The sequence below is a fragment of the Xanthomonas sp. GW genome, assembly GCF_014236815.1.
GTDB lineage: Bacteria > Pseudomonadota > Gammaproteobacteria > Xanthomonadales > Xanthomonadaceae > Xanthomonas_A.
Map to the genome: position 1 here is coordinate 3580299 of NZ_CP051189.1, position 114621 is coordinate 3694919.

A 114621-nucleotide genomic window follows, 5' to 3' on the forward strand; every position below is an offset into this window, starting at 1 on the left:
GCGGCCTGACGCGCGACCTTGGCCTGCGCAGCGGCGGCCAGATCTTCCTTGATGCGGGCGGCCTTGCCTTCCAGGCCACGCAGGTAGTACAGCTTGCCGGCGCGGACCTTGCCGCGGCGCTTCACTTCGACCGAGTCGATGATGGCACTGTGGCTCTGGAACACACGCTCCACGCCGAAGCCGTGGGAGATCTTGCGCACGGTGAACGAGGAGTTCAGGCCGGCGTTCTTGGTGCCGATCACCACGCCTTCGTAGGCCTGGACGCGCTCGCGGTTGCCTTCCTTCACCTTGACGTTGACGACGATGGTGTCGCCCTGGTTGAACTCCGGCAGCTTGCGCTGGATCTGGGCGGCTTCGAAGTCGGCCAGGATGGTCTTGTTGAGCTTGCTCATGGTGGGCACCGCTTGTGTCTGGTGAGGTGGTCCGGCAGTCGCCGCACGGCGATTGCGCGATATACGGATGGGCCAAGCGCAGATGGCTAGGCCGGAAAGCCGGGCATTTTAACCCAGTCGCGCCGCCATGGCTAGGGCTTGGATGGATTTTCCTGCACGGGGGCCGGATCGGCCTGCAGGCCCTGGCGGAATTCTTCCAGCAGGCGGCGGTCGGCCGCGCTCAGCGCCGCTTCGTCCAGCAGGTCCGGGCGCCGCAGCCAGGTCCGGCCCAGCGCCTGCATGCGCCGCCAGCGCGCGATCGCGGCATGGTTGCCGGAGCGCAGGATGGCCGGCACCTCGCCCAGCGCGTGTTCGCGCGGATGGGTGTAGTGCGGGCAGTCGAGCAGGCCGTCTGGGCCTTCGAAACTGTCCTGCGCGGCGGACTCGGCATCGTTCAGCGCGCCCTCCTGCAGCCGGGTGACCGCATCGACCAGCACCGCCGCGGCCAGTTCGCCGCCGGACAGCACGTAGTCGCCGATCGAGATCTCCTCGTCCACCGCGGCGGCAACGAAGCGCTCGTCCACCCCCTCGTAGCGTCCGCACAGCAGCACCAGCCGCGGCAGCGCCGCCAGTTGGCGGGCCTTGGCCTGGGTCAGCGGCGCGCCCTGCGGGCTCAGGTAGATCACCGGGGCCGGTTGCGGGTCGGCCTCGCGCACCGCCTGCAGGCAGGCCTGCAGCGGCTCGATCATCATCACCATGCCCGGGCCGCCGCCGAACGGACGGTCGTCCACCTTGCGGTAGCCGCCCGTGGCGTAGTCGCGCGGATTCCAGCCATGCAGCGCCAGCAGCGCGCGCTCCTGCGCACGCCCGACCACGCCGAACGCGGCGCACTGGGCGACGAACTCGGGGAACAGGCTGATGACGTCGATGCGCATTGGGGCGGGGATTGGGGAGTCGGGATTGGGGATTGGTCAGAGCAACTGCGCCACAGCAGGCGCATGCGCGCCTGCCTCGCTCAGAACTCGGGGTCCCAGTCGACCACGATCAGGTTGGCGTCGAAATCCACCGACTTGACGTAGTCCGGCTGCACGAACGGCAGCAGCCGCTCGCGGTCGCCGCGCACCACCAGCACGTCGTTGGCGCCGTTGGAGAACAGGTGCGAGACCTGGCCCAGGGCCACGCCGTCGACGGTGCGCACGTCCAGGCCTTCCAGGTCCACCCAGTAGTATTCGTCGGGCTTGGGCGGCGGCAGGGTATCGCGCGCCACGTAGATCTCGGTGCCGCGCAGCGCCTCGACCGCATCGCGATCGGTGACGTCGGGCAAGGTGACCACCAGATGCTTGCTGGATTCGCGGCCGCGCACGCCGCTGAGGCTGCTTTCGCTGCCATCGGGCTTGCGCACGATCCAGGGCTGGTAGCGAAAAATGGCGAGGCGCGGCTCGGTCCACGACTCGAGCTTGGCCTCGCCACGTACGCCGAAGGCGCCCAGGATCCTGCCCAGCAGGATACGGCGCTGGCTGTCTTTCATAGGTGCAAAAACCGAAGGGCCGCGCCAGGCGCGGCCCGCAGGATCAGGCCGCGGCGGCCTGGATCTTAGCTTCGCGGTACAGGTTGCGCACCTTGTCGGTCAGCTGCGCGCCGTTGGACACCCAATGGTCCACGCGCGGCAGGTCGAGCACGATACGCGGCTCGGCGCCCTGCGCGACCGGGTTGTAGTAGCCCAGGCGCTCGATGTTGCGGCCGTCGCGCGCGCTGCGCACGTCGGTGACGATGATGTGGTAGAAGGGGCGCTTCTTGGCGCCGCCACGGGTAAGGCGAATCTTGACCATGGTGAGTTTTCCGGTGTTGCCCAGTCGCCAGGATGGCGCGGTGAGCCGGAGATTATAGCGGGCGGGCGGAACGCTGCCAAGTCGCCCCCAGATCGGTCAGATCGCTTGCCAGGCTTGCGTCTCGACGGCCGTGTTCAGTATTCGCAACAGCTCTGTGGCCGGCCCCAGCGCCTGCCCGTCCACCGCGGCGATGGCCTGCTGGCCGCGCGCGTTGCAGGCGAAGGCGGCGGCACACCCGGCCAGTTCGCGCAGATGCAGCGGGCGCACCTGCTGGGCGATGCCGAGCGCGGCCAGTCCGGCCTGCAGCAGCCGCTCCTGGGTGCCGCGCAGGGCCGGCGCCTGCGGCCATACCACGCCCTGCCCGTCCCAGGCGCCCAGGTTCCAGATCGAGCCCTCGGCGATCAGGCCCTGCGCATCGACGAACAGCGCATCGTCGAAGCCGGCCTGCAAGGCTAGCCGGCGCTGGTGGAACAAGGCGAAGGTGCCGGCGTGCTTGATCTGCGGCAGCTCGCGCGCGAACATCGCGCTGCGCAGCCGCAACGGCGTGGCGCCCGCCTGCGCGGGCGCGGCCAGCGACACCAGCAGTTGCGGCGTGCAGGCCGCATCGGCGCGGCGGAAATCGAAGTCGCGGGCGAACACGCTGGCGCGCAGCGACGCATCGTCGCTGCCGAATGCCTGCAGCGCCGCGCGCAGCTCGGCGCGGATCCGGTCGGCCGGCAGTTCGCTGCCGAACAGCGTGCGTGTGCCCTCATCGAGCCGCTGCAGGTGCAGGTCGAAACCGCGCACCGCGCCGTCGCGTACCTGCATCGTGCTGAAGTGGCCGTAGTTGACCAGCGCCGGCGCGGCCAAGACGTCCGCGCTCGCCGGCCGCCCTTCGCAGAACAGCCTCGCGCTCACAGCAGCGCCTGCGCCTGGTCCCACCAGCTGTCGAGCAGCGTCGCCGCCGGCTGCGCCGGCGCCATCCACGCCGACTGCCCGGCCCAGGCCTGCATCGCCGCCAGGCGGCCTTCGCGCACCGCGGCCTGGCGCATCGGCGCGGTCAGCCCGCGCTGCACCGGGTAGGGTCGCGGCGGCGGCGCTGTCGACTCGGCGGCAGCGCGTACGTAGTCGGTGGCCAGCGCGCGGCCGAGGCGGCCGGAAAACGCACGGGTCGGCACGGTCTGTTCCGGCTCGGCGCGCGCCAGCGCCTCGGCCCAGGCCGGCGCCAGCGCCGCCTCGGGGGTGCGCAGGAAGGCGGTGCCGATCTGTACCGCGCTGGCCCCCAGGGTCAGTGCTGCAGCGATGCCGCGGCCATCGGCGATGCCGCCGGCGGCGATCACCGGCACGTCCAAGTGATCGGTCAGCCGCGGCAGCAACGCGAACAACCCGGTCAGCTGCTGCTCGGCGCGCGACGCATCGAACGCGCCGCGGTGGCCGCCGGCCTCCGCGCCCTGCGCGACCACCGCGTCGGCACCGGCCGCCTGCGCCGCCAGCGCCTCGTCCAGCGTGGTGGCGCAGGCGAACCAGGCGATGCCGGCCCGCTTCAGCTGCGCGACGAAGGCGGGTGGGAACAGGCCCATGATCGAGGACGCCACCGCCGGACGCGCGTCCAGCAGCGCGGCGCATTGCGCGTCGAAATCGGCTGGACCGGCATCGCCGGCGGCCGCCTCGACCGGCGGCCCCCACTGCGCAAGGAATGCGCGCGTGGCCGCCTCGGCCGCGGCATCGCGCAGCGGCGGCGGATCGGGCACCCACAGGTTGACCTGCGCCGGTCCATTGGTGTCGCGCCGAAACGCGTCCATCCAGGTGCCGATGTCCGCGACCGAGGACAACACCGCGCCCATCGCGCCCATGCCGCCGGCCTGCGCGACCGCCACCGACAGCGGCACCGGGCAGGCGCCGGCCATCGGCGCCAGCAGGATCGGTGTGCGCAGGCCGAAGCGGGTGCAGAACGCGGTCACGCGGTGTTGCAGCGAATCGTTCATGGCGGGTCGATACTGCGCGTGGCGGATGGCGCCGCGGATGATATCGCCAGTTTCGGCGCAGCGGCTGCGGCGTGCAGCAGGCACTGGATGCGAGGATGAGGCTGCATTGGATTGGATGGCGAGGTGGCTTCGCCCCTACCCTCACCCCAACCCCTCTCCCGGGGGGAGAGGGGCTTAGGGTAGCGGATCAGCGGAACGGCAGGCCGCCGCGGCCGCCCATGCCGCCCATGCCGCCCATCATGCCCTTCATGCCGCGCATCAGGCCCTTCATGCCGCCGCCGGCCATCTTCGACATCATCTTTTCCATCTGCTGGTACTGCTTCATCAGCTTGTTGACGTCGGCCGGCTGGGTGCCGGAGCCGCGCGCGATGCGGGCGCGGCGCGAGCCATTGAGCAGGGTCGGATTGCGCCGTTCCTTCTTGGTCATCGAACCGATGATCGCGATCATCCGCGGCACGTCCTTGTTGCCGGCGACCTGCTGCTTGAGGTGCTCGGGGATCTGGCCCATGCCCGGCAGCTTGTCCATCAGCCCGGAAATGCCGCCCATGTTCTGCATCTGCTCGAGCTGGTCGCGCATGTCGTTGAGGTCGAACTTCTTGCCCTTGGCGACCTTCTCGGCCAGCTTCTGCGCCTTGTCCTTGTCGACCTGGTGCTCGACCTGCTCGACCAGCGACAGCACGTCGCCCATGTCCAGGATGCGGCTGGCCAGGCGGTCGGGATGGAACACGTCCAGGCCGTCGGGCTTCTCGCCCACGCCGATGAACTTGATCGGCTTGCCGGTGATGTAGCGCACGCTCAGCGCGGCGCCGCCGCGGGCGTCGCCGTCGGTCTTGGTCAGCACCACGCCGGTCAGCGGCAGCGCTTCGCTGAACGCCTTGGCGGTGTTGGCCGCGTCCTGGCCGGTCATCGCATCGACCACGAACAGGGTTTCGGCCGGGTTGATCGCGGCGTGCAGCGCCTTGATCTCGGTCATCATCGCTTCATCGATGGCGAGGCGGCCGGCAGTGTCGACCAACAGCACGTCGACGAAGGACTTGCGCGCGTCGGCGATCGCGGCGCGGACGATGTCCACCGGTTGCTGCGAGGCCTCGGACGGGAAGAACAGCACCCCGACCTGCTCGGCCAGGGTCTTCAGCTGCTCGATCGCGGCCGGGCGGTAGACGTCGGCCGAGACCACCATCACCTTCTTCTTGCGCTTTTCCTTCAGGTGCTTGGCCAGCTTGCCGACCGTGGTGGTCTTGCCCGCGCCCTGCAGGCCGGCCATCAGCACGATCGCCGGCGCCGGCACGTTGAGGTTGAGGTCGCTGGCGGCCGAACCCATCACCGTGGTCAGCTCGTCGCGCACGACCTTGATCAGCGCCTGGCCCGGGGTCAGGCTCTTGAGCACTTCCTGGCCGACTGCGCGCACCTTGATGCGCTCGATCAGGGCCTGCACCACCGGCAGCGCGACGTCGGCCTCGAGCAGCGCGATACGCACTTCGCGGGTGGCTTCGCGGATGTTCTCCTCGGTCAGGCGGCCGCGGCCGCGCAGGCGCTGCATGGTGCCGGAGAGGCGTTGGGTGAGGGATTCGAACATGCGGGCGGGTCGCAGACGGGAAACGGTCGTCGATTATAGCCGCGCCGGCCGGCGATCCCGGAGCCGGCCCCGGCGCGGGTCCGAAGCCGCGTAGGCAGACCGGCGCCCGCCCTGGCGTCGCTGCCTACCGGCTTGCTCTTGGTGCCGCCGATGCCGCAGCCGCATGGCGTGCTGTCGTGGGCGCGGCGCGAACGGGGGCGTCCGACCGACCGGGGCGCCGCCACGAGCGCAGGCCCGATATGCGAAACTGGCGCGATGTTCTTCATCCTCGTCGCGACCCTGCTGTACCTGACCGCCACCGGCCTGCTGGTCGGCTCGGTGGTGCGCGACCGGGTCGAGCGCAGCCGCGCCTGGCTGTGGGCGGCGCTGCCGGCGGTGGCGCTGCATGCGGGCTACCACGTGCAGGTGGCGCTGCACACCGCCGGCGGGCCGGACATGCACTTCTTCGCCGCGCTGTCGCTGGTCAGCCTGGGCATGGCGCTGATGACCGCGCTGGTCGGCGCCAGCGGGCGCATGGCGGCGCTGGGCGTGGTGGTGTTCCCGCTGTCGGCGGCGCTGCTGCTGGCCTACCACTCGCACGGCCACGAGCCGGCGCCGGTCCTGGACTGGCGGCTGCAGCTGCACGCATGGATGGCGCTGCTGGCCTATGCCACGCTGGGCATCGCCGCGCTACTGGCGGTGATGCTGTGGCTGCAGGAGCGCGCGCTGCGGCGTCGCGACTTCCATCCGTGGCTGCGCGCGCTGCCGCCGCTCACCGCGCTGGAGACGCTGCTGTTTCGCACCATCGTGGTCGGCTTCATCCTGCTGACCCTGACCCTGCTGACCGGGGTGCTGTTCGTGCAGGATTTCCTGGCGCAGCGGCTGGTGCAGAAGACCGTGCTCAGCGTGCTGTCGTGGATCGTGTTCGGCGCGCTGCTGTTCGGCCGCTGGCGCTACGGCTGGCGCGGGATCAAGGCGGTGCACTGGACCCTGGCGGCGATGCTGTTGCTGCTGCTGGCGTTCTTCGGCAGCAAGTTCGTCATCGAACTGGTGCTTGGGCATCCGCAGTAGCGGCTGCGCGTCGGCATTGGGATGTCAGTGCATCCCGTGTAGGAGCGGCTTCAGCCGCGACCCCGGCGCCGAGGAAATGTCGGCTGCGGAAACGGTCTGTCGCGGCTGAAGCCGCTCCTACAGGAAGCGCGATCGCTGCTGGCAGCGATCCACATCGCATCTCAATCGGCCAATGCCGCCTCCACCGCGGCCCAATCGGCATTCGCGCCGACCTCGGCGAAGCGGTATTCGATGCGGTGCCGGTAGACCTGGCCGGGACGCAGGATGGTGTCGGGAAAGCCCGGCTGGTTCGGCGCATCCGGATAGCCCTGCGGCTCCAGGCACACGCCGCGGCCCAGGCCCGGATGCTGGCGGTCCAGCCAGTGCCCTTCGTACAGTTGCAACGCCGGCATCGCGCTGGCGATGCGCATGGCCACGCCGCTGTGCGGCGAATACAGGATGGCGCTGCAGTCGCGCGGATCGGCCAGCACCAGGCAATGGTCGTAGCCGCCGCTCAGGCGCAGCTGCGGATCGGCCGCGCCGTTCTTGTCGCCAATCGCGCGCGGGCTGCGGAAGTCGAACGGCGTGCCGGCCAAGGCGGCGACCTCGCCGGTCGGCAGCAACGCCGCGTCGGCCACCGGCAGGTAGCGGTCGGCCGGCACCCGCAGCCACTGCGCGGCGGCCGCCACGCCGGCATCGCCGGCCAGGTTGAAGTACGGATGATGGGTGAGATTGAGCGGGGTCGGCGCATCGGTCTGCGCAGCGAACTGCAGTTCCAGCGTGCGCCCGTGCACGCTGAACTCGGCGCTGACCTGCACGTTGCCCGGATAGCCTTCCTCGCCGGCCGGCGAGTCGTAGCGCAGCTGCAGGCCGCGTTCGGACTGCGCCTGCACCGACCACACCCGGCGCCCGAATCCGCTCGCGCCACCATGCAGATGATTGGCGCCTTCGTTGGCGGTGACCGCGTAGCGCTGCCCGTCCACGCTGAACGCCGAGCCGGCGATGCGGTTGCCGAAGCGGCCGACCAGCACGCCGAGATACGCCGGGTCGTGCAGGTACGCGTCCAGCGTCGGCAGCCCGAGGACCAGTTCGGTGCGGCCGCGCGCGGTGTCCAGGCTGAGGCTGCGCAGCAGGCCGCCGTAGGTCAGCACTTCCGCGCGCAAGCCGGCGCCGCTGTCCAGGAGCACACGTTGGATGGCGGTACCGTCGGGAAGCTGGCCGAAGATCGATGACATGCGGGGTCCTTGTTGGGCGCGTGCGGAGTCCACGCGTGCCGCGCAGCATAACCAGCACGGCCGGCCGCAGGCCATCGCTACGCACGTTGGTGCATCGATGCACCACGCCGCGCGCTTGCAACCGCGATCTCGCGGCACTGCAAGGCGCGTGCGATGCCGCAGTCCACGCATGCGATCTGCGGCATCGCATCATTGCAATCCCCATATCGCTACGCCGATTTAAATCATTGGTCCGCTATAGGTCGCTCGCCTATCCTCGATGCGCGCATCGGGGAGCGCATCGGCAATGCACGACGCCGGACAGCCGCACCAGCAATGCGAATCGGCTATAGCAGCGAGGATTTAAGTGATTGGTCGCAACCTGCCGGCCTGCCTATGCTCGAACAGCGGCCCGGGACCCGCTGCCGTGCCGCCGCACCGTCACCGGTCACAAGGATTGCGATCTGCACCGATACCTCCGCCATCGTGCCGCGCCCTGCCAGCAGCCACCGTCGTTGTTCGCTACGCGTACGCCAGGCCCCGTTGTCCCACTGCATGCGCCGCACGCGGCGAGTGCCGCCCTTCACCGACAAGGCGTCCTTGCGGGGAACCGCCGCCCCAACCACCCAGGAGACCCACGATGCTCTCGACCCGCTCACTGAAGAACGCCGCGCTGCGCTGGCGGCGACGCCTGCCGCTGGCCGCCGCCGCGGCCGCGCTGACATTCGGCGCCGGCCTGGCGCAGGCCGCCGACGTCGCGGTGCGCGGCACGCTGCATGCCGACCAGCCGGGCGCGCTGGTCTCGCGCAACCTGTTCGGCCAGTTCGCCGAACACCTGGGCAACGGCATCTACGGCGGCGTGTGGGTCGGGCCGGATTCGAAGATCCCCAACACCCGCGGCTACCGCAACGACGTGGTCGCGGCGCTGAAGGCGCTGGACGTGCCCAACATCCGCTGGCCCGGCGGCTGCTTCGCCGACGAATACCACTGGCGCGACGGCATCGGCCCGCGCGCCAAGCGCCCGACCAGCATCAACACGCACTGGGGCGGCGTCGAGGAACCCAACAGCTTCGGCACCCATGAGTTCATGGACTTCACCGAGCTGCTCGGCACCCAGGCCTATGTGGCCGGCAACGTCGGCGACGCCGCGCCGGACGAGATGGCGCAATGGGTCGAGTACATGACCGCGCCGACCAAGTCCACGCTGGCCAACCAGCGCCGCAGCAACGGCCGCGAGGCGCCGTGGAAGGTGCCGTACTTCGGTGTCGGCAACGAGCTGTGGGGCTGCGGCGGCAACATGCGCGTGGAATACGCCGCCGACGTGTATCGCCGCTACCAGACCTTCGTCAAGGCGCCGGCCGACCAGAAGATCATGAAGATCGCGCCCGGCCCCAACGAGGGCGATTATCACTGGACCGAGGTGATGATGCGCGAGGCCACCAAACACATGGACGGCATGAGCCTGCACTACTACACCGTCCCCGGCGGCTGGCCACCGCGCGCCTCGTCCACCGATTTCGACGAGAACGCGTGGATCGAGACGCTGTCGCGCACGCTGGTGATGGACGAGCTGATCAGCAAGCACAGCGCGATCATGGACAAGTACGACCCGGGCAAGAAGGTCGCGCTGGTGGTGGACGAGTGGGGCACCTGGTATGGCGGCCTGCCCAACGTCAATCCGGGCTTCCTGCACCAGCAGAACACGCTGCGCGACGCGCTGGTGGCCTCGCTCAACCTGGACATCTTCGTCCAGCACGCCGACCGCGTGCGCATGGCCAACATCGCGCAGATGATCAACGTGCTGCAGGCGATGATCCTGACCGACGGCGACAAGATGCTGCTGACCCCGACCTACCACGTGTTCGCGATGTACAAGCCGTACCAGGACGCGACCGCGCTGCCGCTGCAGATCAAGGCGCCCGACTACAAGCACGGCGAATACACGGTGCCGTCGGTGCACGGCTCGGCGGTCAAGGCGAAGGATGGCCACGTCTACGTGGCGCTGACCAACCTGGACCCGAACCGCGCTGCGGAGGTGGTGGTGAGCGTGGACGGCGTACAGGCCAGCGGCGTCAGCGGACAGATCCTCACCGCGCCGAAGATCACCTCGCTCAACACCTTCGAACAGCCGCAGGCGGTGAAGCCCGCCGCATTCGGCGGCGCCAGCCTGCAGGGCGGCACGCTGAAGGTGGCGCTGCCGGCGAAGGCGATCGTGATGCTGAAGCTGCAATAGTCGCGGACGCCTTCGCGCCTACCCTCCCGCTGCAGGGCGCGAGCAGGTCGTCCGAACCACGCCGGCGCAGGTCGGCGTGGTTTTTTTATTCCTGCGGCTCTGACAACCGCGCGAACAGCGAGTCGCCGTCCGGCGAGATCAGGTCGCTGACCGCCCAGCAGCCGTTGCCGCGGCGCTGCAGTTCGATCTTCACGCTGCCGGACTGCTTGCGCGCCGCATCGATGGCCAGCCGATAGTCCACCCGCACTTCCAACACCGTCGCCAAGGAGCCGCCGGACACCAGGGTGAAACGCGGCGTGCCCTCGATGTCGCCGTCCTGCGCATCGGTCCACGGGTCGTAGTCCAGGCGACAGATGCCTTCGCGCTCGGCACAGGCGAGCTCGCTCTTGATCGCATGCGCGAAGGACGGCGTCAGCAGCCCGTCCAGGTTCTGCGGCCGCCGATAGAAATCGCGCGCCTGGTACAGCCGCTGCGCCACCTGCAGCGGCGTCGCGCACGGCGGCGCCTGCGCCGCGGCGAGCGCAGGCAGGAAGGCAAGGATGGCAACGAATCGACGCATGCGCGGCTCCGGTATCGGGGGCGCCTATGAAGCCCGGATCGCGGCGTGCGCGCAAGCGCCGGGCAAAAAAAGAGGAGCCGGCGAACCGGCTCCTCGACTTCGTACAGTACCTCTCGCAGGCGGGCGATCTATGCCGCCCTGACCGCCTCGTAGCCGTCGAAGGTCATGCTCGCCGACGCGCGCCCCTGGGTCAGCGAGCGCAACGCGGTGGTGTAGGCCTGCAGTTGCGCCAGCGGCGCCTGCGCCACCACGTCGGCGCGGGTGCCGCGCTCGGCGATCGCCACGACGCGTCCTTCGCGCCGCTGCAGATCGCCGAGCACGTCGCCGACGCTGGCGGCCGGGGTATCGATCGCCAAGGCCATCACCGGCTCCAGCAGCAGCGTGCCGGCCTGCGCCAGCGCCGCCTTCACCGCTTCCGACGCCGCACGCTGGAACGCCATGTCCGACGAATCCACCGCATGCGCCTGGCCATCGACCAGCACCACCTCCACGCCCACCACCGGGTAGCCGCGCGGACCTTGCGCCAGTGCCGCACGCACGCCCTTCTCGGTCGCGGCGACGAACGCCTTCGGCACCACGCCGCCGCGGCTGCGGTCGGCGAAGACGACCTGCCCGTCCGTGCGCGGCACCAGGTCCAGCACCACCTGCGCGAACTGGCCATGGCCGCCGTTCTGCTTGGACAGCCGCCCGACCACGCCCAGCGCCGCGGCGCGCAGCGTTTCCTGGTAGGCCACGCGCGGCGCGCCGGTACGCACGTCCACCTGCCACTCGCTGCGCAGGCGCTCCACCATCACCTCCAGGTGCAGCTCGCCCATGCCCCAGACCAGGGTTTCGCCGGTCTCGGCATCGCTGTCGACGCGGAACGAGGGATCTTCCTGCGCCAGCCGCGCCAGTCCCTGCCCCATCCGCACCAACTCCGCGGCATTGGCCGCGCCCAGCCGCCACGCCAGCACCGGCGGCTGGGTGCGGATGCTTTCCAGCACCCAGCGCTGATCGCCGTCGCTGAGCGTCTCGCCGCTGGCCGCGTCCTTCCAGCCGAGGATCGCCACGATCTCGCCGGCACAGGCCTGCGCCACGTCGTGGGTGCGCTGCGCCTGCACCACCGCCAGCCGCCCGACCCGGCGCAAGCGCCGCGCCTGCGACGTCCACACCATGTCGCCGACGCGCAAGGTGCCCGCATACACGCGCACGAAGGCCAGCGGCCCCTGTGCGGTATGCGCGACCTTGAACACCAGCGCCGCCAACGGGCCGGACGGATCCGGCGCCAGTTGCGCAGCGAGCGCCATGCCGGTGCCGCCGACGTCGTCCGCGTCGCGCGTCGCCGGCACCGGCGGGCGGTCCAGCGGCGACGGCAGCCAGTCGACGATCGCGTCCAGCAACGGCTCGATGCCCTTGCTCTTGAACGCCGAGCCTGCCAGCACCGGCACGCCGGCGCCGGCCAGGGTGGCGCGGCGCAGCGCGGCGCGCAGCGTGTCGTCGTCGATGGCCCGCTCTTCCAGATAGGCCTGCGCCAGCGCGTCGTCGTGCTCGGCCACCGCGGCGACCAGCCGCTCGCGCGCCTCGGCGAACGCGGCGGCATCGTCCGTGTTCCATGCGCGCGCGGCCATGCGTCCGTCGCCGTCCCATGCGAGCACGCGGCGGCCGACCAGGTCGACCCAGCCGTCGAAGCCGGAATCGCCCGGCAGCGGCACGCCGACCGCCCACACCGTGGCGTCGAGCTTGCTGCGCAGCTGCGCCAGCACGCCATCGAACGAGGCGCCGGCGCGGTCCATCTTGTTGACGAACGCGACCAGCGGCACGCCGTGCCGGCGCGCCTGGCGCCACACGGTTTCCGATTGCGGCTGCACGCCGTCGACCGCGGAGAACACCGCGACCGCGCCGTCGAGCACGCGCAGCGAGCGTTCCACCTCGATCGCGAAATCGATGTGCCCGGGGGTGTCGATCAGGGTGAGCCGATGCGCCGGTTGCCCGCGCGGCGCCCACTGCGCCTGCACCGCGGCCGCGCCGATGGTGATGCCGCGGGCGCGTTCGATGTCGGAGAAGTCGGTGGTTGCGGCGCCGTCGTGGACTTCGCCGACGCGATGGATCGCGCCGGTGGCCCACAGCAGGCGTTCGGTGAGGGTGGTCTTGCCGGCGTCGATGTGGGCGATGATGCCGAGGTTGCGCCAGCGGGAAAGGGTTTGGGTGTTCATGAGATGGGTTCCGCATTGCCAACACTGGGGAAGCCGCATGCCCCGGTTGGCGACTGGGCATGCGGCTAGGTTTTCGGTTCGGCGGCGTAGTGCATGGCACGTTCTCCTTCGCGTTTTCGGAGGTGGGACAGATGGAAAAAAGGCAATAAAAAAGCACCCATCGGGTGCTTGTCTGCGGCGGATCGGCGGCGGCGGAGCGCTACGGCTCGGCTCGGTCCATCCCGTCAGGCAGGCGCACCCGGCCTGCGCTGATGCGCAGGGCGTCGGTCGGCAATATCAGCAGCGGTGCGTGCGGCATGGGAGGGCGGGCGATACGGTGTGATGAGGGCGCAAGTCTGGACCTGCGCCGCTGGCGGGTCAATGCATTCGGCGCCACGCCGCTGGAACAGTCCGGCGCGGCGCGTGCAACGACGCGACTGGGCCGCTTGCCAGCGTTGTCGCGGAAGCGGACGCGAAGGAGTTTGCGGACGCTCATTTCCCCTCTTGGCAGAAAATGAAGGAAGATCGACCTTTGAGCCACGCGTGAATCCCGAGAGAGTGGGATCCCAACCACACCGGATTCCACCATGTCGCAATATCCCCGCTTCCTCTCGCGCATCGCCCTTGTCAGCGTCGCCGGCCTCTTCGCGGCGTGTGGGTCGGTTGCCGCCGCCGGTTCTGCGGCGACAGCGCAGCCAGCGAATGCCCAGGTGACGGGCTTGCCGATCATCCACGTCCGCAAGCATCCGGATGCGCTGCCCGTGGTGGTCGTGGTCGCCCAGGACAAGACCGTGCTGTCGGACTTCGTCGTGCCATACGGCGTACTCGCGCAATCCGGCGCGGCAAAGGTGATCGCCCTGAACATGACCAACCGCCCGCTGAAGGCTGGCCCGCTCACGCTGTTGCCCGACATGACCGTCGCCGCGTTCGACAAGGCCTACCCCGATGGTGCCGACTACGTGATCGTACCGGCGACGGCGGACAAGCATGCCGAGGAAACGACCTGGTTGCGGGCGCAACGCGCGCACGGCGCCGCGTTGGTGTCGATTTGCGACGGCGTCGAGCTGCTGGCGGAGATCGGCGCGCTCGACGGTCGCCGCGCCACGGGCCACTGGGCTTCGCTGCAGGATCGTCGGAAGCATTACCGGCAGGTCACCTGGCTGACGAACCTGCGCTATGTGGCCGATGGCGATGTCGCCTCGAGCGCCGGCGTCTCTGCCGCACTGCCGATCAGCCTTGCGCTGGTCGAGACGATCGCGGGGCCGCAAGCGGCGCGCGCGACCGCCGACCGCCTGGGCGTTGCGTCATGGGAAGCCGCGCATGACAGCGACATGTTCAAGGTTCTGCCGACGGACGAAGCAACGCACCGCGCCAACATGCACGTCAAGCACGAAGATGTGGTGGCGATACAGGTGCAAGACGGTGACGATGAGGTGGCGCTGTCGCTGCACGCCGAGGCATGGTCGCGCACGATGCGCAACGAAGTACGCGCTGTCTCCGACACGGCCGGCCCGGTACGGCTGCGCGGCGGCCTGCGCGTGCAGACACAGGCGACATCGTCCTTGACTGCGGACGTGCGCATCGTAGTGGCCGAGGCCGCCCCTGCCGGCACGGCGCTTCCTGCCGCTTTCGATCTGATCGCCCAGCGCTATGGCAGCGGCACCGCGCGCCTGTCCGCACTCGGCATGGAATATCCGTGGGACGACCTGAAGGCGGCACAGTGACATGCACAGTTCACTCCCTCGGCGTTATCCAGTCCAGGGCACAGGGTGGCCACATGCCGCGACCGGACGCTAGCCCATGACGTCTTTGCCAGCTCAAGGTGTTCCAGCTTCCATAGATGGAAAACCCATCCGCAGCGATCGCGCGGGACAGCCGCCAGGACCGCTGCGGGTGGTGCTTCTGGCCTATGACGGGATGAACCTGCTTGATCTCGCTGGTCCGTTGCAGGCGCTGACCACGGCAAACCGGAGCGCGGAATCGGGGGCACCGGCACGCTATGACACGCTCGTGGCATCGGCACGGGGCGGCCCGATCGTCACCGGGTCGGGGTTGCCGGTGGTCACCGTCGCGGTTTCGGCGCTGGCGAACGTCGCGATCGACACGCTGATCGCACCGGGCGGCTGTGCGGGCGAGGAGTTCGAGGTCACGCCCGCGTTGCGCGATTTCATCGCCGCGCGCGCCGGATCGGTACGCAGGCTCTGTTCCGTCTGTACCGGCGCGTTCCTTCTGGCAGCCGCCGGCCAGCTCGATGGCCGGCGCGTGGCGACGCACTGGGCCTGGCTCGACAAATTGAAGCGCCGGCATCCGCAACTGGAGGTCGATCCGGACAGCATCTTCATCCAGGACGGCAATCTATGGACCTCGGCCGGGGTGAGCTCGGGCATCGATCTCGCACTGGCACTGATAGAGCAGGATTATGGCCCGCGCGTCGCGATCGATGCTGCCAGACACCTGGTGGTCTTCATGAAGCGCGCAGGCGGGCAATCGCAGTTCAGCGTGCCGCTGGCGGCGCAGACGCGGGATCATGCCTTCGTCGAGCTGCACGCGTGGATGGCGGCGAATCTGGGCGCGGACCTGTCGGTCCCGCAGCTCGCCGAGCGTGCAAACATGGCGCCGCGAACCTTCGCGCGCATCTATGCGGCCAAGGTGGGGCGCACCCCTGCCAAGACGGTCGAGTTGATGCGGCTAGAGGCGGCCTGCCGCGCGCTGGAGGAAACCGGGCTGCCCTTGAAGCGCATCGCCTTGCACGTGGGCTATGGCGACGAACAGCAGCTGCGCCGCGCGTTTCAGCGCCAGTTCGGCACCAATCCAGGCACGCATCGCTCGCGCTTTTCAACGCACCTCGCAGGCGCCGAAACGGAGGAAACGCGGCAGCCTTGAGGAACGATGAGCGCGAGCGCGAAAGTCTGGAACACGGATATGCCTGCGCGCGTCAGGCCGCCCAGATCTCGCCGAACACCCGATCGAAGTTCAGCCCCAGCACCTTCTCGGTCACCCGCGCGCTGTAACCGTGGCGCAGCAGGCCATCGGCGACGCGTTCGAGCTTGCGCACGCTGTTGACGTCGGGCAGGTACGGGGTGCGGTTCTCGCCGGGCGCGCCGACGCCGTCGTGGCGGCGCTGCTGCATCAGCGTGTCCATCTCGCGAATGTCCTGCTCGGTGACCGGGAAGAACATCGAATCGGTGCCGATGCCGACGTGGTCCTCGCCGCACACGTCCAGCGCATGCCGCATGTGCCGCAGATAATCGGCCAGCTGCGGCTGGCGGCTGTCCTCGGTCAGGAACGGCAGCATGTAGATGCCCATCACCCCGCCCTTGTCGGCCAACGCGCGCATGTCGCGGTCGAGCTTGTTGCGCGGATGCGCGAACACCGCGCTGCAGCCGGCATGGGTGAACACCGGCGGACGCTGCGACAGCGCGATGCCGTCGCGGGTGGTCTGCGCGTTGGCATGGCTCAGGTCCAGCGCCACGCCGAGCCGGTTCATGCGCGCGATCGCCTCGCGCCCGAGCGCGGTGACGCCGCCGGCATCGCCGTCCAGGCAGCCGGTGCCGAACGGCGAGGCACGGTTGTAGGACAGTTGCATCACGCGCACGCCGAGCTGGCGGAACAGATCGATGCGCTCGGGCTTGTCCTCCAGCATCGCCGCCGATTCGAAGGAGAAGATCAGCGCGATCCGGCCCTCGCGCTTGGCCCGCTGCAGGTCCTCGTGCCGTAGCACTTTCAGGAAGTGCTGCGGATAGGTTTCGACCAGCGCCTGCGCCGCGGCGATGTCCTTCACCGCCTCCTCGAAGTCGCCATCGGCGCCACCCAGCGTGGTCTTCAGCGCGGTCACGCCGGAATCGCGCAACTGGCGTATGCGCTCGGCGCTGTCGCCTTCGCCGGCTAGCTGGCCGATCGAGGCCAGGGTGTTGGCGTCGAGCACCAGGGCGCGGCGATACAGCGCCGCGGCGTCGCTTGCGTCCGCGCCGTTGCCGGCCGTGTCCTTCGCCTTCGGTGCCACGGCGCCATTCGCCGCCGCCGTAGCGGGCAGCAGCCCGGCAAGCAGCGCGCTGCCGGAAAGGCCCAGCCATTGCCGCCGCGTCCATGCTTCGCTCATCGCTTTCTCTCCCGCTGCAATCAAGTGGTAACGCGCCCAGCGGCCGCCAACGGCCACGCGCGCCGCCCCGCATAGCACTGCATCCGGCGCGCGGCGGTCAGTGCCGAAAGTACCGTCGGCGCTTTGCCGCACCGTCAGGCGCGCATGGCGGGCGGCCGGCTTGCGTGGATTTCTCCGCGCCGCGCTCCTATCATCCGCCGACATATCAGGGATGCGTGCCGATGACCACACCGCAGATGTCCGTCTATTTCTTTCTGCAGGCGGCGGCGATCCTGCTGATCTGCCGACTGGTCGGCCTGTTGGCCAGGCGCGTGGGCCAGCCGCAGGTGGTGGGCGAGATGATCGCCGGCGTGGCGCTGGGGCCGTCGCTGTTCGGCTGGCTGCTGCCGGACGTGCAGCAGGCGCTGTTCCCCAAGCAGACCCTGGACATGCTGTACGTGGTCGCGCAGTTCGGCGTGGGCCTGTACATGTTCCTGGTCGGCACCGACTTCCGCGGCGACCATTTCCGCGCGCGCTACCGCAGCGCGATGAGCGTGTCGCTGGCCGGCATCGCGGTGCCGTTCGTGCTCGCGTTCGCGCTGGTGCCGTGGCTGCTGCATACCCCGGGCCTGTTCTCGGCCAAGGCCAAGACCCTGGAAGCCTCGCTGTTCCTGGGCGCGGCCATCGCCATCACCGCGTTCCCGATGCTGGCGCGGATCATCCACGAGCGCGGCCTCACCGGCAGTTCGCTGGGCACGCTGGCGCTCACCGCCGGCGCGGTGGACGACGCTGCGGCTTGGTGCATCCTGGCCATCGTGCTGGCCAGCTTCGGCGGCAGCTGGAACAGCGCCTACCTGGCGATCGGCGGCGGCGTGGGCTACGCGCTGTTCATGATGCTGGTCGGCCGCCATTGGCTGCGCCGCCTGGCCGATCACGTGCGTCCCGACCAGCCGCTCAGCGCCAGCGTGCTGGCGGTGGTGCTGATGCTGTTCTGCACGAGCGCCTGGGCGATGGACGCGATCGGCATCCACGCGGTGTTCGGCGGTTTCCTGCTCGGCGCCTGCCTGCCCAAGGGCGCGCTGACCGAGAAGCTGCGCGAGCAGTTGCAGCCGTTCGTGGTGGTGTTCCTGCTGCCGATGTTCTTCACCTTCTCCGGGCTCAAGACCCAGCTCAGCGTGCTGCTGGATCCGCAGATCCTGATCGCCGCGGTGGCGATCCTGCTCGCCTCGTTCCTGGGCAAGGGCATCGCCTGCTGGGCCGCGGCGCGCGCCAGCGGCGAGAACAACCGCGACGCGATGGCGATCGGCGCGCTGATGAACGCGCGCGGGCTGATGGAGCTGATCATCATCAACATCGGCCTGCAGGCCGGGGTCATCGAGCAGGGTCTGTTCTCGATCCTGGTGCTGATGGCGATCGTCTCCACGCTGATGGCCACGCCGCTGTTCAACTGGGTGATGCGCCGCGCCGCCGCGCGCGAGGCGGCGCCGGCGGTAGCCGGCGGCAGGCCGTAACGCGCGGCCTGTCGTGCGGGTCTAGGCCTGCGCCACGCGCCACGCCGGCGGCAGGCCAGCGACGAGGTGTTCCTGCAGGGCGCGCACCTTCGGGGTGAAATCGCGGCGGTCGGCCACGCACAGGTACAGCCGCATCGGTTCGGGCGCGGCGTCGGCTGCACCGGCGGCGGCGTCTTCGAACAAGGCGCGCAACGCGCCGCGCTGCAGGTATGGCTGCGCCACGAACGCAGCCAGCCGGGTGATGCCGCCACCGGCCGCGGCCATGGCGGCGAGCGCGTCGATATCGTCGCCGACCAGCGCCGGCGCCACCTCGACATCGAAGCGCAGCCCGTCGCGGACGAAGCCCCAGCGCAGGTAGCGTCCATCCACCGCCCAGCGCAGCAACAGGCAGGCGTGATCCTTCAACTGCTCCGGCGTCGCCGGCGTGCCGGCACGCGCCAGATACTCCGGCGCCGCGCAGAACACGAACGGCACCGCAGCGATGCACCGTGCGACCAGGCCATCCTGCAATTGCGGCTCGATGCGGATGCTGACGTCCACCCCTTCCTGCGCGTGGTCCACGCGATGATCGGCGCTCAGCAGTTCGATCGACAGGCGCGGATGCCGCACCGCCAGCGCCGGCAGCAGCGGCGCCAGCACATGCCGGCCGAACGCGGCGGTGCTGGCGATGCGCAACCGCCCTTCCGGCTCGGCCTGCGGATCGGCCACCGATTGCCGCGCGCGCTCCAGATCCAGTTCCACCCGCCGCACCTGCTGCAGGTACAGCGCGCCGCGCTCGGTCAGCGCCAGGCTGCGCGTGCTGCGGTTGAGCAGGCGCACGCCCAGGTGCGCTTCCAGCCGCGCGATGTTCTGGCTCACCGCCGCCGCGCTCACGCCCAAGGTCTTGGCGCCGCCGGCGACGCTGCCGGCCTCCACGGTATGGATGAAGCTGCGGATGGACTGAAGAAGGTTCACTGGCAACAGCTATACGCGATGCATTCGTAAGTTGCAGTTTACAAAGTCGCAAGCCGCCCTCGCCTACTGACGCTGCGATCGGCTTGCTAACGTGCCGCCTCCCGCGCCGTCAGGCCGCAACGACCACCGAGGCATCGCCCATGCAGGATTTCGATATCGCCGCGCCACGCCGCCTGAAACTGGGCGTGCGCACCACGCCGTTCGTGTTCGCCTTCTACATGGCCGCGATCATGGCCATGCTGATGTGCCTGGTGATCACCGCGGCCAATGCCGGTCTCGGCGAGGACTATCTGCAGCGCGTGCTGGGCGCGTATCGGCTGGCGATGCCGACCGCGTTCTGCTGCATCCTGGTGGTACGGCCGCTGGTGATGCGGCTGGTGGCGGCGACGGTGCATGTGCCGCGTTGAGGGTTTTGGGCGCTACCGCGTGTGATGCAGCGATGGTGGCGATGGGCTCCCTGTCGCGGCTGAAGCCGCTCCTACAGGTGCATGTTGAATCGCCGGCTCACAGCGGCGTCAGCCGCCACAGCCCATAGGGATTGGCGAACAGGTCGCCGGGCTGGAACTGGGCGCTGGGTTCGGCGTCGAGCCGGTAGCGCGGCGCATCCTCGGTGACGGCGAAGGTGTGGCCCTCGCGCATCGCCGGCGCTTCGGTGAACAGGTACCAGGTGAAGGTGTGCAGCAGCGCGACCGGGTCGTCTGCCGCCTGCGCATCAACGATCGCGTCTTTCATGCCGAAATGGTGCATGCCGCAGGAATGCACCTGCTCGCCGGTGAGGTTCAACACGTATGCACGATGGGCGCTGAAAAAGCCCAGGTCCGCGCACAGCTGGCGCCACGCTCCCGGACCGTGCGCGACGCCGCTGCTCTCGACCTTCACGCCCAGACCGCCGGCGTCCAGCAGCGCCGCGGCCGCCAGCATCATCGCCTCGGCGCGCGCCCTGGAACCGCCATCGCCGATCAGGTACACGACCGAGGCATGCGCATCGATGCGCGCCATGTCGTCGGAATCGAGCCAGTGCGGCCCGGCGGCAGCGAACGCGTCCGCCATGCGTGGGTCGCGCGGCTCGTATTGCAGTTCGAAGGCGTCGCCGCTTTCCATGTGCAGCAGGACCTGCCCGGCAAACAGGTAACCGCCGCTGTCGCGGACGATGCGCGCGAGCAGATCCGAGCGGTCCTGCCACGGGCCGGGAATGCACAACACGATTTTCGGGGTTTCGATCAAGGTGGCGGCTCCTTGCCGTCAGGTAGCGGATACGCGCGAGCGGAATGGCCGCTGCAGCGAAACGGGCGCGGCAACGCTGGCCGCAGGCCACACCATACTCAGGTCAGCGGCGTCATCACGCCCTTGCGGTAGGCCGGACGCTGTTGCAGGCGGGAGTACCAGTCCTGCAGATGCGGCAGCGCCGGTCGTTCGATCGGCATCTCGAACCAGGCGTAGGCGAAGCTGCCCAGCGGGATGTCGCCCATCGCGAACTGCGCGCCCGACAGCCACGGCTGCTGCGCCAGCGCCGCATCGGCCATGCCCAGCAATTCGCCCGAACGCGCCAGCGCCGCGGCGATCCTGGCTGCGTCGCGCGCTTCGGGCGCGGTGCGCAGCGTGCCCCAGAAAAGATCGCGGAACGGGCCGGCGAAGGTCGACGTGGTCCAGTCCATCCACTTGTCGCCACGCGCGCGTTCGGCCGGATCCTGCGGATACAGCGTGTCCGGCGCATAGCGCGCGGCCAGGTAGCGCACGATGGCGTTAGATTCCCACAGCGCCAGGCCGTTGTCCTCGATCGCCGGCACCAGGCCGTTGGGATTCAATGCGCGGTAGGCCGGATCGGCGGTCTTGCCGAACGCGCCGCCGACCTCGATCGACTCATAGGCCACGCCGATTTCCTCGGCGCACCACAGCACCTTGCGCACGTTGCTCGAATTGTGTCGGCCCCAGATCTTCAGCATGGCAGCGCTCCTGTCGCGAGCGCCAATTCTATGCCGCCGCATCCGCAGCTGCGACGCCGATGCGTGCGATGCGACCGTCGTGCCGCCGCCGCAATGGCGCGGATTCAGTCTTGCCGGTTCGGTGCGGCACCCACGCAATCCCCGCCATCGGCATGCGCGGGCGCCGTTGCGGCGGTGCCCGCCCCTGCACGCGGCAGGCGCCAGCGCGCTCAGTCGAACTGCAGCACGAAGCCGCCGCGCGCCGGCAACGACACCTCGACGTTCTGCGTCGGCCCCACTTCGATGCGCCGGCTGGCCAGGCCCAGCGGGCCGTCGCCATCGACGATCAGGCGCGCGCCGCGACCGGCCACGCCCAACTCCGCCAGGTTCAGGCGCAGCGTGCGCGGTTGCGCATCGGCGTTGATGCCGGCCACGTACCAGCGCGCGCCGCCGCGCCGCGCGAACACCGCGAAGCGGCCGGGATAGCCGTCCACGTAGCGGCTGTCGTCCCACACCGAGGGCAATTCGCGCAGCAGCGCCTGCACCTCCGGCGCGGCCTTCTCAAGATTCTCCGGGGTCTCGGCGTAATGCTGGATGCCGGACACGAACAGCACCGTCTCGGCCAGTTCGAAGCCGGGCGTGGTGCGGCGCTGCACCTTGTCGTTGAGTTTGACCAGGGCCAGCGGGGTGAAGTCCATCGGGTCGAACACGTTGCGCGCGAACGGCAGCATCGCCGCATGCGCCGGCACCTGGTCGGCGTTGACCTGCTCGAAGGTGGCGAATTCCAGCCCGCGCACCGCCTCCATGGTCATCAGGTCCGGCCAGGTGCGCTGCCAGCCGCGCGGCAAGGTGGCGCCATGGAAGTTGAGCATCAGCCCGTACGGCGCGGCGTCCTGCATGATGTCCAGGTAGTAGCCGATCATCGACTGCCCGTCGCCGCCGAAGAAATCGATCTTCACCCCGGCCACGCCCATCGCCTTGAGCCGCGCGAACTCGCGGATGCGGCTGGCGTGGGTCAGCATGCGGTCGCGCGGGGTCTGCGGCGCTTCGTTCCAGCTGCCGGCCGAGTTGTACCAGAGCAGGATCGACACCTGCTTGCTGTGCGCGTAGGCGATCAGCTCGCGCAGCTTGTCTTCACCGATCTGCGTGTCCCACAGGGCATCGATCAAGGTGTAGCGCCAGCCCATGCGCGCGGCGAAGTCGATATAGCGCTTCTGCACCTCGAAGGTGGTGGCGCCATCGCCGAGCAGCGGCCAGCTCCACGACGCCTTGCCCGGCTGCGGCGGCGCGACCGGCGCGGCCGCGGGCGGATCGGCCAGGTCGGTGCCGAGCGTGGACTCGGCGATGGTCTTCAGGCTGCCGACCGCGACGATGCGCCACGGCGAGCGCCACGGCAGCGCGAAGCGCGGATTGGCGGCGCCGCCGGGCAGCACCTCGCGCGGATCGGGCATGCCGATCGCGTACTCGCCGGGCGCGTCGGCGACATCGCGCAGGCGGCTGCCGGCGTGGCCGCGGCCGAGCGACCCCTCGCTGAGCAGCACCCAGTCCGCCTCATGGCGGAACAGGGCCGGATACACCCAGCCGGCCGCGAGCGGCGACGGCGTGCCGACGCCGATGTCCTGCAGGTAGTACTCCTCGTAGGAAGGATTGGTCCTGCCGAAGCCGGTCTTGGCCGGCGACATCGGCTGCAGCCAGGCGCGCGTGGCGGCGGCGAAGCGGAACGTGGTGGCGTCCTCGCGCAGCTCGCGGATGTTCGGGTCGCGCTGCGGGAAGTCGTAGCGGAACGCGACGCCGTCGTCGGAGACCTGGAATTCGATCTGCAGGCGTTCGCCGTTGGCGCCGCGCCAGGAGAACACGCGGCGATTGGCGTGGTAGTCGTTGATGCGCCGCTTGCCGGTCAGCAGTTCGTAGCGATCGTGCACCGTCTCGACCGGCGACACCGAGAGCAGACGCAGGCCCTTGGAGAAATCGGCATCGTCGCGGACCAGGCCGAGCCGCGAGCGCAACAGCACCTCGCGCCCGTCGCGCAGCACGCGGTAGTGCGCGCTGCCGGCCGCGTCCACGCTCACTTGCGCGCGCAGCGTGGCGTCCGGGCTGAGCACGTCGCCGACCATGCGCTCGGCGGCCAGCGCCGGCAGCGCGCACAGCAGCAGCGCGCAGGCTGCCGCGATCGCGGCCGAGGCCCTGTACCAGCGGCTCAGAATTGCGGGTTCTTTTCCCATACCGGCCTCGCTCGGCAATAGACCGCGTAACGCTCGTGGGCGATGCGGTAGAACGGCACCAGGGTCAGCGGGCCTTGCAGTCCGTCGGCCTCGAACACCAGTTCCTGTCCCTCGCGCTTGCGCGCCCACAGTTTTTCCGGCGCGAAATAGACCGATGGCAATTGGCGGCCGACGATCCGGTTCAACGACGGCCGCTGGTCGGACACGTGCAGCTGCGCCGGATCGATGCCGTCGCTCCCCAGTTGCGCCGCCAGCACCAGCGGACCGTACATCATCGCCTGCAGGCTGGGTTCGTCGGGCAGCGGCGCGGCGTGCAGCGCCATCGGCAGGTCCAGTTCGATGCGGTCGCCGTCGGCGAAACGGCGCTCCAGCGCCAGATAGCTGCCAGGTGTCGCCTTGACCGCCTGCGCCTTGCCGTTGATGCGCAGGCGCACGCCCTGGGTGGCCCAGTACGGGATGCGCAGGCGCAGCGTCATCTGCTGCGGTCGCTTGCACTGGAACTCCAGCGCGGTGCCTTCCTGTTGCGGGAACCGGGTGCGCTGCACGACACGCAGGCCGCGCTCGGCCCAGTCCAGTTGCGAGGCGATGAACAGGTTGACGGTGAGGCCGGCATCGTCGCGAAAGTAGATGCTGTCGTTGCTCTTGGCGAACTCCTCCACGCCGGTGCCGGTGCAGCACCAGAACGAGGCGAACGGCGTGTTGTAGAGCTTCCAGTAGCCGGCATCCATCGGCACGAAGTACATCATCATGCCGGCTTCGTCCTGGGTGCCCAGGCGCGCGTTGAACAGCACGCGCTCGTAGTAGTCCATCAGCGCCGCGTCCGGCTGCCAGGTGTACAGGTGCCGGGTCAGCTTGAGCATGTTGTAGCTGCAGCAGCACTCGTGGCTGTGCCCGCTCAGGCGCCCGGCGAAGTGGTCGGGCTTGCCGAACATCTCGAAGTCGCTGACGCCGCCGGTGCAATAGGCATGGTGGCCGCTGACCGTGCGCCAGAAGAATTCGGCGATCTGGCGCTGGCGCGGCTCGCCGTCGATTTCGTAGGCGCGCGCGGCGGCGACGATCTTCGGGATCTGGGTGTTGGCGTGCAGGCCGGCCAGCGCGTCGCGCTGCTGCGCCAGCGGCTCCAGCAGCGCGGCCTGCGCGTAGCGCGCGGCCCAGCGCTGGTACTTGGCGTCGCCGCTGAGCAGGTACAGCTCGAGCAGCGACTCGTGCACGCCGCCGAACTCCACGCCGAGGATGCGTTGCCACTGCGCGTCGTCGAAGCCGTCCATCCACGCGCCCAGCCAGTCGGCGAAGCGTTGCGCGGTGCGCAGCGCCTGCGCGTTGCCGGCATGGCGGGCCATGTCCAGGTGCCCGGCCAGGATCTTGTGCGCGGTGTAGATCGGCACCCACACCTCCTCGCGGCGGCCGAGCCGATCGTAGAACGAGGACGGGTACGCGCCGATATAGCCGTCCGCACGCTGGCAGCGCGCCAGTTCGGCGACCAGCGCATCGGCTTTGTCCTTCAGCGCGGCATCGCCGGTGGCCGCGTACAGCAGCGCGCAGGCCGACAGGTAATGGCCGCCGGCGAAATGTCCGCGGATCTCGCAGTGCGGCGACTCCCAGCCGCCCAGCGGCTCGGCCTGCGAGTCCAGGCCCGCGGCCAGCCGGAAATTGTGCAGCAGGCGGTCGTTGGGAATCGACATCAGGTAGCGGCGATCGCGTTCGCGTGCCTGCAGGAACGGGCCGTCGAGCAATTGCACCTGGCCCAGCGCAAACGGCTGCTCGCGCAGTTGCACGGCCGGCTGCCGTTTCGCGGCCGCTGCTACCTCCGCAGGCGGCGCGGCCAGCGCCTCGCCCTGCGCCAACAGGCCCAGCGCGGCCAGCGAGGCGCCGCCGTAGTGCAGGAAGTCGCGCCGTGTGCAGGCCAGGCCCGCGTCGTCATGTTCCGTCATGCGTCCGCTCCCGAATCCGGCGTGCGCCGGGTCAACACGCGTTGCAGCAGGCAGAACACCAGCAGCAGCGCGCCGATCACGATGCGTGTCCACCACGAGCTGAGCGTGCCGTCGAACACGATCAGGGTCTGGATCACGCCCAGGATCAGCACGCCGAACAGCGTGCCGATCACGTAGCCGCTGCCGCCGGCCAGCAAGGTGCCGCCGATCACCACCGCGGCGATCGCGTCCAGTTCCAGGCCCAGCGCATGCAGGCTGTAGCCGGACAGCATGTAGAACGTGCACACCACCCCGGCCAGCGCCGAGCAGAACCCGCTGAAGGCGTAGACCTTGACCTGGGTGGCGGCCACCGGCAGGCCCATCAGCCGCGCCGAGGCCTCGCTGCCGCCCAGTGCGTACACGCAGCGGCCGAAGCGCGTGCTGTGCGCCAGCCACATGCCCAGCGCCACTGTGGCCAGCGCGACCAGCGCGCCGATCGACAGCGAGGCGCCGGCGCCGATCGGCACGCGGAACTGGGCGATGGCCACGTACAGCGCGTCGTCGATCGGGATCGAGTCGACGCTGATCAGGTAGCTGGCGCCGCGCGCCAGGAACATGCCGGCCAGGGTCACCACGAACGGCTGCAGCCGGTAGCGCTGGATCAGCATGCCCATGAACGCGCCGAACAGCGCCCCGAGCAGCAACACCAGCGGGATCGCCGCCAGCGGCGACCAACCGTGGCCCTGCACCAGAGACGCCGACAGCACCGTGGTGAAGGCGATCACCGCGCCCACCGACAGGTCGATGCCGCCGCTCAGGATCACGAACGTCATGCCGACCGCAGCGATGCACAGGAAGGCATTGTCGATCAGCAGATTGGCGAACACCTGCGGCGACAGGAAGCCGTCGTAGAGCACGCCGCCGGCGCCGGCCATGGCCACGAACAGGGCCACGGTGATCGCCAGCGGCAGGCGCGCGCCGTGCAGCAGCGTGCCGACGCGGCGCAGGCCGCGCGCATTCTGGATCGGGACGCCGGCCGCGCTCATCGCCCCGCTCCCGGCTCGGCACGCCGCACCCAGCCGCGCACGCTGGCGCGGAACTGCGGCGATTGCAGCAGCATCACCGCGAACACCAGCAGCGCCTTGATCAGCATGTTGACCTGCGCCGGCACCCCGATGGCGTAGATCGTCGCGGTCAGGGTCTGGATGATCAGCGCGCCGATCAGGCTGCCGGCCAGGCTGAAGCGGCCGCCGTCGAGCAGGGTGCCGCCGAGGGTGACCGCCAGGATCGCGTCCAGTTCCATCAGCTGGCCGGCGTTGTTGGCGTCGGCGCTCTTGACGTTGGAACTGATCAGCAGCCCGGCCAGGCCGGCGCTGAACGCGCAGAACACGTACAGCAGCACCGCGATCAGCCGCGCCTTGATCCCGGCCACGCGCGCCGCGCGCGGGTTGTGCCCGATCGCGCGCACGAACAGGCCCAGCGCGGTGCGCCCGAGCAGCAACTGCAACACCGCGAACACCGCGGCGACCACGAACAGCGCGAACGGCAAGCCGAGCAGGAAGCCGTTGCCCAGATAGAAATACGGCGGGTAGTAGATGGTCAGGATCTGGCCGTCGCCGATCAGCTGGGCCACGCCGCGCCCGGCCACCATCAGGATCAGCGTGGCGATGATCGGCTGCATGCCGACCTTGACCACCAGCAGCCCGTTCCACAATCCGCACGCGGCGGCGACCAGCAGCGGCGCCACGATCACCGCCCACAGCGGAAAACGGCTGTGCTCGCCGCCGCCGATCATCCACGCCGCCACCGTCGCGGCGATCGCCACCACCGCGCCGACCGAGATGTCCAAGCCGCGCACCGCGATCACCAGGGTCATGCCCAGCGCGACCAGCGCCAGCGGCGCGGCGCGGTTGCCGATGTCCACCAGGTTGCCGTACAGGTGCCCGTCGCGCCATTGCAGCGCCAGGAAGCCCGGATTCCACAGGCCGTTGCCGAGCAGCAGCAGCGCCAGCGTGGCCAGCGGCCAGAACAGCGGGTGGGCGACGATGCGCGCCGGCAGCCGCGGCGCGCTCGGCGATGACGTGGCCGCCGCGCTCATGCCGCCGCGCTCCCGGCGATCAGTTCGAACACCGCGCGCTCGCCGCAGCCGCCCGGCAGTTCGCCGACCAGACGGCGTTCGCGCAGCACCGCGATGCGGTCGGCGATGCGCTCGATCTCGGCGACCTCGGCGGAAATGAACAACACCGCCATGCCCTCGCGGGCCAGCGCCAGGATCCGGGTCATGATGTCCTGCTTGGCGGCGATGTCGATGCCGCGGGTGGGTTCGTCGAGGATCAGCAGCCGCGGCCGCGTCGCCAGCCAGCGCGCCAGCACCACTTTCTGCTGGTTGCCGCCGGACAGCAGGCCGACCGGGGTTTCCACGCTGGCGGTCTTGATGCCCAGCACGTCCACGTAGCCCTGCGCGATGCGCAGCTGCTCGGCCAGCGGCAGGAATCGGCGCAGGCCCATGCGCGCCTGCAGCGCCAGCACGATGTTCTCGCGCACCGACAGCTCGGCGACGATGCCGTCGGTCTTGCGCTCTTCCGGGCACAGCGCCAGGCCGTGGCGGATCGCGTCGGGCGGACCGCGCAGCGCCACCTCCTGGCCGTCGATGGACACGCGGCCGCAATCGGCGCGGTCCAGTCCGAACAGCAGCCGCGCCAGTTCGGTGCGGCCTGCGCCGAGCAGGCCGGCCAGGCCCAGCACCTGGCCGCGGCGCAGTTGCAGGTCGATCGGGTGCAGCTGGCCGCGCCGGCCCAGGCCCTGCGCCTGCAGCAGCACCGGCGCGTCCTCGGGCGGCGCGGCGTCCACCGCGGCCGCGGCGGCCGCGGCCACGTCCAGTTCGCGCCCGACCATCGCCGCGATCAGCCGCGGCGCCGGCAGGTCGGACGCCAGGTATTCGCCGACCAGGCGGCCGTTGCGCAGCACGCTGATGCGGTCGGACACCGCATACACCTGGTCGAGGAAATGGGTGACGAACAGGATCGCCATGCCCTGCTCGCGCAGGCCGCGCATCACCCGGAACAGTTCGGCGACCTCGCCTTCGTCGAGGCTGGAGGTGGGTTCGTCGAGGATCAGCACCCGCGCCGACACGCTCAACGCGCGCGCGATCGCCACCATCTGCTGCACCGCCACCGGATAGGCGGACAGCGCGCGGCGCACGTCGATGTCCACACCCAGCCGCTGCAGGCACTCACGCGCTTCGCGTTCGACCCGGCGCCAGTCGATGCGCCGCGGCCAGCCCTTCAACGGATAGCGGCCGGCGAAGATGTTCTCGGCCACCGACAGGTTCGGGCACAGGTTCACTTCCTGGTACACGGTGCTGATGCCCAGCTGCTGCGCCTGCAGCGGCGAGCTCGGCGCAATCGCGTCGCCGCCCAGCGCCATGCGCCCGGCATCGGCGGCGACCGCGCCGGTCAGCAGCTTGATCAGGGTGGATTTGCCGGCGCCGTTCTGGCCCATCAGCGCATGGATCTCGCCGCCGCGCAGGCACAGCGCCACGTCGTCCAGCGCGGCGACGCCGGCGTAGGCCTTGCTCAGTCCCTGCGCGTGCAGCACCACCGGCTTCATCGGCAGGCTCCGTCAGTACTTGCGCTTGGGCAGCTCGGCGGCGGCCTGCTCCTGGGTGTACACCGATTCCTCGACCACGATGCGCTTGGGTAGCGGCTTGCCGGCCTTGGCATCGCGGATCGCCTGCACCAGCTGCGGGCCGAGCAGCGGATTGCATTCGACGGTGACGTTGAGCTTGCCGGCCTGCATCGCCTCGAACGCGCCCTTCACCCCGTCGATCGAGATCACCAGGATGTCCTTGCCCGGCTTCAGCCCGGCTTCCTCGATCGCCTGGATCGCGCCGATCGCCATGTCGTCGTTATGCGCGTACAGCACGTCGATGTTGCGCCCTTCCGACTTCAGGAACGCCTCCATCACTTCCTTGCCCTTGGCGCGGGTGAAGTCGCCGCTCTGCGAGCGCACCACCTGGAAGCGCGGGTTGGCCGCGATGATTTCCTTGAAGCCCTTCATGCGGTCGATCGCAGGCGCCGAACCCACCGTGCCCTGCAGTTCGACGATGCGCACCTGCTTGTCGCCATCCTTCAGCGGCGACTGCTCGAGCAGCCAGCGCCCGGCCTTGCGCCCTTCCTCGACGAAGTCCGAGCCGATCAGCGTGGTGTACAGGCTGTCGTCGGACACCTTGACCGCGCGGTCGGTCAGCACCACCGGGATGTTCGCGGCCTTGGCTTCGCGCAGCACGGTTTCCCAGCCGGATTCGACCACCGGCGAGAACGCGATCACGTCCACGCGCTGGGCGATGAACGAGCGCAGCGCCTTGATCTGGTTTTCCTGTTTCTGCTGCGCGTCGGAGAACTTCAGCTTCATCCCCGCCTGCTCGATCGCCTGCTTGACCGAGGCGGTATTGGCGGTACGCCACTCGCTCTCGGCGCCGACCTGGCTGAAGCCGACCGTGATCTGGCCCGACTTGCCGGCCGCGTCCTTGCCGCCGCCGGAACACGCGCTCAACGCCGCCCCCAGCAGTACCGCCATTCCCAGCACTGCCGCACGTACACCTGACTTCTGCATAACCCCTCCTCGTTCGTTGCACGCTGGCGGTCGCGCGGCGTTCGGGCCGCGGCGGCCGCCCACCCTCCCAGGCAGGCGCGCGAATGGATCGATCAGTTCATCCCGCGAATGTATAGGCCGTCTTGACCGTCGTATAGAACTCCACCGCATAGCGGCCCTGCTCGCGCGGGCCGTAGCTGGAAGCCTTGCGCCCGCCGAACGGCACGTGCGGATCGACCCCGGCGGTGGGCAGGTTGACCATCACCATGCCGGCCTGCGCGTGCCGCTTGAAATGCGTGGCGTGCTTCAGCGAGCGCGTGGCGATGCCGGCGCACAGGCCGAATTCGGTGTCGTTGGCCAGCGCCAGCGCGTGCTCGTAGTCGTCGGCCGGCATCACCGCCGCAACCGGGCCGAACACTTCCTCGCGCGCGATGCGGTGCTGCGGCTGCGCGGCGATCAGCGCCGGACGCATGTAGTGGCCCTGGTGCTCGCACTCCAGCGCCTCGCCGCCGTACACCAGCTCGGCGCCTTCTTCCTGGGCGATGCGCACGTAGTCGCGGTCCTGCGCGAACTGGCTGGCGCTGGCGACCGGGCCGATGTCGATGCCCGGGGTCAGCGCATGGCCGATCTTCAGCGTGGCCAGGCGCTTGCTCATCCGCGCGACGAACTCGTCGTACACCGCGCGCTCGACGATCAGGCGGCTGGAGGCGGTGCAGCGCTGGCCGGTAGAGAAATACGCGCCGTTGACCGCGATCTCCACCGCCAGGTCCAGGTCCGCATCGGCCAGCACCACCAGCGGATTCTTGCCGCCCATTTCCAGCTGAATCTTCAGCCCGCGCGCGGCGGCCTGCTTGAGCAGATGATTGCCGGTGGGCACCGAGCCGGTGAAGCTCAGCGCATCGATGCCGCGGTCCTCGACCAGCGCCTGGCCGACGGTGCGGCCGCTGCCGATCACCAGGTTGAACGCGCCGCTGGGCAGGCCGGCGCGGCTGAGGATTTCGGCCAGCGCCCAGGCGCAGCCGGGCACGATCTCGGCCGGCTTGAACACCACGGTGTTGCCGTAGGCCAGCGCCGGTGCGATCTTCCACGCCGGGATCGCCAACGGGAAATTCCACGGCGCGATGATGCCGACCGTGCCGACCGGCTCGCGGGTGATCTCCACGTCCACGCCGGGGCGGGTGGAGGCGAGCTTTTCGCCGGGAATGCGCAGCGCCTCGCCGGCGAAGAACTTGAAGATCTGCCCGGCGCGCGCGGCCTCGCCGATGCTCTCCGGCAGGGTCTTGCCTTCTTCGGACGCCAGCAGCGTGCCCAGCTCCTGCTTGCGCGCCAGGATCTCGCTGCCGACGAAGTCCAGCGCGTCGGCGCGCTGCTGCGGCGTGCTCGCCGCCCACTTGGCCTGCGCCGCGTTGGCCGCGGCGATCGCGCCGCGCACCGCGTCGGCATCGACGCTGCCGACCTCGCCGACCGGCGCGGACAGGTCGGACGGATTCTCGTCCGCCGCGATGTCGCCGCCGGCCACCCACTGGCCGTCGATATAGCTCTGGAAACGCTGACTCATGTCGTCCTCCCTTGCTCGGTTACAGCGCGCGCACGCCGCCCAGTTCGAACCCGGCCGACACCCGCTGCAGCGGATTGACCAGCGCCGCGCCCAGTTCCGGCAGTTCGATCTCGAAGCGGTCGCCCGGCTCGGCCTGCACGCCGTCGGCGAAGCTCAGCGTGGCGGTGCCGAAGAAATGCAGGTGCACGTCGCCAGGCACGCGATGCGCGGCGTACTTGAAGTGGTGGTATTCGAGGTTGGCCAACGAGTGGCACATGTTGGCCTCGCCGGTGACGAAGGGCTTTTCCCAGATCACCGCATCGCCGCGGCGGATGCGGCTGCTGCCGCGCAGGTCGCGCGGCAGCTCGCCGCTGCGCAGCTCCGGGCCGACCGCGCAGGCGCGCAGCTTGGAATGGGCCAGGTACAGATAGTTCTGGCGCTCGGTGACGTGGTCGGAGAACTCGTTGCCGAGCGCGAAGCCGAGCCGGTACGGCACGCCGTCGGCACCGATCACATACAGCCCGACCAGCTCCGGCTCCTCGCCGCCGTCCAGCGCGAAATCCGGCGACGGCAACGGCGCGCCCGGCGCGACCAGGATGCTGCCGTCGCCCTTGTAGAACCATTCCGGCTGCGCGCCGGGCTGGCCGTCGCGCGGGATGCCGCCTTCCACGCCCAGCTGGAAGATCTTCATCGAATCGGTGAGCGTGCCCTGGTCAGCCTGCTGCTGCAGGTTCTGGTGCATCGCGTCGCGGGTGGCGGCGCTGCCCAGGTGGGTCAGGCCGGTGCCGGTGACGCGGCAATGCGCCGGGTCCGGATGGGACAGCGGCGACAGCACGCGGTGGTTGGCCAGCAGTTCGGCGTAGTCGAGCACGATGTCGCCGAGCTGATGCGTGGCGTAGTCGTCCAGGCCGAGGCCGGCGGCGAGCGCGGCGTTGGCCAGCGCATAAGTCGAGCCGACTTCGCGCAGCAGGCGCACCTGGGTGCCGTTCGCCTCTATGGCGCCCACGCTGGGGATGCCGGACTCGTCGAGCAGTTGGATCAATCGCATGAATCGGTCGCCTGTCGGAATACGAAAGAGCGGCGCGGCAGCACAGACCGCCGGTGCCGCGGATGCGGTTCTATTCTGGCCGGATGACCTATATGCAACAAATATCGTTTTTGGCTTAATGTATACGAACATTCATATGCATTGGGCCGCCATGCCTGCCGCCACGCCCTGGTTCGTCCGCGCCCGCCTGAAGACCCGGCAGCTGATGCTGCTGCTGGCGATCGAGGAGGAAGGCAACATCCATCGCGCCGCCGAGACCTTGAACATGTCGCAGCCGGCCGCGTCGAAGCTGCTCAAGGACCTGGAGGACATGATGGAGGTGCCGCTGTTCGAGCGGCTGCCGCGCGGCATGCGCCCGACCTGGTACGGCGAGGCGATGATCCGCCACGCGCGCATCGCCCTGTCCAGCCTGGGCGAGGCCGGCGCCGAGATCGAGGCACTGAAGGCCGGCTATTTCGGCAGCGTCAGCGTCGGCGCCATCGCCGGGCCGGCGATGACCCTACTGCCGGCCGCGCTGGCCCAGGTCACCGAACAGCATCCGCTGCTGCGCGTGGCGCTGCGCGTGGACGGCAGCGACGTGCTGCTGGAGCAGCTGGCGCAGAACAAGCTCGACATCGTGGTGGCGCGGCTGTTCGCGCGCCACGACAAGCGCAACCTGCACTACCAGGCGCTGGCCGAGGAAGAGGTGTGCGCCATCGCCCGTCCCGGCCACCCGATCCTCGCAATGCCGCAACCGGCGCTGCGCGAACTGGCCGCGACCGGCTGGATCGTGCCGCCGGACGGCAGCGTGCTGCGCCATCGCTTCGAGTTGATGTTCCAGAACGCCGGGCTGGAGCCGCCGAAGCGGGTGGTCGAGACCTCGGCGTTGGTGGTGCTGCCGCAGCTGCTGCGCCAAAGCGACTACCTGGCGGTGGTGCCGATGGACGTGGCCCGGCATTTTGCCGACCACGGCAGCGTGGCGATCGTGCCGGTGGAACTGTCGTGCCGGATGGACGCGTTCGGCATCATCACCCGCACCGACTGGCTGCTGTCGCCGGGCGCGCGGATCATGCTGCAGGCGCTGCAGGCCGCGGCCGGGCCGGTGTACGGCTACGTCGCGCCGGCAGAGGAAGCGCTGACGCCGGCGGATGCGGATGCGCCAACCGAAGGATGAGGTCGGGGCTGAAGCCCCTCCTACAGTGCACCCAGACAGCTTGCCGCAAGCCCCTGTAGGAGCGGCTTCAGCCGCGACCGAACGCAGCGGCAAGCATTCCGTCTTCGGTCACCATCGGGGCTGAAGCCCCTCCCACAGTGCACCCAGCCGGCTCGCCGCAAGTCCTGTAGGAGCGGCTTCAGCCGCGACCGAACGCAGCGGTCAACATTCCGCCTTCGGACACCGTGGGGGCCGAAGCCCCTCCTACCCGACGACAACGCATCCGCCGCTCAGGTCCAGCCCGCATCCACCACGAATTCCTGCGCGGTGATCGCGCGCGACTCGTCCGAGGCCAGGAACAGCGCCATGCGCGCGATGTCTTCCGGCATCACCTTGTCCGGCAGGCACTGGTTGCGCGCCAGTTCGCGCTCGCCGGCCTCGTCCAGCCACAGCGTGACCTGGCGCTCGGTCATCACCCAGCCCGGGGTCAGCACGTTGACCCGGATCCGCGCCGCGCCCAGTTCGCGCGCCAGGCCGCGGGTCAGCCCGTTCACCGACGACTTGGCGGTGGCGTAGACCGGATAGCCGCCGGTCTTGGTCTGCCAGCCGGTGGAACCGAGGTTGACGATCGAACCGCCGCCGAGCCGCTTCATGCCCGGCACCGCCGCCTGGATCGCGAAGAACGCGGCGCGCTGGTTGATCGCCACGCAGCGTTCCCAGTACTCCGGGGTCACCGCGTCCAGCGCGTGCCGGTCGTCACTGCCGACGTTGTTGAGCAGCACATGGAAATCGCCCAGCTCGGCGGCGGCCTCGCCCAGCGCCGCCTGCAGCGCGGCCACGTCGGTGACGTCGCAACGGCGCCACCACGGCCTGGCCAGGCCGGCCGCGGCCAGGCGCTCGGCCAACGCCGCACTGGCCTCGGCGGCCACGTCGACGAAGGCGACCTGCGCGCCCTGCCCGGCGAAGGCCTCGACCAGCGCCGCGCCGATGCCCGACCCGCCGCCGGTGATGAAGACCCGGCGCCCGTGCAGGCTGCCGTAGGTTGCGTTGCCGGTGCCGGGAGTCGCCGCGCTTGCCGTGTTGTCCATGCCGTTTCGCTCTAGGTGGATGAGATTTTGATATATGAAAACAAATATCCATAGTCAGATATTTGTTATTTTTCATGTATCAATATGCCCGCTAGCATCGCCGACGTAAAGCACCCCGGGCGACGCCGCGCAGGCACCGATCCGGGCCGATCAGGTCTCGAGGATTCCGCCAGCATGGGCTCACCCACCAAACCGGTCCGCCGCAGCCAGGCGTGGTTCGGTCGCGAAGGCAAGCAGGGTTTCTACTACCGCAGCTGGCTCAAGAGCGCCGGCCATCCGCACGACATGTTCGACGGGCGCCCGGTGATCGGCATCTGCAACACCTGGTCGGAACTGACCCCGTGCAACGGCCACCTGCGCGAGCTGGCCGAACACGTCAAACGCGGCGTCTACGAGGCCGGCGGCTTCCCGCTGGAATTCCCGGTGATGTCGCTGGGCGAGACGCAGATGCTGCCCACCGCGATGCTGTTCCGCAATCTGGCCAGCATGGACGTGGAGGAATCGATCCGCGCCAATCCGCTGGACGGCGTGGTGCTGCTGATGGGCTGCGACAAGACCACCCCGTCGCTGCTGATGGGCGCGGCCAGCGTGGACCTGCCGACGATCGGTTTATCCGGCGGCCCGTCGCTGTCCGGCAACTGGCGCGGGCAGCCGCTGGGTTCGGGCACCGGGGTGATCCAGATGTCGGAGATGGTCCGCGCCGGCACCCTGAGCCAGGACGAGTTCGTCGAGGCCGAGGCCTGCATGCAGCGCTCCAAGGGCAGCTGCATGACCATGGGCACCGCCTCGACCATGGCCAGCATGGTCGAAGCGCTGGGCATCTCGCTGCCGGAAAACGCGGCGATCCCGGCGGTGGATTCGCGCCGCGCGCGGCTGGCGCGACTCAGCGGCCGGCGCATCGTGCAGATGGTCGAGGAAGACCTGCGCATGTCGCAGGTGCTGACCCGCTCCGCGTTCGCCAACGCGATCAAGGTCAATGCGGCGATCGGCGGCTCCACCAATGCGGTGATCCACCTGCTGGCCATCGCCGGGCGCCTGGGCGTGCCGCTGAGCCTGGACGACTGGGACCAGTTGGGATCGCGGCTGCCGTGCCTGGTCAACCTGAAACCGTCCGGCCAGTACCTGATGGAAGATTTCTACTACGCCGGCGGATTGCCGGCGGTGATGCGCGAACTCGGCGCCGAGCTGGACCTGGACGCGCTCACCGTCAACGGCCGCACCCTGGGCGATAACGTGGCCGACGCGCCGTGCTGGAACCGCGAGGTGATCCATGCGCTGGACACGCCGTTCCGCGAACAGGCCGGCATCGCCGTGCTGCGCGGCAACCTGGCCCCGGACGGCGCGGTGATCAAGCCCTCGGCGGCCTCGCCGCACCTGCTGCGGCACCGCGGCCGCGCGGTGGTGTTCGAAAGCATCGAGGACATGAAGGCGCGCATCGACGACGAGGCGCTGGACATCGACGCCGACTGCATCATGGTGCTGAAGAACTGCGGCCCGCGCGGCTACCCGGGCATGGCCGAGGTCGGCAACATGCCGCTGCCGCCGAAGCTGCTGCGCGCCGGCGTCACCGACATGGTGCGCATCTCCGATGCGCGCATGAGCGGCACCGCCTACGGCACCGTGGTCCTGCACGCCTCGCCCGAGGCCGCCACCGGCGGCACCCTGGCGCTGGTGCGCGACGGCGACATCATCGAACTGGACGTGCCCGGGCGCTCGCTGCACCTGGAGGTCAGCGACGAGGAACTGCTGCGCCGGCGCAGCGAATGGACCCCGCTGCCGACCCCGCTGCGCGGCTGGAGCAAGCTGTACGTGGAGCACGTGCAGCAAGCGCACCTGGGCGCGGACCTGGATTTCCTGGTCGGCGGCAGCGGTGCCGACGTGGCGCGCGATTCGCATTAGCAGCGCGCCTTTGTAGGAGCGGCTTCAGCCGCGACAGGATCTATCGGTAACGCCTGTCGCGGCTGAAGCCGCTCCTACAACCAGGCATCCAATGCGGCCATGGCCGCATGCAATCGGCGTCCTGCACGGAAGCCCTGCACGGGAACCGGATACGCGCCGCGTCACCGAAACGTCATCGACCGCCTCTAGCCTGCGCCGCATCCAAGGGGCAAGGCAGGTCGGTGGCGGCACATCCCAAGCGCGCGTGGGCGCGCATGTTCGCGGAACACGGTCCGGTGCTGCGCGGCTTCTTCGTGCGCCGCGGCGCCAACGAGGACGCCGAGGACATGGTGCAGGAAACCTATCTGCGCCTGCTGCGCGCGCATCAGCACCAGGGCGAGGCGATCGCCAACCCCGAGGCCTACCTGTACACGGTGGCGCTGAACCTGGCGCGCGAACAGGCCGCGCGGCGCAAGCAGGCGCCGCTGCGCATCGACGAGATGGAGCAGTTTTCGCAATTGCTGGCCGCGGGGGACGACGTGGAAGACACGGCACAGCGACAGCAGCGGCAACAGCGCCTGCAGGCCTTGCTGGCCGGCTTGCCCGAACGCACCCGCGCGGTGCTGGTGATGCAGTACCGCGACGGCCTCAGCTACAAGCAGATCGCCGAACGCATGGGCGTGTCCGCGCACATGGTCAAGAAGCACGTGGTGCGCGGGCTGTCGGCCTGCCGCCGGGCGCTGGCCGACAGCGGGGAAAGCTGGTGAGCGAAGCCACCTTCCCGCCGCGCAGCGCCACCGCCGAGGCCGCGCACTGGCATGCCCTGCAACGCATGCAGGCACTGGACGCGACGCAGCAGGCGCAACTGATGGACTGGCTGACCGCATCGCCGCTGCACCTGCGCGAATACATGGCGGTGCTGCGCGTTGCCGGCGAACTGGGCGAGGCCATGCGCGGCATGGACCTGGACGTGGACGCGCTGCTCGACGCCGACCGTCGCGCCGACACCTGCGCGGCGCCGCGCAACGTGATCGCGCTGCCGCTGCCGCAACGGCCGCAACGCCCTGCCCCGCAGATTCCCCACACGAAAGACCGGCGTGCGCGCCTGCGCGGCTGGGGCATGGGCCTGGCCGCGGCGCTGTGCGGTGTGGCGGTGCTGGCCGGCTGGGCCTGGCCGCGCACCGAGACCTACAGCACCGCGCACGGCGAGCAGCGCAGCGTGCAACTGGCGGACCGCAGCACGGTGCATCTCAACGCGCAAAGCATGCTACGCGCGACGATGACGCCTTGGAGCCGGCGCCTGCAGCTGCTGCATGGCCAGGCCAGCTTCGTGGTCGCGCCGGACCGGCGCCCGCTGCAGGTGCTGGCCGGCGCACTGCGGGTCGAGGACATCGGCACCACCTTCGACATCGCCCTGTACCGGCAACAGGCGCGCATCGAGGTGGCCGAGGGCCGCGTGCACGTCTGGCGCGCCGAACGCCCGCGGCAGCCGATGCTGGCCGATCTGCGCGCCGGGCAGAGCGCGCGCATCGACGACGCCAGTGGCACCGTCGAACTGGCCAGCGAGGACGTCGCCGCGATGCATGCCTGGTGGCAGCGCCGCATCGTGTTCCGCGACGAGCCGCTGGCCAACGTGGCCGAGGATTTCAACCGGCTCAACCGCACCCGCCTGCTGATCGACGATGCCGCCGCCGGTGCGATGCGCCTGACCGGCAACCTGCGCGGCGACGACATCGCCTCGCTGCGCGCCTTCCTCGCCGACCAGCCGACGTTGCGCGTCACCGCCAGCGCCGACGCGATCCGGGTCGGCAGCCGTGCGGCGCCGCAGCCGGTCGCACGCTAATCGAGGCCTCGGTCGCCGACCGCGGCGACCAATTCCCGCGCTTTGCAAGATCGGTGCGCAACCGCGAGTGCCGCGGCACCACGCCCGCAGGCGCATCACGCATCACCGCCTGGCGCGTACCCAGTCATGCCACGAGCGTTCGCTCGCACGCGCACGCGCGCAACCAGATGAGAAAGCAGCTGCTCGCCCTCGCCTCCTCGCACGTGTCACAGAAAATTCATCGAAAACCGGTGCCCGATCGTCGCTGTCGATCCTCGTAGTCCAGGTACAACGCAGCATTTCGCCCTTCGCGGCGGCGCTGCGTCCCCACCTTCCGCTCCCACTGGACAACGACGATGCGCCGCACCCTGTTCCTTTCCATCGCCCTCGCCCTGCATGCCGGCACCGCCGGCGCCCAGACCACGCCCGTCGCGATCGATGCGATTCCCGCACAGCCGTTGGCGCGCGCGCTCAACACCCTGTCGCGGCAGAGCGGATTGCAATTCGTCTATGCCGCGGGCGTGGCCGGCAATCCGCAGACCCGCGGCACCAGCGCCGGCGCCACGCCGGAGCAGGCCTTGCAGCAACTGCTCGACGGCACCGGCCTGCGCTATCGCTATCTCAATCCGACCACGGTGACCATCGAAGCCGCAGGCGCGGCGAGCGACGCCCCGCAGGCGATCCCGGCCGCGAGCTCCGCCGCGATACCGGCCGCCGCGCACACGGCGGACGCACCGGTGAAGGAACTGGACCGCATCCAGGTCCTCGGCAGCTACGCCGGCAGCCTCAGCGCCGCGCTGCGCGAGAAGCGCTACGCCGACAGCGTGGTCGACGTGATCGCCGCCGAGGACATCGGCAAGCTGCCGGCGCAGAACGTGGCCGAGGCGCTGCAGCGCGTGCCGGGCGTGTCGATCGTGCGCGACCGCGGCGAAGGCGTGTACGTGCGTGTGCGCGGCCTGGGCCCGAACTTCCAGGTCACCACGCTCAACGGCCAGACCATGGCGGTCAACGAGAACGTGCGCACCTCCGGGCAGACCGGCCGCCAGTTCCGCTACGACACGCTGCCGGCCGAGCTGGTATCCGGCCTGGAGGTGATCAAGAGTCCCACCGCCGATCTGGACGAAGGCGCGATCGGCGGCATCGTCAACGTGCGCACGTTCCGTCCGCTGGAACTGGGCAAGACCCTGACCAACCTGTCGCTGGAATCGAGCCAGGCGCAGCGCACCCACGCCAACGATCCGCGCGTGTCCGGCCTGTTCAACTGGGTCAACGCCGATGGCAGCTTCGGCATGCTGATCTCCGGCGCCTACGCGCAGCGCAGCCTGCGCCAGGACCGGGTCAACGAAGTGAGCTGGGACTACTACCCCAATGGCGTGCCGGGCGCGCCCGGCGCCTACTACGCGCCGACCGGCTTGCGCCCGACGCTGGAACTGGAGCAACGCGAGCGCACCGGCGTGGCCGCCTCGCTGCAGTGGAAACCGAGCGCGGCGTGGGAAACCAACCTGGACCTGCTGTACGCCAAGCAGACCGTGCACTACGACGAATACAGCATGGGCGTGGGCTTCGACAGCCTGGCCAAGCTGAGCAACCTGCGCGTCGAGCACGGCGGCATCACCGGCTTCGACTACCGCAACGGCCAGGTGCAGATCTCGCGCGAGACCTCCGGCATCACCGACGACAACCGCAGCGCGCGCCTGTCCAGCACCTGGAGCGGCGATCGCTGGACGCTGGGCGCGGTGGCGTTCCACTCGCAGGCGCACAGCTACGATTCGGACCCGATCCGCCGTACCCGCCTGCGCAGCGGCACGAATCTGTCGATGCACGTGGACATGCCGCAGGCCGACGACGACAACGTGCCCAACTGGAGCTTCACCAACGGCTTCGATCCGAACAATCCGGCCACCGTGGCCGGGCGCCGCCTGGAATGGCGCGAGATCGATGCGCGCGACAAGGAGGACGCACTGCAGTTCGACGCCAAGCGCGCGCTCGACGGCGACTTCTTCCGCGACCTCAAGGTCGGCGCCAAATACCGCCAGCGCTCGCGCAGCTACGACCGCGCCGACCTGCTGCTCAACAGCATCGCCGGCGTGCGTTTCCCGGCCGGCAACTTCACCGCGCTGCCGGTGGACGACATGCTCGCCGACGCCAACGGCAACCTGCCGCGGCAATGGCTGGCGCCGGTCGAATCCACCTTCTGGGGCAACTGGCCGACCGCCGCGGATCTGACCAACACGCCCAACAGCGCCGACCTGCAGAACTCCTATGAAGTGAAGGAAAAGATCGGCTCGGCCTATGCGATGGCCGATTTCGGCAGCGAACTGGCCGGCCGCGCACTGCGTGGCAATCTCGGCGTGCGCCTGGTGCGCACCGAGCAGACCACCGACGGCCATGCCGACGTCGACGGCACTGCGCAGCCGGTGCATTTCCAGCGCAGCTACAACAACGTACTGCCCTCGTTCAACGCCGCATGGGACGTGCGCGAGGACATGGTGCTGCGCACCTCCGCGGCCAAGGTCATCACCCGCCCCGACCTCACCGACCTGTCGTCCAAGCTCACCTTCAACTCCAGCGGCGAGATCCTCACCGCCAGCGGCGGCAATCCCGGGCTCAAGCCGTTCGAAGCGTGGCAGTACGACCTGACCTTCGAGTGGTACATCGACGGCACCTCGGCGCTGACCGGCGGCGTGTTCTACAAGGACATCTCCAGCTTCATCCAGACCCAGATGTCGAACCTGGACTACCAGGGCCAGACCTATCTGCTGTCGTCCAAGACCAACGGCAGCGAGGCGAAGGTCAAGGGTGCGGAAGTGGCCTACCAGCAGGTGTTCGCCGGCCTGCCGGCGCCGCTGGATGGCTTGGGCATGCAGCTCAACTACACCTGGACCGACAGCGAGGCGACCTACCGCGATGGCACCGGCACCTTCACCGACAGCCTGGAAGGCGTGGCCAAAAACACCTACAACGCGGTGCTGTTCTACGAGAAGGGACCGCTGATGGCGCGGGTCAGCTACGGCTGGAGCGACGACATTCTCAACGCGGTCGGCACCGCCAACGTCGCCACGCTCAACAGCGACAGGTTCGGCAGCCTGGATGCGAACCTGGCCTACAAGGTCAACGACAACCTGTCGCTGTTCGTCAACGCGATCAACCTCACCGGCGAGGTGCAGCGCCAGTACGTCGGCGACCACCTGTTCGGCGGCTACACCGACTACGGCCGCACCTGGTCGGTCGGCCTGCGCGCACGTTTCTGAGCCGTGTCCGCGCGGTCGCCGCCGTGGTGCGGCGCCGCGCGCGATGGCGACAGCGCCCACTGCGGCGCTGTCCGCCGACCCTTCTTCCCGGCCGGTACCACGGCCAGCGGCATACCGCGCTCTGCTGTACCGCCTCTTTCGGAACATGCCGATGCCCTCGATTCCTCGCCTAGCCGCCGTCGCGCTGCTCGCCCTCGCCCTGCTGCCGTTCGCCGCCGTGCACGCCGCAGTCGCCGCGCCGCAGGACACCCTGGAAAAAGTGCTGATCCTCAAACGCCATGGCGTGCGCTCGGCGATGTCCAGCGCGGAACAGCTAGGCCGCTATTCGGCGCACCCATGGCCGCGCTTTGGCGTGCCGGCCGGATACCTGACCGAGAACGGCGCGCGCCTGGAGCAGTTGTTCGGCGCCTATTACCACGCGCTCTATGCGCCGCAGGGTCTGTTCGCCGGCGACGCCTGCGCCAGCGCCTACTACTGGGCCAATCGCACCCAGCGCACCATCGCCTCGGCGCAAGCGTTGGCGAGCACGCTGACGCCAGGTTGCGCGAACGAGGTGCACAGCGTCGCCGACGGCGCCTCCGATCCGCTGTTCGACGGCGCGGCGGCCTTGCGCACGCCCGCCGCCGCCGCGCTGATGCGCGCGGCCATCGCCGGCCGCATCGGCGGCGACGCCGACGCCTGGAACGCGGCGCAGCACGATGCGATCGACACGCTGCAGCAGTTGCTGTTGCAGTGCGCGCAGCGGCCGTGTCCCGCCGACGCGGGCACCGGCAAGCAACGCCTGGACGCGGTGGCCGCGCAGATGAGCGATACCGACGACGGGATTCCCGGCGTCGAAGGTCCGGCGGCGGCCGCCTCCGGCATCAGCGAAAGCCTGCTGATGGGCTGGGCCGACGGCCAGGACTTCGCCACGCTGGGCTGGCAAGGCCTGGACGAAGCCAGCCTGCTGCGCGCGTTCGCCCCGCACCAGGCCGAGTTCGCGCTGCGCCTGCGCGCGCCCACGGTGGCGCGCATGGCCAGTTCGCCGCTGGCCGCGCGCGTACTGGCCACGCTGCAGCAAGGCAGCGACAGCGCCGCGCATGCCGCACCGATCGGCGGCGATGCGCGGCTGGTGGTGCTGTCCGGACACGACGGCACGCTGACCCTGCTGGCCGGCATGCTCGATCTGCACTGGCAGTTGCCCGGCTACCAGCCCGACCAGACCGTGCCCGGCGGCGCGCTGGTGTTCGAGCGCTGGCGCCGCGCCGACGGGCAACGCGTGATCCGCCTGCGCTACACCGCGCAGAGCCTGGTGCAGCTGCGCGAACGGCGTGCGCTGACGCTGCAGGCGCCACCGCCGTCAGCGCCGGTGTTCATTCCCGGCTGCAGCAGCGCCACGCCGGGCTACGACTGCCCATTACCGACACTGGCCACGCTGATCGGCGCGGCGATCGACCCGCAATTCCTGAGCGAATGACGCCATGCCTCCGGCCGTTGGCCGACGACGTGGCTGCCGCATCGGCGCATTCCGCGCCGCTTCCCTGGCCACCGCGCCAGCCGCTGTTCCCCACCACCGCAAGAGGCGATTCATGATCCAGCATCTACGCACCCTCGTGAGCTTCGGCATCGGACTGAGCATGGCCTGTGCCGGCGTGGCGCACGCGCAATCGGATACCGGCGTGCTCGACGTCCTCAGCTACAACGTCGCCGGTCTGCCCGAGGGCATTTCCAGCAGCAACCCCTCGGCCAACACCGCGCAGCTGGCACCGAAACTGGCGCCGTACGGCCTGGTCCACGTGCAGGAGGACTTCAACTACCACGCCACCCTGTACGCCGGCGACGCGCATCCTTACCGCACCGCCACCAGCGGCGGCGCCGCCTTCGGCGACGGCCTCAACACGCTGAGCAACTATCCCTTCAGCGACTTCATCCGGGTCAAGTGGAACCAGTGCAACGGCACCGACTGCCTGACCCCGAAGGGCTTCAGCTACATGCGCGTGCGCCTGGCCGACGGCGTGCTGCTGGACGTGTACAACGCCCATCCCAATGCCGGCACCGAAGCCGGCGACCTGTCCGCGCGCCGCGCCAACATCGGCCAGCTCTCGCAGTTCATCCAGACCTGGTCGGCCGGCAACGCGGTGCTGGTGATGATGGATTCCAACACCCGCTACACCCGCGCCGACGACAACATCCGCACGCTGATCGCATCCAACGGGCTGACCGATCCGTGGGTGGAACTGGTCAAGGGCAATGCACCGGCCGCCGGCGCCGAGCCGCTGCTGTGCGGCACGCCGCCGACCAACGCCTGCGAAGTGGTCGACAAGATCCTGTACCGCGATGCGCCGCAGCTGACCCTGGTCGCCAACCGCTACCAGCTCGATCCGGGTAAGTTCTACGACAGCGCCGGCAAGCCGCTGTCCGACCACTACCCGCTGTACGCGCAGTTCGGCTGGGCGGTCGGCACCGCCGTGCGCACCAGCGACCAGTTCGGCGGCCCGCACGGCATGCCGTTCAACGATCTGGCCGACAGCGCCAGCGCGCGTCCGCTCAGCGGCGTGACCCTGCGCGGCGCCGAGCGCCTGGACAACGTCGGCGTGATCCTGGACACCGGCAAGCTGCTCGCGCACGGCGGCAGCGGCGGACAGGCGACCACTCTGTCGCTGGGCGCCAACGAGACGCTGACCTCGGCCACCGTCAGCGTCGGCAAGTACAACGACACGACCCGCGTGTTCTCGCTGAGCCTGCGCACCAGCACCGGCCGCAGCGTGCAGGTGGGCAAGCAGACCAGCGAGACCTACACGCTGACCGCGCCCAGCGGCTGGCACATCGCCGGCTTCACCGGCCGCGCCGGCGACGCGATCGACAAGCTCGGCGTGGTGTACCGGAAGAACTGACAGGGACGTCGGGACGCCACACGCCCGCACGCAAACGGCAATGGCGCTCGTTACGGCGAGCGCCGTTCGCCAGGCCGCGGGGTTTGCCGCTGCGCATCCGACAGGGCGCCAACGCCGGCACGCCGATACCGGACAGAGCGCGACAGCGCGTGCGACCGGATCATGGCGTCTCGGCGCGCAGTTTCAGCGCCGGCACCGGCATCGCCGCCAACGCCTCGATGTCGCGCGCACGCGCGGCCTTGAGCTGCGCGAACAACGCACGGATCTCGGTATCGCCGTAAGCGCGGCGGCTCAGGCCGATCATCAACACGCCGTGGCCGGCGGGGCTGGGCACGTAGCGATACGCATTCCATTCGACGATCGTGTTGCCCTCGGCATCGGTAGCCGACAGCACGAAGTCGAGCAGCGCCTGATCCTTGGATTCGCTGAGCAGCGGGGTGTAATGCACCACCGGATCGGTCGCCTTGCGCCGCTCCAGTTCGGCCACCTTGATTCCCAGCAGTTGCTCGGGCGTGGCCGACCGATCGTCCAGCAGATCCAGCATCAGCATCGACTGGTAGCGCTCGACGTTCTGCCCCTGCGGCACGTATTCGTGCTTGTAGAAATCCGGGCGCGGATGGCTGCTCCAGGCCAGATGGTAGGCGGCGCCTGCCAACTGCAACGGGCCGGGCACCGTCAGATAATCCTTCGTCTGCTGCCCTGCGGCAGCGGCCGCAGCGGTCACGCACAACAGGGCGTACAGGCCCATCCGCAGCAGCGGTCGCACGATCATGCGCATCGTTCCAGTCCTTTAGAGAGTGTTGCAATCGAAATGCCGGCGGCGCCGGGCGCCGCGGCAAGCAGGCGTGGCAGCTGCCGCAGCGGGATGCAGGGCCGGCCATGGCACGCGCGCCGCATACGCGCCAATCCGGCAGCAGCGACCGGGCCGCAGGACCCGGCCGCTGCAGGATCGGACGCGGCTCAGGCCTGCTTCGGATCCGGGCCGTAGGCGTTGGCGCCCTTGACCCCTTCCATGAACATGAAGACCAGGATCACCACGCCGCCCAGCCAGGGAATCAGGCCCAGCAGCACGTACCAGCCGGACTTGCCCTGATCGTGGAAACGGCGTACCTGCACCGCGATCGACGGCACCAGCACGGCGAGCGAATACAGGCCCAGCAACACGACCGCCACCAGCGACAGCATGCTGGTCCCATTCTGGCCGCCGACGCCGCCGCCGATTCCCATCAACACCATCAGCACGGTGATCACCACGATGTTCAACAGCGTGAACATCCAGTACTCCTTGCGCCGCGAACGCCCGGAAAAATCCGCGTAGCGCTTGAGCGGCATCAACATCCATTCCATTGTGTTTCCCTTTTTTTCAACCGCTGCCTCACTGCAGCGGGCGGCATGGTGGCATAAACGCCGCCGCAGGGAAACGCTTGCGGCTACTCGCTCGCCGCCTCCAGCGCCTGCGACAGGCGCTCCACCGCGATCACTTCCATGCCCTTGACCACGCCGGTCTTGGGCGCATTGGCCTTGGGCACGATGGCGCGCTTGAAACCGTGCGTGGCCGCTTCGCGCAGCCGGTCCTCGCCGTTGGGCACCGGGCGGATCTCGCCGGACAGGCCGACCTCGCCGAAGGCGATGGTCTTCTCCGCCAGCGGCTTGTCGCGCAGCGAGGACAGCACCGCCAACAGCACCGGCAGATCGGCCGCGGTCTCCTGCACGCGGATGCCGCCGACCACGTTGACGAACACATCCTGGTCGCCGACCAGGATGCCGCCGTGCCGATGCAGCACCGCCAACAGCATCGCCAGCCGGTTCTGCTCCAGGCCCACCGCCACCCGCCGCGGATTGGACAGCGGCGAGGCATCGACCAGCGCCTGCACTTCCACCATCAGCGGCCGCGTGCCTTCGCGCGTCACCATCACGCAGCTGCCGGGCTGGTTGGCGCTGCTGCCGGACAGGAAGATCGCCGACGGATTGGACACTTCCTTCAGTCCCTTCTCGCCCATCGCGAACACGCCCAGTTCGTTGACCGCGCCGAAGCGGTTCTTGAACGCGCGCAGCAGGCGGAAACGGCTGCCGCTCTCGCCCTCGAAATACAACACCGCATCGACCATGTGCTCGAGCACGCGCGGCCCGGCGATGCCGCCTTCCTTGGTCACGTGGCCGACCAGGAACACCGCGGTGCCGGTCTCCTTGGCGTAGCGCACCAGCCGCGCCGCGCTCTCGCGCACCTGGCTGACCGAGCCGGGCGCGGCGGTCAGCGACTCGGTCCACAGCGTCTGCACCGAGTCGGCCACGATCAGCTTGGGCTGGGCCGCGCTGGCCTGCTGCAGGATCTGTTCGATGCCGGTCTCGGCCAGCGCGTTGAGGCCGTCCAGCGGCAGGTCCAGGCGCACCGCGCGGCCGGCGACCTGGGCCAGCGATTCCTCGCCGGTCACGTACAGCACCGGCAGCGTGCTGGCCATCTTGGCCAGTGCCTGCAACAACAGGGTCGACTTGCCGATGCCCGGGTCGCCACCGATCAGCACCACCGCGCCTTCGACCAGGCCGCCGCCGAGCACCCGGTCGAATTCGCCGATGCCGGTGGACACGCGCGCCTGGTCGCGATGCTCCACGTCCTTGAGCGCGGTGATCTTCGGCGCCTCGGTCTTGCCGGCCCAGCCGCTGCGCCGCGCCGCGGCCGGCGCCTTCGCCGCCGACGCGCTTTCCAGCACGATCTCGCTCAGCGAATTCCACGCCCCGCACTCGGTGCACTGGCCCTGCCATTTGTTGTACTCGGCGCCGCAGTCGCCGCACACATAGGCCGTTTTCGCTTTTGCCATCTCGCTCTTGTCCGCTGCCAGGAGGCACCAGCATAGGCGCTGGCGGTCTCAGGTTGCGCGACTGGGCACATGGACCGCCGCCGATGCCCGCGACGGCGTCGCGCCCACCGATGGCGGCGGCGGCAACCTGATCGGCCACAAACCGTGCGTATCGGCGGCAAAACATCGGCGAACTGCAACTGTATCCACGCACACATCACGTACGTAACGAACCCAATGACGCTGCGCAGTTGGCAGCGCCGCTTGACTGGCGGGTGTCGCTGCGGCTCTGGCAGCTTGAAAGGTCGTCACCACGTCGGTGCCTCAGGCGCCAGTGTCCTCGGGCTTAAGACCCATCGAGTATTCCTCGATATCCTTGCCATCGACCCAACCGCTGGCGCAGTCGCCAGCGTAGTGACCATCCGGCTTGAGTGTGCAGGCGATGCCAGTCGTCGGGCGTTTCCATTCAATCGGCGCGTCGGCGCCCTTGCACATCGCGTTGCCCTTGCAGAGCTTCACGGTACGGGTTGGAATCGCCATGACCAGGGCACGAACCAAAACCCCGTCCTTGCGTTGCGCCGCCCGCAGGCAGAGCAGCTGGTTCACTCCGACATGTGCGACGGCCTTGCCTGCGGCTGGTTTGAAACTGTCCTTGAGCGTGACGCCGTTTTCGGCTCCAACAGCGCCGAACGACAGGTTCGAGGTGCAGTCGTCGCCGGCGTCGATCGCCGTGCCGTCAATGGTGCAGGCAGTGTTGCCGTGCGTGTCGCGAGTGCAGGCCACGGCAGAGCCAGGCGACGACGCTTGCAACATCACCTGCAAGGCGTGCGCATCGCCTGGCGCGGCTGATGCCGCCGAGGCTGTCAGCAGAACCACCAGGCTCAGCGTCCATCCACAAGAGTTGATGATCTGTCTCCTACCGAGAAGGCCCCTCACGCGCCCTTTGACGGAGCCGGCGATGGCCTTGCGGCTGGAATTAACGAGCATGGTTGTCACGGGCTTCTCCTAAGCGACCTTTTGCACAATGCATACATCCGGGCAATCGCCGGCAACTGTGTTGCCGGCATGATCTGGACCCTGGCGTTCGGCGGCCAGCCGAAATCATCGCCTGGGGCGCTCAGCGTGATTCGAGACCGCCCCTTGCCGCTGCGCGCTTTCATGTGCGTTCGCTCTCCACATCATTCAACGTCGGCGTCATTGAATGCACGCAGCGCTCAGCGCGCCTTGTACAGCTCGCTCAACCGGTCCGGCTTGCCGGCGATGCGCTCCAGGTGCGGATACTGCAGGCCGCCGTGGTAGGCGATGCGCAGCGTGTCGTAGCGGTTGCCGCGCTTGACCAGCAGTTCGATCGGCGCGGTGCCGCCCTTGGCCGCGGTGATCGCCTCCTTGATCGTGTCGGCGCTGAACTCGCGGCCGTTGACCGCGACCACGCTGTTGCCGGCGATGATGCCGGCATCGAACGCCGGGCCGTCCCACAGCACGTCCTGCACGCTGCCCTTGTCGTCCAGGCTCAGGCCCAGCGAATAGGTCAGGCCGACGCCCTTCTTGGTCGCTTCGTAGGTCTTGATCGCCTCGTTCGGCTGATCGGTGTAGACCAGCTTCCAGCCGCTGGCCTCGATGCCACCGAGCAGCGAACCGTGGCCATCGACGCGGCTGCGCAGGAACGTCGCCCAGTCGTACTTGGCCACGCCGTCGAGCGTGGCGACGATGTCCTCGAAGGTATACGGATTCACGTCCCAGGCGCCGTCGTGCATGCCGAAGAAGGCCTTGGCGAAGTCGTCGATCGAGCGCTTGTTGCCGCTCAGCTCGCGCAGCTTGGCGTCGGTCTCCAGCCACAGCATCTGCCCGCCGGAATAGTAGTCCTCGCTCATCTGGTAGCTGCGGTAGGCGCGCGGTCGGCGCAGCGACATGGTCGGATCGTTGGTGGTGTCCTGCAGCGCGCGCCAGGCCAGGCCGGGGCGGCCGCGCTGGTAGGTGGCGGCGACGTCGGCGAGCGCGTCGCGCGCCTGGCTCTGCGTCCACAGGCCGGAGCGCGCGGACAGCACTTCGCCCCAGAACTGGGTCTGGCCTTCGTATAGCCACAGCAGGCTGTCGCCCATAGGCACGTTGAAGTTCGGCGTGGCCAGGTCGGCGCCGCGGCGGTACTTGCCGTTCCAGGAATGGTTGAACTCGTGCGGGAGCAGGTCGCGCCGGTCCCAGCTCTTGTCCCACTCGGTGAAGTAGTTGAGCGGGCCGCTGTTCTCGCTGGAGCGGTGATGCTCCAGGCCGATGCCGCCGAGCTTCTCGGTCAGGGCCAGCAGGAATTCGTAGTGGTCGAAATGGCGCGCGCCGTACAGCTTGTCCATCTGCTGCACCAGCGCCGCGTGCGCCTTGATCTGCTCGGGCTTGGCCTCCAGCGACTTGGCCTCGTCGGCGAACACGTTCAGGTACACCGGCGCCTTGCCGCCGGCATCCAGCGCGATGCGCTTGTAGTACTTGCCGGCGAACATCGGCGAATCGACCAGGTCGTCGAAGTCGATCGGCTTGAACGTCACCGTGTCGCCGACGCGGGTGGCGGTCTCCAGCGCGGTGGCGTAGCTCCAGCCCGGCGGCAGGGTCACGCTGGCCTGGGCCTTGATGTTGCGCGCGTAGTAGCCGGCCGGGTACAGCGCGGTGGTGTTCCACTGCAGGTTGAGCAGCTCCGGGGTCATCATCACCCGGCCCTGGCCGTCGCCCTGCGAGGACAGGAACTGGTACTCGGCGACGATCTCGCTGGCGCCCTGCGGCACCTCGACCTTGAACGCGTACACGTCGAACTGATCGCGCTTCCACGGCAGCACCTGGCCGTTGGCCTTGATCACCAACCCGGCCAGCTTGTCGATCGGCCCGGTCGGCGAGTGGTTGCCTGGGATCCACTGCGGATACAGCAGGGTCATCGGACCCGGCGTGGCCGGCATCGTGGTGCGCACGCGGAAGATGCGGTGCGCCAGGTCGGTGGCGTCGACGTCGATCTTCAGGGTGCCGGCGAACGGCACGTCCTGCGGCGGCGCGGTCTGCGCCGAGGCCTGGAAGGCGGCGGTGGCGGCCAGCAGCAGCGGCGCCATCCAGGCGGTGGACTTGGTCATGGGGTCTCCAGTGGGGTGCGGCGAACGGACAACCCCTCGATGCTATGCCGCCCGCGCCGCGGCGTTCCATGCCATTGGTCATGGATCGGCGCCATATCGGCCGTGCGCTCGCTGGTGCGGGCCGATCGGCGACCGGCGATCGCTCAGGAACGGTTGAACTTCTCGAGCAGACCGACCAGCTGCGCCAACTCGACATCGCTCCAATGCTCCACGCGCGCCAGGAACGCCTCGGACTTGACCGTATCGGCAGCCTGCAATCGCCGGTCTCCGGCATCGGTCAGGCGGTACACCGTTCCCCGACCGTCGTCGGGATCGACCACCGCCTCCACCAGCCGGCGCGCGCTCAGCGACTTCGCCAACCGGCTGACGGCGCTCTTGTCCATGCCAAGCATCTCGGCCAGGCGCCCAGCCTTGGTAGGACCATGCCGCGCGAGCGCTGCGGCAACCTGATACGCGGCAGGCTGCAGATCGGGGTGGAAGCGCGTGGCCGCCGCGGCCATGACCGCGCGCGAAGCGGCCAGCAGTGCGCTCAGTTCGCTCCCCAGTTCTCCGACAAGTGCCACATGACGTCTGCCCATATGTTCTCCGCCTGCCTCCAAAGTGCGCATAGACAGAGGGCGGCATTCGTGATTTAGTTGACATATATCAACCAACTCGATGCGCCATGCCCGATTCTCCCACCATCCTCATCACCGGCGCGACCGACGGCATCGGCCGATTGGCGGCCGTTGGCCTGGCACGACGCGGCGCGCGCCTGGTACTCACGGCCCGTAGCCGGAGCAAGGCGGGCAGCACGCGTGCCGCCATCCTGGCCGCCGCTCCGGCCACGCCGGTCGATGTGCATTATGTGGACTTTTCCGACCTATCGGCGGTCGCCGCGACCGGCAAGGCCATCGCCATGCGTCATCCCCGCATCGACGTGCTGGTCAACAATGCAGGCCTGCATGCCTTCCAGCAGCGCATTACCAAGGACGGCTATGCGGAAATGATGGCGGTTAACTACTTCGCCCCATGGCTATTGACCCATGTCCTACAGGAAACGCTGCTGCAGTCCGCTCCGTCGCGCATCGTCACGGTCGGTTCGGAAGCCTCCCGCAACAGCGGCCGCCTCGCCATCGAAAGCGACCTGCTCGACGTGGCACCCTTCAGTGCGCGCGGCTCATCGCGTGTCTACGGCCGCAGCAAGCTGCTGGACATCATGTTTTCTATGGAATTGTCGCGCCGGCTTCGCGGCACCGGCATTTCGGTCAACTGCCTGTGCCCAGGATTCAACGTCACCGGCCTCGGCCGTGAACTGCGCTTTGCGCGCCCTCTCGCCAGGCTGTTGCAGTGGCTCGATATCGGCAACCCCCAGCGCGGAGCCGACGGTATCGTGCGGCTAGCGGTCGACCCGGTCTTCGGCAGCAAGACCGGTGCCTACGTCTCGGCACGCCATGCCCGACCCCTGACTCCCTGGGGACCGGGGAACAGCGATGACGCGAGGCGGCAGTTGTGGGATGCCACAGCCGCCCTGCTCGCCCGGTTCCTCGCTCCCGCGCATGCACGCTGAAGATGCGGCGCCACGCCCGGCCAACCGAATCCACTCACGGCAGAAAAACAAGCCTGCGGTCATCCGACTCATCGAGCCACGCGTCTTCGATCGCGGCGAGCGGAAGCGTCTTCACTGGAGTGTCGAACTCGCCTGAAGGCGTTGCGGCAAGCAATTCTCCTGCGCCTCGGATCAGATCCGCCATCGAGAGGCTACCGATGCCGCTGCCCAGCATTTCCAGCCCTGAGCTGCGAAACGCATGTGCCGACAGGGAAATGCTGTCGCCTGCCATGGAACCCAGCTGGACGTAGCGAAGCCGCGGCTCTCCCAGGCGGGAGCCGCGGCCTGCAGTGGCCGCCGCTATTACCCGAGCTGCGGGATCGCCCCACAGATAATCCAGTACGACATCGACGCCATCTGCAAATACCGCGCGCAGCGCCTCGTCGGCGCGTTCATCGAGAGGAATCTTCTCGACATCGGCAGGCAGCGCGGCCAGCTTGGCTTTGTTGCGCCCGGTTGCAACGATCTTCTTCGCACCCAGATAGGCCGCGACCTGAACGGCGAGTCCGCCCGCAGATCCGGTCGCGCCGTTGATGAGCACCGTCTCGCCGTGCTGAAACTTGGCGCGAAGTGTCAGCGCCGTCCAGGACGACAACCCAGCGGTCACCACCGCGGCGGCGCGCGCGTCGGACACGCCGTCGGGCACCGCAACAACCGAAGTCGACGCCACCAGGACCTTTTGCGCCATCGAGCCATAAGGCGGTCGCGGGAACAGGAAATACACCCTGTTCCCGGCCGCATCCATACCGACGCCATCGATGCCAGGAATGAAGCCGGCCATCTTGCTGCTCGCATAGTGGTCGCCCGCTGCCAGCCGTTTCACGATAGGACTCAGCGGCGCCGCATGCACGCGGATCACTTGCTCGCCTTCGCCAGCCCGGGGTTCCGGAAAACTGCCGAAAACGGGTACGGCTCCGAACTCCTTCACGATCGCTGCCTGCATCTTAGATCTCCCGGGGAATTTGCGCGTTGGGCTTCATGGCTTGTCTTCTGCGGCTGCTCAACCGCAGGCCGTCGCGGACGTTGAGGCCGATGAGGGTCAAATTGATCCCACCGACCAGCAGTTCCAGAACCTGCACGGCATAGAAGCGAGCATCGAATACGCCAGCGGTCGCTCGCGAGGCGAGGAAGAGCGCCGACGGAATCAGGATCACAAGGCCGTTGATGGCGATGAAAGGCATGCGCTTGCGCTTGGCCGCAAGCAAAGGCAGCTTGCCCTTTCCTCCCATGGAAAAGCCGGTAGCGCCGGTGGCTGCCATGGCCAGTACGAGCGCCAGAACTCCGTAGGCGATCCCCTGCTTCACGGCTGTCACCGCAACGGACGACAGAAAAAGCTCGGAGATCAACGTGGACGACCAGAAGGTCGCGAGGAGCACCACCGTTGCCGCGGCTGCGATCGCATGGACCTTACGCTTCAGCGTCATTGCCGTCCCCTTTCGCGGCGTACATGGCCGTCAGCTTGTTCAAGAACGTGCCGACGGCTTGAAGATCCGCATCGAAGAAGGCTGCGGACGCATCCAGAACATGCGCATTCCACCGCCGATCGATCGCCTCGTAGACCGAACGTCCCTGCTCGCTCAACACGTAGTGCGGGGACCGCTTGTGCAGGGGGTTGGGATGGGCTTCCAGCATTCCCTCCTGCACGAGGATGTTCAGCTGCTTCTGGGCTCCCTGGCGGGTGACGCCCATCCGCGTCGCGATCTGCGGGGCCGTTAACGGCCGGTCCGACAGGGCGACGGCACCGAGCATCTGCCATCGGGCTGTACTGAGGCCGTCTTCCGAAGCAAAGCCATCTCCCCAGGCGGCGAGCGCGCCGTTGGCTCGAAAGATCGCCAGGATCAGCTCTGTCAATTCCTGCGCCTTCCCGCTCCTCATATCGCCACCCTCTACCGATTGACAACAGGTTGCCAAATAGACAACTGGTTGTCAAAATATCTGCGTCGCGATCAAGCCTGGCGTCAAATCCCCCAAACCCGCGCTTGCGTCGCAACGCCGGTGCTGTGCCAGCGCAACCTGGCGTTGGCGCATCGGCTCACGCGCGTGGCGCCGGAGCGTTCCAGCTGAAACTGCGTCGGCAGGATCCGGGTCGCCACGCCCCCACCGTGGCAGCAGCAACCAGCCGATTTTCCGGGCAAGTGCGCGATCGTGGCACGCAGTAACGAACAAGGCCGCCCGAAGGCGGCCTTGTTCGCTGACGCGGCGATGGCGCGCCCTCAATGCATCATGTTGACGTTGAGGTTGTGCATGACCCACAGCGAGCCGATCACCACGATGCCGATGATCAGCAGCGAGAACAGGCCCACGTGCACGTTGGAGCGCTGCTCGGCGGAGCGGTCCATGTGCAGGAAGTAGATCAGGTGCACCAGCATCTGCACCGCGGCCAGCACCGCGATGACGATGACGGTCACGCCCTTGGGGAACGCGCCGCTCATCACCATGCCGAACGGAATCACGGTGAGCACCACCGCCATCACGAAGCCGATCAGGTAGGACTTCAGGCCGCTGCCGTGCGACTCGGCGTGTGCGTCGGAAGAAGAGTGGTTGGCCATTACAGCGCTCCCAGCAGGTAGACGATGGTGAACACGCCGATCCAGATCACGTCCAGGAAGTGCCAGAACAGGCTCAGGCACGCCAGGCGGGTGGTGTTGCGCGGGGTCAGGCCGTTCTTGGCGATCTGGATCACCAGCACCGCCATCCACAGCAGGCCCGAGGCCACGTGCAGGCCGTGGGTGCCGACCAGGGTGAAGAACGCGGACAGGAACGCGCTGCGGCCCGGGCCGGCGCCCTCTTCGATCAGGTGATGGAACTCGTAGATTTCCATGCCCAAAAAGCCCAGGCCCAGCGCCGCGGTGACCGCCAGCCAGCCGTACAGGCCGCCCAGGCTGCGCTTGTGCGCGGAGATCATCGCCAGACCGAAGCTCAGGCTGCTGAACAGCAGCAGGAAGGTTTCCACCAGCACGAACTTCAGGTCGAACAGTTCCTTGGCGGTGGGGCCGTCCACCGTCGCGCCGGCCAGCACCGCGTAGGTCGCGAACAGGCCGGCGAAGAGCAGGCAGTCGCTCATCAGGTAGACCCAGAACCCGAACACGGTGTTGCCGCCGCTGTCGTGGTGGGCGTGGTCGTCGTGGCCGTCCGCGTGGACGGCGTGATGGTTGTCGAGCGTCGTGGAGGACATGGTTCAGACCGCCTTTGCGGCATGTGCCGCCTGTTGCTGTTCCAGCAGGGCGAAACGCGCGTTCTCGATGCGTTCCACTTCCTCTGCCGGCACCCAGTAATCGACGTCGTCGTCGAACGTGCGCGCGATGAAGCTGCCGATCATGCCGACCAGGCCGATGATCGCCATCCACCAGATGTGCCAGATCAAACCGAAGCCCAGCACCACGCTGAAGGCGCCGATCCAGACCCCGGCCGCGGTGTTGCGCGGCATGTGGATCGGTTCGTACTTGTCAGGACGCGTCCAGGCCTTGCCCTTGACCTTGTCTTCCCAGAACTGGTCGCGGTCGTCGATGTGCGGCAGCACGGCGAAGTTGTAGAACGGCGGCGGCGAGGACGTGGCCCACTCCAGCGTGCGGCCGCCCCACGGGTCGCCGGTCAGGTCCAGGTTGTCCTTGCGCTTCCAGACGCTGTAGCCGATCTGCACCAGGTTCAGGAAGATGCCGATGCCGATGATCGCCGCGCCGGCCGCGGCCACCATCAGCCACGGCGCCCACTCCGGGTGGTTGTAGCTGTTCATGCGCCGGGTCATGCCCATGAAGCCGAGCACGTACAGCGGCATGAAGGCGACGAAGAAGCCGACGATCCAGCACCAGAACGAGGCCTTGCCCAGCGTCTCGTTGAGCTTGAAGCCGAACGCCTTCGGGAACCAGTAGGTCAGGCCGGCCAGGTAGCCGAACACCACGCCGCCGATGATCACGTTATGGAAGTGCGCGATCAGGAACAGGCTGTTGTGCAGCACGAAGTCCACCGCCGGGATCGCCAGCATCACCCCGGTCATGCCGCCGATGGTGAAGGTGATGATGAAGCCGATCGTCCACAGCACCGGCGCGGTCATGCGTACCCGGCCGCGGAACATGGTGAACAGCCAGTTGAAGATCTTCACCCCGGTGGGGATGGAGATGATCATCGTGGTGATGCCGAAGAACGCGTTGACGTTGGCGCCCGAGCCCATCGTGAAGAAGTGATGCAACCACACGATGAACGACAGCACGCCGATCGCCGAGGTCGCATACACCATCGAGGTGTAGCCGAACAGGCGCTTGCTGCTGAAGGTGGCGATCAGCTCGGAGAAGATGCCGAACGCCGGCAGGATCAGGATATAGACTTCCGGGTGGCCCCAGATCCAGATCAGGTTGACGTACATCATGGCGTTGCCGCCACCGTCGTTGGTGAAGAAGTGCGTGCCCAGGTAACGGTCGGCACCCAGCAGCGCCAGCGCCACGGTCAGGATCGGGAACGCGGCGATGATCAGGATGTTGGTGATCAGCGCGGTCCAGGTGAAGATCGGCATGCGCATCAGGGTCATGCCCGGCGTGCGCATGCGCATGATCGTCACGAAGAAGTTGATGCCGGTCAGCAATGTGCCCAGACCCGATATCTGCAAGGCCCAGATGTAGTAGTCGACGCCGACCCCTGGACTGTATTCCAGCCCCGACAGCGGCGGATACGCCAGCCAGCCGGTCTGGGCGAATTCGCCCACGCCCAGCGAGATGTTGACGAGCGCCGCGCCGGCCACGAACAGCCAAAAGCTCAGCGAGTTCAGGAACGGGAACGCCACGTCGCGCGCGCCGATCTGCAGCGGCACGATCAGGTTCAGCAGGCCGGTCATGAACGGCATGGCCATGAAGAAGATCATGATCACGCCGTGCGCGGTGAAGATCTGGTCGTAGTGGTGCGGCGGGAAGATGCCCTCGTTGCCGCCGTGCGCGATCGCCTGCTGGGTGCGCATCATCGCCGCGTCGGCGAAGCCGCGCAGCAGCATGACCAGCGCCACCAGGATGTACATCACGCCGATGCGCTTATGGTCGACCGAGGTGAACCACTCCTTCCAGAGATAGCCCCACAGCTTGTACTTGGTGACCGCCGCGACCACCAGCAGGCCGAGCAGGCCGGCGCCGCCGAGGGCGGCCATGATGATCGGCTCGTGGTACGGAACCGCCTCGAGCGTGAGTTTGCCTAGCATCACTTGTCTCCAGAAGTGCACATGGCGACCGGCTCAGCAGCCGATGCCGGATGGTCGTCGTGGCCTTCCATGTGGTGGCCCTTGCCCATCATGTATTTGTCGAGCAACGACTTGAACATGCCGTCCTGCACCGACGAGTAGTAGGTCACCGGGTACTGCGCCTTGTCGTTGCGGTTGGCCGCCAGGATCTGGAACTCGGCCTGGTCCAGCGCCTTCGGCGCGGCCTTGACCTTGGCCACCCAGGCGTCGAACCCGGCCCGATCGGTGGCGTGCGCGGTGAAGCCCATCTTCGAGAAGCCGTGGCCGCTGTAGTTCGCCGACAGGCCGAAGTAGTCGCCCGGCTCGTTGGCGATCAGGTGCAGCTTGGTCTCCATGCCGGCCATCGCATAGATCTGCGTGCCCAGGTGCGGGATGAAGAACGAGTTCATCACCGTATCGGAGGTGATCTTGAAGTTCAGCGGCGTATCCACCGGGAACGCGATCTCGTTGACCGTGGCGATGCCCTGCTCCGGATAGATGAACATCCACTTCCAGTCCAGCGCCACCGCCTCGATGACGATCGGCTTGACCTTGGAGTCCAGCGGCTTGTACGGATCCAGCTCGTGCGAGGAGCGCCAGGTCAGCACCGCCAGCACCAGGATGATCATGCACGGGATCGACCACACCACCACCTCGATCGCGGTGGAATGCGACCAGTTCGGCTCGTAGCGGGCCTTGGTATTGGACGCGCGGTAGCGCCAGGCGAAGGCCAGGGTCATCACGATGACCGGGACCACCACCAGCAGCATCAACACCACCGAGGTGATCAGCAACGTCTTTTCGTCGTGGCCGATCTGCCCCTTGGGGTTGAGAATGGCCGCGTCGCACCCGGCCAGCAGCAGCGCGGGCAGGAGCAACAGACCGGAGCGCAGCGAGCGCCGGAGTTGTTTCAACGGAATCATCGAACGATCCAATTGCGTAGGGGATGCGGAACGCGCAACGGCAAACGGGAGCGGCCCGGACGGGCGTTTCCGCGTTTCCTGCGGCATCCTGGCCGGCATGCGCGATCGACCACGCATTTTATGCTGCCGTGCGGCATCTCCGAAAGCCATTGACAAGGCCGAGCGTGCGCACAGGCGTGTTTTTGCGTGCGACACATTGCCGCACCTGCGTGCGACGGATCGCCGCAGCCCGCCCGCGACGCGCAGCCGGCGACTCCGATCTCGTCACATTTGAGATGACATCGGGCGCGGCCGGCGCCGCTTCGGCACGGCGTTTCTTCGTTCAACGAGGGTCGGCATCCCGACCGGCCACGGCGTGAGCGGCGCCGCGTCCCTGCCCGCTCCGGCGCTACGGCCGCGCCGCCGCCTTCTTCTGCTTGATCTGCTCGATGTAGTTGTAGATGGTGAAGCGGCTGACCCCCAACGCCGCCGCCACCTGCTCCACGCTGTTGCGGATCAGGAACAGGCCGCGATGCATCATCGCCTCCACCGCGTACATCTTCTCTTCCTTGTTCATCAGCGCCGGCGGCTTCATGAAGCGCTTGACCGCGTCGTCGATGATCTCCTGCATCATCGCCTCCAGCCCGACCTCGCCGGCGGGCGCCTCGCTGCGCGGCGGCTTGGCCTTCCGGTGCAGCATCTGCTCCAGCCAGCCATGGGCCATCTCGAACACGGTCATGTCGGCGTTGAGGCACAGCGCAGCCACCGGCTGGCCGGCGCCGTCGCGGAACAGCAGCGTGGCCGAACGCAGATGACGGCCGGCGGCATTGGTGGTCTGGTACTCGTCGACGATCGCCCAGCTGATCGTGCCGGTGCCCGCCACATCGCGGTAGAGCTCGCTGAAACCGGCATCCTCGCGCGGGCCGCTGAGGATCGGGTCGCCGAGGTTGCGCCCGGACACATGGCCGTTGGCGATCGCCAGCACCGAGGCCCCGGGCGCGGACAGGTCGTGCAGCACCACTTCGATGTTCTCGCCGATCACCCCGCCGAGCAGGGCCACCACCGGCTTGAGTAGTTCGAACAGGTCGCGTACCTGCACCCCCGCGCTCAGCCCCTGCGCAGGTGCGGGAGCAGGCGCCGCCTTGCCAGGCTTGCGCTTGGCGGCGGGTGCCCCGCCCTTCTGCGGCGCCCCACTCTTTTTCGCTGTTGCCATCGAATCGTTCCGTCCCAGAGGAGTGCCTGGCGCAGGCGCACCGGCCATCTTGCCGGCTGCGCCGGCGGGCGTCGAGACGGCAGCGCAACGGCGCAGCTCCGCACAGGAACGATGTGACGCGGTCTTGACATACAAATTATTTTTGTATATCAACAAACTGTTGAAGCAACACCGAGCTCGCGGCGCCAGGGGGTGACGCGGGCCGGCCAACCACCGTCGCGCCCTCGCATCGGGCGCCGCGCCACGCTGCACCGGGGACAACCAAGCAGACCATGTCGACGTCCATGCCGTCCGCCAGATCGTGCTGTCGCGCCACTGCCTGGCTGCGTCCGTTCGCAGTTGCGGCGGCGCTGTGGCTGGCCGGCTTGGCCAGCGCCGCGGCGGCGGTCCCGGCGCATGCCGACGTGCAGGTGCGCTCGGCCGGCAGCGTCGCCGTCGAGGGCCATGGCACGCTGCGCTACGCGGCCGAGGCCGGGTTGCTGCCGATCCACGACGATCCGACCGGGCGGCTGCTGGCGTCGGTGTTCTTCGTCGGCTACAGCGTCCCGGCCAGTGCCGGCGCGATGCGGCCGCTCACCTTCCTGTGGAACGGCGGCCCCGGCTCCAATGCCGCGCAGCTGCACATGGGCGTGGGTCCGCGGCGCCTGGATACCGCCGATCGCCTGCCGGACTGGACCCCGGCGCAGAGCGAGCGGCCGCTGGTCGAAAACGCCGACAGCTGGCTGGGCGCCAGCGATCTGGTGTTCGTCGATCCGCTGGGCACCGGCTACAGCCGCGCAGTCGACGCCAAGGACCTGCCCACGCTGTACACCTCGCATGGCGATGCGGAAGTCATCGCCGAAGCGATCCGGGTCTATCTCACCCGCCACGACGCCTGGGACCGCCCGCTGTACCTGGCCGGCGAAAGCTATGGCGTGACCCGCGCGATGCTGGTCGCCGCAGCGTTGCAGCGCCGCGGCATGCCGGTCCGCGGGGTGGTGCTGGTGTCCTACAACTTCGACCTGGGCACGCCGCCGGCGGCCTACCCGGAAGACGCGTTGAACGTACCGCAGTTCACCGCGGCGGCGCACTACCACCATCGCCTAGACGCCACGCTGCAGGCGCTGGACGAAACGGCCGCGGTCGCCCAGGCGCAGGCGTGGATGCAGCAGGACTACCTGCCGTTCCTGGCGGCCCCGGCGACGCAGACGCCGGAGTCGCGGCGCCGGATCCTGGCCGGGCTGGCGCGCTTCAGCGGCCTGCGCGCGCAGGACATCGACACGAGGCAACTGACCATCTCCACCGCCGATTTCGCCGACCGCCTGCTCGCCGACCAAGGCCTCGAGCTCGGCCGCTACGACCTGCGCATGACCGCGCCGCGGCGCGCCAAGGACGCTCCGTGGATGCCGGGCATCGACCCGAGTCTGCTGCCGATGGCCGGCCTGATGAACGGCACCTCGCGCGTGTTCAACCGCTATCTGCGCCAGCAGCTCGGCTTCGAGAGCGACCTGCTGTATCGCGGCCCGTTCGGCAATGCGTTCCACCCGCTGCCGCGCTACACCGACCCGAAGTCCGGCATGCCCGACGACTGGATGGCGCAACTGTGGGATTTCTCGCAGAAGATTCCCGAAGGCGTCGATGCGCCGCTGCGCAAGGCGATGGACCAGGACCCGCAGCTGCGCGTGCTGAGCCTGCGCGGCCGCTACGACGGCTGGCCCTGCGAAAGCTCGGTGGAGACCGCCCGCGCCGCCGGCCCGCGCTACGCCGCGCGGGTGACCAACCTGTGCCTGCAGGGCGGACACATGTGGTACTCCGAACGCGCCAGCCGTGCCCAGGGCCGCCGCGCGTTCGAGGCCTTCCTCGCCGCCTCTCCCTCTCTTCCCAGCACGGACTAGCCCATGCGCTCCGCGACCGCACGCCCCGGCCCTGTGCCGACGAAGACCCGATTGCTGCAGCCGCTGCTGGCGCTGGCCCTGGCGATGGCCTTGCCTGCCAACAACGTGCACGCCGCCGAGCTGGGCTTCGTCGATCCAACCACGCTGGGCCCGGTGTCGTTGCCCACGCCGGTCACCACCCAACACCGCGGCGTGTTTAACGGCCAGCGCATCGCCTACGCCGCGACGGTGGAAACTTATGCCACTACTGACGCCGAGGGGCGCCCGGCGGCACGCCTGGTTTCCACCGCCTACATCGCCACGTCCGCCGCCGGCGCGCGGCCACTGATCTTCGCCTTCAACGGCGGCCCGATCGCCGCCAGCACGCCGCTGCATTTCGGCCTGCTCGGTCCGCAGCGGCTGGCCGTGCCCGACGACCTGCAGGCCAACGCCGCCGGCTTCAAGCTGGTGGACAACCGCTATTCGCCGCTGGACGCGGCCGACATCGTCATCTTCGATCCGGCCAGCACCGGCTACAGCCGCGTCGCCGAGGGCGTGGCGCCGGCCAGCCAGTTCTCCACCCGCGCCGACGCGCGCCAGCTCGCGCAACTGGTGGCGGCGTGGCTGGACCGGCATGGCCGCCGCGGCTCGCCGGTGTACCTGCTGGGCGAAAGCTACGGCACGCTGCGCGCGCCGGAAGCGGCCACGCAACTGCAGACCGCCGGCATCGGCGTGGACGGCATCGTCCTGCTCGGCCAGGCCGCCAACATCCTGGAATACGCGCAGCGCCGCGACAACATCGTCAGCTACGCGGTGTCGCTGCCGACCCTGGCCGCGCTCGGCTGGTACCACGGCAAGGTCGATCGCAAAGGCCGCAGCCTCGCCCAGTTCGTCGATGAAGCCTCCGCCTACGGCCGCGAGCGCTACCTGAGCACCCTGTTCCTCGGCAACCGCGCCAGCGCGCAGCAACGCGAAGAGGTGGCGCAGGCGCTGCAGTCCTTCACCGGGCTGTCGGCGGACGCCTGGCTCAAGGCCGACCTGAAGGTCTCCAAGGTCGCCTACGCGCGCCAGCTGTTCCCGGGCCGGATCCTGGCGTCCAGCGATGGTCGCTACCTGCTCGACGCGCAAGGCAATTCCGGCAGCGTGCCCGACTACAACGCCGTCGCCGAACGCTACTACCGGCAAGTATTGAAAGTCCCCACGCAGGCGGGCCACTACTCCACCGCGCTGCCGACCTCCAGCGACTTCAATGCCTGGGACTGGGACGCCAACAAATCGCCGTTCGGCGACTACCCGTGGGTCGGACAACTGCGCCAGCTGCTGGTATCGAATCCGAAGTGCCGGCTGCTGGTCGGCAACGGCTACTACGACAGCCAGACCACGATCGGCGCGATGGATTATCTCGCCGCGCAGTCGGGGTTTCCGATGCAGCAGGTGCGCACTCGCTACTACGAGGGCGGACACATGATGTACACGGTCGAGCGCAGCGCCGCCGGCCTCGCCGACGACATCCGGCAGATGGTCCGCCGCACCTGGTGACATGACATTCCGCAGTCCCCGCAGCACCCGTGGTTCGCGCTCCACCCATCCCGCCCACCGCCCGCCAGACGAGTCCCGCCCATGTCATCCGTAGCCCGCCGCAACCGTCTCTCCCAGTTCATTTCGCGCGCCCTGTGCTGCCCGGCCAGCGCGCTCCTGCTGCTGCCGTCCATCGCGCTCGCCCAACAGGACGACGGCGCCACCGCGGCCAAGCAGTTGGACACCATCACCGTGACCGCGCAGAAGCGCAGCGAGCGGCTGCAGGACGTGCCGATGTCGATCCAGGTGCTCAACACCGAGAAAATGAGCAGCGAAGGCAGCTACAAGCTGGCCGACTATTTCGCGCAGTTGCCCGGCCTGTCCTACATCCAGTCGCCGATGAGCAGCAACATCGTGCTGCGCGGCATCGCCACCGACTCCGGCCTCGGCAGCCGCCCGACCTCGGGCATCGTCATCGACGACGTGCCGTACGGTTCGGCGCTCAGCACCGGCGCCATCCCCGACCTGGACCCGTCCGACCTGCAGCAGATCGAAGTGCTGCGCGGCCCGCAGGGCACGCTGTACGGCGCCAGCAGCATGGGCGGGCTGATCAAGTACGTGATGACCGATCCGGACACCAGCGCGACCTTCGGCCGCGTCGAGGCCGGCGGCTCCACCGCCGCGCACGGCGGTTCCGGCTACAACGCGCGCACCTCGGTGAACCTGCCGTTCTCCGACCGCTTCGCGCTGCGGGTCAGCCTGTTCCAGCGCCAGGACCCGGCCTTCGTGCACAACACCAACAGCGGCGACGAGAACGACAGCCAGGTGCGCGGCGGCCGCGTCTCGGCGCTGTGGAACGTCAGCGACACGGTGACCGTGCGTTCCTCGGCGCTGTTCCAGGACACCGAGACCGGCTCCAGCTCGGTGGTCGACACCGATCCCGACCTGCATCCGCTGTACGGCCAGTACAGTCACGACCGCATCAGCGGCGGCGACACCTTCAAGGGCCAGGTGCGCTTCTACACCACCAAGGTCAGCTGGGATCTGGGCTGGGCGATGCTGGACAGCATCAGCGGCTACGCCCAGCACCGCAGCCGGGCCTATCAGGACGTGGGCTACACCACCATCGGCCGGCTCGCGCCGGTGTTCGCCGGCATCTTCGGCCTGGACAGCGACAACCCCAGTTCGCTGATCGACAACCGCTACAACACCGACCGCACCACCCAGGAAGTGCGCCTGGTCTCGCAGGGCGAGCATGCGCTGGACTGGCAGGTCGGCGCGTTCTACAGCGACGAGGAAGCCAAGAGCACGCAGAACTTCTACATCGCCGACAAGACCAGCGGCACCATCTACCGCGACTTCCCGCTGCTGGTCTCGCTGGGCGACAGCACCTACCGCGAGAAGGCGGTGTACGCCGACGGCACCTACCATTTCACCCCGCAGTTCGATATCCAGTTCGGCGCCCGCTACGCGCGCAACAGCCTGCGCGAGAACAGCGACACCGGCGGCCTGCTGCAGGACCCGAACCAGAGCTTCGACAGCAACAAGGACAGCGCCACCACCTACCTGTTCTCGCCGCGCTACCGCTTCAACGACGAGCTGATGACCTACCTGCGCGTGGCCTCCGGCTACCGTGCCGGCGGCAGCAACGGCACCCTGGTGGCCAACGTCCCGTTCTCCTACGACTCCGACAGCCTGTGGAGCTACGAGCTGGGCCTGAAGACCCAGTTGCTGGACCATTCGCTGAGCCTGGATGCGGCGCTGTTCTACATCGACTGGAGCGACCTGCAGATCTCGCAGGTCGAGCCGACCCTGGGCAGCAGCTACACCACCAACGCCGGCAAGGCCAGCAGCCAGGGCCTGGAACTGTCGGTCAACTGGGTGCCTTCGGCCGACTGGAAGGTCACCGCCAGCTACGCCTACACCGACGCCACCCTGGCGCAGGACATCCCCGGCTACACCGAGGGTTCCTCCGCCTACGGCAAGGACGGCAATCGCCTGCCGTACTCGGCGCGCAACAGCGCCTCGGCCTCGCTCAAGCGCTATTTCCCGCTGGGCAGCAACCTGGAAGGCTTCGCCGGCGCCGACGTGGCCTACATGGGCGATCGCGACATGGAGTTCACCACCTCGGCCAGCATCCCGCGCATCCACCTGCCCAGCTACACCACCGTCGGCCTCAACGCCGGCGTGCAGGGCCAGGCCTGGAGCGCCACGCTGTACGTGCGCAACCTCACCGACGAGGTCGGCTACATCAACGCCAACCGCCGCGGCTCGCTGGCCAGCTCGCCGCTCGGCGCCACGCTGATCCAGCCGCGCACGGTCGGCCTGACCCTGGCCTGGGATTATTGATGCGCATCGCCGGCCGCTGCACGGCGGCCGGCCCTTCTTCCAGTTGCGGAATTCCCCGATGAAATGGATCCACGGCCTGGTTCTGCTGCTGTGCGTGGCGCTGCCGTTCGCCGCAGCCGCCGACGACGCGGCGCCGCTGCCGCAACCGACCCTGCTGTCCAGCCCGCAGCAGGCCCGCCTCGGCGAGCAACGGCTGCGCTATCGGGTCAGCTTCGACCAACTCGATTTCGCCGGCGCCGACGGCGCCCGCGTCGCCTCGATCAGCGCCATCGGCTATCTGGCCGAGCGTACCGATGCCGACACACGGCCGGTGCTGTTCGCCTTCAACGGCGGGCCGGGCGCATCGTCGGTGCTGCAGGTCGAAGGCCTCGGCCCGCGGCTGCGCGTGCGCGACGGCAAACGGCAGACACTGATCGCCAATCCGCACAGCATTCTCGATGCCGCCGATCTGGTGTTCATCGATCCGCCCGGCACCGGCTTCAGCCAGGCCCCTACCGATGCCGCCGCACGCGCGCGCTACTGGTCCGACCACGGCGACGCCAAGGCGGTGGAGGCGATGATCCGGCACTGGCTGAAGACGCACGGACGCGAACGCGCGCCGCTGTACATCGCCGGCGAAAGCTACGGCGGCTACCGGCTCGCCCTGCTCGCCGCGGACATCGCCGACCTGCGTCCGGCCGGCGTGCTGCTGGTGTCGCCGCTGCTCGATGCCACCAGCGGCGACGACAGCCCCGGCAACGACCTGCGCGCGGTGTTCGACCTGCCCTCGCTGATCGTCGCCGCCGCCGCCCACGGCAAGGGCGAGCTGGCCGGACAACCGGTCGAAGGCGTCTATGCGCAGGCGCGTACGTTCGCGCTCGGCGACTACGCGCAGGCCCTGCTGCAGGGCAGCGCCCTGCCGGCCGACGCACGCAGCCACATGGCCGCGCGAATGGCCGCGCTGCTGGGCCTGCCGGCGCAAGCGCTGCTGGCAGCCGACCTGCGTCCGGACGTGGAAAGCTTCCGGCTCGGCGTGCTCGCCGCCGACGGCCAGCAGATCGGCCGGCTCGACAGCCGCGTCGCCGCGCCGCTGCCGGCGCCGCAAGCGGCGGACAACGGCCGGCCCTCGGCCGCCAACGATCCGGCGCTCGGCCTGGGCCGCAGCAACCAGATCACCTCCGCGGTAATGGCCGACTACCTGCATGGCCTGTTCGGCGACGGTTTGCCGCGCGACTACGTCAGCCTGGACATCGATATCGCCATGGCCTGGCGCTTCAGCGCCGACGATGGCGCCGGCCCGCGTCCGTTCGGCAGCGCGCTGCGCTTCAATCCCACGCCGAACCTGGCCCGCCTGGCGCAGGCCAATCCCGGCTTCCATGTGCTGGCGCTCAACGGCTATTACGACCTGGCCGTGCCCGCGCTCGGCCCCTGGTACGCGCTGCACCACAGCGCCCTGGATCCGGCGCGCATCGATTTCCGCCTGCTGCCCGGCGGCCATGCGGTGTTCGCGGAAGACGCATTGCGCCCGCAATTGCATGGCCTGCTGAAGGACTTCCTGCAATGAGCCGCACGCTGCCGCTGTCCATCGCCATCGCCATCGCCTGCACGTTCGCCGGCCACGCCGCGTGCGCCGCCACCGCGCCGCAATCGCTGGTGCTGATCGCCAACGGCGAGAACGTCGGCTACCTGAAGGCCACGGCCAACGGCGACACCTACGAGGTCGACTACCACGTCGACAACAACGGCCGCGGTCCCAAGCACCACGAGACCATCGTGCTCGGCGCGCATGCGCTGCCGCTGGCGTGGTCGATCGCCGGCACCTCGCTGATGGGCGGCAAGGTCACCGAGCGTTATCAATGGCGCGACGGCATCGCCGAATGGAGCAGCCAGGCCGACAGCGGCCGCACGCCGCGGCCGCGACCGGCGCTGTACATCGCCAACGACAGCAGCCCCTGGGCGATGTGGACCTACGCCAAGGCCTTGCTGGCCGCGCCGGACCACGCCCTGGACGTGCTGCCCAGCGGCCGCATGCAACTAGAACTGGTCGGCACGCTGGCATTGCAGGGCCAGGCCGGGGCGCCGCCGCTGCAGGCGCGGCTGCTGCGGCTGTCCGGCCTGGACCTGGAACCGCACTACCTCGCCGTCGATGCCGACGACGCGTTGCTGGCCGACATCGATGACGACGCCGTGGCGATCCGCGACGGCTACCAGGCGCAGGTGGCGACCATCGCCGACGCGGTCAAGGCGCAGCAGTTCGCGCATGCGCAGGCATTGCAGCGCCAGCTCGCGCATCCGCTGACGCGCGATCTGTGGCTGCGCAACGTGCATGTGTTCGATCCGGTCAACGGACTGCGCAGCGACGCGGTGAACCTGCACGTCGCCGACGGGCACATCGTCTCGATGGACGCGCGCTGGCAGCCGGCGCCGGGCGACAGCGTCTACGACGGCAACGGCGGCACGGTGATCCCCGGCCTGCACGACATGCATTCGCACAGCACCCTGTCCTCCGGGCTGTGGTACCTCGCCGCGGGCGTCACCAACACCCGCGACATGGGCAACGACAACGCCTTCCTGCTCGACCTGACCGCGCGCATCGAACGCGGCGAGATCGCCGGCCCGCGCATCGTGCGCAATGGCTTCCTGGAAGGCCGCAGCCCGTATTCGGCGCGCAACGGCTTCGTCGTCGATACGCTGGACGACGCGCTGAAGGACGTCGCCTGGTACAAGGCCCACGGCTACTGGCAGATCAAGCTCTACAACTCGATGAACCCGGCCTGGGTGGCGCCGATCGCCGAACGCGCGCATGCGCTGGGCATGGGCGTCACCGGCCACGTCCCGGCCTTCACCAACGCCGACGCGATGATCGCCGCCGGCTACGACGAGATCACCCACATCAACCAGCTGATGCTCGGCTGGGTGCTGTCCCCCGAAGAAGACACGCGCACGCCGCTGCGGCTGACCGCGATGCGACGCGTCGCCGACTTGGACCTCGACGCGCCGAACGTGCGCCACACGCTGCAGCTGATGCGCCAGCGCGACATCGCCCTGGACACCACCGAGGTGATCGTGGAACGGCTGATGCTCAGCCGCGCCGGCAGCGTGCTGCCCGCCGATGCGCCGTACCTGTCGCACATGCCGATCGCCTACCAGCGCTACCGCCAGCGCACCTTCGTTCCCGACCTCGACGCGCAGGCCGACGCGCAGTACCGCCGCGCGCTGGACAAGACCCTGCAGCTGATCGGCCGCCTGCACCGCCAGGGCACCGTGCTGTTGCCCGGCACCGACGACAGCACCGGCTTCACCGTGCACCGCGAACTGGAACTGTACGTCGCCGCCGGGCTGACCCCGCAGCAGGCGCTGAGCGCCGGCACTTGGCAGAGCGAACTGCATTTCGGCCGCACCGACCGGCTCGGCAGCGTGCATCCGGGCAAGCAGGCCGACTTCGTGCTGCTGCCCGGCGATCCGACCGCCGACATCGCCGCGATCCGCCAGCCCGCGCTGGTGGTGAAGGACCAGACCCTGTACCTGCCCGCCGAGATCTACCGCGCCCTGGGCGTGGCCCCGTTCGCGCCGGCTCCGAAGACACTTCAATGAACCCGATCCCGCATCCCATGCAGACCCCGCACGTCCTCCCCTCCGACACCGTGAGCGCGCGCCTGCGCGCGCTCGGCATGACCTTGCCGCCGCCGCTGCGCGTACCGGACGGAGTGATCCTGCCGTTCGCGCCGGTGCACGTGATCGGCACCCGCGTGCTGATCTCCGGCCACGGCCCGCAACACGCCGACGGCAGCATGGCAGGCGGCGTCGGCCGCGTCGGCGACGAACTGGACGAAGCCCAGGGCTATGCCGCCGCGCGCGCCACCGCCCTGTCGATGCTGGCCAGCCTGGAACGCAGCCTGGGCAGCCTGGACCGCGTCAAGCGCTGGGTGCGCGTGTTCGGCATGGTCCGCTGCGCGCCCGGCTTCCAGCGCCTGCCGAACGTGATCAACGGCTGCTCGGACCTGCTGCTGGCGCTGTGGGGGCCGGAACTGGGCCAACATGCGCGCAGCGCGGTCGGCATGGCCGAGCTTCCGTTCGGCATCCCGGTCGAGATCGAAGCCGAAGCCGAACTGCATTGAACTGACCCTCGCCTGCCGGAACGCCACCATGGACACGCGCTCGCCCCGTTTCGATCCCACCCGCCGGCAACTGCTGGCGGCCGCCGGCGCGCTGCCGCTGTCCGCCGCGCTGTCCGGCCTCGCCGGCGCCAGCAATGCGACAACCGCTGCTGCGGCCGCCGCGCCCACGCCCGCACGCGGCCTGCAAGGCCTCGGCAATGCCTTCGAGATCGCCGGCTGCTATCTCAACGGCGCCTACATGCATCCGGTCAGTCGCGCCGCGGCGCAGGCGCAACGCGGCTTCCTCGATGCGCGGCTGATGAACGCCAATGCCGACAAGGTCGATATGGGCGGCGACCGCGAGCGCGCGATGGCCGCGCTGGGCCGGCTGTTGCATGCCGACCGCGACGAACTGGCGTGGATTCCCAGCACCATGGTCGGCGAGAACCTGGTGTTGAACGGTCTCGGCATCCCGCACAGCCGCCAGCGCGTGGTCACCGACGCCTACCACTTCAATGGCTCGCTGTTCATGTACATGGAACTGGCCAAGCGCGGCCTCGACGTGCAGGTGGTGCGCCCGCACGACAACCGCATCCGCCTGGAGGATCTGGACAAGGCGATCACCCCCGGCACGCGCCTGGTCGCGCTGACCCTGGTGTCCAGCGTCAACGGCTTCCAGCACGACCTCAAGGCGGTCTGCGACCTGGCCCACAGCCGCGGCGCGCTGGTCTACGCCGACCTGATCCAGGCCGCCGGCAACACCCCGATCGACCTGCACGGCAGCGGCGTGGACTTCGCCGCCAGTTCCACCTACAAGTGGCTGATGGGCGACTTCGGCCTGGGCGTGATGTATGCGCGCCGCGCCAGCCAGGACGCTTTGCGGCAGATCGTCTGGGGCTACCGCCAGGAAGGCGAGACGGTCTCGCACCTCCTGCCGTTCGACCCGCCCGGCGAGCCGCCGCTGGAAACGCAGGCAATCGGCGGCCTGGCCGGCAAGATCGAAGTCGGCACGCTCAACAATTCCGCCGCCGCCGCGCTGGCGACGTCGCTGGAACTGATCGAGCGCATCGGCGTGGACGCTATCCAACAATGGCGGCAACCGCTGCTGGCGCGCCTGCACGCCGCGATCCCGCGGCTGGGCTTCGACGCGATGACCCCGCCGGATTCCAGCTCCGCGCTGGTGTCCTTCGCCCAGCGCGACGTCGGCAAGCGGCTGGCGCCGAAGCTGAAGGCGGCCGGCGTCGAAGTCACCCTGTACCGCAATTACTTCCGCGTGTCGCCGTCGTTCTACAACGGCAGCGACGATGTCGAACGCCTGATCGAGGCCCTGTCATGAAGCGACTCCCATTGCTGCTGTGCGCGCTGCTGCCGTGGACCGCACAGGCCGCGCCGGCAGCGCTGCACCACTACGGCACCGCGCCCGGCGCGCCGTTCTCGGCCGCGGTGCGGGCCGGCGACACGCTCTACGTCTCCGGCCAGATCGGCAGCGCCGCGCAGGGCGGATTGCCCGAGGAGTTCAGCGCCCAGACCAACAACGCGCTGGACAACGTCGCCAGCGCCCTGGCCCTGGCCGGCGCCGGCATGGACGACATCGCCAAGTGCACGGTGATGCTGACCGACATGGCGCAATGGCCCGCGTTCAACGCCCTGTACGTGCGCCGCTTCAAACCCGGCCACCTGCCCGCACGCAGCGCCATCGGCGCCAACGCCCTGGCGCTGGGCGCGAAGGTGGAAATCGAATGCATCGCCTACCTGCCCCAGGCCAAACCATGACCGCACGCACCTCCCGCTGGCTCCCCCTCGCCCTGCTCCTGGCGCCGGCCTGCGCCGCGCTCGCCGCCGAACCACCGGCCGCCCCAGTCCCGCTGGACGTGGTGCTCACGCCCAAGGCCGACGCCGGCCAGATCGGCGCGCTGCAGGTGCACCTGCACCTGCCCGCGCCCAAGGTCGCCGCCGGCGCGCCGTTGCTGCGCATGCCGGTGGAACTGGTGTCCACGCCGACCGCCGCCTACAGCGCCGAGCAGATCCAGGTGCGCGACGCGCGCGGCGCCCTGCCGCTGCGCGCCATCGACGAAGCGCCGGACCCGTCCGGCAAGTACCGCAACTACCTCGCCACCCGCGCCAGCGTCGGCGACGTCGACGTCGACTACGCCACCCCGCCGCGCAAGGTCGATGCAGACACCCGCAACGGCCCGCTGTTCGACCTGCGCGCGCAGGACGGCGGCCTGATGGGCGCCGGCGTCTACTTCATGGCGCTGCCGCCGGGCGAGGCGCCGCGCCAGATCCACCTGCGTTGGGACCTGAGCGCACTGCCGGCCGGCGCGCGCGGCGTGTGGAGCGTCGGCGAAGGCGAACAGCGCACCACCGCACCGACCGACCTGCTGCGCTTCTCCTACTACGCCGTCGGCGCGATGCACCGGGTGCCGGAAAACGATGACGACGTCTTCCACTTCTACTGGATGGATGCTCCACCGTTCGACGCGCAACTGCTGGCCAGGCAGACCGGCCAGCTGTACCGCTACATGGCGCGCTTCTTCGGCGACGACGGCTCGGCCTATCGCGCCTTCGCCCGCCGCAACCCGTACCCGGCCGGCGGCGGCACCGGCCTGGCGCACTCCTTCATGTTCGGCTACGGGCCGCAGGGCCAGACCATCGCCGAGGGCCCGCAGGCGCTGCTGGCGCACGAGATGGCCCACACCTGGCCCAAGCTCGACGGCGAGGAACACGCGCTCACCGCCTGGTACACTGAAGGCACCGCCGAGTTCTACTCGCTGCTGCTGTCGCTGCGCGCCGGCGTGTACGCCAAGGACGCCTTCCTGCAGGCGATCAACCACCGCGCCGACGGCTACTACGACAACCCGTTCCGCACGCTCGACAACAGCGCCGCCGGCGAACGCTTCTGGAAGGACGCGCGCGCCCAGCGCGTGCCGTACGGCCGCGGCTTCATGTACCTGGTGAGCGTCGATGCGCAGCTGCGCCAGCACGGCCGGCAGGCGCATTCGGTCGACGACCTGGTGCTGGAAGTGCTGAAGCGCCAGCGCGCCGGCGAAACCATCGGCGTGCCCGAATGGCGCGCGATGGTGGTGCGCGAACTCGGCGCCGGTGCCGGCAGCGACTTCGACGCGATGGTCGCCGGCAAGCTGATCGTGCCGCCCGCGCCGGTGTTCGGCTGCTATCGCGTGGTGCCGGCGCCGCACCAGCCGTTCGAACTCGGTTTCGACCGCATGCGCATGGGCGTGGTCAAGAACCTGCTACCCGAGTCTGCCGCGGCCCGTGCCGGCGTGCAGGAAAACGACCGCATCGTCGAATACACCCCGCTGGAACAGGCGATGGCCGACGAGCACATGCATATGCAGCTGAAACTGGAGCGCGACGGCAAGCCGCTGCAGGTGGACTACCTGCCACGCAGCGCGCGCGTGGACGCCTGGCGCTTCGCCGTCGATCCGGCGCTGGCCGCCCGCTGCTCGCCCTGATCCCCACCTGCCGCGATCCTTGCCGATGAAGATGCCACGCCACCTCCGCCTGTTCCTGGCCCTCGCCGCGGCCGCGTCTCCAGCCATGGCCGCGACCGACGCGCCCTACGCGATCACCATCCACGCGCAAGCGGACGCCGCCGGCAGCAGGATCGAGGCGCTGCTGGTGGACGAAGCCATCCCGCTGCCGGCCACGCCGGCCGGCACCACCGTGCTGGCGATGCCGCACGTGACCAGCAACGTGCCCACCATCGCCGCCAGCGTCGGCGAGCTGGCCGCACGCGACGACCGCGGCGCCGTGCAGTTGCGCTATCGCGACCAGGGCGAAGGCCCGACCCGGCAGCGCGAGTGGTACGCCGATCGCGCTGTCGCCGGCACCCTGCGTTTCTCTTATCGCGCGGCGATGACCGAAGCGCTGGCCGCACGCGGCGCCGCGCCGCCGATCGAACTGCGCAGCGAGGAAGGCGCCTTCTCCGGCGCCGGCGCCACCTTCCTGCTGCATCCGCCCAGCGGCCGCCACGACATCGCCCTAAAATGGGACCTGTCCGCGCTGGGCGCAGGCGCGCATGCCGTGAGCAGCCTGCAGGACCGCAACGCCCATGACGTGGACATGGAAGCGCTGGACAGCAGCTACTTCATGGCCGGCAAGATCGGCCTGTACCCGCCCGCGCCCGACGCTACCGGCTTCTTCTCCGCCTGGCAGGGCCACACCCCGTTCGACGCGGAAAAACTGCTGGCCTGGACCCGGCAACTGCGCCAGCACTACCAGGCGTTCTTCGCCGTGCCGGCCACGCCCTACGGCGTGTTCCTGCGCCGCAACCGGGTCAACCCCGGCGGCGGCATGGGCATGTACAACTCCTTCGTCGTCACCTACGACGACGACCGCGGCAACGACCCGCAACAGCTCGAACTGACCCTCGCCCACGAGATGTTCCACACCTTCCAGCCGCACATGAGTTCGCAGTACGACGGCGAAAGCCTGAGCGAAGCCTGGTTCAACGAAGGCACCGCGGTGTTCTATCAGGCGCGCCTGCCGTTCCGCTACGGCATGATCGACGCCGACGCGTTCCTGAAGGACCTCAACTACACCGCCGCCCGCTATTACACCAACCTCCTCGGCAACGCGCCCAATGGCGACGTGGCCACGCGGTTCTGGCAGGACACCCGCATCCGCACCCTGCCCTACGATCGCGGCTTCCTGTATTTCGTCACCGTGGACGACGCGATGCGCAAAGCGAGCGGCGGCCGCAAATCGCTGGACGATCTGATCCTGGCGATGCTGCACCGCCGACAAGGCGACAAGCCGCTCGGCATCGCCGACTGGGAAGCGCTGCTGCGCGACAACCTCGGCGAAGACGCGGTGCGCCAGCTGCACGCCATGCTCGACGGCGCTGCACCACTACCGGCCAGCGACGCCTTCGGCCCCTGCTTCGAACGCATCTCGCAACCGATGCGCCGCTACCAACTCGGCTTCGCCCCCGCGGTGCTGACCGAATCCCCACGCATCGTCCGCGACCTGATCCCCGGCTCGGCCGCCGCCAAGGCCGGCGTGCACAACGGCGACGAAATCACCCGCCCGGTCGGCCAGGATCAACTGCAGGGCGAACAGGACGGCATCCTCACCCTACAGCTGTTGCGCGATGACAAGCCATTGACCGTCTCGTACAAGCCGCGCGGCGAAACCGTGGCGACATGGCAGTGGAAGCGCAGGCAAGGTGTATCGGACTCGACCTGTTCGCTGCCCTCCACCTCGCACGCGCAATGACCAACACGCTCCCTCCCCGGCCATACGCCTGACGCAATTCCAGCCGATGGTCCGGCGAATACTTCATCTTGCTCATGGCCAAACTTCTCAAAAATCGGAGTCTCCCAAAATCCCGGGACGGTGCATTTTTTGCGGCTCACGTCACCAATCGAGACGTTTTCTGACGTCACAGTAGGAAAATTCCTAGCCTGGAAAAGTAGGAGCAGAATCCATCTTTGGCTAGACTGCCAGTCGTATGACAAAGGGTGGGAGAACCACATGGCAATCCGAAGATCCACGGGCGGCACACTGGCGAGCTTTCTACTGGCCTCGTGCGCTGGCTTGGCTGCTTGTACGTCCAGCCCAAGCGCGCAAGCTGCAAAAGCCGACTTCAACGGCGCATGGTCGGTGAAGTGGTGTGACAAAACAAATCCACAACTTGATTGCGGTGGTTTCAACGTTACGCTCGTGCAGGACGGCGACCGCATCTGTGGCGACTTTGGTGGCGCACTCGTCAACCTACGGCAGACCGACGAGGGGAGCGTTGTCGGAACGGTAGTGGGTAATACAGCCGTCCTAGCTGTCGAGAGCATACGCAATCAAGCCATCGTCTTGGTCCGGGCAGAGCAACAGGGCAATACGCTGCACTGGAAAGTAGCGGACGACATAAAGCGTGGCGGCACTGATATCGACGTAATCGCTGCAAACGACGTACTTACGAAGGACTCCAAGAAGTCACCCCCAGCCAAGGAAGGTGAAGCCTCACGGAGTTGTGGCTCTGGCTCTCAATAGCCGCTGGAGGTTGACATGGAGTACAGGGAACTCGATCAGACCGAGTACGACCGCAAGTTACGGATGGTCATCGTTGGTGCGGAAGGTCTGCATGGCCACGCGCAAGACATAGGCGATAACAGAGCCACTATTGGTTGGGGGTACACCCTCAACCGAAGCAACAACGTCGAAATTTGGCGCGCAGCTGGAATTGACCTGACGCCGGAACAATGGCAAACGCTGGCCACTGTCGATGCGGCGCCTCGCGCTGATAAGACTCGCATCGGAGTGACGCTTACGCGACAACTCAACGGAGAAGAGTCAGACCGTCTACTACGTGCATCCATGGCGGAGTATGAAGCGCCGGCCACCAGCCTCAATATGCCGCTATCGGACGAGAGAGTGGCCATGGTATCGCTGGCCTACAATCGCGGCGCAGCGAATCTTACCGGCAACCCCCAAAGCAATGTACCGGAACACCCAGTGATGGGGGCGATCCGCGCTGGAGACCGCGCTGAGGCTTGGTTCCAGATGCGTTATAACTGCTGGGGAAGCGATCGCCTCGATCACCAGTATCCAAATCAAGACTCCAACGAAGGCGGTCTTCGCAAACGACGCTTCGCAGAAGCGGAGGTGTTTGGCCTATACGATGATCCGGGCAATGTCACGCCAGACCAGGCTCACGACGTTTACCGCGCATTTCAGCTACATCGCGATGAGGTTGATCGTGTCGAGCGCGAGTTTGGCGTCACTGTCGAAGGCGAAGAAGCTCGCCGAAACCGGATTTCGGAGGCAAATAGAGACTATCCAGCACTGGTCAACGAGTACAGTAGCGTATCGACGATTGCCGATGCGCTTGCACCAGCCCGCGCTGCGCTACTCCAAAATTTGCGACAACAACATCCCGATATGGCGGATAGGCTTACTGACGCGAATTTCAATGCAGGACGTATCTATCTCGATCCCAACCGCGATCTGCAAGATGCTGCCACGGTGGATCGCAACCACCCAGGCAACAATCGAACTCAGAATGCCGTACGCCGAGAACAGCGCAATGCCACTCTCGAAGATAGCGACCAGAATCATGCTGCTGTCCTCGACTCTCGCAGGATGCAAGGCAATACTGAAATCGCAAGTAATGATCTGCTTATCGGCGAAGGCGGTAACGACACTTTGCGCTCCCACCGTGGCGACGACATCCTGATCGGCGGACAGGGCCGCGACCGAATGGAAGGTGGCGAAGGCCGCGACACCTACGTGATCGGGGCCGGTGATACCGTGATGGACAGCGACGGCATGGGCGAAGTGCGCTGGGGCGGGCAGCAACTGACGGGCGGCAGGCACTCGGACTCCGATCCCGCCAATACCTACCGCAGCGAAGATGGGCGCTTCATCTACACCCTCGAAAGCAACAACCTCTCGGTCACCGACACGTTGGCCACCGATCAGGCGCTGCGGGAACCGGCGGTGATCGAGAATTTCCAGAGCGGCCAGCTGGGGATCACGCTGAGCGGAGCTGGCGGCGGCGACGCACGTTCTCAGGCAGCTCCGCAAAAGGATAGCGGACTCGCACCCTCCGGCCCAAGGCCCGAAGATGCCGCCATGGTGGAGCAATTGCGCTCATCAGTCGCCGGACTCGATGAAAGGGCCAACAAGCCTTGGAACGAGCTCAGTGACCGAATGGTCGCCAGCGCATACAAGATGGCGGTGGAGGCGGGATTCAAACCCGATGACAAAGTGGCGGTTGCTTTGAACTTGCCTACAGCGACGCAATCGGCAGGCGAAACCATGTTCGTCATGCGTTCCGGCCCTGGAGCATCGCCCGATCCCTACGCCAACCGAGCTCAAATGCCGACGAGCGAGGCGCTGGCCGCATCGGCACAACAACAATACCTGGCTGCCAATCAGACTCGCGATATGCAGGAGCAGTCCCGTTTGCAAGAACTCGCGCAAGCGCATGATCGCGGTCCGGATGATCCAAGCAAGAGCGGGCCGAAAATGGCGTGAACAGACTCAGGCAATGTGAAAAATGTGAGCACACTCAGCAGCAGCCAACTCGCTCCCGACTCATCAATTCTTGAAACCAAACTCGAACAATGCCAACAAAAAACCCCGACCAAGGCCAGGGTTTTTCGCTGCATCTGGTGCCGGAAATAGGAATCGAACCTACGACCTACGCATTACGAATGCGCCGCTCTACCAACTGAGCTATTCCGGCTGAACCGCCAATTCTAGGGGGGCGCCGGCCGCCGGTCAATTGACCAGGCGCAGGCGCAGTTCCTTGGGCAGGGCGAACACCATTGACTCCGGTTCGCCGGCCAGTTCGCCGACGCCGTCGGCGCCCAGCTCGCGCAGCCGCGCGATGACCCCATCCACCAGTACCTGCGGCGCGGAGGCGCCGGCGGTCAGGCCGATGCGGCGCTTGCCGGCGATCCAGGCCGGGTCGATCTCCTCGGCGCCGTCGATCAGGTAGGACTCCACCCCGTCGCGTCGTGCCAGCTCGCTGAGCCGGTTGGAATTGGAGCTGTTCGGCGAGCCGACCACCAGCACCAGGTCGCACTGCCTGGCCAGGTCGCGCACTGCGTCCTGGCGGTTCTGGGTGGCATAGCAGATGTCGTCGTTCTTCGGCCCCTGCATCGCCGGGTAGCGCTCGCGCAGCGCGTCGATGATGCCGCGGGTGTCGTCCACCGACAGCGTGGTCTGGGTGGTGTAGGCCAGGTTTTCCGGCTGCTGGATGTCCAGGGTGGCAACCTGCTCGATGTCCTCGACCAGATAGATGCGCCCGGCGCCGCGTTCGCGGTTCCACTGGCCCATCGTGCCCTCCACTTCCGGGTGGCCGGCGTGGCCGATCAGCACCACGTCGCGGCCGGCGCGGCAGTGCCGGGCCACTTCGAAATGGACCTTGGTGACCAGCGGGCAGGTCGCGTCGAACACTTTCAGCCCGCGCCGCTCGGCCTCCTGGCGCACCGCCTGGGACACGCCGTGGGCGCTGAAGATGACCGTGTTGCCGTCGGGCACCTCGTCCAGTTCCTCGACGAAGATCGCGCCGCGCTGCTTTAGGTCGTCGACCACGAAGCGGTTGTGCACCACCTCGTGGCGCACGTAGATCGGCGCGCCCAGGGTCTCGATGGCGCGTTTGACGATCTCGATCGCACGGTCGACGCCGGCGCAGAAACCACGGGGATTGGCGAGCAGGACGTCCATGGCCCAATTATCCCGCTTTTCGCTTCGACTTGCCGTCGAACACGCCGAACAGGGCGATGCCCACGGCGCCGGCGACGATCGCCGAGTCGGCGATGTTGAACGAGGGCCAGTAGTGGTCGCCCACGTACCACTGGATGAAATCGACCACGTGGCCGTGCATCAGCCGGTCGATGACGTTGCCGATCGCGCCGCCGATGACCAGGGCGTAAGGCATGGCGCTGCGCCAGTCGCCGCGCGGGGTGCGCGCCAGCCACCAGGCCAGCAGGCCGCTGATGCCCACCGCCAGCGCGGTAAAGAACCACAGCTGCCAGCCGCCGGCCTGGCTCAGGAAACTGAACGCAGCGCCGGTGTTGTAGGTGCGGTACCAGTTCCAGAAGCCGTCGATCACCGGCACCGCGGTGAACTCGGGCAGGCTGGACAGCACCCAGGCCTTGCTCCACTGGTCCAGGCCGATCACCAGCGCGGACAGCAGCAGCCAGATCAGCGCGGAGGGTTTGGGTCGTACGGTCATGCGCGGGGTCCGCCTTGGGCGAAGGGTGGGTATGAAAGACAGCGACGCGGCGTGCGCCACGGCGGCGGCGGCGAAGGCATCGCCGCCGCCGCGCAGGAACGGATCAGAACCAGGTGCGCTCCTCGCCCGGTCCGTCGATGTTGCCGACGCAGCGGCCGCACAGTTCCGGGTGCGCCGGATCCACGCCCACATCGGCGCGGTGGTGCCAGCAGCGCACGCACTTCTGCTTGGCGGTGGCCTGGGCGCTGACGAAGATCTCGTCGGTGCTGGCCTCGCGCACCACCACGTCGCCGCTGATGAACAGGAAGCGCAATTCCTCCTGCAGCGGCTGCAGCCTGGCGGCGGTGGCCGCGTCGGCGGCGACGGTGATCTCCGCCTCCAGCGCCGCGCCGATCACGCCGTTGCCGCGCATCGGCTCCAGTACCTTGGCCACCTGCTCGCGCAGCGCCAGCAGTTGATCGAAATCGGCCGCGCTCAGCGGCGCATCTTCCGGCAGCGGCGCCAGGCCTTCGTACCAGGTCGCGAACAGCACGTTGCCGACGTGCGCGCCGGGCAGGTAGCCCCACAGTTCGTCGGCGGTGAAGCTCATGATCGGCGCGATCCAGCGCACGAACGCTTCGGCGACATGGAACATCGCGCTCTGCGCCGAACGCCGGCCGTGCGAGTCCTCCGGCATGGTGTACAGCCGGTCCTTGGTCACGTCCAGGTACAACGAACCCAGGTCCACGCTGCAGAAGTTCAGCAGCGCCTGCACGATCGCGGCGAAGTCGTAGCGCGCGTAGGCGGTCTTGATCTGCTCCTGCACCTCGTAGGCGCGATGCACGATCCAGCGGTCCAGCGCCACCAGCTCCGGCAAGGTGCGCAGGTGCGCGGCCGGGTTGAAGCCGTGCAGGTTGCCGAGCAGGAAGCGCGCGGTGTTGCGCAGGCGCCGGTAGGCGTCGGAGTTGCGCTTGAGGATCTCCTGCGACAGCGACATCTCGTTGCTGTAGTCGCTGGAAGCGATCCACAGGCGCAGGATGTCCGCGCCCAGCGTCTTCATGATGTCCTGCGGCTCGATGCCGTTGCCCAGCGACTTGGACATCTTGCGGCCGTGCTCGTCCACGGTGAAGCCGTGGGTCAGGCACTGCCGGTACGGCGCCGCCTGGTCCAGCGCCACGCCGGTCAGCAGCGAGGACTGGAACCAGCCGCGATGCTGGTCCGAGCCTTCCAGGTACAGGTCGGCCGGCTTGGGAATGCCGCGCTCGGCCAGCACCGCCTCGTGGGTCACGCCCGAATCGAACCACACGTCGAGGATGTCGGTGATCTTGTCGTAGTCGGCGGCTTCGTCGCCGAGCAGTTCGGCGGCGTCGAGCGTGTACCACACGTCCACCCCGCTCTCCTCGACGCGGTCGGCGACCTGGCGCATCAGCTCGGTGCTGCGCGGATGCGGCTCGCCGGTCTCGCGGTGCACGAACAGCGCGATCGGCACGCCCCAGGTGCGCTGCCGGGAGATGGTCCAGTCCGGGCGCCCGGCGACCATGCCGGCGATGCGCGCCTGGCCCCAGGACGGATACCAGTGCACACCCTCGATCGCCTTCAGCGCATCGGCGCGCAGGTTGGCCTGCTCCATCGAGATGAACCACTGCGGGGTGGCGCGGAACGCGATCGGGGTCTTGTGCCGCCAGCAGTGCGGGTAGCTGTGGACCATGCTCGCGTGCGCCAGCAGCGCACCGCGCGCGGCGAGTACCTCGGCGATGGTGTCGTTGGCCTTCCAGATGTGCAGCCCGGCCAGCACCACGCCGTCGGCCGGCGGGGTCGAAGGCAGATACACGCCGCGGCCGTCGATCGGATTGATCTGCGCGGCGGTATAGCGCTCGATCAGGCCGTACTGCTTGGCCGCCACATAGTCTTCCTGGCCGTGCCCGGGCGCGGTGTGCACCGCACCGGTGCCGTCCTCGTCGGAGACGTGGTCGCCCAGGATCAGCGGGATGTCGCGCTCGTCATAGAACGGATGCGCCAGCAGTTGGTTCTCCAGCGCCGCACCAGCGACGCGGCCATGCACCACCACCTCGGTCACGCCGTAGCGCTGCAGCGCGCGCTCGGCCAGCGCATCGGCCAGCACCAGCCAGCGGCGGCGGCCGTCGTGCGCCGGGCCTTCGACCAGGGCGTAGCTCAGTTCCGGCCCCAGCGACACTGCCAGCGAGGCCGGCAGCGTCCACGGCGTGGTGGTCCAGATCGGCACCGCGACTTCGACATCTTCCGGCAGGTCGACGCCGAACGCGGCCGCCAGCGCCGCGCCGTCGCGCGCGGTGTAGGCCACGTCCACGGTCGGCGACTGCTTGTCGGCGTATTCGATCTCCGCCTCGGCCAGCGCCGAGCCGCAATCGAAGCACCAGTGCACCGGCTTCACGCCGCGGGTCAGGTGGCCGTTGTCGACGATCCGCGCCAGCGCGCGCATCTCGTTGGCTTCGAAATGGAAGTCGAGCGTGCGGTACGGGTTGTCCCAGTCGCCGATCACGCCCAGGCGCTTGAAATCGCGGCGCTGGATGTCGATCTGCTCGTTGGCGTATTCGCGGCATTTCTGCCGGAACTGCGCCGCATCCAGCTTGACCCCGACCTTGCCGTATTTCTTCTCGATCGCGATCTCGATCGGCAGGCCATGGCAGTCCCAGCCCGGGATGTAGGGCGCATCGAAGCCGGCCAGATACTTGGACTTGACGATGATGTCCTTGAGGATCTTGTTGACCGCGTGGCCGAGATGGATCGCGCCGTTGGCGTACGGCGGGCCGTCGTGCAGCACGAACAGCGGCCGGCCCTGGGCGTTGTCGCGCAGCTGCGCGTACAGCCCCTCGCTCTCCCAGCGGGCCAGCGTGTCCGGCTCGCGCTTGGGCAGATCGCCGCGCATCGGGAAGTCCGTCGCCGGCAGATTGAGGGTGGCTTTGTAGTCCTGGGTCACGGGGATTTACCGGTTGTCTTCATTGGAGAGTCCGCGCACGGAAGCGCGGGCTTGTGCGAGCGGCAGTGCGGGTGGCTGCCCGGACGCGAGCAGGCGCCGGGCCAGCGCGGCGTCGCGATGCATCTGTTCGGTCAGCGCCGGCAGATCGGAAAATTTTTCTTCGTCGCGCAACTTGGCGACGAATTCCACAGAAATGTGGCGCCCGTACAGGTCGCCGTGGAAATCGAACAGATGCGCTTCCAGCAGCGGCTCCACGCCCTGCACCGTCGGCCGCGTGCCGAAGCTGGACACCGACGGCCACGGCTGCTCGGTCACCCCGTGCACCCAGGTCGCGTAGATGCCCGACAGCGCCGGCGTGCGCGGGAAGCGCAGGTTGGCGGTGGGATAGCCGAGGGTGCGCCCGAGCTGCTTGCCGCGCACCACGCGGCCGTCGATCGCGTACGGGCGGCCGAGCAGGTCGGCGGCGTGGGCGAATTCGCCAGCCACCAGCAGTTCGCGGATGCGGGTGCTGGAGATGCGTTCTTCGCGCAGGTGCACCGGCTCGATCTCGCCGGCGCAAAAGCCAAGTTGCGCGCCCATCTCGCGCAGCAGCGCGATGTCGCCGCCGCGCTTGTGGCCGAAACGGAACGCCGGGCCGATCCACACCTCGCGCGCCTGCAGCCGATCGACCAGGGTGCGCTGCACGAAGTCCTGCGCGCTCATCGACGACAGGCGCCGGTCGAAGCGCAGCAGGCCCACGCTGTCCACGCCGAGCTGCTGCAGGCCTTCGACCTTGGCCCGCGCCAGGGTCAGCCGCGGCGGCGGCGCGGCCGGCGCAAAGAACTCGCGCGGCAGCGGCTCGAAGCTCAACGCCACCGCCGGCACGCCCAGCGCGCGGGCACGCGCCAGCGCATGGCGCACCAGCGCACGGTGGCCCAGATGCAGGCCATCGAAGGCGCCGATGCAGACCACGCTTCCCTGCGGGAACAAAGTCCCGCCCTCGACGTCTCTAAACAGCCTGCTCATTCCTCGGTCCGAAGCGCCGACGCTGGAGTGCGCCGGCCGATGATGCGTAACCGTCGAGTATAGCGGGGTGCGGCAAGACCCGGGACAGCAGGGCCGCCGGAGGAACCCGCGCCAAGCGATCGGCCCGGGGCGGGCAAGCTCCGCTCTTCTGTAGGAGGGGCTTCAGCCCCGACGCCTTACCGGTAGAGCATCGGGGCCTGAAGCCCTCCTACAGAAAGCGCAAGTGCCGCACTTGCGAATCCCCAATCCCGAATCCCCAATCCCGGCCCTTAGTGCTCGCGCAGATCCCGCGGCCGGAACCCCAGCGCCAGCAACGCCAGCAGATACACCAGCCCACCACCACATACCAGCGCCAGCAGGCTGCCGATGCGGTGCCACTTGTCCATCGTGGTGAACCCCGGTAGCCAGTACAGGCCCAGCCCCAGCACCGCGGCCATCGCCGCGCAGGCCACGCCCAACCGCAGCAGGTAGCCGGCCCAGCCTGGGCGCGGCCGGTACACCTCGGCGCGGCGCAGCCAGCGCCACAGCAGCGACAGGTTGATGTAGCTGGCCACCGCGCTGGCCAGGCCCAGCGCCAGGTGCAGGCCCGGCACCGCCGCCAGCGCCGCGCGCACGCCCTGCGCGCGCAGCTCGGCCGGCACCCACAGGTGGTACAGGATCGCCAGGAACAGCAGGTTCAGCACCATGTTGGCGACCAGCGCGACCACGCCGGCGCGCACCGGGGTGCGCGTGTCCTGGCGCGAGTAGAACGCCGGCAGTAGCACCTTCAGCAGCGCGAACGCGGGCAGGCCGAAGCTCAGCCCGAACACCGACATCGCCGCCATGCGCGTGTCGAACGCGGTGAACTTGCCATATTGGAACAGCGTGGCCACCAGCGGCTGGCTCAGCAGCATCAGCCCCAGCATCGCCGGCACCGCGATCAGCAGCGTGGTGCGCAGACCCCAGTCCAGGGCGTTGGAGAAGCCGGCATGGTCGGTCTTGACGTGGTGCCGCGACAGCGCCGGCAGGATCACCGTGCCCAGCGCCACGCCGAACACGCCCAGCGGCAGCTCCAGGAAGCGGTCGGCCTGCGACAGCCAGCTCTGCGAGCCGGCGAACAGGAACGAGGCGATCACCGTGTCCAGCAACAGGTTGATCTGCGCGATCGAGGAGCCAAACAGGGTCGGCACCATCAGCGTCAGCACCCGGCGCACGTCCGGGTGACTCCAGCCCCAGCGCGGCAGGGTCAGCAGGTCGATGCCGCGCAGCGCCGGCAGCTGGAACAGCAGCTGCAGCAGCCCGGCGACCAGCACCGCCCAGCCCATCGCCAGGATCGGCACCTCCAGCTTCGGCGCCAGCCACAGCGCGCCGGCGATCATGCACAGGTTGAGGATCACCGGGGTCAGCGCCGGCAGGCCGAAGCGGTTGAAGCTGTTCAAGGCGCCGCCGGCCAACGCGGTCAGCGACACGAACAGCAGGAACGGGAAGGTCAGCCGTAGCAGATCGACGATCAGCCCGAACTTGGCCGGATCGTCGCTGGAGCCGGGGTTGAACAGCAGCGCAACCTGCGGGGTGAAGATCAGCCCCAACGCGGTGACCAGCAGCAGGATCCCGCCCAGGGTGCCGGACACCCGCGACATCAGCGCGCGCAGGTCGGCGTGCGGCCGGGTTTCCTTGACCTCGGTGAACACCGGCACGAACGCCGTGGCGAACGAGCCCTCCGCAAATAGCCGGCGCAGGAAGTTCGGAATGCGGAACGCGACCCAGAAAGCGTCGGTGGTCGCGTTGGCGCCGAACGAAATGGTGATAGCCTGATCGCGTACCAGCCCCAGCACGCGCGAGACCATGGTCATGCTGCTGAACGAGAGTAGCCCGCGGAGCATGCGCGGCGTGCTCATGCAGCGACCCTCTTGACAATTGGCTTGACGCAGTTGTTTAGAACCTTCATACTCTCCCGCTTGTTTTTATCCACCACACAGCTTTCCAGGAAACCACCACCGTGGCCAATATCAAGTCCGCCAAGAAGCGCGCCAAGCAGACCGTCGTGCGCAACGCGCGCAACACGGCTCAGCGTTCGATGCTGCGCACCGCCGTCAAGAAGGTCATCAAGGCCCTGGACGCCAACGACGCCGCCGGCGCCGAAGCCGCTTTCGCCGTTGCCCAGCCGATCCTCGACCGTTTCAGCTCGCGCGGTCTGATCCACAAGAACAAGGCTGCGCGCCACAAGAGCCGCCTGACCGCCCGCATCAAGGCGATCAAGACCGCCGCCTAACCGGCTGCGGTCGTTGCCGGAAGCGCCCGCGCTTCCGGCACTACGAAAAAGCCCGGCCTCGGCCGGGTTTTTCGTGTGCGTGCGATCCGCTGGCGACAACCGCACGCCGGACCGGCCGCCGCGCTCAGAGCGCATCGGCGGCGGGAGCAGCATTGGCGGCCGCTTCCAGCGCATCCTCGCGCTGGCGGTCGAAGAACGCCATCACGTCCTTCATGATCGGCCAGGTGCCGTCGCGGCCCAGCGCCGACACCAGGTACCACGGCTGGGTCCAGCCGAGTTCGGCGACGACCTGCTCGGCCAGCGTGCGCGCCTCGTCCTCGAACAGCAGGTCGGCCTTGTTCAGCACCAGCCAGCGTGGCTTGGCCAGCAGCTCCGGATCGTGCTTTTCCAGTTCGCGCTCGATCGCCCGCACCTGCTCGGTCGGCGACACGCCATCCACGCCGCCTTCCATCGGTGCCAGATCCACCAGGTGCAGCAGCAGACGCGTGCGCTGCAGATGGCGCAGGAACTGCGCACCCAGCCCGGCGCCGTCGGCCGCGCCCTCGATCAGGCCAGGAATGTCGGCGATCACGAAGCTGCGGTAGGCCTCGACGCTGACCACGCCCAGGTTCGGATACAGCGTGGTGAACGGATAGTCGGCGACCTTCGGCGTGGCCGCCGACACGGCGCGGATGAAGGTGCTCTTGCCGGCATTGGGGAAGCCCAGCAAACCGACGTCGGCGAGCAGCTTCAGCTCCAGCTTCAGTGCACGCTCCTCGCCCTCCTCGCCCGGCGTCGCCTTGCGCGGCGCGCGCGTCACCGAGCTCTTGAAATGCATGTTGCCCAGGCCGCCCTTGCCGCCCTGCGCGACCAGCAGCTTGTCGCCGTGCGCGACCAGGTCGCCGATGGTCTCGTCGGTATCGACGTTGATCACCACGGTGCCGACCGGCACGGTGATGACCAGATCTTCGCCGGCCTTGCCGTACATCTGCCGGCCCATGCCGTTCTCGCCGCGCTGCGCACGGAACGCGCGCTGGTGGCGGAAATCGACCAGGGTATTGAGGTTCTCGTCGGCGACCAGCCACACGCTGCCGCCGTTGCCGCCATCGCCGCCGTCCGGCCCGCCCAGCGGGATGAACTTCTCGCGGCGGAAGCCGATGCAGCCGTTGCCGCCATTGCCGGCACTGACCTGGATTTCTGCTTCGTCTACCAACTTCATAATTTGGGATTCGGGATTCGGGATTGGAAAAAAACCGGCCACCGCAGTTTAGCGGCCCCGATAAACCGAGGTGACGGCGAGGACTTGAAGCGATCCGCCGTTGCGAATCCCCAATCCCCAATCCCGCCATCCCGGCCCTCTAACAAAAAACCCCGCCGAAGCGGGGCTTTCGTCAGCAAGCCCGCGCCGTGGCGCAGGCCCTGGAGGCGAAACGCTTACGCCTCGGCGGTAGCCGCTTCGGTCACCACGCTCACGGTGCGACGCTTCTTGGCGCCCTTCACCGAGAACTCGACCTTGCCGTTCACCAGCGCGAACAGGGTGTGGTCGCGGCCCAGGCCGACGCCCGAACCCGGGTGGAACTGGGTGCCGCGCTGACGCACGATGATGTTGCCCGCCTCGATCGCCTGGCCGCCGAAGATCTTCACGCCCAGGTATTTCGGGTTGGAGTCGCGGCCGTTGCGCGAGGAACCTACGCCTTTTTTATGTGCCATGACTGCTGCTCCTTACTTCTTTTCGCCACCGGCAATGCCGGTGATCTCGATTTCGGTGTAATGCTGACGATGTCCCTGACGCTTCATGTGGTGCTTGCGGCGGCGGAACTTGATGATGCGCACCTTGTCGGCACGGCCATGGGCCACGACCTTCGCAGTGACGGTGGCGCCGTTCAGCGCGTCACCGAGCTTGATGCCGTCGCTGTCGCCCAGCATCAGGATGTTGTCGAACTTGATCTCGTTGCCGGCTTCGACTTCGAGCTTTTCCACGCGGAGCGTTTCGCCCTGCGCGACGCGGTATTGCTTACCGCCAGTTACCAGTACTGCGTACATGACCAGACTTCCTCTGTAGTTATTGTGGTCGCCCCTGCCGTGCCTCTTCGGGCAGACAGGAGCGGAATTGTAATGGCTTCAGCGGGTTAGGGTCAAGTCCCCACCCCGGCGCGGGCGCGGTCCCGGCGCCCGGTCACGATTGGCTGAACCGGCCAGCCGCGGCAGCCCCCGAATCCTGGCAAATCCGGCAATTGCCCCCACCTGACAAGCTGGGTACGCTGATCGATTGCCGTCCCCTCTCCGCCCCCACGCTGGCCCTGGCTGACGCCCGGCCGGCACAACACGGACCCCTCATGGCGATGGATTTCATCCGCATCCGCGGCGCGCGGACGCACAACCTCAAGAACCTCGACCTCGACCTGCCGCGCGACAAGCTGATCGTGATCACCGGCCTGTCCGGCTCGGGCAAGTCGTCGCTGGCGTTCGACACCATCTACGCCGAAGGCCAGCGCCGCTACGTGGAGTCGCTGTCGGCGTACGCGCGGCAGTTCCTCAGCGTGATGGAAAAGCCCGACATCGACCACATCGAAGGCCTGTCGCCAGCGATCGCGATCGAGCAGAAGTCGACCTCGCACAACCCGCGCTCCACGGTCGGCACCATCACCGAGATCTACGACTACCTGCGCCTGCTGTACGCGCGCGTCGGCCAGCCGCGCTGCCCCGACCACGGCTATCCGCTGGAGGCGCAGACGGTCAGCCAGATGGTGGACCACATCCTGGGCCTGGACCCGGAGCAGCGCTACATGCTGCTGGCGCCGGTGATCCGCGACCGCAAGGGCGAGCATGCGCAGGTGTTCGAGCAACTGCGCGCGCAGGGCTTCGTGCGCGTGCGCGTGGACGGCGAGCTGTACGAGATCGACGCGGTGCCGGCGCTGGCGCTGCGCCAGAAGCACACCATCGAGGCGGTGATCGACCGCTTCCGCCCGCGCGAGGACATCAAGCAGCGCCTGGCCGAGAGCTTCGAGACCGCGCTGAAACTGGCCGACGGCATGGTCTCGGTGCAGTCGCTGGACGACACCGCGGCCGCGCCGCACCTGTTCTCCTCCAAGTACAGCTGCCCGGTCTGCGACTACTCGCTGCCGGAGCTGGAGCCGCGGCTGTTCTCGTTCAACGCGCCGATGGGCGCCTGCCCGAGCTGCGACGGCCTGGGCGTGGCCGAGTTCTTCGATCCCGAGCGGGTGGTGGTGCATCCGGAGCTGTCGCTGTCGGCCGGCGCGGTGCGCGGCTGGGACCGGCGCAACGCCTACTACTTCCAGCTGATCGCCTCGCTGGCCAAGCACTACAAGTTCGACGTGGACGCGCCGTGGCAGTCGCTGCCGGCGAGCGTGCGCCAGGCGGTGCTGTACGGCAGCGGCGACGAGACCATCACCTTCACCTACTTCACCGATGCCGGCGGCCGCAGCCAGCGCAAGCATCGCTTCGAAGGCATCATCCCCAACCTGGAACGCCGCTACCGCGAGACCGAATCGCCGGCGGTGCGCGAGGAACTGGCCAAGTACATCAGCCAGCGGCCGTGCCCGGACTGCAAGGGCGCGCGCCTGAACAAGGCCGCGCGCAACGTGTTCGTCGCCGACCGCCCGCTGCCGGACCTGGTGGTGCTGCCGATCGACGACGCGCTGAACTTCTTCCGCCAGCTCGACCTGCCCGGCTGGCGCGGCGAGATCGCCAGCAAGATCGTCAAGGAGATCGCCGAGCGGCTTGGCTTCCTGGTCGATGTCGGCCTGGATTACCTGACCCTGGAACGCAAGGCCGACACCCTGTCCGGTGGCGAGGCGCAGCGCATCCGCCTGGCCAGCCAGATCGGCGCCGGCCTGGTCGGGGTCATGTACGTGCTCGACGAACCGTCGATCGGCCTGCACCAGCGCGACAACGAGCGCCTGCTCGGCACGCTGACGCGGCTGCGCGACCTGGGCAACACGGTGATCGTGGTCGAACACGACGAGGACGCGATCCGCCTGGCCGACTACGTGCTGGACATCGGCCCCGGCGCCGGCGTGCACGGCGGCGAGATCGTCGGCCAGGGCACGGTGGCGGACCTGCTGAAGGCGCCGCGCTCGCTGACCGGCCAGTACCTGTCCGGCAAGCGCCGCATCGAGATCCCGGCCAAGCGGCACAAGGCCAATCCGAAAATGACCCTGCACCTGCGCGGGGCCACCGGCAACAACCTCAAGAACGTGGACCTGGACATCCCGGCCGGGCTGCTGACCTGCGTCACCGGCGTGTCCGGCTCGGGCAAGTCGACGCTGATCAACGACACCTTGTTCACCCTGGCCGCCAACGAGATCAACGGCGCCTCGCATACGGTGGCGCCGTACCGCGAGATCGAACACCTGGACCTGTTCGACAAGGTGGTGGACATCGACCAGTCGCCGATCGGGCGCACCCCGCGCTCCAACCCGGCCACCTACACCGGCCTGTTCACGCCGTTGCGCGAGCTGTTCGCGCAGGTGCCCGAATCGCGTGCGCGCGGCTATTCGCCGGGCCGTTTCAGCTTCAACGTGCGCGGCGGCCGCTGCGAGGCGTGCCAGGGCGACGGCCTGATCAAGGTCGAGATGCACTTCCTGCCCGACGTGTACGTGCCCTGCGACGTGTGCCACGGCAAGCGCTACAACCGCGAGACGCTGGAGATCCTGTACAAGGGCTTCAACATCAACGACGTGCTGCAGATGACCGTGGAGGACGCGCTGCGGCTGTTCGAGCCGGTGCCGACCATCGCGCGCAAGCTGGAGACGCTGGTCGATGTCGGCCTGAGCTACATCAAGCTCGGGCAGAGCGCGACCACCCTGTCCGGCGGCGAAGCGCAGCGGGTGAAGCTGTCCAAGGAACTGTCGCGCCGCGATACCGGCCGCACCCTGTACATCCTCGACGAGCCGACCACCGGCCTGCACTTCCACGACATCGAGGCGCTGCTGGGCGTGCTGCACAAGCTGCGCGACGAAGGCAACACCGTGGTCGTGATCGAACACAACCTGGACGTGATCAAGACCGCGGACTGGGTGGTGGACCTGGGTCCGGAAGGCGGCCATCGCGGCGGCACCATCCTCGCCACCGGCACCCCGGAGGACATCGCCGCGCATCCGGATTCCTACACCGGCCACTTCCTGGCCAAGCTGCTGCCCGCCGGCACCGTGGCCAAGCCGACCAAACCGGCGGCGATGGCCAACAAGCCCGACGCGCTGCCGCCGCGCAAGAGCAAAGCCGAGAAGGCCGCCGCCAAGAAGGCGGCCAAGAAGACCACGACCAAGAAGGCCGCACGATGAGCGCATCCCCCGCCGATTCCTCCCCCTCGCACAAGCCGCTGGCACGCGTACCGATCAGCGTGCGCTGGCGCGACATGGACAGCATGGGCCACGTCAACAACGCCAAGTACATCTCCTACCTGGAAGAAGCGCGCGTGCGCTGGCTGCTGCAGGTGGAAGGCTTCTCGATGCGCAACCGCATCGCCCCGGTGGTGGCCGCGACCAACGTCAACTACCGGCGCCCGATCGTGTGGCCGAACGACATCGTGGTGGAACTGTTCGTCGAGCGCATGGGCAGCAGCAGCATCACCGTCGGCCACCGCATCGTCGACCAGAAGGACGACAGCGTGCTGCACTCGGACGGCAACGTGGTGGTGGTGTGGATCGACACCGAAACCGGCAAGAGCGCGCCGCTGCCGGACGAGATTCGCGCGGCCTGCGGCTGATTGAAAAGCCGGGATTGGGGATGACCAGCCGTTTGGCTGTGGAAAGCCGGAATTCGGGATTGGCAGAGCCACACAAGATCGCTTTTGCGAATCCCAAATCCCCAATCCCGAATCCCCGCCCTTGTAGGAGCGGCTTCAGCCGCGACAGGCACCGTCCGAAAATCCTGGCACCGAACCGGTCGCGGCTGAAGCCGCTCCTACAGAAAGCCAGGATGCAGCGCACTCGGGACCATCCCCCGGGTCCCCGGTCCCCGGTCCCGAGTCCCACCAAAAGCTACGGCTTGCTCGCACTCACCTTCAACTCACCCTGCACTTCCCGCCCATCCTCCAGCACGAAAGTGATCGGCAGGCTCGCCCCCTCGCGCAGCGGCTGCGCCGGCTGCATCAGCATCAGGTGCAGGCCGCCGGGCTGCAGCACCGCATCGGCGCCGGCGGCCAGCGGCAGGCGCTCGATCTCGCGCATCTTGCTGACCCCGTCCACCTGCGTGCTCTGGTGCAGGCTCACGTCGGCGAATGCCGGGCTGCGCGCCGACACCACCGCCAGCGCCTGCTTGCACGGGTTGTGCAGCCGGCCGAAACCGGCGGCCATCGGCATCGCCGCGTTCGGCGGCAGCCGCACCCAGCCCGCCTGCCACTGCGGCAAACAGCCAGCGGCCTTGGGCGCAGCCGGCGCCGCGAAGGCGGCTCCCGGCGCCAACCCGGCCAAACACGCCAGCCCGATGGCCAGCCCCCGTACGCATGCGGATGGTTTGAGCTTCATGGCTCTATGATAGCGGTCCCGCACCGCGCCGCCTTCGGAAGCTTTCGCATGACCTCGCTGATCCAGGTTCTCGACCACGGCCCCATCCGCCAGCTGCGCCTCGCGCGCGCGCCGGTCAACGCGCTCGACACCGCCCTGTGCGCCGAACTGGCCGCCGCGGTCGCGCAGGCGCAGGCCGACGCGGTGCACGCGCTGGTGCTGTCCGGCAGCGAGCGCATCTTCTCCGCCGGCATGGACGTGCCGCACCTGCTCGGGCACGGCGGCGACCGCGCCAAGCTGCTCGACAGCTGGCAGCAGTTCTTCGGCGCGGCCCGCGCGCTGGCCGACAGCGCGATCCCGGTGGCGGCGGCGCTGACCGGACACGCGCCGGCCGGCGGCTGCGTGCTGGCGCTGTGCTGCGACTACCGGGTGATGGCGCGCAGCCCCGAGCCGGCGCATCCGGTCAGCATCGGCCTCAACGAGACCCAGGTCGGCCTGGTCGCGCCGGAAGGCATCCAGCGCCTGCTGCGGCGCGTGGTCGGCGCGCACCGCGCCGAGCGGCTGCTGGTCGGCGGCGACCTGATCAGCGCCGAGCGCGCGCTGGAGATCGGCCTGGTCGACGAACTGGTGGACGCCGAACTGGTCGTCGCGCGTGCGGTGGCCTGGCTGCAGGAGCTGCTGCAGCGGCCGCGGCAGCCGATGCTGCAGACCCGCGCGATCGCCCGCGCCGACCTGCACGCCGCGCTGACCGACGAGCACATCCAGCTCGAGCGCTTCGTCGACAGCTGGCAGGCGCCGGACACCCAGGCCGCACTGCACGCACTGGTGGCCAGGCTGGGCAAGCGCTGAGCCGCGCCTGCACGCAGGCGGGCGCAGGCGGCCCGGTATAATCGTCGATACTCATTGCCCAGGCCCCGCCTCTTGTCCGCCAAGCCGCCCGCTCCCGTCGTCTCCGAACTGATCGAACTGCTGTCGCTGGAACGGCTGGAGGACAACCTGTTCCGCGGCCAGAGCCGCGACATCGGCACCAAGTACGTGTTCGGCGGGCAGGTGCTGGGGCAGGCGTTGTCGGCGGCGCAGGCGACGGTGGACAACGGCCGCCGCGCGCATTCGCTGCACGCCTATTTCCTGCGCGCCGGCGACATCGACCATCCCATCGTCTACGACGTGGACCGCACCCGCGACGGCGGCAGTTTCTCGGTGCGCCGGGTCACCGCGGTCCAGCACGGCAAGGTGATCTTCTTCTGCGCCGCCTCGTTCCAGGAGCAGGAAGACGGCGCCACGCATCAGCTGAAGATGCCGGAAGTGCCGCAGCCGGAAGACATCGAACCGACCCAGGCGGCGCGCCCGGACGTGCTGGCGACGCTGCCGACCAAGGTGCAGCGCTGGCTCTCGCGCGGCGGCCCGTTCGAGTTCCGCCACGTCTACCCGCGCGATGAACTCAACCCGCCCAAGCGCCCGCCGTTCCAGCAGATGTGGTTGCGCCTGAGCGAGCCGGTCGGCGACGCGCCGGAACTGCACCAGGCGCTGCTGGCCTACGCCTCGGATTTCCACCTGCTCGGCACCGCGACCTTTCCGCACGGCATCAGCTATTACACGCCAAACGTGCAGATGGCCTCGCTCGACCACGCGCTGTGGTTCCACCGCCCGTTCCGCGCCGACGACTGGCTGCTGTACTCGCTGGACAGCCCCAGCGCGCAGGGCTCGCGCGGGCTGGCGCGCGGCCAGTTCTTCACCCGCGATGGGGTGCTGGTCGCCAGCACCGCGCAGGAAGGCCTGATCCGCGTGGTGCCCGAGGCCGGCGCCGCGGCGCAGGTTCCGGCCAAGGACTGAGGCGACGACGATGCGGCAGATCTTCAGCAGTCAACGCGTGGAAACCGCCGAAGGCGTGGCCAAGCTGTTGCGCGAGCAAGGCATCGAGGTGCGGCTGAGCAACGGCCGCTCCTATCGCAGCCGGCGCAGCGGCCAGTTCAGCTACATCGACCCGGTCGCGACCCAGGTGCAGCCGACCGTGTGGGTGGTGCACGCCGACGACCAGCCGCGCGCGCGCGCCTTGCTGCGCGAGTCCGGCCTGATCGACAGCACCCGCCAGGACCCGGCGCAGACGCTGCCGTACCTGAGCGAATTCCGCTCGCAGGCGGTGCCGGACATCGGCAAGCGCTGGGCGTGGCGGCTGCGCGTCGCGCTGCTGCTGGCGATCGGCGCGGTGGCGCTGGTGACGGTGCTGCGCCATCGCGGCAACCAGACCGCCGTGCCCGCTCCGGCTGTCGCGCCAGCCGCCGCACCGGCGCCGCAACCGGCGCAGGACAGCGACGAAGTGCGCGTGCGAGTGCAACCGGCGCAGCGCGGCAACTGAGCCGTCATCGTCAGCGAAGGCATGCTGTTTTTGCAGGGTTTGGAGTGGCCGTTGACGATCGACGGCCGCCGAAGCCGGCGATTGAAACGGCTCGCGATCGCCTGGCCGCACTGCTGGCTGGGTGCACTGTAGGAGGGGCTTCAGCCCCGACAGGTTGCCGAAGTTCGCCACGTTGCCAAGGTGCCTGTCGCGGTTGAAACCGCTCCTACAGGAGCGTGGCGATCGGCCAAGTGCATTGCAGAGCGCCGCCAACAAATAAAAACGCCCCTGCGCATCGCTGCGCAGGGGCGGTTGTCGATCGGCGCCTTGTTGCTGTTGCTTGTTGCGGGTTATCTGTTGCGTGGTGGAACGATCAGTTCGCGTCGGGTGCGGCCGGCATCGGCTTCGCGCCATGCTTCTGGCCGGGCTTCTGGCCGGGCTTGTGCATCCACATCGACTGCGCCGCATCGAACTCGGCGCGGCTGAGCATGCCGTCCTTGTTGGTGTCGGCCTTGGCGAACCATTCTTCGCGATGCTGCTTGGCGCGCAGCTCGAAGTCCGCGCGATCGACGAAGCCGTCCTTGTTCGCGTCCATCTTGTCGAAGCGCTCGGCGAACTTCGGATCGGCCTTGGCCTCGTCGCGGCTGATGCGGCCGTCCTTGTTGGTATCCAGCTTGGCCCACATCGCGCCGTGCTCGCCGCGTCCGCCGCGCTCGCCGCGACGGCCATGGCGCGGGAACTCGTCGGGGCTCAGCTTGCCGTCGTGGTTCTTGTCCATCGCGTCGAAGTGCTCGGCCAGGCGCGGGTTGGCCGCAGCCTCGCTGCGATCGACGACGCCGTCGCCGTTCTTGTCCAGCTTGGCGAACCAACCGGCGTCGGCCGGCGCGGCGGAATCGGCCGGGGGCGGATTGGCGGCATAGGCACCGCCGGACAGCACGGCGAGCATGGCCAGGGCGAGCAGCGGATTGCGGTAATTCATGGAAAACTCCCTGAGGGAAAGGAAGACACCTGCCGGCGCGGCAAACGCGTGCGGCAGTCACCAGCGCAGCAGCAACGGACCGCCAGGCGGGCCGGCGCAGCGGCGCCTTCACTGCAATCAACGCCCCGTTGCAGGCGCGGTTGACCCGTGCCGGGGCGCATTCATGCGGCGGACAGTCGCGGCCGCTGCGATCGCGAAGCGCTATGCTCGGTGCATGGCCATCCACACCGACGCCAGCGACGACCTGCGCCTGTTCCAGACCGGCCAGCACGCGTGCGGCTATTGGCCCGAGCGGCAGGCGCGCGATCTGGTGCTGGACCCGCACGACCCGCGCCTGGGCGCGCTGTATCCGCTGGCGCTGAGCTGGGGGTTCCGCCGTTCCGGCGACTTGGTCTACCGGCCGCATTGCGACCACTGCCGCGCCTGCGTGGCGGTGCGCATCCCGGTCGCCGAGTTCGTGCCCGACCGCAGCCAGCGCCGCTGCCTGGCGCGCAATGCCGACATCGACACGCGCATCGTCGCCGCCGAACGCAACGAGGAACAGTTGGCGCTGTACCAACGTTACCTGCGCATGCGCCACCCAGGCGGCGGCATGGATGCGCACGGCGCGCACGAGTTCGACCAGTTCCTGATCGGCCGCTGGTCGCACGGGCGTTTCCTGGAGATGCGCCAGAAGACCGCGGACGGACAGCGCGGGCCGCTGCTGGGGGTGGCGGTCACCGACATCGCCGAGCAGGCCCTGTCGGCGGTCTACACCTTCTACGACCCCGACGTCGCCGCGCGCGGACTGGGCACGCTGGCGATCCTGCAACAGATCGCCTGGGCCAAGCGCGAAGGCCTGAGCCATCTGTACCTGGGCTACTGGATCCGCGGCCACCAGAAGATGGACTACAAGCGTCGCTTCCGGCCGCTGCAGGCCTACGACGGGCGCACCTGGCGCGCGTTCGACGACAGCGCTGGCCGCCTCGGCGACTGATCCTGCCGCCAGTCGAGCGCGCTGCGCGCAACACATGCGCCGACCCGCCCCGCTGCAACACTGCAGGAGGGGCTTCAGCCCCGACCCGACCCCATCCGAAGCCGCGAACAACCGCGGGCACCGCATCACCGCGCAGTGCCGACCCGCGCACCGCCACCGCGCCATCGTTCCGCCATGCGCCGCATGCGAACATGCGCGCATGAACCCACGCGCCCTGTTGCTCGCCCTGACCCTGCTGTGCGGTGCCTGCTCGCACACCGGCTCCGCCCCGACCGCCACCACGCCCGCGCCGCCCACCGCCGCGACGCTGCGCCTGGCCACCTTCAACACCTCGCTGAATTCGGACGAGGACGGCGGCCTGATCGCCGCACTGCAGGGCGACAGCGCGCAGGCGCGCAAGATCGCCGCGGTGCTGCAGCAGGTGCGCCCGGACCTGGTGCTGCTCAACGAATTCGACTACGACGATGCGCACCGCGCCGCCGACCTGTTCCAGCAGCGCTACCTGGAAGTTCCTCAGCCGCTCGGCGGCGCCGCGCTGCGCTATCCGTACCGCTACCTGGCGCCGGTCAACACCGGCGTGCCCAGCGGGCTGGACCTGGACAACGACGGCAGCGTCGGCGGCGACGGCCGCGCGCGCGGCAACGACGCCTGGGGCTACGGCCTGCATCCCGGCCAGTACGGCATGCTGCTGCTGTCCAAATATCCGATCGACGCCGCGGCGGTGCGCAGCTTCCGCCTGTTCAAGTGGAGCGCGATGCCCGGCGCGTTGCGCCCGACCGTGCCGCCCGACGGCCGCCCGTTCTACAGCGATGCGGTGTGGGCGCAACTGCGGCTGTCGTCGAAGTCGCACTGGGACGTGCCGGTGCGCACGCAGCTGGGCCTGGTCCATGCGCTGGTCGCGCATCCCACGCCACCGGTGTTCGACGGCGCCGAAAAGCGCAACGCCGCGCGCAACCACGACGAACTGCGGCTGTGGCGCGAGTATCTGGACAACAACGCCAGCGCGACATGGCTGTGCGACGACGCCGGCCGTTGCGGCGGCCTGGCCGCCGATGCGCGCTTCGTGATCCTGGGCGATCTCAACAACGACGTCATCGACGGCGAAGGCCGCCACGACACGATCCGCGCGCTGGTCGAGCACCCGCGCGTGCTGCGCTACCCGACTCCGCACAGCGCCGGCGGCGAAGAAGCCGCGCGCGCCTATGCCGCGCACGGCATCGCCCACCGCGGCCCGCCGCAACAGGTCACCGGCGATTTCGGGCCGAAGGCCGGCGCAATGCGGCTGGACTACGTGCTGCCGTCCAACGGCTTCCGCTACCTGGACAGCGGCGTGTTCTGGCCGGCCTCCAGCGTCCCGGCCGCGGCGATCGCCGACGGCAGCGACCATCACCTGGTGTGGGTGGATGTGGCTGGGGAGCCGGGATTGGGGAGTCGGGATTAGGGATTCGTAGCGCTGGCGGTCGCCGGCGATTGAGCTGATCCGGACTTTGGTGGTCGCCGCACCCCGACCTTGATCCAGATCAAGGGCAAGACTCCGCAAACGCTATCCAATGCATCCCGCACCCCGTCGGGATGCGTCACCGGATAGCGAGCATGCGAACGCAACAGCTGCAACAGGCGCTGGAGGGACTCAACGGCGCCACCGCCGACATCGAGGCCTCGGCGCTGATCTCCCTGGATGGACTGACGATCGCCTCGGCGATGCCGCAGGGCATGGACGAGGACCGCGTCGGCGCGATGTCCGCTGCGCTGCTGGCGCTGGGCGAGCGCAGCGCGCGCGAGCTGGCGCGCGGGCCGCTGGAACGGGTGCTGATCCAGGGCGAACTCGGCTACGTGATCATGAGCGCGGCCGGGCGCGAAGCGGTGCTGACCGTGCTGGCCAAGCCCAGCGCCAAGCTCGGCCTGGTGTTCCTGGACATCAAGCGCGCCGCCCACGCGCTGCAGCAGATCCTCTAGGAGCGCCGCCATGCCGCTGCCGCCGATGGATCCGCCGCACGAACCGCACCGCAGCGCCGAGCTGCGCCACCACGACGGCAGCCGCCGCCTGGTGTACTGGAGCGAACGCGAAGTGGCCTACCCGGACGGGCGCCTGATCGTCTCGCGCACCGACCTGGATGGCGTCATCACCCATGCCAACGACGCCTTCGTCGAACTCAGCGGCTGGCCGCGGGCGACGCTGATCGGCACGCCGCACTGCATCCTGCGCCATCCGGACATGCCCAGGCGCGCGTTCGCCGACCTGTGGGACACGGTGCTGGGCGGCGAGAAGTGGCACGGCTACGTCAAGAACCTGCGCCGCGACGGCGCCTGCTACTGGGTCTACGCCACCGCCCTGCCGAACGTGCGCAACGGCGAGGTGGTCGGCTTCACCTCGGTGCGGCGCAAGCCCTCGCGGCGGCGCATCGACGCGCTGCAACCGCTGTACGCGCAGTGGCTGCAGGACGAACGCGCGGAGACGCCGGCATGAGCCTCGATTTCCTGGTCGCGCCGGATTTCGCGCCTGAGAATTTCTGCGGCTGGTACCTGCTCAGCACCGTGCTGCAGCGCCGTGCCGGGGTCGGCCTGCACCTGCTGATGCCGGCCGATGCGGCCGAACAGAAGCAGTTGCTCGACCGCAGCGTGGTCGATCTGGTGTACGCCAGCCCGTTCGATGCCAGCGCCTTGATCCGCACACACGGCTATCTGCCGGTCGCACGCCCGCGCGGTCACGCCGACGAAGTGGTGATCGCCGCCGCCACGGACGCGCCGGCACGCTGCGTCGAAGATCTGTCCTACGGCTGCCGCATCGCGCTGACCGACAACCACGACGTGCGCCTGATCGCGCTGCGCCTGCTGGAGCCGGCCGACCTAGACCCCGAACGCATCGCCTGGCGCCCGGCCAGCAGCTACGCCGCGGTGGCGCGGCTGCTGCTGGAAGGCGAGGCCGATGCCGGCCTGTTCCTGGCCGACGCCTATCACCGCCTGTCGCGGTTGACCCTTGAGCGATTGCGGCCGCTGGTGCAGAGCGCACTGTGCGACATCGGCCATGTGCTGCTGGCACATCCGCGGATCGCCGCGCAGGTGCCCGCGCTGCAGGCGCAACTGCTGGCGCTGGGCGATGCCGTGCACCGCGAGGACCAGGGCGTCCTCGATGCGCTCGGCCTGGAGCACGGCTTCGAGGCGATGGCGATGGAAGACGCGGAATTCATGATCGACCTGATCGACACCTTGCTGGACTGAGCGTACAGCCATGGCCAACCGCCCCGCTCCAGATCCGGCCCGCCTGGTGATGCGCACCCATGCGCGCGCGCTGCTGCGCGATCCGCACGACGCCAGCGCGCACCTGGCGCGGCTGCATGCGGCGCTGCAACTGGCCGACGACGAACCGGTGCAAGGCGTGCTCGCCGACCTGTTCGTCGGTCTGCCGCGCCACGACAGCGCGCTGCGCCACGCCGCGCTGCAGATGGCCGAGCAGCGCCTGCCGCCGCACATCGCCGCGGCGTTCCTGCGCCACAGCCAGGGCCATGCGCTGCTGCCGATCACCGCGCTGGCCACGCGCTGGAGCGTGCTGGCGCGGCCGTCGGCCGACGTGCCGGCGCGCATGCGCCGGGCCAATCCGGATCACTCGCGGCGGCTGGCGCGCGAGGTGGTGGAGGCGCTGTGCGATGGCGAGCCGCTGGCGGCCGCGCGCAGCGAGCGCGAATTCCTCGACTACTGCGTCAGCTGCCAGGACAAGCTCGCCTTCATGCTCGCCAGTCGCGACCTGCGCCGCCACGCGCTGGCGCTGGACGACCGCTGGGACCGCGCCGCGCGCTGGTTGCAGCAACGCGACCTGCTCGGCGGCCGCAGCGTTTCCGCCGCCCTCCCGCTTCCCACCGCAAGCCACTGGCCATGAACGATCGAGACCCTACCTGGCTGATGCCGACGCCGCACGGCGTGCTGCACGGTTTCGCCAGCGCCGCACCGGACCGCATGCAGCGCGCCTTGCAACTGCTGCTCAGCGCGCACGGCGCGCTGTCGCTGCCGGAATGGCGCATGCGCGTGGACGGCGACGTGCAGCGCCTGCTGCACGAGGCGCGCGAGCGGCAGTGGATCCAGCTGTTGCGGCGCCCGGTGCCCGGCCCGGAGATCCGCCTGGACGATTTCGCCCAGCACGTGATCGCGCCGCTGTCGGCCGAACGCCGCGCGGTGCTCGCCTCCGACGGCGGCTTCCGCCTCGGCCATGCCGGGCTGAGCCAGGACGAAGCCGAGACGCTGAGCGTGGCCGCGGCCGATTTCTCCGGCTTCGCGCAACGGCAGAGCGCACGCGGCTGGAACGGGGCGCAGGGTTATGTGTCGTTCTACAGCGAGCCGCAGCTGTTGCTGCCGGACTGGTCGTTCGTCCCGTTCTGGGTGGACGGCAGCGGCTACTGGCTGATCCTCGGCGGCGAAGCGCTGCTCAACAACCTGGCGATGGTGGAACTGGTGTGGAGCATCCGCCTGGCGGCGGCGCGGTTTGAGAGGCCAGGAATGGGGAATCGGGAATAGAGAATGGGGAGAGCAATCCTCCCTTCTGCCCTGCCCGCTGTTCTCAAGCGTTCAAGCCTTGAGTTCGATGGTCAGGGCCGCGGCGGCGTCGCGGGCGGTCTGGCGCGCTTCGTCGATGCTGGCGCCGCGCGCCAGGGTCACGCCGACGCGGCGGTGGCCGTGCACGCTGGGCTTGCCGAATAGGCGCAGTGCGGTGTCCGGGGCCTGCAGCGCGGCGGCGACGTTGCCGAACAGCGGCACGCCTTCGCCGTGCGCCAGCAGCGCGCACGAGGCCGACGGCCCGCTCTGGCGGATGACCGGGATCGGCAGGCCCAGGATCGCGCGCGCATGCAGCGCGAACTCGCTCAGTTCCTGCGAGACCAGGGTGACCAGGCCGGTGTCGTGCGGCCGCGGCGACACTTCGCTGAACCAGACCTCGTCGCCCTTGACGAACAGTTCCACGCCGAACAGGCCCCAGCCGCCGAGGTCGTCGGTGACCGCGCGCGCGATCTCCTGCGCACGCTGCAGCGCCAGCGCCGACATCGGCTGCGGCTGCCAGCTCTCGCGATAGTCGCCGTCCTTCTGCCAGTGCCCGATCGGATCGCAGAACGAGGTGCCGGCGGCATGGCGCACGGTCAGCAGGGTGATCTCGTAGTCGAAGTCGATGAAGCCTTCGACGATGCAGCGGCCGGCGCCGGCGCGGCCGCCGGTCTGCGCGTATTCCCAGGCGGCGTCGATCTCGGCTTCGCTGCGCAACGTGCTCTGGCCCTTGCCCGAGGACGACATCACCGGCTTGACCACGCACGGCAGGCCGACCGCGGCGATCGCCGCGCGGTACTCCTCCGGCGTATCGACGAAGCGGTACGGCGAGGTCGGCAGGCCCAGTGTCTCGGCGGCCAGACGGCGGATGCCCTCGCGGTCCATGGTCAGCCGCGCCGCGCGCGCGGTCGGGATCACGCGCTGGCCGTGCTCGCGTTCCAGCGCTACCAGCGTCTCGGTGTGGATCGCCTCGATCTCCGGCACGATCAGGTGCGGCTGCTCGCGCGCGATCAACTCGCGCAGCGCCATCGCATCGAGCATGTCCAGCACGTGCGAGCGGTGCGCCACCTGCATCGCCGGCGCGTCGGCATAGCGGTCGGCGGCGATCACCTCCACGCCGAAGCGCTGCAGCTCGATCGCCACTTCCTTGCCCAGTTCGCCCGAGCCCAGCAGCAGCACGCGGGTGGCGGAAGCGGACAGCGGGGTTCCCAGGGTGGTCATGGCGGCGGTGCCTGCGCGGAAAGAGGGGCGCCATTCTAACGGCCCGGCGCGCCCGTCCCATTGCGAACGTGCCGGATACCCCTTGCAAACAGATATCAAAGTGATATCTTTTCGTCACACACCTGGGGAAAACCGCCATGAAAGAACGCACGCTTCGCTCGCTGCCCGGCATTCCGCTTCTGCTCGGCGTCCTGGCGCTGTCCGCGCTGGCGCTGTGGCTGTTCGTGATGGGCATCATCAAGGACCCGGTCAGCGGCGGGCCGAACTCGCTGCCGCTGGTGCTGCTGTCGCTGCTGCTCGGCGCGGTCGCCCTGTTCAGCCTGTGCGGCCTGTACACGGTGCAGCCGAACCAGGCCGCGGTGCTGAGCCTGTTCGGCAAGTACGTGGGCACGGTCAAGGACAACGGCCTGCGCTGGAACAACCCCTTCTATTCGAAGAAGAAGGTCAGCCAGCGGGTGCGCAACTTCGAGAGCGGCCGGCTCAAGGTCAACGAACTGGACGGCAGCCCGATCGAGATCGCCGCGGTGATCGTGTGGCAGGTGATCGACGCGTCCGAGGCGGTGTACAACGTCGACGACTACGAGAGCTTCGTGCACATCCAGTCCGAATCGGCGCTGCGCGCGATGGCCACCAGCTATCCCTACGACCAGCACGAGGACGGCCAGATCTCGCTGCGCAGCCACCCCGCCGAGATCAGCGAGCAGCTCAAGCGCCACCTCGACGAGCGCCTGACCCAGGCCGGCGTGGACGTGATCGAGGCGCGTATCAGCCACCTCGCCTATGCGCCGGAAATCGCCCAGGCGATGCTGCAGCGGCAGCAGGCCAATGCGGTGATCGCCGCGCGCACGCGCATCGTCGCCGGTGCGGTGGGCATGGTCGAAATGGCGCTGGCCGAACTGGAGAAGAACGGCACCGTGCAGCTGGACGAGGAGCGCAAGGCGCACATGGTCAGCAACCTGCTGACCGTGCTGTGCTCGGACCGCGGCGCGCAACCGATCGTCAACGCCGGCTCGCTGTACTGATGCGCGAGCCCCGCCACCTCCGTGCGGCAGCGGCCGCACGGATGCAAAGGAGCCATCCCGCATGAGCGAGAAGAAGGCCTATCCGCTGCGCATCAACGCCGACGTGCTGGCGGCGGTGCAGCGCTGGGCCGACGACGAGCTGCGTAGCCTCAACGCGCAGATCGAATACGTGTTGCGCGACGCGCTGCGCAAGGCCGGCCGGCTGCCCAAGCCGCAGGACGACAAGGAACCGGAAGCATGAGCAAGCGCTGGGAATACCTCACCGTCGAAGCCAAGACCAATCTGCTGATGGGTCTGAAGATGGAGGAACTGCAGGCCGAGCTGAGCAAGCAAGGCAAGCTGGGCTGGGAACTGATCAACGTCCTCACCCTGCCGGGCACCAAGCCGCTGCTGATGTTCAAGCGGGAACTCTGACATGCGCCTGCGCTGCGCGCCGCGGCTCGCGCTGCCGTTGCTGCTGGCGTGCTCCTGCGCGCTGGCGGCCACGCCGCAACAGGCTGCCGACACGCTGCTGGACCGCCTGCAGGCCGGCGACATCGCCGCGGCCGAGCGCGACTTCACGCCGACAATGGCGCAAGCGGTGCCGGCCGAGAAACTGGCCGAGGCCTGGCACATGGTGTCCGCGCAGATGGGCGCGTTGCAGCAGCGCGGCACGGCCAGCGAACGCCAGCAACAAGGGCTCAGCCTGATCGAGCAACGCCTGCAGTTCGAACGCGGGGCGATGCTGTTGCATGTCTCGGTGAACGCCGAAGGCAAGATCGCCGGCCTGCTGCTGACCCCGGCGGCGCCACCGGCCCCGCCGCCGCCCGCCGCCGATGCCGGCTTCGCCGAACAGGCGTTCGCGGTCGGTCCGCTGCCCGGCACCCTGGCCTTGCCGGCCGGCAAGGGACCGTTCCCGGCCGTGGTGCTGGTGCAGGGCTCCGGCCCGCTCGACCGCGACGAGACCATCGGCCCCAACCGGCCGTTCCTCGATGTCGCGCGTGGCCTCGCCGCGCAAGGCATCGCGGTGCTGCGCTACGACAAGCGCACCTTCGCCCTGCCGGAAAGCTTCGCCGGGCGCATGCAGGACGGCTTCACCATGGACGACGAAACCACCGACGATGCCGTCGCCGCGGTCGCGGCGCTGGCGCGCACGCCGGGCATCGACCCCAGGCGCATCTTCGTGATGGGCCACAGCCAGGGCGGCATGCTCGCCGCGCGCATCGCGCGCATGTCCGGCAAGACCGCCGGCATCGTCCTGTGGGCGGCACCGGCGCGCTCGCTGCTGGACCTGCTGCTCGACCAGAACCGCTACCTGCTCGGCCTGCAAGGCACGCCGTCCGCCGAGGGCAAGGCGCGCGTGGCCGAGATCGAGCGGCGCGTGGCCAAGGTCCGCGGCGACGGTGCGGTGGCGCGGACCGATTCGCCGCAGGACTTGCCGGCCGCGTACTGGCGCGCGTTCGACAAGGTGGATCCGCTGGCCGACGTCCTCGCCCTGCGCCAGCCCGTGCTGTGGCTGCAGGGCGAGCGCGACTTCCAGGTCACCGCGCCGGACTGGCAGCGCTGGCAGCAGGCGCTGGGCGACAACCCGCGCGCGACCCTGCACCGCTATGCGCAGCTCAACCACCTCGGCATCGCCGGCAGCGGCGCGCCCGGGCCGGCCGAGTACGGGCAACCCGGGCATGTCGACCCGCAGCTGATCGCCGACACCGCGCAGTGGATCCGCGCACAACGAATCCGCGTACAACAATGACCGCCATGCACAGCCATTCCCGCGCCGCACCGATCTCCCGCGACTACCGCGTGGCCACGCCCGGGCGCCTGCCGCTGCTGGGCCTGTGGCTGCCGCTGTTGCTCGCCGCCGGACTGGTCGCCGCCGTGGGCCTGTCCAGCCCGGACCGCGGCCATCGCCTGCACTGGGCCACCCTGGTGCTGCTGCCGGCGACCGGCACGGTGCTGAGCCTGTTCTACCTGCGGCGCGGCATCCGCCTGCAGGAACGAACGCTGCTGGTCCGCTCCAGCATGTTCGCCGCGCGCACCGACATCGCCCAGATCGATCTGGCGCAGGCACGCGTGGTGGACCTGGCCGAGCACGGCGAATTCGCGCCGACCCGCAAGACCATCGCCTACGCGTTGCCTGGCTTCAAATCCGGCTATTTCCGCATGCGCAACGGCCAGCGCGCGTTCTGCCTGATCACCGATGCCAGCCGTGTGCTGGCGCTGCCGCTGCGCGACGGGCGCTGGCTGCTGCTGAGCCCCGAACAGCCGCGGCAGTTGCTGCAGGACCTGCAACGGCTGGCCGCGCACCGCGCTTAGCCCTACCCTGTGCGGATGCGCCCCGCTCCCGCCCTGCTGCTCAATACCGAATGCATCGAACTGCTGCCGGCCGGGTTGCTGCGCGCGCGCAGCAACCTCGATGCGCGCCTGCTCGCGCAGGCGACCTGGCTGCTGCGGCGCAAGTGCGACGGACGCTACCTGGCGGCCGCCTCCGCGCGCGGCCTGCACGCGCTGCTGCCGCGGCTGATGCACGAACCCGGCATCGAGGCGGCGCTGGATCGCCTCGACGCCCTGCCCCTGCGCCGGCAACCCGGCGACGCCGGGCTGCTGCCGCTGAGCGCCCTGCACGAACGCCTGGCCGGCCTCGGCCTGGACGCCGAGGACTATGCGCGGAGCACCGGTCTGCCGCTGCAGGCCGAACCCGCCACCCTGCATGCCGCCGGCCGCGACCGCTACCGGCGCCCGCTGTGGCTGAGCGCCGGCGCCGCGCGCGCCTGGCCGGCGCTGCAGCGCGCCGCCGCGCGCGACGGCGTGGTGCTGGAGGCGATCTCCGGCTACCGCAGCCACGACTACCAACTGGGCATCTTCGCGCGCAAGTTCGCGCGCGGGCAGCGCTTGCAGCAGATCCTGCAGGTCAATGCAGCGCCCGGCTACAGCGAGCACCACAGCGGCGACGCGCTGGACATCGGCACGCCCGGCGAGCCGCCGGCCGAGGAGAGCTTCGAACGGACCGCGGCCTTCGCCTGGCTGCGCGCGCATGCCGCCGACTTCGGCTACCGGATGAGCTATCCGCGCGACAATCCGCACGGCATCGTCTACGAACCCTGGCATTGGCGCTGGCACGCGGGAGCGTCGGCATGAAGGTCGGCATGGAGCATCGTGTAGAGCGTCAATGGCGCGGCGGCCTGGCGTGTTGCGCCCTGGCATTGCTGTTGCTGTCGTTCGGCGCCTCCGCGCAATGGCACGACCGCCAGGGCAAGCCGGTCGCCGACAACGCCGAGCGCGCGCACGACAAGAATTTCGCGGCGACCGTCCACGTCGCCGACGAAGCCGAATTCGCACGTTTCGGGAAAGAATGGAGCGAGACCGACAGCCGCCACGGCCCGCAACTGCGCACGGCCGCGCGCGTGCGCCGCGGCGAACCGCTGCGCGTGGTCGTGCTGTATTCGGGCTGCGCGCCCAGTCCCAACAACGACGGCGCCTGCGACGCGCGCCTGAGCCTGCGCATGCTCGGGCCGGACGGCCAGGTCGCGCTGCAGGAACCTTCGCGACCGCTGACCACCGGCGGCAAACCGGCCGCGCCGGGCATGCTGGAACTGGCGCCGCTGTCGCTGCAGTTGCGCTTCGAACCGGAGGATCCGCTCGGCACCTATACGCTGCACGCCACGCTCAACGATCCCAGCCAGGATGCCTGGGTGCGCGTGCAGACGCAGGTGGAACTGGTCGCCGATTGACGTACACCCCCTGCCAATCCCACTGAGAACACCTTGCTTATGGACGAGCACATCGACAAACAGCGCCGTGCGGCCACCGCCGCCCTGCTAGGCGCCGGCGCCGCCCTGGCCCTGCCCGGGTGCGGGCGCGATACGGCCGCCGCGGCGCAGGTCACCGACATCGCTGGCATCGACCGCATCGCGGTCGCGCGCATCGCGACGCCGCGCAGCGTGGCCGACGTCGCCGCGCTGTTGCGCGACAGCCGCGGCGCGATCTCGATCGGCGGCGCGCGCTACAGCATGGGCGGGCAGATCGGCGCGGCCGGCTCGCTGCATCTGGATCTGCGCGAACTGGTCGGACTGGTGCGTCTGGACCCGGCCGCGCAGCGCATCCGCGTGCGCAGCGGCATGCGCTGGCGCGACGTGCAGGACCTGATCGACCCGCACGACCTGGCGGTCGCGGTGATGCAGAGCTACAGCAATTTCAGCGTTGGCGGCTCGGTCGCGGTCAACTGTCACGGCCGCTACCTGCATGCCGGGCCGATCGCGCATACGGTGCAGGCGCTGCAACTGGTGGATGCGCAGGGCGAAGTGCACGAACTCGACCGCGAGCGCGATGCCGAGCTGTTTTCCGCGGCGATCGGCGGTTACGGCGGACTCGGCGTGGTCACCGAAGTGGAACTGTCGCTGGCCCGCAACGACATGCTGGAACGGCATGCGCAGCGCGTGGCGCTGGCGGACTATCCGGCCTTCTTCGCCGAACGCATCGCCGCCGACCCGCGCGCAGTGATGCACAACGCCGACCTGATGCCGCCGCACTTCGATTGCCCGCTGGCGGTGACCTGGCTGCGCAGCGACGCGGCGCCCACCGACACGCGCCGGCTGGTGCCGCGCGGGCAGGACTACGCGCGCGAACAGAACCTGATCTGGGCGGCCTCGGAACTGCCGCTGGGCGAATCGTTGCGCGAGCGCTACCAGACCGAACCGCTGCTGCACACGCCGGCGGTGATGCGCCGCAACTGCCAGGCCAGCCTGGACGCGCGCTCGCTGGAACCGCGCACCCGGCGCATGTCCACCTACCTGCTGCAGGAATACTTCCTGCCGCTGCCGGCGTTCGCCGCCTTCGCGCGCGAGATGGGCGCGATCCTGCGCCGCCACGAGGTCAACGCGCTCAATGTCTCGATCCGCCACTCGCCCGCCGATACGGTGTCGCTGCTGCGCTGGGCGCCGCAGCCGGTGTTCTCCTTCGTGCTGTACTACAAGCAGCGCAGCGGCGCCGCGCCGGACCGGGCCGCGGCGGTGTGGACCCGGCAGTTGATCGACGCGGCGATGGCGCACGGCGGCCGCTACTACCTGCCGTACCGGCTGCATGCCACCCCGCACCAGTTCGCCGCGGCCTATCCCGAAGCCGAGACCTTCGCGCGCATCAAGCGCCGCATCGACCCGCAACACCGCTTCCGCAATCGGCTGTGGGACAAGTATTTGCCGGCATAAAGCCGGAGGCGATGGCGCGCGCGGCAAGCATCTGTGGCAGCCAGGCGCTCAAGTTGCCGCGCACGCGACCGATATCGCAGCGACACTTCCAGGAGATCCATGCGGATGGAACAGAACCCGTATTCGGCGCCGGCAGCCGACTTGCAGGCAAGCCCCGCAGCGCCGCTGGGCAAGGCACCGGACGACGTGCTGCGCAGGATCAAGGTCGGCTGGATCGTGGCCGTGTTGTGCGCGGCGATCAATCTGCTCAGCGGACTGCTCGCGCTCAAGAACGGCAACACCGTTATCGGCACGACCAGCGCGATCGAGGCCCTCTTCATCGCGGCGCTGGCCTACGGCGTGCGGCGCAAGCATCGGGTGGCGGCGAGCGTGCTGCTGGCCTACTACGTCCTGGTGCGGATCGCCTTGCTGCTCACCGGAAATCTCAGTGGTGCGGGCCTCGGGGTGATCGTGATCCTGGTCTATCTGAGCGCAGCGCGCGGCACCTTCCAGTACCACCGCTGGCTGCAGCAGGAACGGCGTTTCCCGTCCTCGCAGCGGCCGCGGTTGAGCGACGATCCGCTGTGGCGGACGCCGCCGCGGCCGATTGCGGCGACGCCGGGTCAGGCCGGCCAGGATGCCCCCATTCCGCCGACCGCCTGACCGATCCACGGCCACCGGTGGGGTGCGGCAGCGATACCAGGCGTGGACATCGCGACCCTTCCGACTTCTGCGAACGCGGCGCAGGACGTGCTGCCGAGCACCGCCGCAGCCTGCGACCAAACCTGTAGGAGCGGCTTCAGCCGCGACCGGGACCTTCCTCCCGGTAACGCCCGGTCGCGGCTGAAGCCGCTCCTACAGAGAAGCATCACGATGCCGCGCGGCCTTACTCCTGCGAACGCGGCGTGGGCAGCTTGGTGGCGTCGCTGAAGTCGGCGATCTTCCACAGGTAGAAACTGGCATAGCTGCGATACGGACCCCAGCGTTCGCCGCGCGCGTCCAGCGACTGCGGCGCGGGCATCTGCTCCAGCGTGTCCACCCGCTGCGCGCCCTTGCGCACGCCCAGGTCATCCACCGGCAGCAGGTCGGGACGCCCCAGGCGGAACAGCAGCATCATCTCCACCGTCCAGCGGCCGATGCCGCGGACCGGCAGCAGCGCCTGCACGATCGCCTCGTCGTCCATGAAGGCGAGCTTGCGCAACGAAGGAATCTCGCCGGCCGCCTCGCGCCGCGCCAGATCGCGCAGCGCCAGCGCCTTGTTGCCGGACACGCCGCAGCCGCGCAGGCCGGGATCGTCGATCCGCGCCAGCGTGTCGGCATGCAGCCGGGTGCTGCCGATCGCCGCCTCGACGCGGCCGACGATGGTCGCCGCGGCCTTGCCGCTGAGCTGCTGGAACAGGATCGCGCGCGCCAGCGCATCGACCGGATCGAACGGCTTGGTCCAGCCCGGCTGCGGCGCGATCGGGCCGATCCGGCGCATCCACGCGCCGAGCTTGCGGTCGCGCCGGCTCAGATAGTCGTAGGCAGCCTGGGTGTCGAATCCGCGCGCGTGACGGGGCATCTCAACGCCTCAGCGCATCCAGCGCGTACAGCACCCAGCCCAGCATCAGCGTCGTCCCGCCAACCGGGGCCAGCCGGGTCGGCCATTGCGCCAGCGCGTTGCCGGCCAGGCTGCCGGAAAACAGCAGCGTGCCGAGCAGCAGCAGCGCCAGTGCGACGCGCGCGAGCAGGCGCTCGCTGCTGCGGCCCAGCGCCGCCAGCGCCAGTCCGTGGCCGAAGGCATACAGCGCGGCGGTCTGCAGATGCGATTGCGCCAGCGGCTCGGCGACGCCGTGCGAGGCATAGGCGGACAGGCCGATCGCGGCGGCCGCCAACAGGCCGCCGGCGCAGGCCAGCCAGGAACGTTTGCGCGAACGCCGATCGAGATTCAGCATGACGGTGCTCCGTTGCGGCCGGTTTCCGGCCCCACAAACGAAACGCGCCGCAAGCAGCGGCGCGTTTCGGGTCACTCATCCATCCAGGCGACGGCTTACTTGATCGCCCAGTAGATGTCGTACGTGCCTTCCGGCGTGAACGCCTTGTCCACGCCGCCCTTCCAGGCCTCGTACGGACGGTCGGTCACGTCGTAGCCGCTGGTCGCGGCCCAGGCGCGGACCGCATTGCGCGCCGCATCCAGACCCGCCATGTGGCCGGTGTAGCTGGCGAACGCGGAACGGTGCGCTTCGGTACGCAGGTAGGTGACCGGCGCGCCCTGCGGGATGGTCAGCTTCATCGGATCGCCGCTGGCGGCGACCGGGGTCGCATCGACCGGAGCCGCAGGAGCCGCCGCATCGTCCTTCTTCTCTTCCGGCTTGGCCGCCGCGTCCGGCTTCGGCGCGCCACCGGCACGCTTGCGCACCGGCTGGGTCACGTCGAAGGCGTACTTGTCGGAACCGAAATCGGTAGTGACGATGCGCACCGGACCGGCCGCTTCCAGGCCGTTGGCGTCCATCACCCGCTTGATCCACTCCTGGTTGTCCTTGATGGACTTCTTGATGGAGTCGTTGTCGCGGTCGATGTTGCCGGCGTTGACCACCAGCAGATCCTCGGCCGGGACGTCGACGACCTTCAGGTCGGTCAGCGGGGTTTCCTCGGCGCGGTAGTCGACGTTCGGCACGGTGGCCAGTACGTTGCTCAGCCGCGACAGGCCCAGCTTGATGTCGTCGCCGACATGGCGGCTCACGTACAGGCCGGCATAGCGACCGAACAGGTCCCAGCCGTACTTGACCGTGTAGTCCTGGGTGATCTTGACGTTGCGACCGCTCTTGCCGGTCGGCTCGAGCTTGAACGACGTGGTCTTGTCGCTGCCCTTGCTCTCGTCTTCGATGCCGATGACGACCTGCTTGTTCTTCTCGGTCGAGGTGATGGTCCAGCTGCCCTTGCCGATGTAGCCCTCGCTGGAGGTGTAGTCGAGGCGGGCGCCGACGCCGGCTTCAGGACCGGAAAGCTTCAGTTGGATACGCGGATCGCGTAGCACCAGAGGGTTCCAGTCCTTGAAACGACGCAGGCTGTTCACCGTGTCATAGACAATGGTCATGCGCCGATTGGTTTCGACGCTCTCGGACATGTGACGCTCCGAAGGCAGCACCAGGCCGACGATGACGAACAGGCCAGCCACGATCCCCAGTGCGATCAGGAATTCGATAATACGGGTCATTCAGGAGGTCTCCGGGGCCGATCCCACGGCCGGGTTAATGAAGCGAAGCGGCCATCCTAGCAGGCTTCGCGGTTCGTGGTCATGCACATCGCGGCGCGGAATTCGGCACAGTGGCCAATTCCCCGCGAAGGCGCCGTGCACAGCGCCGCCGCACGGTCCAGCCGGCGACCAGACCATTGTCGCGCAAACAGTGGCCGACAGGGTTGGCGCGGGGCCGCGGCGCTGCAGGCCAGCCAGCTTCGGCGCGGCCTTTGCGCCTGCGCGCGAGCGATGCCGCCTGGCCGGGCGGCAAGACCAATGCGTCCGGGACGGTGTAACGCAAAGGCCATCGACTCGGACCCCCACCCAGGCTCGGCGGGCCTACTGCTGCGTTCGTCGCGACTGAAGTCGCTCCCACAAGGGCTGGCGCGGCGTCGGCGCGCGCGAACGCCCGGCCCGGCGCGCTGCGCCGGCCGGGCATCCTGTCCCGTCAGACCAACTGCAGCTCGAACGCCTTCAGCACCGCCCGGGTGCGGTCGCGCACGCCGAGCTTGGACAGGGTGAGCGGGCGCCGCTTGCGAGCCACTGGCTCGCGCGCCGGCGAACGCCCGGCGCGCTGCGCCGGGCCGGGCATCCTGTCCCGTCAGACCAACTGCAGCTCGAATGCCTTCAGCACCGCCCGAGTACGGTCGCGTACGCCGAGCTTGGACAGGATGTTGGACACGTGGTTCTTGATCGTGCCCTCGGCCACGCCCAGCGAGTTGGCGATCTCCTTGTTGGAGAAGCCGCTGGCCATCAGCCGCAGGATCTCGGTCTCGCGGTCGGTCAGCGGGTCGGGCCGGTCCAGGCTGACGAAGTCGTTGCGCATGTGCTCCAGGCCCGACAGCAGGCGCTGTGTCACCGCCGGCTGCACCAGCGAACCGCCGGCGGCCACCGCGCGGATCGCGCCGACCAGCTGTTCCAGCGACACGTCCTTGAGCAGGTAGCCCTTGGCCCCGGCCTTGAGCCCGGCCAGCACCAACTGGTCGTCGTCGAAGGTGGTCAGGATGATGGTCGGCGGCAGCGTGCCGTTGCGCGACAGCATCTGCAGCGCCTCCAGCCCGGACATCGCCGGCATGCGCATGTCCATCAGCACCACGTCCGGCTTCACCTGCGGGATCAGCTCCACCGCCTGGCGGCCGTCGTTGGCCTCGGCGATCACCTCGATCCCACCGTCCAGCGCCAGCAGCGAGCGGATTCCCTGCCGCACCAGGGTTTGGTCGTCGACCAGGCAGACACGGATCATCACAACACTCCTTGTGAAACGGCGGGCGGCAGCAAGGCGGCCGCGCTCGGGACCGAGGCGCGCAGGCGGAAGCCCGTGCCCTGCGGCGCATCGATTTCCAGGCTGCCACCATACTGGCTCAGCCGCTCGCGCATGCCGCGCAGGCCGTTGCCGGGCAGCAGCGCCTCGCAGCCGCGGCCATCGTCGTGGGCCTGGATCACCACCTGCGGGCCTTCGCGGCGCACCTGGATCCACAGGTTGTCGGCCTGCGCGTGGCGCACCGTGTTGGTGATGATTTCCTGGGTGCAGCGCAGCAAGACATGCGCGCGCTCCGGGTCCTCGACGGTCAACGGCTCGTCCACCTGCAGGTGGATCCTCAGCGACGGCACCCGTTCGACCAGCGGCCGCAGCGCCGCGGCCAGGTCGATCGCGCCGCTGTCGCGCAGATGGCTGACCGCCTCGCGCACGTCGGTCAGCAGCAGCTTGGCCAGGGTATGCGCCTGGTGCACATGCTCCTGCGCGCGGCCCTCGGTGATGTGGCCGGCCACTTCCAGGTTCAGGCTCAGTGCGGTCAGGTGGTGGCCGAGCAGGTCGTGCAGCTCGCGCGAGATGCGGGTGCGCTCGTTGACCCGGGCGCTTTCGGCCAGCAGCGCACGGGTGGCGCGCAGCTCGGCATTGAGCTGGCGCTGCTCCTCGCGGGCCTGGGCCTGCTGCCGCGCGACCAGGCTGGTGACGAAGATGAACATGGAGAAGCCGCCGTACAGCAGCGACTGCATCAGCGCATCGAACATCGGAAAGCCGACCAGCAGGTAGTAGACCGGCAGCACCGCCAACTGGCTCAGCACCAGCCACAGCACGCCGATCCGCACCGGCAGCAGCCACGGGATCACCCCCGCCGCCACCATCATCAGGATGCTGCCCAGCCCGCTTCCGGTCAGATAGCTGACCGCCAGCGCGCAGACGGTCAGCAGCAGCAGGATCAGCCGATCGTACCAATGCGCGTGGCCGCCGCTGCCGAGCCCGCGGGTCAGCCAGTAGTAGCTGCCGCCGAAGGCGATGAAGAAGCCGGACATCATCGCCGCTTCCCAGCCGCCACGCCGGTTCAAGCCCTCTTCCGGGATCCAGTAGGTGTAGACCAGCGGCATGGCGATCATGGCCCAGGTGAACAGGCCGGCGAAGCGCAGGACGCGGGTATGGCTGAGGTTTCCCAACATGCACGCATCTTAGGATGAACGGCGCGCAATGCACTCCCACGGAAGTCATGCATGCGCGGCTCGCCGCCCCGGGCCACGCGTGCGATAATCCGGCTGGCGGTCCGCATCTGGCCGCGCGCGCATCAGCAACGGAGTCCCAATGTCGATCGTCATCCGCGACGTGCGCGAGCACGAGCTCGATTCGGTCCTGGCCCTGAACAACAACGCCGGACTGGCGATCCTGCCGCTGGATTCGGCCAAGCTGCACCGCTTCTACGAAACCGCAGAATATTTCCGCGTCGCCGAGCGCGACGGCAACCTGGCCGGCTTCCTGGTCGGTTTCGGCGGCGACAGCGATCACGACAGCAGCAATTTCGCCTGGTTTCGCGAGCGCTATCCGGCCTTCTTCTATATCGACCGCATCGTGGTGGCCAGCCGCCGCCGCGGCGGTGGCGTCGGCCGCGCGTTCTATGCCGACGTACAGAGCTACGCCGAGCTGCGCTACCCGCAGTTGGCGTGCGAGGTTTTCCTGGACCATGGCGCAGACGCGGCGCTGCTGTTCCACGGCAGCTTCGGTTTCCGCGAAGTCGGCCAGAACACGATGAACGAGGTGGAAGTGCGTGCCAGCATGCTGTTGAAGGATCTGTGCAGTTACGCCTGGGTCCGCGAGACCTACGGCGAGCAGTTGCCCGACCTGCCCTGGGTCGGCCATGCCCGTCGCCTGCAACGGGCCCAGCGCCCGACCGGGACCTGAGCGTGTCGTCGGTGAATCTGGATTTCGAGCAGGCAGGCGAACTGAAGATCGGCCAGGTCGGCATCGCCAACCTGCGCATCCGCACCCTGGACGTGGCGCGCCTGACCCAGGAAATGCGCGAGCGCGTGCAGCGCGCGCCCAAGCTGTTCGGCCGCGCCGCGGTGATCATCGATTTCGGCGGTCTGGCGCAGACGCCCGACACCGCCACCGCGCGCGCGCTGCTGGAAGGCCTGCGCGCCGCCGGCGTGCTGCCGGTGGCGCTGGCCTACGGCACCCGCGAGACCGAACAGCTGTCCGAGGCGCTGGGCCTGCCGCT

The 114621-nt window shown here is 68.8% G+C and carries 102 protein-coding genes, 1 tRNA gene and 2 pseudogenes (2 of these 105 running past the window's edge); 50 read left to right on the forward strand and 55 right to left on the reverse strand.

From position 1 onward, the window contains the following. From rplS to ffh, 7 genes are all read right to left on the reverse strand, one after another. Window positions 1-392, reverse strand: partial view of a 50S ribosomal protein L19 gene (gene rplS, locus HEP73_RS15280; protein WP_003470862.1) — the 5' portion only. It extends 25 nt beyond the left edge of the window; only the first 392 of its 417 coding nucleotides appear in the window; it begins with the start codon at window positions 390-392; the stop codon falls past the left edge of the window. A 131-nt stretch (window positions 393-523) separates the two neighbouring features. Further along, entirely contained in the window at window positions 524-1306 is a 783-nt protein-coding gene (trmD, locus tag HEP73_RS15285; protein WP_179570853.1) for a tRNA (guanosine(37)-N1)-methyltransferase TrmD, read from the reverse strand. A gap of 80 nt (window positions 1307-1386) precedes the next feature. Beyond that, a complete protein-coding gene (gene rimM / locus HEP73_RS15290; protein WP_185813458.1) occupies window positions 1387-1899 on the reverse strand; it encodes a ribosome maturation factor RimM in 513 nt (170 codons plus the stop codon). 43 nt (window positions 1900-1942) lie between these two features. Next, window positions 1943-2200, reverse strand: coding sequence for a 30S ribosomal protein S16 (gene rpsP / locus HEP73_RS15295; RefSeq protein WP_185820627.1), 258 nt, complete (start codon window positions 2198-2200; stop codon window positions 1943-1945). A 96-nt stretch (window positions 2201-2296) separates the two neighbouring features. Next, window positions 2297-3097 (reverse strand): aminotransferase class IV family protein, encoded by an 801-nt coding sequence (locus tag HEP73_RS15300; RefSeq protein ID WP_185820628.1) that lies wholly within the window; start codon window positions 3095-3097, stop codon window positions 2297-2299. Then, on the reverse strand, window positions 3094-4164 hold the full coding sequence (locus HEP73_RS15305) for an NAD(P)H-dependent flavin oxidoreductase (RefSeq protein ID WP_185820629.1): 1071 nt from the start codon (window positions 4162-4164) through the stop codon (window positions 3094-3096). Before HEP73_RS15305 ends, HEP73_RS15300 begins: the two co-directional genes overlap by 4 nt. A gap of 187 nt (window positions 4165-4351) precedes the next feature. Beyond that, on the reverse strand, window positions 4352-5740 hold the full coding sequence (gene ffh / locus HEP73_RS15310) for a signal recognition particle protein (RefSeq protein ID WP_104558908.1): 1389 nt from the start codon (window positions 5738-5740) through the stop codon (window positions 4352-4354). A gap of 255 nt (window positions 5741-5995) precedes the next feature. Between ffh and HEP73_RS15315 the strand changes: the two genes are divergently transcribed. Beyond that, the gene (locus HEP73_RS15315) at window positions 5996-6790 is read left to right on the forward strand and encodes a cytochrome C assembly family protein (RefSeq protein ID WP_185820630.1); all 795 of its coding nucleotides are present in this window, start codon (window positions 5996-5998) and stop codon (window positions 6788-6790) included. A gap of 161 nt (window positions 6791-6951) precedes the next feature. Here the strand turns inward: HEP73_RS15315 and HEP73_RS15320 are convergent, their stop codons facing one another. Then, window positions 6952-8004, reverse strand: a complete 1053-nt coding sequence (locus HEP73_RS15320) for an aldose epimerase family protein (RefSeq protein WP_185820631.1) — start codon at window positions 8002-8004, stop codon at window positions 6952-6954. A 619-nt stretch (window positions 8005-8623) separates the two neighbouring features. Between HEP73_RS15320 and HEP73_RS15325 the strand changes: the two genes are divergently transcribed. After that, window positions 8624-10216 (forward strand): alpha-N-arabinofuranosidase, encoded by a 1593-nt coding sequence (locus HEP73_RS15325; RefSeq protein ID WP_255423518.1) that lies wholly within the window; start codon window positions 8624-8626, stop codon window positions 10214-10216. An 85-nt stretch (window positions 10217-10301) separates the two neighbouring features. Here the strand turns inward: HEP73_RS15325 and HEP73_RS15330 are convergent, their stop codons facing one another. Together HEP73_RS15330 and fusA are read right to left on the reverse strand one after the other, a co-directional pair. Beyond that, the gene (locus HEP73_RS15330) at window positions 10302-10775 is read right to left on the reverse strand and encodes a YqhG/Tai3 family protein (RefSeq protein ID WP_185820632.1); all 474 of its coding nucleotides are present in this window, start codon (window positions 10773-10775) and stop codon (window positions 10302-10304) included. A 128-nt stretch (window positions 10776-10903) separates the two neighbouring features. After that, entirely contained in the window at window positions 10904-12967 is a 2064-nt protein-coding gene (gene fusA / locus HEP73_RS15335; RefSeq protein WP_185820633.1) for an elongation factor G, read from the reverse strand. A 566-nt stretch (window positions 12968-13533) separates the two neighbouring features. On the opposite strand from fusA, the gene HEP73_RS15340 reads away from it, so the two are divergent. After that, complete coding sequence (locus tag HEP73_RS15340; RefSeq protein WP_185820634.1) at window positions 13534-14670, forward strand: DJ-1/PfpI family protein; 1137 nt, start codon at window positions 13534-13536, stop codon at window positions 14668-14670. Between the two features lie 169 nt (window positions 14671-14839). Further along, window positions 14840-15829: a GlxA family transcriptional regulator gene (locus HEP73_RS15345; RefSeq protein WP_255423519.1), complete on the forward strand. Its 990-nt coding sequence runs from the start codon at window positions 14840-14842 to the stop codon at window positions 15827-15829. Between the two features lie 52 nt (window positions 15830-15881). Here the strand turns inward: HEP73_RS15345 and HEP73_RS15350 are convergent, their stop codons facing one another. Then, entirely contained in the window at window positions 15882-17045 is a 1164-nt protein-coding gene (locus HEP73_RS15350) for a dipeptidase (protein WP_185820636.1), read from the reverse strand. Window positions 17046-17266: 221 nt separating this feature from the next. Here HEP73_RS15350 and HEP73_RS15355 point away from each other — a divergent pair, with 221 nt between their 5' ends. Beyond that, window positions 17267-18535, forward strand: a complete 1269-nt coding sequence (locus HEP73_RS15355) for a cation:proton antiporter (protein ID WP_185820637.1) — start codon at window positions 17267-17269, stop codon at window positions 18533-18535. A 21-nt stretch (window positions 18536-18556) separates the two neighbouring features. On the opposite strand, the gene HEP73_RS15360 is transcribed toward HEP73_RS15355, so the two are convergent. Further along, complete coding sequence (locus HEP73_RS15360; protein ID WP_185820638.1) at window positions 18557-19489, reverse strand: LysR family transcriptional regulator; 933 nt, start codon at window positions 19487-19489, stop codon at window positions 18557-18559. A 140-nt stretch (window positions 19490-19629) separates the two neighbouring features. On the opposite strand from HEP73_RS15360, the gene HEP73_RS15365 reads away from it, so the two are divergent. After that, window positions 19630-19896: a DUF2798 domain-containing protein gene (locus HEP73_RS15365; protein ID WP_185820639.1), complete on the forward strand. Its 267-nt coding sequence runs from the start codon at window positions 19630-19632 to the stop codon at window positions 19894-19896. A gap of 97 nt (window positions 19897-19993) precedes the next feature. Here HEP73_RS15365 and HEP73_RS15370 read toward each other — a convergent pair whose 3' ends face one another. The 10 genes from HEP73_RS15370 to araD1 all read right to left on the reverse strand — a co-directional run bounded on the left by HEP73_RS15370 (window position 19994) and on the right by araD1 (window position 32721). Beyond that, complete coding sequence (locus HEP73_RS15370) at window positions 19994-20713, reverse strand: hypothetical protein (RefSeq protein ID WP_185820640.1); 720 nt, start codon at window positions 20711-20713, stop codon at window positions 19994-19996. A gap of 98 nt (window positions 20714-20811) precedes the next feature. Then, window positions 20812-21432: a glutathione S-transferase family protein gene (locus HEP73_RS15375; RefSeq protein ID WP_185820641.1), complete on the reverse strand. Its 621-nt coding sequence runs from the start codon at window positions 21430-21432 to the stop codon at window positions 20812-20814. Window positions 21433-21641: 209 nt separating this feature from the next. Next, window positions 21642-23633: a glycoside hydrolase family 97 protein gene (locus HEP73_RS15380; RefSeq protein ID WP_185820642.1), complete on the reverse strand. Its 1992-nt coding sequence runs from the start codon at window positions 23631-23633 to the stop codon at window positions 21642-21644. Beyond that, window positions 23609-25564 carry a glycoside hydrolase family 127 protein gene (locus HEP73_RS15385; protein ID WP_185820643.1) on the reverse strand — a complete coding sequence of 652 codons (1956 nt, stop codon included), beginning with the start codon at window positions 25562-25564 and terminating at the stop codon, window positions 23609-23611. The genes HEP73_RS15380 and HEP73_RS15385 overlap by 25 nt, the downstream gene beginning before the upstream one ends. Beyond that, window positions 25561-26589, reverse strand: a complete 1029-nt coding sequence (gene yjfF / locus HEP73_RS15390; RefSeq protein WP_185820644.1) for a galactofuranose ABC transporter, permease protein YjfF — start codon at window positions 26587-26589, stop codon at window positions 25561-25563. The genes HEP73_RS15385 and yjfF overlap by 4 nt, the downstream gene beginning before the upstream one ends. Continuing rightward, a complete protein-coding gene (locus HEP73_RS15395) occupies window positions 26586-27641 on the reverse strand; it encodes an ABC transporter permease (protein ID WP_185813478.1) in 1056 nt (351 codons plus the stop codon). Before HEP73_RS15395 ends, yjfF begins: the two co-directional genes overlap by 4 nt. Next, window positions 27638-29152: a sugar ABC transporter ATP-binding protein gene (locus HEP73_RS15400; protein WP_185820645.1), complete on the reverse strand. Its 1515-nt coding sequence runs from the start codon at window positions 29150-29152 to the stop codon at window positions 27638-27640. Before HEP73_RS15400 ends, HEP73_RS15395 begins: the two co-directional genes overlap by 4 nt. Before the next feature lie 12 nt (window positions 29153-29164). Beyond that, window positions 29165-30157, reverse strand: coding sequence for an ABC transporter substrate-binding protein (locus tag HEP73_RS15405; protein WP_185820646.1), 993 nt, complete (start codon window positions 30155-30157; stop codon window positions 29165-29167). A 97-nt stretch (window positions 30158-30254) separates the two neighbouring features. Continuing rightward, window positions 30255-31694, reverse strand: coding sequence for an aldehyde dehydrogenase family protein (locus HEP73_RS15410; protein ID WP_185820647.1), 1440 nt, complete (start codon window positions 31692-31694; stop codon window positions 30255-30257). 19 nt (window positions 31695-31713) lie between these two features. Continuing rightward, window positions 31714-32721, reverse strand: a complete 1008-nt coding sequence (gene araD1, locus HEP73_RS15415; RefSeq protein WP_185820648.1) for an AraD1 family protein — start codon at window positions 32719-32721, stop codon at window positions 31714-31716. 151 nt (window positions 32722-32872) lie between these two features. Here araD1 and HEP73_RS15420 point away from each other — a divergent pair, with 151 nt between their 5' ends. After that, window positions 32873-33874, forward strand: coding sequence for a LysR substrate-binding domain-containing protein (locus tag HEP73_RS15420; protein ID WP_185823445.1), 1002 nt, complete (start codon window positions 32873-32875; stop codon window positions 33872-33874). A gap of 269 nt (window positions 33875-34143) precedes the next feature. On the opposite strand, the gene HEP73_RS15425 is transcribed toward HEP73_RS15420, so the two are convergent. Further along, window positions 34144-34941: an SDR family NAD(P)-dependent oxidoreductase gene (locus HEP73_RS15425; RefSeq protein ID WP_185820649.1), complete on the reverse strand. Its 798-nt coding sequence runs from the start codon at window positions 34939-34941 to the stop codon at window positions 34144-34146. Window positions 34942-35115: 174 nt separating this feature from the next. On the opposite strand from HEP73_RS15425, the gene HEP73_RS15430 reads away from it, so the two are divergent. From HEP73_RS15430 to HEP73_RS15455, 6 genes are all read left to right on the forward strand, one after another. Beyond that, window positions 35116-36840: an IlvD/Edd family dehydratase gene (locus tag HEP73_RS15430; RefSeq protein ID WP_185820650.1), complete on the forward strand. Its 1725-nt coding sequence runs from the start codon at window positions 35116-35118 to the stop codon at window positions 36838-36840. 221 nt (window positions 36841-37061) lie between these two features. Then, entirely contained in the window at window positions 37062-37586 is a 525-nt protein-coding gene (locus tag HEP73_RS15435) for an RNA polymerase sigma factor (RefSeq protein WP_145701194.1), read from the forward strand. Window positions 37587-37651: 65 nt separating this feature from the next. Further along, the gene (locus tag HEP73_RS15440; protein ID WP_185823446.1) at window positions 37652-38662 is read left to right on the forward strand and encodes a FecR family protein; all 1011 of its coding nucleotides are present in this window, start codon (window positions 37652-37654) and stop codon (window positions 38660-38662) included. 335 nt (window positions 38663-38997) lie between these two features. Continuing rightward, entirely contained in the window at window positions 38998-41892 is a 2895-nt protein-coding gene (locus HEP73_RS15445; protein WP_185820651.1) for a TonB-dependent receptor, read from the forward strand. A 151-nt stretch (window positions 41893-42043) separates the two neighbouring features. Continuing rightward, complete coding sequence (locus HEP73_RS15450) at window positions 42044-43348, forward strand: histidine-type phosphatase (protein ID WP_185820652.1); 1305 nt, start codon at window positions 42044-42046, stop codon at window positions 43346-43348. Between the two features lie 112 nt (window positions 43349-43460). Further along, window positions 43461-44765, forward strand: coding sequence for a jacalin-like lectin (locus tag HEP73_RS15455; RefSeq protein WP_185820653.1), 1305 nt, complete (start codon window positions 43461-43463; stop codon window positions 44763-44765). Window positions 44766-44925: 160 nt separating this feature from the next. On the opposite strand, the gene HEP73_RS15460 is transcribed toward HEP73_RS15455, so the two are convergent. The 6 genes from HEP73_RS15460 to HEP73_RS15485 all read right to left on the reverse strand — a co-directional run bounded on the left by HEP73_RS15460 (window position 44926) and on the right by HEP73_RS15485 (window position 51242). Next, the gene (locus HEP73_RS15460; RefSeq protein ID WP_185820654.1) at window positions 44926-45537 is read right to left on the reverse strand and encodes a hypothetical protein; all 612 of its coding nucleotides are present in this window, start codon (window positions 45535-45537) and stop codon (window positions 44926-44928) included. A 188-nt stretch (window positions 45538-45725) separates the two neighbouring features. Continuing rightward, window positions 45726-46112, reverse strand: coding sequence for a DUF805 domain-containing protein (locus tag HEP73_RS15465; protein WP_185813489.1), 387 nt, complete (start codon window positions 46110-46112; stop codon window positions 45726-45728). An 83-nt stretch (window positions 46113-46195) separates the two neighbouring features. After that, complete coding sequence (gene radA, locus HEP73_RS15470) at window positions 46196-47581, reverse strand: DNA repair protein RadA (protein ID WP_185820655.1); 1386 nt, start codon at window positions 47579-47581, stop codon at window positions 46196-46198. Window positions 47582-47884: 303 nt separating this feature from the next. Further along, window positions 47885-48556, reverse strand: coding sequence for a hypothetical protein (locus tag HEP73_RS15475; protein WP_185820656.1), 672 nt, complete (start codon window positions 48554-48556; stop codon window positions 47885-47887). A gap of 218 nt (window positions 48557-48774) precedes the next feature. Further along, window positions 48775-50664 (reverse strand): M61 family metallopeptidase, encoded by a 1890-nt coding sequence (locus tag HEP73_RS15480; RefSeq protein WP_185820657.1) that lies wholly within the window; start codon window positions 50662-50664, stop codon window positions 48775-48777. 143 nt (window positions 50665-50807) lie between these two features. Further along, complete coding sequence (locus tag HEP73_RS15485) at window positions 50808-51242, reverse strand: MarR family winged helix-turn-helix transcriptional regulator (RefSeq protein WP_185820658.1); 435 nt, start codon at window positions 51240-51242, stop codon at window positions 50808-50810. Between the two features lie 86 nt (window positions 51243-51328). Between HEP73_RS15485 and HEP73_RS15490 the strand changes: the two genes are divergently transcribed. Continuing rightward, the gene (locus HEP73_RS15490) at window positions 51329-52213 is read left to right on the forward strand and encodes an SDR family NAD(P)-dependent oxidoreductase (protein WP_185820659.1); all 885 of its coding nucleotides are present in this window, start codon (window positions 51329-51331) and stop codon (window positions 52211-52213) included. Window positions 52214-52247: 34 nt separating this feature from the next. Here HEP73_RS15490 and HEP73_RS15495 read toward each other — a convergent pair whose 3' ends face one another. The 8 genes from HEP73_RS15495 to HEP73_RS15530 all read right to left on the reverse strand — a co-directional run bounded on the left by HEP73_RS15495 (window position 52248) and on the right by HEP73_RS15530 (window position 59564). Further along, window positions 52248-53195 carry a quinone oxidoreductase family protein gene (locus tag HEP73_RS15495; RefSeq protein WP_185820660.1) on the reverse strand — a complete coding sequence of 316 codons (948 nt, stop codon included), beginning with the start codon at window positions 53193-53195 and terminating at the stop codon, window positions 52248-52250. Window position 53196: 1 nt separating this feature from the next. Further along, entirely contained in the window at window positions 53197-53676 is a 480-nt protein-coding gene (locus tag HEP73_RS15500; RefSeq protein WP_185820661.1) for a hypothetical protein, read from the reverse strand. Further along, window positions 53660-54103 (reverse strand): MarR family winged helix-turn-helix transcriptional regulator, encoded by a 444-nt coding sequence (locus tag HEP73_RS15505; RefSeq protein WP_221899350.1) that lies wholly within the window; start codon window positions 54101-54103, stop codon window positions 53660-53662. The genes HEP73_RS15500 and HEP73_RS15505 overlap by 17 nt, the downstream gene beginning before the upstream one ends. A 362-nt stretch (window positions 54104-54465) precedes the next feature. Beyond that, complete coding sequence (gene cyoD, locus HEP73_RS15510; protein WP_185813493.1) at window positions 54466-54801, reverse strand: cytochrome o ubiquinol oxidase subunit IV; 336 nt, start codon at window positions 54799-54801, stop codon at window positions 54466-54468. Beyond that, entirely contained in the window at window positions 54801-55427 is a 627-nt protein-coding gene (cyoC, locus tag HEP73_RS15515) for a cytochrome o ubiquinol oxidase subunit III (protein ID WP_185813494.1), read from the reverse strand. Before cyoC ends, cyoD begins: the two co-directional genes overlap by 1 nt. A 3-nt stretch (window positions 55428-55430) precedes the next feature. Beyond that, a complete protein-coding gene (cyoB, locus tag HEP73_RS15520) occupies window positions 55431-57431 on the reverse strand; it encodes a cytochrome o ubiquinol oxidase subunit I (RefSeq protein WP_185820663.1) in 2001 nt (666 codons plus the stop codon). Then, window positions 57431-58372, reverse strand: a complete 942-nt coding sequence (gene cyoA / locus HEP73_RS15525) for a ubiquinol oxidase subunit II (protein ID WP_185813496.1) — start codon at window positions 58370-58372, stop codon at window positions 57431-57433. The genes cyoB and cyoA overlap by 1 nt, the downstream gene beginning before the upstream one ends. 388 nt (window positions 58373-58760) lie before the next feature. After that, entirely contained in the window at window positions 58761-59564 is an 804-nt protein-coding gene (locus tag HEP73_RS15530) for a helix-turn-helix transcriptional regulator (RefSeq protein WP_185813497.1), read from the reverse strand. Between the two features lie 284 nt (window positions 59565-59848). On the opposite strand from HEP73_RS15530, the gene HEP73_RS15535 reads away from it, so the two are divergent. The 12 genes from HEP73_RS15535 (at window position 59849) to HEP73_RS22650 (ending at window position 77355) form a co-directional block, all read left to right on the forward strand. Beyond that, on the forward strand, window positions 59849-61438 hold the full coding sequence (locus HEP73_RS15535; protein WP_185820664.1) for a S10 family serine carboxypeptidase-like protein: 1590 nt from the start codon (window positions 59849-59851) through the stop codon (window positions 61436-61438). Window positions 61439-61441: 3 nt separating this feature from the next. Continuing rightward, on the forward strand, window positions 61442-62956 hold the full coding sequence (locus tag HEP73_RS15540; RefSeq protein WP_185820665.1) for a S10 family peptidase: 1515 nt from the start codon (window positions 61442-61444) through the stop codon (window positions 62954-62956). Between the two features lie 81 nt (window positions 62957-63037). Beyond that, the gene (locus HEP73_RS15545; protein WP_185820666.1) at window positions 63038-65284 is read left to right on the forward strand and encodes a TonB-dependent receptor; all 2247 of its coding nucleotides are present in this window, start codon (window positions 63038-63040) and stop codon (window positions 65282-65284) included. Between the two features lie 58 nt (window positions 65285-65342). Next, complete coding sequence (locus HEP73_RS15550) at window positions 65343-66827, forward strand: S10 family serine carboxypeptidase-like protein (protein WP_185820667.1); 1485 nt, start codon at window positions 65343-65345, stop codon at window positions 66825-66827. Then, the gene (locus tag HEP73_RS15555; protein WP_185820668.1) at window positions 66824-68857 is read left to right on the forward strand and encodes an amidohydrolase family protein; all 2034 of its coding nucleotides are present in this window, start codon (window positions 66824-66826) and stop codon (window positions 68855-68857) included. The genes HEP73_RS15550 and HEP73_RS15555 overlap by 4 nt, the downstream gene beginning before the upstream one ends. Further along, entirely contained in the window at window positions 68854-69381 is a 528-nt protein-coding gene (locus HEP73_RS15560) for a RidA family protein (protein WP_221899351.1), read from the forward strand. Before HEP73_RS15555 ends, HEP73_RS15560 begins: the two co-directional genes overlap by 4 nt. Before the next feature lie 28 nt (window positions 69382-69409). After that, entirely contained in the window at window positions 69410-70696 is a 1287-nt protein-coding gene (locus HEP73_RS15565; RefSeq protein ID WP_185820669.1) for an aminotransferase class V-fold PLP-dependent enzyme, read from the forward strand. Beyond that, a complete protein-coding gene (locus tag HEP73_RS15570) occupies window positions 70693-71133 on the forward strand; it encodes a RidA family protein (protein ID WP_185820670.1) in 441 nt (146 codons plus the stop codon). Before HEP73_RS15565 ends, HEP73_RS15570 begins: the two co-directional genes overlap by 4 nt. After that, the gene (locus tag HEP73_RS15575; protein ID WP_185820671.1) at window positions 71130-72833 is read left to right on the forward strand and encodes a M61 family metallopeptidase; all 1704 of its coding nucleotides are present in this window, start codon (window positions 71130-71132) and stop codon (window positions 72831-72833) included. The genes HEP73_RS15570 and HEP73_RS15575 overlap by 4 nt, the downstream gene beginning before the upstream one ends. A 31-nt stretch (window positions 72834-72864) precedes the next feature. Next, entirely contained in the window at window positions 72865-74598 is a 1734-nt protein-coding gene (locus tag HEP73_RS15580; protein ID WP_185820672.1) for a M61 family metallopeptidase, read from the forward strand. A 258-nt stretch (window positions 74599-74856) separates the two neighbouring features. Then, window positions 74857-75369 carry a hypothetical protein gene (locus tag HEP73_RS15585; RefSeq protein ID WP_185820673.1) on the forward strand — a complete coding sequence of 171 codons (513 nt, stop codon included), beginning with the start codon at window positions 74857-74859 and terminating at the stop codon, window positions 75367-75369. Window positions 75370-75384: 15 nt separating this feature from the next. Then, window positions 75385-77355 carry an XVIPCD domain-containing protein gene (locus HEP73_RS22650; RefSeq protein ID WP_255423520.1) on the forward strand — a complete coding sequence of 657 codons (1971 nt, stop codon included), beginning with the start codon at window positions 75385-75387 and terminating at the stop codon, window positions 77353-77355. A 135-nt stretch (window positions 77356-77490) separates the two neighbouring features. On the opposite strand, the gene HEP73_RS15600 is transcribed toward HEP73_RS22650, so the two are convergent. The 6 genes from HEP73_RS15600 to murJ all read right to left on the reverse strand — a co-directional run bounded on the left by HEP73_RS15600 (window position 77491) and on the right by murJ (window position 84865). Continuing rightward, window positions 77491-77566, reverse strand: a tRNA-Thr gene (locus HEP73_RS15600). 35 nt (window positions 77567-77601) lie between these two features. Further along, a complete protein-coding gene (ispH, locus tag HEP73_RS15605) occupies window positions 77602-78552 on the reverse strand; it encodes a 4-hydroxy-3-methylbut-2-enyl diphosphate reductase (RefSeq protein WP_185820674.1) in 951 nt (316 codons plus the stop codon). Window positions 78553-78559: 7 nt separating this feature from the next. After that, window positions 78560-79063 (reverse strand): signal peptidase II, encoded by a 504-nt coding sequence (lspA, locus tag HEP73_RS15610; RefSeq protein ID WP_185813509.1) that lies wholly within the window; start codon window positions 79061-79063, stop codon window positions 78560-78562. Window positions 79064-79166: 103 nt separating this feature from the next. Further along, window positions 79167-81998: an isoleucine--tRNA ligase gene (ileS, locus tag HEP73_RS15615; protein ID WP_185820675.1), complete on the reverse strand. Its 2832-nt coding sequence runs from the start codon at window positions 81996-81998 to the stop codon at window positions 79167-79169. Window positions 81999-82004: 6 nt separating this feature from the next. Beyond that, a complete protein-coding gene (locus HEP73_RS15620) occupies window positions 82005-83003 on the reverse strand; it encodes a bifunctional riboflavin kinase/FAD synthetase (protein ID WP_185820676.1) in 999 nt (332 codons plus the stop codon). Between the two features lie 269 nt (window positions 83004-83272). After that, window positions 83273-84865, reverse strand: a complete 1593-nt coding sequence (murJ, locus tag HEP73_RS15625) for a murein biosynthesis integral membrane protein MurJ (protein WP_185823448.1) — start codon at window positions 84863-84865, stop codon at window positions 83273-83275. A 116-nt stretch (window positions 84866-84981) separates the two neighbouring features. Here murJ and rpsT point away from each other — a divergent pair, with 116 nt between their 5' ends. Beyond that, on the forward strand, window positions 84982-85254 hold the full coding sequence (gene rpsT, locus HEP73_RS15630; protein WP_003469619.1) for a 30S ribosomal protein S20: 273 nt from the start codon (window positions 84982-84984) through the stop codon (window positions 85252-85254). A 124-nt stretch (window positions 85255-85378) separates the two neighbouring features. Here the strand turns inward: rpsT and cgtA are convergent, their stop codons facing one another. The 3 genes from cgtA to rplU all read right to left on the reverse strand — a co-directional run bounded on the left by cgtA (window position 85379) and on the right by rplU (window position 87276). Next, window positions 85379-86452, reverse strand: coding sequence for an Obg family GTPase CgtA (gene cgtA, locus HEP73_RS15635; RefSeq protein WP_185820677.1), 1074 nt, complete (start codon window positions 86450-86452; stop codon window positions 85379-85381). A 215-nt stretch (window positions 86453-86667) separates the two neighbouring features. Further along, window positions 86668-86943 carry a 50S ribosomal protein L27 gene (gene rpmA, locus HEP73_RS15640; protein ID WP_003479072.1) on the reverse strand — a complete coding sequence of 92 codons (276 nt, stop codon included), beginning with the start codon at window positions 86941-86943 and terminating at the stop codon, window positions 86668-86670. A gap of 12 nt (window positions 86944-86955) precedes the next feature. Beyond that, window positions 86956-87276 (reverse strand): 50S ribosomal protein L21, encoded by a 321-nt coding sequence (gene rplU / locus HEP73_RS15645; RefSeq protein WP_003468913.1) that lies wholly within the window; start codon window positions 87274-87276, stop codon window positions 86956-86958. 293 nt (window positions 87277-87569) lie between these two features. Here rplU and uvrA point away from each other — a divergent pair, with 293 nt between their 5' ends. Together uvrA and HEP73_RS15655 are read left to right on the forward strand one after the other, a co-directional pair. Further along, on the forward strand, window positions 87570-90536 hold the full coding sequence (gene uvrA / locus HEP73_RS15650) for an excinuclease ABC subunit UvrA (protein ID WP_185820678.1): 2967 nt from the start codon (window positions 87570-87572) through the stop codon (window positions 90534-90536). Further along, a complete protein-coding gene (locus tag HEP73_RS15655) occupies window positions 90533-90961 on the forward strand; it encodes an acyl-CoA thioesterase (protein ID WP_185820679.1) in 429 nt (142 codons plus the stop codon). Before uvrA ends, HEP73_RS15655 begins: the two co-directional genes overlap by 4 nt. Window positions 90962-91235: 274 nt before the next feature. Here HEP73_RS15655 and HEP73_RS15660 read toward each other — a convergent pair whose 3' ends face one another. Continuing rightward, the gene (locus HEP73_RS15660; protein WP_345776857.1) at window positions 91236-91721 is read right to left on the reverse strand and encodes a copper chaperone PCu(A)C; all 486 of its coding nucleotides are present in this window, start codon (window positions 91719-91721) and stop codon (window positions 91236-91238) included. 48 nt (window positions 91722-91769) lie between these two features. Here HEP73_RS15660 and HEP73_RS15665 point away from each other — a divergent pair, with 48 nt between their 5' ends. The 3 genes from HEP73_RS15665 (at window position 91770) to HEP73_RS15675 (ending at window position 94056) form a co-directional block, all read left to right on the forward strand. Further along, a complete protein-coding gene (locus HEP73_RS15665) occupies window positions 91770-92549 on the forward strand; it encodes an enoyl-CoA hydratase/isomerase family protein (protein ID WP_185820680.1) in 780 nt (259 codons plus the stop codon). Between the two features lie 72 nt (window positions 92550-92621). Further along, window positions 92622-93533: an acyl-CoA thioesterase II gene (gene tesB, locus HEP73_RS15670; protein WP_185813516.1), complete on the forward strand. Its 912-nt coding sequence runs from the start codon at window positions 92622-92624 to the stop codon at window positions 93531-93533. A gap of 10 nt (window positions 93534-93543) precedes the next feature. Continuing rightward, window positions 93544-94056, forward strand: coding sequence for a putative signal transducing protein (locus tag HEP73_RS15675; RefSeq protein WP_185820681.1), 513 nt, complete (start codon window positions 93544-93546; stop codon window positions 94054-94056). 352 nt (window positions 94057-94408) lie between these two features. Here HEP73_RS15675 and HEP73_RS15680 read toward each other — a convergent pair whose 3' ends face one another. Then, entirely contained in the window at window positions 94409-95014 is a 606-nt protein-coding gene (locus HEP73_RS15680; RefSeq protein ID WP_185820682.1) for an EF-hand domain-containing protein, read from the reverse strand. A gap of 214 nt (window positions 95015-95228) precedes the next feature. Between HEP73_RS15680 and HEP73_RS15685 the strand changes: the two genes are divergently transcribed. The 7 genes from HEP73_RS15685 (at window position 95229) to HEP73_RS15715 (ending at window position 100496) form a co-directional block, all read left to right on the forward strand. Beyond that, window positions 95229-95990 (forward strand): arginyltransferase, encoded by a 762-nt coding sequence (locus HEP73_RS15685; RefSeq protein WP_185820683.1) that lies wholly within the window; start codon window positions 95229-95231, stop codon window positions 95988-95990. A 199-nt stretch (window positions 95991-96189) separates the two neighbouring features. Then, on the forward strand, window positions 96190-97431 hold the full coding sequence (locus HEP73_RS15690; protein WP_185820684.1) for an endonuclease/exonuclease/phosphatase family protein: 1242 nt from the start codon (window positions 96190-96192) through the stop codon (window positions 97429-97431). Window positions 97432-97583: 152 nt separating this feature from the next. Beyond that, a complete protein-coding gene (locus HEP73_RS15695) occupies window positions 97584-97946 on the forward strand; it encodes a roadblock/LC7 domain-containing protein (RefSeq protein ID WP_185813521.1) in 363 nt (120 codons plus the stop codon). A 10-nt stretch (window positions 97947-97956) separates the two neighbouring features. After that, on the forward strand, window positions 97957-98457 hold the full coding sequence (locus HEP73_RS15700; protein WP_185820685.1) for a PAS domain-containing protein: 501 nt from the start codon (window positions 97957-97959) through the stop codon (window positions 98455-98457). Next, complete coding sequence (locus tag HEP73_RS15705; protein WP_185820686.1) at window positions 98454-99209, forward strand: PhnD/SsuA/transferrin family substrate-binding protein; 756 nt, start codon at window positions 98454-98456, stop codon at window positions 99207-99209. The genes HEP73_RS15700 and HEP73_RS15705 overlap by 4 nt, the downstream gene beginning before the upstream one ends. A gap of 10 nt (window positions 99210-99219) precedes the next feature. Next, window positions 99220-99864, forward strand: coding sequence for a hypothetical protein (locus tag HEP73_RS15710; protein WP_255423523.1), 645 nt, complete (start codon window positions 99220-99222; stop codon window positions 99862-99864). After that, window positions 99861-100496, forward strand: coding sequence for a hypothetical protein (locus tag HEP73_RS15715; protein ID WP_185820687.1), 636 nt, complete (start codon window positions 99861-99863; stop codon window positions 100494-100496). Before HEP73_RS15710 ends, HEP73_RS15715 begins: the two co-directional genes overlap by 4 nt. A 51-nt stretch (window positions 100497-100547) precedes the next feature. Here HEP73_RS15715 and purT read toward each other — a convergent pair whose 3' ends face one another. Further along, window positions 100548-101735 (reverse strand): formate-dependent phosphoribosylglycinamide formyltransferase, encoded by a 1188-nt coding sequence (purT, locus tag HEP73_RS15720; protein ID WP_185820688.1) that lies wholly within the window; start codon window positions 101733-101735, stop codon window positions 100548-100550. Between the two features lie 137 nt (window positions 101736-101872). Here purT and HEP73_RS15725 point away from each other — a divergent pair, with 137 nt between their 5' ends. The 9 genes from HEP73_RS15725 (at window position 101873) to HEP73_RS15765 (ending at window position 108582) form a co-directional block, all read left to right on the forward strand. Beyond that, window positions 101873-102757 (forward strand): SPFH domain-containing protein, encoded by an 885-nt coding sequence (locus tag HEP73_RS15725; protein WP_185820689.1) that lies wholly within the window; start codon window positions 101873-101875, stop codon window positions 102755-102757. 61 nt (window positions 102758-102818) lie between these two features. Further along, window positions 102819-102998, forward strand: a complete 180-nt coding sequence (locus HEP73_RS15730; protein WP_185813527.1) for a type II toxin-antitoxin system antitoxin — start codon at window positions 102819-102821, stop codon at window positions 102996-102998. Next, window positions 102995-103171: a DUF4177 domain-containing protein gene (locus HEP73_RS15735; RefSeq protein WP_185820690.1), complete on the forward strand. Its 177-nt coding sequence runs from the start codon at window positions 102995-102997 to the stop codon at window positions 103169-103171. The genes HEP73_RS15730 and HEP73_RS15735 overlap by 4 nt, the downstream gene beginning before the upstream one ends. A gap of 1 nt (window position 103172) precedes the next feature. Beyond that, complete coding sequence (locus HEP73_RS15740; protein ID WP_185820691.1) at window positions 103173-104489, forward strand: alpha/beta hydrolase; 1317 nt, start codon at window positions 103173-103175, stop codon at window positions 104487-104489. 5 nt (window positions 104490-104494) lie between these two features. Next, complete coding sequence (locus HEP73_RS15745) at window positions 104495-105052, forward strand: PH domain-containing protein (RefSeq protein ID WP_185820692.1); 558 nt, start codon at window positions 104495-104497, stop codon at window positions 105050-105052. Between the two features lie 15 nt (window positions 105053-105067). Continuing rightward, window positions 105068-105874, forward strand: a complete 807-nt coding sequence (locus HEP73_RS15750) for a M15 family metallopeptidase (protein WP_185820693.1) — start codon at window positions 105068-105070, stop codon at window positions 105872-105874. Continuing rightward, a complete protein-coding gene (locus HEP73_RS15755; RefSeq protein ID WP_185820694.1) occupies window positions 105871-106467 on the forward strand; it encodes a hypothetical protein in 597 nt (198 codons plus the stop codon). Before HEP73_RS15750 ends, HEP73_RS15755 begins: the two co-directional genes overlap by 4 nt. A gap of 39 nt (window positions 106468-106506) precedes the next feature. Further along, the gene (locus HEP73_RS15760) at window positions 106507-107940 is read left to right on the forward strand and encodes an FAD-binding oxidoreductase (protein WP_185820695.1); all 1434 of its coding nucleotides are present in this window, start codon (window positions 106507-106509) and stop codon (window positions 107938-107940) included. Between the two features lie 186 nt (window positions 107941-108126). Beyond that, on the forward strand, window positions 108127-108582 hold the full coding sequence (locus HEP73_RS15765) for a hypothetical protein (protein ID WP_185820696.1): 456 nt from the start codon (window positions 108127-108129) through the stop codon (window positions 108580-108582). A 223-nt stretch (window positions 108583-108805) separates the two neighbouring features. On the opposite strand, the gene HEP73_RS15770 is transcribed toward HEP73_RS15765, so the two are convergent. From HEP73_RS15770 to HEP73_RS15795, 6 genes and pseudogenes are all read right to left on the reverse strand, one after another. Further along, entirely contained in the window at window positions 108806-109480 is a 675-nt protein-coding gene (locus HEP73_RS15770; RefSeq protein WP_185820697.1) for a DNA-3-methyladenine glycosylase family protein, read from the reverse strand. A gap of 1 nt (window position 109481) precedes the next feature. After that, window positions 109482-109853 (reverse strand): DUF423 domain-containing protein, encoded by a 372-nt coding sequence (locus HEP73_RS15775; RefSeq protein ID WP_179570768.1) that lies wholly within the window; start codon window positions 109851-109853, stop codon window positions 109482-109484. A 95-nt stretch (window positions 109854-109948) separates the two neighbouring features. After that, window positions 109949-111115: a polyketide cyclase gene (locus HEP73_RS15780; protein WP_185820698.1), complete on the reverse strand. Its 1167-nt coding sequence runs from the start codon at window positions 111113-111115 to the stop codon at window positions 109949-109951. A gap of 469 nt (window positions 111116-111584) precedes the next feature. Further along, a pseudogene (locus HEP73_RS22655) lies at window positions 111585-111653 on the reverse strand (DNA-binding response regulator); the annotation flags it as partial. A gap of 84 nt (window positions 111654-111737) precedes the next feature. Further along, a complete protein-coding gene (locus HEP73_RS15790) occupies window positions 111738-112379 on the reverse strand; it encodes a response regulator (protein WP_003465620.1) in 642 nt (213 codons plus the stop codon). Next, window positions 112379-113572 (reverse strand): sensor histidine kinase, encoded by a 1194-nt coding sequence (locus HEP73_RS15795; protein WP_185820700.1) that lies wholly within the window; start codon window positions 113570-113572, stop codon window positions 112379-112381. Before HEP73_RS15795 ends, HEP73_RS15790 begins: the two co-directional genes overlap by 1 nt. Window positions 113573-113711: 139 nt before the next feature. Here HEP73_RS15795 and HEP73_RS15800 point away from each other — a divergent pair, with 139 nt between their 5' ends. Further along, window positions 113712-114305, forward strand: a complete 594-nt coding sequence (locus tag HEP73_RS15800; RefSeq protein ID WP_179570765.1) for a GNAT family N-acetyltransferase — start codon at window positions 113712-113714, stop codon at window positions 114303-114305. Window positions 114306-114307: 2 nt separating this feature from the next. Then, window positions 114308-114621 (forward strand): annotated as a pseudogene (minC, locus tag HEP73_RS15805) (septum site-determining protein MinC) (it continues 438 nt past the right edge of the window).

Coding starts and splice junctions, on each gene's coding strand:
- HEP73_RS15480 (WP_185820657.1), bottom strand. CDS start 50,664: ATGACCAAGTCCACCGCCTGGATGGCGCCGCTGCTGCTGGCCGCCACC.
- HEP73_RS15800 (WP_179570765.1), top strand. CDS start 113,712: ATGTCGATCGTCATCCGCGACGTGCGCGAGCACGAGCTCGATTCGGTC.
- HEP73_RS15325 (WP_255423518.1), top strand. CDS start 8,624: ATGCTCTCGACCCGCTCACTGAAGAACGCCGCGCTGCGCTGGCGGCGA.
- HEP73_RS15355 (WP_185820637.1), top strand. CDS start 17,267: ATGACCACACCGCAGATGTCCGTCTATTTCTTTCTGCAGGCGGCGGCG.
- HEP73_RS15315 (WP_185820630.1), top strand. CDS start 5,996: ATGTTCTTCATCCTCGTCGCGACCCTGCTGTACCTGACCGCCACCGGC.
- cgtA (WP_185820677.1), bottom strand. CDS start 86,452: ATGAAGTTGGTAGACGAAGCAGAAATCCAGGTCAGTGCCGGCAATGGC.
- cyoD (WP_185813493.1), bottom strand. CDS start 54,801: ATGGCCAACCACTCTTCTTCCGACGCACACGCCGAGTCGCACGGCAGC.
- HEP73_RS15495 (WP_185820660.1), bottom strand. CDS start 53,195: ATGCAGGCAGCGATCGTGAAGGAGTTCGGAGCCGTACCCGTTTTCGGC.
- HEP73_RS15555 (WP_185820668.1), top strand. CDS start 66,824: ATGAGCCGCACGCTGCCGCTGTCCATCGCCATCGCCATCGCCTGCACG.
- HEP73_RS15405 (WP_185820646.1), bottom strand. CDS start 30,157: ATGCAGAAGTCAGGTGTACGTGCGGCAGTGCTGGGAATGGCGGTACTG.
- HEP73_RS15795 (WP_185820700.1), bottom strand. CDS start 113,572: ATGTTGGGAAACCTCAGCCATACCCGCGTCCTGCGCTTCGCCGGCCTG.
- cyoC (WP_185813494.1), bottom strand. CDS start 55,427: ATGTCCTCCACGACGCTCGACAACCATCACGCCGTCCACGCGGACGGC.
- HEP73_RS15770 (WP_185820697.1), bottom strand. CDS start 109,480: ATGCCCCGTCACGCGCGCGGATTCGACACCCAGGCTGCCTACGACTAT.
- araD1 (WP_185820648.1), bottom strand. CDS start 32,721: ATGCGATTGATCCAACTGCTCGACGAGTCCGGCATCCCCAGCGTGGGC.
- HEP73_RS15710 (WP_255423523.1), top strand. CDS start 99,220: ATGGCCAACCGCCCCGCTCCAGATCCGGCCCGCCTGGTGATGCGCACC.
- fusA (WP_185820633.1), bottom strand. CDS start 12,967: ATGAACACCCAAACCCTTTCCCGCTGGCGCAACCTCGGCATCATCGCC.
- HEP73_RS15305 (WP_185820629.1), bottom strand. CDS start 4,164: ATGAACGATTCGCTGCAACACCGCGTGACCGCGTTCTGCACCCGCTTC.
- HEP73_RS15745 (WP_185820692.1), top strand. CDS start 104,495: ATGCACAGCCATTCCCGCGCCGCACCGATCTCCCGCGACTACCGCGTG.
- HEP73_RS15735 (WP_185820690.1), top strand. CDS start 102,995: ATGAGCAAGCGCTGGGAATACCTCACCGTCGAAGCCAAGACCAATCTG.
- HEP73_RS15565 (WP_185820669.1), top strand. CDS start 69,410: ATGGACACGCGCTCGCCCCGTTTCGATCCCACCCGCCGGCAACTGCTG.
- HEP73_RS15570 (WP_185820670.1), top strand. CDS start 70,693: ATGAAGCGACTCCCATTGCTGCTGTGCGCGCTGCTGCCGTGGACCGCA.
- HEP73_RS15350 (WP_185820636.1), bottom strand. CDS start 17,045: ATGAGCGAAGCATGGACGCGGCGGCAATGGCTGGGCCTTTCCGGCAGC.
- rpsP (WP_185820627.1), bottom strand. CDS start 2,200: ATGGTCAAGATTCGCCTTACCCGTGGCGGCGCCAAGAAGCGCCCCTTC.
- cyoB (WP_185820663.1), bottom strand. CDS start 57,431: ATGCTAGGCAAACTCACGCTCGAGGCGGTTCCGTACCACGAGCCGATC.
- HEP73_RS15365 (WP_185820639.1), top strand. CDS start 19,630: ATGCAGGATTTCGATATCGCCGCGCCACGCCGCCTGAAACTGGGCGTG.
- HEP73_RS15780 (WP_185820698.1), bottom strand. CDS start 111,115: ATGACCCGTATTATCGAATTCCTGATCGCACTGGGGATCGTGGCTGGC.
- HEP73_RS15695 (WP_185813521.1), top strand. CDS start 97,584: ATGCGAACGCAACAGCTGCAACAGGCGCTGGAGGGACTCAACGGCGCC.
- HEP73_RS15585 (WP_185820673.1), top strand. CDS start 74,857: ATGGCAATCCGAAGATCCACGGGCGGCACACTGGCGAGCTTTCTACTG.
- HEP73_RS15460 (WP_185820654.1), bottom strand. CDS start 45,537: ATGATCGTGCGACCGCTGCTGCGGATGGGCCTGTACGCCCTGTTGTGC.
- HEP73_RS15450 (WP_185820652.1), top strand. CDS start 42,044: ATGCCCTCGATTCCTCGCCTAGCCGCCGTCGCGCTGCTCGCCCTCGCC.
- HEP73_RS15660 (WP_345776857.1), bottom strand. CDS start 91,721: ATGAAGCTCAAACCATCCGCATGCGTACGGGGGCTGGCCATCGGGCTG.
- HEP73_RS15690 (WP_185820684.1), top strand. CDS start 96,190: ATGAACCCACGCGCCCTGTTGCTCGCCCTGACCCTGCTGTGCGGTGCC.
- murJ (WP_185823448.1), bottom strand. CDS start 84,865: ATGCTCCGCGGGCTACTCTCGTTCAGCAGCATGACCATGGTCTCGCGC.
- radA (WP_185820655.1), bottom strand. CDS start 47,581: ATGGCAAAAGCGAAAACGGCCTATGTGTGCGGCGACTGCGGCGCCGAG.
- HEP73_RS22650 (WP_255423520.1), top strand. CDS start 75,385: ATGGAGTACAGGGAACTCGATCAGACCGAGTACGACCGCAAGTTACGG.
- HEP73_RS15440 (WP_185823446.1), top strand. CDS start 37,652: ATGCAGGCACTGGACGCGACGCAGCAGGCGCAACTGATGGACTGGCTG.
- HEP73_RS15455 (WP_185820653.1), top strand. CDS start 43,461: ATGATCCAGCATCTACGCACCCTCGTGAGCTTCGGCATCGGACTGAGC.
- HEP73_RS15655 (WP_185820679.1), top strand. CDS start 90,533: ATGAGCGCATCCCCCGCCGATTCCTCCCCCTCGCACAAGCCGCTGGCA.
- HEP73_RS15320 (WP_185820631.1), bottom strand. CDS start 8,004: ATGTCATCGATCTTCGGCCAGCTTCCCGACGGTACCGCCATCCAACGT.
- rimM (WP_185813458.1), bottom strand. CDS start 1,899: ATGAAAGACAGCCAGCGCCGTATCCTGCTGGGCAGGATCCTGGGCGCC.
- cyoA (WP_185813496.1), bottom strand. CDS start 58,372: ATGATTCCGTTGAAACAACTCCGGCGCTCGCTGCGCTCCGGTCTGTTG.
- HEP73_RS15535 (WP_185820664.1), top strand. CDS start 59,849: ATGCCGTCCGCCAGATCGTGCTGTCGCGCCACTGCCTGGCTGCGTCCG.
- uvrA (WP_185820678.1), top strand. CDS start 87,570: ATGGCGATGGATTTCATCCGCATCCGCGGCGCGCGGACGCACAACCTC.
- HEP73_RS15775 (WP_179570768.1), bottom strand. CDS start 109,853: ATGCTGAATCTCGATCGGCGTTCGCGCAAACGTTCCTGGCTGGCCTGC.
- HEP73_RS15545 (WP_185820666.1), top strand. CDS start 63,038: ATGTCATCCGTAGCCCGCCGCAACCGTCTCTCCCAGTTCATTTCGCGC.
- HEP73_RS15675 (WP_185820681.1), top strand. CDS start 93,544: ATGCGGCAGATCTTCAGCAGTCAACGCGTGGAAACCGCCGAAGGCGTG.
- HEP73_RS15755 (WP_185820694.1), top strand. CDS start 105,871: ATGAAGGTCGGCATGGAGCATCGTGTAGAGCGTCAATGGCGCGGCGGC.
- HEP73_RS15330 (WP_185820632.1), bottom strand. CDS start 10,775: ATGCGTCGATTCGTTGCCATCCTTGCCTTCCTGCCTGCGCTCGCCGCG.
- HEP73_RS15530 (WP_185813497.1), bottom strand. CDS start 59,564: ATGGCAACAGCGAAAAAGAGTGGGGCGCCGCAGAAGGGCGGGGCACCC.
- HEP73_RS15340 (WP_185820634.1), top strand. CDS start 13,534: ATGTCGCAATATCCCCGCTTCCTCTCGCGCATCGCCCTTGTCAGCGTC.
- yjfF (WP_185820644.1), bottom strand. CDS start 26,589: ATGAGCGCGGCCGGCGTCCCGATCCAGAATGCGCGCGGCCTGCGCCGC.
- rplU (WP_003468913.1), bottom strand. CDS start 87,276: ATGTACGCAGTACTGGTAACTGGCGGTAAGCAATACCGCGTCGCGCAG.
- HEP73_RS15790 (WP_003465620.1), bottom strand. CDS start 112,379: ATGATCCGTGTCTGCCTGGTCGACGACCAAACCCTGGTGCGGCAGGGA.
- HEP73_RS15395 (WP_185813478.1), bottom strand. CDS start 27,641: ATGAGCGCGGCGGCCACGTCATCGCCGAGCGCGCCGCGGCTGCCGGCG.
- HEP73_RS15575 (WP_185820671.1), top strand. CDS start 71,130: ATGACCGCACGCACCTCCCGCTGGCTCCCCCTCGCCCTGCTCCTGGCG.
- HEP73_RS15420 (WP_185823445.1), top strand. CDS start 32,873: ATGCCTGCCGCCACGCCCTGGTTCGTCCGCGCCCGCCTGAAGACCCGG.
- HEP73_RS15410 (WP_185820647.1), bottom strand. CDS start 31,694: ATGAGTCAGCGTTTCCAGAGCTATATCGACGGCCAGTGGGTGGCCGGC.
- HEP73_RS15740 (WP_185820691.1), top strand. CDS start 103,173: ATGCGCCTGCGCTGCGCGCCGCGGCTCGCGCTGCCGTTGCTGCTGGCG.
- HEP73_RS15560 (WP_221899351.1), top strand. CDS start 68,854: ATGAACCCGATCCCGCATCCCATGCAGACCCCGCACGTCCTCCCCTCC.
- HEP73_RS15680 (WP_185820682.1), bottom strand. CDS start 95,014: ATGAATTACCGCAATCCGCTGCTCGCCCTGGCCATGCTCGCCGTGCTG.
- HEP73_RS15760 (WP_185820695.1), top strand. CDS start 106,507: ATGGACGAGCACATCGACAAACAGCGCCGTGCGGCCACCGCCGCCCTG.
- HEP73_RS15425 (WP_185820649.1), bottom strand. CDS start 34,941: ATGGACAACACGGCAAGCGCGGCGACTCCCGGCACCGGCAACGCAACC.
- HEP73_RS15750 (WP_185820693.1), top strand. CDS start 105,068: ATGCGCCCCGCTCCCGCCCTGCTGCTCAATACCGAATGCATCGAACTG.
- HEP73_RS15400 (WP_185820645.1), bottom strand. CDS start 29,152: ATGAAGCCGGTGGTGCTGCACGCGCAGGGACTGAGCAAGGCCTACGCC.
- HEP73_RS15540 (WP_185820665.1), top strand. CDS start 61,442: ATGCGCTCCGCGACCGCACGCCCCGGCCCTGTGCCGACGAAGACCCGA.
- rpmA (WP_003479072.1), bottom strand. CDS start 86,943: ATGGCACATAAAAAAGGCGTAGGTTCCTCGCGCAACGGCCGCGACTCC.
- HEP73_RS15715 (WP_185820687.1), top strand. CDS start 99,861: ATGAACGATCGAGACCCTACCTGGCTGATGCCGACGCCGCACGGCGTG.
- HEP73_RS15500 (WP_185820661.1), bottom strand. CDS start 53,676: ATGACGCTGAAGCGTAAGGTCCATGCGATCGCAGCCGCGGCAACGGTG.
- HEP73_RS15430 (WP_185820650.1), top strand. CDS start 35,116: ATGGGCTCACCCACCAAACCGGTCCGCCGCAGCCAGGCGTGGTTCGGT.
- trmD (WP_179570853.1), bottom strand. CDS start 1,306: ATGCGCATCGACGTCATCAGCCTGTTCCCCGAGTTCGTCGCCCAGTGC.
- HEP73_RS15550 (WP_185820667.1), top strand. CDS start 65,343: ATGAAATGGATCCACGGCCTGGTTCTGCTGCTGTGCGTGGCGCTGCCG.
- ispH (WP_185820674.1), bottom strand. CDS start 78,552: ATGGACGTCCTGCTCGCCAATCCCCGTGGTTTCTGCGCCGGCGTCGAC.
- HEP73_RS15445 (WP_185820651.1), top strand. CDS start 38,998: ATGCGCCGCACCCTGTTCCTTTCCATCGCCCTCGCCCTGCATGCCGGC.
- HEP73_RS15465 (WP_185813489.1), bottom strand. CDS start 46,112: ATGGAATGGATGTTGATGCCGCTCAAGCGCTACGCGGATTTTTCCGGG.
- HEP73_RS15485 (WP_185820658.1), bottom strand. CDS start 51,242: ATGGGCAGACGTCATGTGGCACTTGTCGGAGAACTGGGGAGCGAACTG.
- HEP73_RS15580 (WP_185820672.1), top strand. CDS start 72,865: ATGCCACGCCACCTCCGCCTGTTCCTGGCCCTCGCCGCGGCCGCGTCT.
- HEP73_RS15620 (WP_185820676.1), bottom strand. CDS start 83,003: ATGAGCAGGCTGTTTAGAGACGTCGAGGGCGGGACTTTGTTCCCGCAG.
- HEP73_RS15725 (WP_185820689.1), top strand. CDS start 101,873: ATGAAAGAACGCACGCTTCGCTCGCTGCCCGGCATTCCGCTTCTGCTC.
- HEP73_RS15385 (WP_185820643.1), bottom strand. CDS start 25,564: ATGACGGAACATGACGACGCGGGCCTGGCCTGCACACGGCGCGACTTC.
- HEP73_RS15490 (WP_185820659.1), top strand. CDS start 51,329: ATGCCCGATTCTCCCACCATCCTCATCACCGGCGCGACCGACGGCATC.
- ffh (WP_104558908.1), bottom strand. CDS start 5,740: ATGTTCGAATCCCTCACCCAACGCCTCTCCGGCACCATGCAGCGCCTG.
- HEP73_RS15700 (WP_185820685.1), top strand. CDS start 97,957: ATGCCGCTGCCGCCGATGGATCCGCCGCACGAACCGCACCGCAGCGCC.
- purT (WP_185820688.1), bottom strand. CDS start 101,735: ATGACCACCCTGGGAACCCCGCTGTCCGCTTCCGCCACCCGCGTGCTG.
- HEP73_RS15380 (WP_185820642.1), bottom strand. CDS start 23,633: ATGGGAAAAGAACCCGCAATTCTGAGCCGCTGGTACAGGGCCTCGGCC.
- HEP73_RS15375 (WP_185820641.1), bottom strand. CDS start 21,432: ATGCTGAAGATCTGGGGCCGACACAATTCGAGCAACGTGCGCAAGGTG.
- HEP73_RS15665 (WP_185820680.1), top strand. CDS start 91,770: ATGACCTCGCTGATCCAGGTTCTCGACCACGGCCCCATCCGCCAGCTG.
- HEP73_RS15685 (WP_185820683.1), top strand. CDS start 95,229: ATGGCCATCCACACCGACGCCAGCGACGACCTGCGCCTGTTCCAGACC.
- lspA (WP_185813509.1), bottom strand. CDS start 79,063: ATGACCGTACGACCCAAACCCTCCGCGCTGATCTGGCTGCTGCTGTCC.
- HEP73_RS15705 (WP_185820686.1), top strand. CDS start 98,454: ATGAGCCTCGATTTCCTGGTCGCGCCGGATTTCGCGCCTGAGAATTTC.
- HEP73_RS15730 (WP_185813527.1), top strand. CDS start 102,819: ATGAGCGAGAAGAAGGCCTATCCGCTGCGCATCAACGCCGACGTGCTG.